This window comes from Geodermatophilus sp. URMC 64, assembly GCF_053502555.1.
In genome coordinates, this window is the sequence record NZ_CP199955.1 from 1,631,797 (window position 1) to 1,746,362 (window position 114,566).

The following is a 114,566-nucleotide window of genomic DNA, read 5'->3' on the forward strand; positions in this document are numbered from 1 at the left end:
GCCGGGCCGGGGCGCTGCCCGAGCCGGTGTCGGGCACGCTGTTCGGCAAGGGCGGCGTGCACCACCTCGACGGGCAGCCGCACCGGATGCGCAAGGCGATGTTCGTCGCGCTGCTCATGGGCGACGGGATCGGCTCCCTGGTCGAGCGGACGACTGCGGCCTGGGACGACGCGGCGAAGGCGTGGGCGCAGCGCCGCTCGATCGTGCTCCACGAGGAGGCCGCCAAGGTGCTCGCCGGCCCGGTCTCCCGCTGGGCCGGGATCCCGGTGGGCGACGACGAGGTGCCCGCCCTGGCCCGCGACCTGCTCGCGATGGTCGACGGCTTCGCCACGGGCGGCCCGCGGCACTGGCGGGCCCGCCGCGCCCGCGGCCGGCGGGAGGCCTGGCTGGCGCAGCTGGTGACCGACGTCCGGGAGGGGCGGACGACGGTGCCGGAGGGCTCCGCGGTGAACGTCGTCGCGCACCACCGGGACGCCGAGGGCGAGCTGCTCGAGCCCCGCGTGGCGGCCGTGGAGCTGATCAACATCATCCGGCCCACCACGGCGATCGCCTGGTTCGTCGTCTTCTCGGGGCACGCGCTGATCCGCTGGCCGCAGCACCGGGAGCGGCTGGCCTCCGGCGACCCTCCGTTCGCCGAGGCGTTCGCGCACGAGGTGCGCCGCTTCTACCCGTTCGCGCCCTTCATCGGCGGCAAGGCGCCGCGCGAGGTCGAGTGGGACGGCCGGCGCATCCCGAAGGGCGCGATGGTGCTGCTCGACCTGTTCGGGCAGAACCACGACCCGGACGTGTGGGAGGACCCGTACGCGTTCCGCCCCGAGCGCTTCCTCGGCCGCGACATCGGTGCCTTCGAGCTCGTCCCGCAGGGCGGCGGCGACCCGCGCAGCGGCCACCGCTGCCCCGGCGAGCAGATCACCGTCGCGCTGCTCTCGGCGCTGGCGGTGCGGCTGGCCCGGCTGGAGTTCGACGTCCCCGAGCAGGACCTCACCATCTCGCTGCGGCGCATCCCGGCGAAGCCGGCCAGCGGCGTCGTCCTCGCCGTCCACCGCTAGAGATCCTTGGCTCAAGCCCCCTGTCCGGCCGGACCCAGGCCGGCGTCGCGGGCCAGCGCGACCGCCTCGGCCCGGCTGGCCGCGTGCAGCTTGGTGAGCACGTCGGACACCCGGTTGCGGACGGTCTTCTCCGAGAGGAACAGCCGCTGCGCGATCGCGCCGTTGGACAGCCCGTGCGCGACCAGGTCGAGCACCTCGCGCTCGCGGTCGGTCAGCTGCGGGAACGGCACCGCGCTGGACCGGGCCCGCGACGAGGCGAAGAACGCCAGCACCCGGTCGGCGATCCGCGGCCCGAACACCGCCTCCGACCGCGCCGCGGCGCGCACCGCCCGCGCGATGTCGGCGCCCTCGGACTCCTTGAGCAGGTAGCCGCGCGCGCCGGCCCTCAGCGCCGCGAACACCGAGTCGTCGTCGTCGCTCATGGTGAGGACGACGACCGAGGTGTCCGGGTGCGTCGCGGAGATCCGCGCGGTCGCGGGCAGCCCGCCGGTGCCGGGCATGCGCAGGTCCATGAGGACGACGTCGGGCCGCTGCTCGTCGACCACGGCGACGGCGGTCTCGCCGTCCGCGGCGCGGCCCACGACCTCGATGTCGGCCTCGTCCTCGAGGGCGTCGGAGACGCCGTCGCGGTAGACGGGGTGGTCGTCGACGACGACCACCCTGATCCGGTGGTCCAGCTCGGTGTTCAGCGTGCCTCCAGGGGGAGCCGGGCCCGGACGGTCGTGCCGGACCCGGGAGCGGTGAGGACCTCGAGCGTCCCGCCGAGCTCGGCGGCACGCTCGCGCATGCTCGTGGTGCCGACGCCGGGCACCGCGTCGTCCGGGACGCCGCGGCCGTCGTCGGTGACCTCGACCAGCAGATCGCCGGCGTCGGCGGCGAGGGTGACCCGGCACGTCGAGGCCTCGGCGTGGCGGACGGCGTTGGTGACCGCCTCGGTGGCGATCCGGTAGGCGGCGACCTCGACCGCGGCGCGCAGCTCCGGCAGCTCGCCGGCCTCGACGGTGACCCGGTCGGCCTCGGTGCTCACGGCGCCGGCCACCACCGGCATCCGGTAGGCCGCGACGTGCTCGCGCAGCGCGCCGACCAGGCCGAGCTCGTCGAGGGCCGGCGGGCGCAGGTCGTCGACGGCGCGGCGGACGGCGGCCACGGTGCGCCGCATCTGGTCGCGCAGCCGCCCGGCCAGGCCGGCCAGCTGCTCGTCGCCGGCGAGCTTGCCGGCCAGCCGCTCCAGCTGCAGCGCCATGCCGGCCAGCTCGGGGCCGACGCCGTCGTGCAGGTCGTGCCGCAGCCGGCGGCGCTCCTCCTCGCGCCCGGCCACGATCCGCTCGCGGCTGGCCTGCAGGTCGGCGACCAGGCCGGCGGCCCACACCAGGGTGGCCGCGCGGCGGGCGACGTCGGCGAACGCGGCCCGCTCCGTGCGCCGCCAGCGCTCGCCCGGGTAGCGGTGGGTGACCCGCAGCTCGCCGACGTCGGTGCCGAGCGAGGTGAGCGGCAGGGCGGTGACGGGGCCGTCGTCCCGCCCGGGGCGGGCGGAGGTGGCGGTGGGCAGCCGTGGGTCGGCCGGCGCGATCTGCACCCGCGGCAGCCGCAGCGCGCGCCCGACCTCGTCGGCCAGCGACTGCAGCGCCTCGGCGGGGCCCCCGGCCAGGTCGAGCGTCGTCCCCAGCCGGTCGGCGACGGCGAGCGGATCACGCCGCTCGCCGTAGAGCAGCCGATCGACGGCGCGCTGCGCCCGCTCCCAGCCCGCGGCGGCGCCGAGCGCGGCCAGCGCGGCGACGGCGACCGCGATCCGCCGCTCGCCGGCCGACAGCTCACCGGCGACCGCGACCAGGACGGCGTAGCCGATCAGCAGCAGCGTGGAGAGCACGGTGAAGACGACGGCGCGGCTGACCACCGGCGCGACGTCGAACAGCCCGTGCCGCAGCACCGCGATGGCCACCGCCACCGGGACGGCGGCGAAGCCGACGGTGAACAGCGCCGTCGACAGCGTGTCGAGGGCGAGCGAGCCCACGGTGAGCACCACCAGCACCGAGGCGCCGAGCACCAGCCACTGCAGCTGGGTGCGCTCGACGCCGCGCGAGCGGCGCATGCGCACGACCAGCGCGGCGACCCCGGTCGGCCCGCCGAGGAAGAAGATCGTGAAGGCGCAGAAGCGCAGCACGTACTCGGGGACGAGCGACGTGGTGAACGACAGCGGGTTGTCCAGGTCCTCGGAGAAGTCCGAGAACTGCCGGAACATCGCGGCCAGCGTGCCGGCGACGACCAGCACGCCCAGCACCCAGGCCACCGGCCGCCAGCGCGGGGAGGGCAGCGCGCCGTTCGGGAAGTACAGCGGCACCAGCGCGATGATCACGTAGTAGACGGCGAAGCCCCACGCGGTGAGCCAGACCGCGAAGCCGCCGAGCGGGCCCTGCGCGCCGTTCACGAGCGCCGACCCGATCGCGTACTGGGCGGAGAGCAGGTACGGGCCGGTGATCGCCGTCGTCATCAGCAGCCAGCCGACCCGGTTGCCCGGCTCGCGGCGCAGCACCAGCGCGGCCACCGGCGGGTACAGCAGGCCGAGGACCGCGTCGCCCGGGTCGACGGCGAGCGCCCCGGGCAGCCAGATCGCCATCCCGATCGCGGCGAGCGTGCAGGCGACCCCGATCAGCGCGAGGGTCCCGGGCACCCAGCGGGGCACCCGGGATCGAGGAGGAGGCAGGGCCGGCACGGCCGACATCCTGCCTGAGCGCCGTGCCGTTTCCGGGCTCTCGGTACCGAGAGCCCCTGGCCGGTCACCCGCCGACGTGGATGCCGGGCCGCTTCGCGGGATCGGGCTCGGCCTCGCGGAGAATCTCGCGGACCACCGGCGGCGTGTCCCCGCGGCCGAGCAGCAGGTACCGGAACAGGTGGCCGAGCGGGTTGCCCTCCGACCACTCGAAGTGCGCGTGCGGCCGCACGCCGGTGGTGTCGCGCAGGGCCAGCAGGATCGCCGCGATCGCGTTCGGCACGGCGGGGCTCTCGGTCCGCAGCACCCGGTGCCCCTCGACCTCGACGCCGCGCACGCGCAGCACGTCGCTGAACGTGGAGGGGTCGACGACGTCGACCTCCAGGAAGAGGACGTCGGTGGCGCCGGGCACCGGGTTCATCCCGCGCTGCTCCTCCTCCTTGGCGTCGTACTCGGCCTTGTCCCCGGCCTGGCGCTTGTTGGCCACGACGTGCAGCCGGCCGTCGCGGCGCAGCGAGTCGGTGAGGAAGCGGCGGGCCGGCTCGTCGAACTCGATCCGGTCGGCGCGCAGTTCGGTGGTCCGGGTGATCCGCGAGACCAGCGAGATCACGATGATGCCGGCGATGAACATCGCCGAGATCGCGAGGCCGTCGGGCTTCTCGACCACGTTCGCGACCAGCGCGTAGAGCAGCACAGCGGTGAGGACGCCGAACCCGGTCGCGGACCGCCGCCTGCGGGCGCGGGCCGCGCTGATCGTGACCGCCAGCGCCCCGGAGACCATCATCGCGAGGATCCCGGTGGCGTAGGCGCCGGCCTGCGCGTTGACGTCGGCGCCGAAGGCCACGGTGATCACGATGCTGATGCCGGTGTAGACGAGCACCACCGGGCGGATCGCGCGGCCCCACTCCGGCGCCATGCCGTACCCGGGCAGGTAGCGCGGCACGATGTTGATGAGGCCGGCCATCGCCGAGGCGCCGGCGAACCACAGGATCAGCACGCTGCTGACGTCGTAGACGGTGCCGAAGACCCCGCCGATGTGCTCGTGGGCGAGGAACGCCAGCGCGCGGCCGTTGGCCGCGCCACCGGCCTGGAACTCCTCCGGCGGGATCAGCACCGTGGTGATCAGGCTGGTCGCGACCAGGTAGACGCTCATGATCAGCGCGGCGGTGGTCAGCAGCTTGCGGGTGTTGCGGATCCGTGCGGTGAGGCGCTGCTCGTCGGTCTCGCCCTCGGCCGCGACCAGCGGCATCATGCTGACCCCGGTCTCGAACCCGGACAGCCCGAGCACCAGCAGCGGGAACGCGGCCAGCGCGGGCAGCAGCACCCCGCCGAACCCGCCGCTGCCCTCGGTCAGCCGGTCCAGCCAGGCGGTAAGCGCGGCGGGCGTCTCGAGGACCTCGATCAGGCCCTCCGCCACGACGACGGCGTTGAGCAGCAGGAAGACGGCGACCAGCGGGATCGCCACCGACACCGCCTCGGTGAACCCGAGCAGGAAGACCCCGCCGAGGATCAGCAGCAGGACGACGGTGACCACGACCGCGTGCCCGTCGAGGAACGACGGGAAGAACGGGTTCTCGATCATGTGCACGCTGGCGTCGGCGGCCGACAGCGTGATCGTGATGATCCAGGACGTCGCCACGAACCCGAGCAGGACGAGCACGAAGATCTTGCCGCGCCAGAACGGCAGCAGGTCCTCCAGCATCGCCACCGAGCCCTGGCCGTAGGGACTCTCCTTCGCCACCCGGCGGTACATCGGCAGCATGCCGAGCAGGGTCAGCCCGACGATCAGCAGCGTGGCCAGCGGGGAGAGCGCGCCGGCGGCCAGCGCGGCGATGGCCGGCAGGTAGGACAGCGTGGAGAAGTAGTCCACGCCGGTGAGGCACATGACCTTCCACCAGGCGTGGCCCGCCGTGTGCTCCTCCGCGCCGGCCGGGCCCTCGGGCAGCACGCGGTGCTCGAGCAGCCACCGGGCCAGCCCGTGCTGCGGCGGCGCGGCGTCGTCCCCCAGTTCGATGCACGCCGGGACGGCGAGCTCCGTGGCGGCCACGCCCTGAGGGTCCTCCTGCGGCGGGGACACCGCCGCCCGGGACGTCGGGACGCCGAGCCCTGGGACCGGGGACGCCGGGCGGGAGAGGTTCCGGGTGCTCCCGACACGACAACCCTGGAAGGACACACACGATGACCGCGTCCACCGAGCCGACCGCCGTCGCGGCCGCGCCGAGCCCCGAGGTCACGCCCGGCAGCCGCTTCCGCCGGATCGGCGGTGGGCTCACGCTGCTCGCCTCCGGCACCCTCGTCTGGGCCAGCCTGGCGATGATCCCGTACGAGAACGACACGACCGCCGAGTACCTGCAGACCGGTGTCGACCACAAGGAGCTGATCCTGTGGGCGGCCGTCGTCCTGCACTACGGCTACCTGCTGCTCCTGCCGGCCGCGCTGACCCTGGTCCACCTGGCGCGGCGCCGGGCGAGGAGGACCGCGATCGCCGCGATGGTGCTCGCCGGCCTCGGCGCGGGCCTGTCCGGCATCGTCGTCGTCGACTTCTACGACGTCGCCCTGGCCAACTCGCTGCCCGCCGACCAGGCGGTGCAGATCTGGGAGACCGCCGCGGGCTACGGGCAGGGCGCGCTGCTGAACCTGCCGGCGATCCTCGGCCTGCTCGTCGGCACCAACCTGGCGGTGTTCGCCGCCTGGCGGGCCAAGGCCATCCCGTTCCCGCCGGTGGTCCTCAGCGTCGTCGGCTGGGTGGTGTTCTTCTTCTTCGCCAACGACGCCTGGCTGCCCACGCTCAGCATGGCGCTGCCCGCGATCGCCCTGGCCTGGTGCGGCGTGATCGTGCTGCGGATGGGCGACAGGGCCTGGGACCGCGCCTGACCGACCCGACCTCGGCCATTGTGGCCACTTCGGCCCCGCCAAGGGGGCCGAAGTGGCCACAATGGCCGTTCAGTCGTGCAGGCGGGAGAGCTCGGGCGGGAGCTCCCCGGGGTGGACGACGGCGAGGGTCCGCGTGGCGCGGGTCAGCGCCACGTACAGGTCGCTCCAGCCCCGCACGCCCTCGGCCACGATCCCGACCGGGTCGACCACCAGCACCGCGTCGAACTCCAGGCCCTTGGCGCCCTCCGGCGGGAGGACGACGGTGCCGGCCGTGAGGTCGGCGAGGGTGTCCGCCGAGGTGCCGGGCACGCGCGCCGCGACCGCCCCGGCCACCTCCGCCAGCCGGCTCGGCGGCACGAGGACGGCCAGCGTGCCCTCGCCCTCGGCCAGCCGGGCCGCGGTCTCGGCGACCCGCTCCGGCAGCTCGGCCTCCTCCACCCGCTCGGCCGTCGGCTGCTCCCCGGTGGAGCGGACCGACCGGGGGGCCGTGAGACCGCTGCCGGTCGCGGCCAGGACGTCGGCGGCGACGGCCATGATCTCGGCCGGCGTCCGGTAGTTGATCGTCAGCTCCTCGAGCCGCCAGCCGTCGCCCAGGTGCGGGCCCAGCGTCTGCGCCCACGACGTGGCCCCGGCCGCGGAGCCGGTCTGCGCCACGTCGCCGACCACGGTCATCGACCGGGTGGGCACGCGCCGCAGCACGGTCCGCCAGGCCATGGCGGAGAGCTCCTGCGCCTCGTCGACGACGACGTGCCCGAAGGTCCAGGTCCGGTCCGCGGCCGCCCGCTGCGCCGCCGTCCGGGTGTCCACCTCCTCCTGCCGCTCGGCGAGCAGCTCGGCGTCGAGCACGTCGGCGGCCGACAGGAACTCGGCCTCCTCACCCTCGTCGACGTCGGTCGACTGCGAGCCGGCGAGGATGTCGAGGGTCTCCTGGGCCTGCCGGACCAGCACCGAGCGCCGGCGGTCGGCCGCGGCGGCCGCGGCCGGGTCGACGCCGAGCAGCTCCTCGGCCTCCTCGAGCAGCGGGACGTCGGCCGGCGTCCACGCGGCGTCCGCGGGGCGGTGCAGCAGCGCCCGGTCGGCGTCGGACCAGCCGCGGGTGGCCGCCCTGATCCGCCGCGGCGAGGCGTAGAGCTCGCGGAGCAGCTGCTCGGCGGTCAGCCGCGGCCACAGCCGGTCGACCAGGTCGCGCACCGACGGCTCGGTCGCGATCTCCTCGCGGATCTCCTCGAGGTCACGCCGGCTGAACAGGTTCCCCCCGCCCAGCGGGTCGGACCCCAGCTGCTCGGCGTAGCGGCGGGCAATCGTGTCCACCACCTCGCGGGCGAACACGCGGCGGCCCTCGTTGTGCAGCCGCCGGCCGGCCCGGCCGCGGGTGCGGGCCTGCTTGGCGTCGGCCGGGCGGAACTCGACCTTGGTCCGGTCGACGACCACGGTCTCGACGCCGTCGGGCAGCGTCTCCCGGTCGCGGACGGCGGCCTTGAGGACGTCGACCATCGCCAGGCGGCCCTTCACCTCCGCGACCTCCGGCGGCTCCGTGCCGGTGGCGGTCAGACCGGGGCGGAGCGACGCGAGGTCGGACAGCAGCACGCCGGTCTCGCCGAGCGAGGGCAGGACGTCGGCGATGTAGCGCAGGAAGGTCGTCGACGGGCCGACGACGAGCAGGCCGCTGCGGGCCAGCCGCTCGCGGTGGGTGTAGAGCAGGTAGGCCGCGCGGTGCAGCGCCACCGCCGTCTTGCCCGTGCCCGGACCGCCCTGGACGACGAGCACGCCCTTGGCGTCGGCGCGGATGATGCGGTCCTGCTCGGCCTGGATGGTCCGCACGATGTCGGTCATCCGCCCGGTGCGGCTGGCGTTCAGGGCCGCCAGCAGCGCCGACTCGCCGGTCAGGCCGGAGGAGGTCGCGGCCGCGGGGTCGTCGGGGTCGAGCACCTCGTCGGACAGCGCCACCACCTCGCGCAGCCGGGTCCGGATGTGCCGGCGCCGGGCGATGCCCAGGTCGTTGAGCGCGGTCGCGGTGTAGAAGGGCTGGGCGGCGGGGGCGCGCCAGTCGACCAGCAGCGGCTCCTCGTCGCCGTCCTCGGCGGACAGGCCGATCCGGCCGACGTAGCGGAGGCCGGCGTCGTCGCGCAGGTCCAGCCGGCCGAAGACCAGCCCGCTCTCGGCGGCGTCCAGGGCGGTCAGCCGGGCGGTCTGGAAATTGGCCGCCGCCTCCCGCTCGCCGACCGACTGCGGCGTCGTCGGCCGGGTCGCCAGCGCCTCCCGCAGCCGGTGCACCGCCCGGGCCCGCACCTGGTCCAGCCGCCGGTAGCGCACGGTCACCGCGGTCTGCTCCGCGGCCAGCTCCGGGTCGGCGACGTCATCCCGTCGAGGACTCGACAATTCCTGCTCTCTCCGTTAAAATCCGTGCAATTCCGCAAATGGCACATTTCCTGCTGTTGCAGCAATTCGCCATTGTGCCCAGATGTTCCCGGCGCTGTCACCCGTTCCGCGCGGCATGTCGCGCTACGGTTCCGCCCATGGGCCCCGGGCTGCTCGTCGCGCTGACCCTGCCGGGTCTGGTGCTGCTGCTCGTCGGCGTGGCGGTGGCCGAGCAGCTCGCCGCCCGGTTCGGCCGCCGCGGGCCGGTGTCCCGCCGCCGGCGGCACGCGCTGTCCGCGGGCGGGCTGGACGTCTTCTCCGCGGCCCTGGCGCCCGGCCGGGCGGTGGACCTCGAGCAGCAGCGCGCCCGCGAGTTGCGGTGCGACGACACCGAGGACGGCGCCCCGCCCCGCAACCGGATCGACCTCGACGGGGGCGTCGCCTACCTGTGAGGAAAACGGCACGGGACCGCACGGAACCGCAACCTCGAGGTCACCGTCGCGTCACACGGCCTTCCTAGCGTGGGTGGCGATCATCACCGAGCAGCGTGGTGGTGAGTCGTCACTTCGAGGGGAACGAGCGCCATGAGCACCACCACGACCGTGCGGCCGGTCACCTGGACCTGCCCGAACTGCCACGAGGAGACGCGCGCGCCGCGCAAGCGCTGCACCGAGTGCGGCACGTCCCGCTTCTGACACGACACGGCCGGCAGCGAGGGGCACTCGCTGCCGGCCGCGTCGGTTCCGCGGGTCAGAGGGCGGGCGGCGCCCCCCGCAGGCGCACCACGGCCGCGCGGTAGCGGCCGGAGCCGACCGCCCGCCACGCCCACCGGCGGAGCGCCGGCAGCCCGGAGAGCAGCCGCGCGCGGTCGCCCGCGCAGGCGTCCTCCAGCGCGAGTCCGAGCACCAGCGTCTGCTCGCGGGGGGAGAGGTCGGAGCGCACCGAGCGGGCGATCGCCGTCCATGTGCAGGTCTCCAGGTGGGCGGCCAGCAGTGGGTGCAGCTGCTCCTCCTCGCGGGCGGTCTGCGCGTCGACGGCGTCGGCGAGGTCGAGGCAGGCCATCGCGAAGCTGTCCCGGGCGGCGCAGGTCTCGGCGACGGCCCACTGCCGGGCGGCGGTGGCGAGGTCGCGCAGCTTGTGGTCGATCCGGGCGCAGCTGGCGGTCCAGTCGGCCAGGCGGGTGGCCAGCTCCTCGTCGCCGGGCAGCGCGCGCTGCAGGGCCGGCCAGAGCAGGTCCCGCTCGACGCGGTGGTGCTGGAGCAGCACGCGCCCGATCAGCTCGGCGTGCCGGGTGAGGGCGGCGGTGCGGGCGGGCTCGGCGGCCGGCGCCCAGGTCGAGAGCTCCGCCAGCAGGCGCAGTTCGCGGCGCACCAGCGTGTGCAGGATGCGCTGGTAGGCCACGGCGCGCGTGGGCGCGGGGCGGACGGCGGCCGCCGGACGGCCGGCGCCGGAGCGGGGGAGGACCGCGGTGGCGGTCATGGGAGCACCTCTGTTCACATCGCGGTTGCTGACGTCTCGTACTCGACGACGCTGGGCACACTAGGGAGCCCGATGTCCCGGATGACAGGGAATTCCGTCCTGATACGTCCCGGGACCGAGAAAATCTCGCCGGACACCCGACTCCCGTGCGGCGCCGGTCCGCCGAGCGGATGACTCCTGGGTCGGTCGGACGCGGAGTGCCGTCGTCCCGGGCTTGTCCGGTGCGCCGTCGCGAACAACGATGAGCCGATGACCGTCGCCACGCGCAACCGCGTTCGCGTGTGCGGTCCTCCGGGTGCGCGGCCGATCGTGTTCGCCCACGGCTTCGGGTGCGACCAGGCCATGTGGCGGTTCATCGCCCCCGACTTCGCGGTCGACCACCGCGTCGTCCTCTTCGACCACGTCGGCGCGGGGAACTCCGACCTGTCGGCCTACGACCCGGACAAGTACGGCTCGCTGCGCGGCTACGCCACCGACGTCGTCGAGATCTGCCGCGAGCTCGAGCTCTCCGACGTCGTGTTCGTCGGGCACTCGGTGAGCGCGATGATCGGCGTCCTGGCGCTGCGGGAGGCGCCCGAGCTGTTCGGCGCGCTGGTGATGGTCGGCCCGAACCCCCGCTACGTGGACGACGACCCCTACGTGGGCGGCTTCAGCCGCGCCGACATCACCGGGCTGCTCGATACCCTGGACAGCAACCACCTCGGCTGGTCCCGGCAGATGGCGCCGGTGATCATGGGCAACCCCGACAAGCCGGAGCTCACCGAGGAGCTGACCAACAGCTTCTGCCGCACCGACCCGGGCATCGCCCGCCAGTTCGCCCGGGTGACCTTCCTGTCCGACAACCGGGCCGACCTGCCCGACGTCTGCGTCCCCACGCTCGTGCTGCAGTGCAGCCAGGACGTCATCGCGCCCGACGTCGTCGGCCGGTACGTGCACGAGCAGATCCCCGGCAGCACGCTGACCCGGCTGGCGGCCACCGGCCACTGCCCCCACCTCTCGGCCCCGGAGGAGACCACGGCGGCGATCCGTGCGTTCCTCGCGACGTGAGCGGGACGGACGCCGACGTGGGCACGCCCGATCCGCGGGGGGACCTGTCCCGGCTGCTGGAGGACGACCCCGCGGACCTGTACGAGAACGCGCCCTGCGGCTACCTGTCCACGCTGCCCGACGGCACGATCGTCAAGGTGAACCGCACCTTCTGCGCGTGGACGGGGCGGCCGGCCGAGGAGGTCCTGGGCACCCGCTTCCAGGACCTGCTCGCCGTCGGCGGCCGGGTGTTCCACGAGACCCACCTGGCCCCGCTGCTGCGCATGCAGGGAGCGGTGCGCGAGATCGCGCTCGACGTCCTGCGGGTGGACGGCACCGTGCTGCCCTGCCTGCTCAACGCGGTCGAGGTCCGCAACGACGCCGGTGCGCCGCTGCTGGTCCGCACCACCCTGTTCGAGGCGACCGCGCGGCGGCGCTACGAGCGTGAGCTGCTGGCCGCCCAGCGCAGCGCGGAGGAGTCCGAGGCCCGGTCGCGGACACTGCGGCAGGTGGTCTGGGACCTGGCCGCGGCCACCACGGTCGCCGACGTGGCCACCGTGATCGTGCAGCACAGCCGGCGGGCGCTGCAGGCGGCGGCTGCTGCGCTGCTGCTCATCGACGCGCCCGACGACCGCCCGGGCGCCGAGGAGCCCGCGCTGCGGCTGATCCTCGCCGAGGGCCTGCCCGAGGAGCTGCTGCACGAGCTGCAGCTCGCCGCCGGCGAGCGCCTCGCCCTCGAGCTCGCGCAGGGCGTGCGGTCCATCCCGCTGGACGACCGGATGCGAGAGGTCCAGCCCGCGGTGGCCGCGGCGCTGGCGGCCGCGCGGCTGACCGAGCTCGTCGTCGTCCCGGTCGCCGCCGACGGCCGGCGCCTCGGGGTGCTGGTCCTCGGCCTCGGCAGCGGCGGGACCGGGCTGATCAGCCTGGAGGAGCCCGTCGCCGGACTGCACCGGCCCCTGCCTCCCGCCGAGGTCGACCTGCTCTGGACGCTCGGCCGCCAGGCCGGGCAGGCGCTCGAGCGGGCGCAGCTGCACGAGGAGACCGCCCGGCAGGCGGAGCGATCGGCCTTCCTGCTCGACGCCGCCCGGCTGATGGCCGGCGCCGCCGACGTCCACGACATGCTGGCCGGGCTCTCGGAGCTCGCGGTCCCCCGGCTGGCCGACGTCGTCTTCATCGACCTGGCCGGCGACCAGGGGCTCTCCCGCGTCGTGGCCCGCCACGGCGATCCCGCGCGCCAGCCCGTGGTCGACCGGCTGCGGCTGCACCACACGGCCCAGCGGACCGGCTCGCCGCCGAGCTCCCGCGCGCACGCGCTGGGCCGCACCCAGTGGCTGGCCGAGTTCGGCGACGACCTGCTGGCGCGGGTCGCCCGCGACGAGGAGGAGCTGCAGGCCGGCCGGGAGCTGGAACTGCGCAGCCTGATCAGCGTGCCGCTCGTCGTGGACGGGCGGTCGCTCGGCGTGATCACCCTGCTCGGCGACCGGTCGCGGCCGCGGTTCACCGCGGCCGACGTCGACGTGGCCGAGCAGCTCGCCCTCCAGGTGGCGCTGGTGGTGGACAAGGCGCAGCGCTACGAGCTCGACGTCCGGACCTCGCACACGCTGCAGGCGAACCTGCTGCCGCCACCCCCGCCGTCGGTCGAGGGGCTGGCGCTGGCCGTGCGGTACCTCCCGGCCACGCGCGGGGTCGACGTGGGCGGGGACTTCTACGACGTGGTGCCCCTGCCGGACGGCGCCGTCGCCCTGGCCGTCGGCGACGTGGTCGGCCACGACATCACCGCGGCGGCCACGATGGGCCAGCTGCACAGCGTGTACCGGGCGCTGCTGGTCGACCAGCCCACGCCCAGCGCGGTGATCGACCGGCTGCAGGCCAGCTGGTCGCTGCTCGGGCTGCAGCGGATGGCCACGGCGCTGTTCGCCACGCTCGAGCCGGCCACGGGGCAGCTGCGGATCGCCTCGGCCGGGCACCTCTCGCCGGTGCTGATCGCCGGCGGAGCCGCGGAGCTGCTGCCGGTCGCGCCCAGCCGGATGCTGGGTGCGCCGCCGGCGCCCGCGCCGGCGGCGGAGTGGGCGGGGGTCCTGCCGCCGGGCGCGACGCTGCTGCTGTTCACCGACGGGCTGGTGGAGAGCCGGTCGGCCGACCTGGACGACGGCCTCGACCGGCTGCTCGCCGCGGCCGCGCGGGCCGGCACCGCCGACCCGGACGAGCTGGTCGACCGGCTCCTGGGCGACCTCACCGGCCTGCACCGCGCCGACGACATCGCCCTGCTCGCGCTGACCCGGCTGGGGTGCGCCGCGGCGGGACCGTGACCGGCGTGCGCGCCGAACGCAGAAGGTAGGTGCGCGAGCGCCGCCGGACGAGGATCGTGGAGCGCAGCACGGCTCCGGGGAGGGCGCCATGGACATCCGTGACGACGCGATAGCTCAGGCCCTCGACGGCGCGACCGGTGACTACGCCGTCTCCGGCGACGCGATGCGCTGGTCACCGGAGCTCGCCGACCAGCCGGCCCGGTCGCCGGGCGGGGCAGGCCTGCCCGGCGTCGACGTGGCGGCCGGGCTGGGCGCGGTGCTCGGCCTCGACGCCGCAGGCGTGCGGCGGCTGGTCTCCGGCGCCCTGTTCTCGCTCACCTCGGCGGCCAGCGACGTCGTGAGCGAGCTGCGCCAGCTCACCCGCGGGTCGGCGGCGGAGGAGGACGAGCCGCAGAGCTGACCTGCCCGGGCCGCCGACGCCCCGCTCTGGCAGGGTGCGGTCATGGGGAGCAACTCGCTGACGCTGGCGCCCGCGCCGCGGTCGGAGGCGGCCGAGCAGGTGCGCGAGGAGGTCCGGGCGTTCCTCGCCGATGAGCTGGCGGCCGGCTCGTTCACCACGCACGTCGACACCTGGCTGTCCGGGGTCGACCCCGCCTTCTCCAGGAAGCTCGGCGACCGCGGCTGGCTGGGCATGACGTGGCCCAAGCGGTACGGCGGCCACGAGCGCTCGGCCATGGAGCGCTACGCGGTCACCGAGGAGCTGCTGGCCGCCGGTGCCCCGGTGGCGGCGCACTGGATCGCCGACCGGCAGTCCGGGCCCAACCTGCTGCGCTACGGCACGGAGGCGCAGAAGGCCGAGATCCTTCCGCGGATCGCGGCGGGGGAGTGCTTCTTCGTGATCGGCATGTCCGAGCCGGACTCCGGCTCCGACCTGGCCTCGATCCGCACCCGCGCGACCCGCAACGCCGACGGCGACTGGGTGGTCAACGGCGCGAAGATCTGGACGTCGAACGCGCACGCCTCGCACTACGCGATCACGCTGGTGCGGACCTCGCCGGCGGACCCGGCCAACCGGCACGCGGGCCTCTCCCAGCTGCTGGTGGACCTGTCGACCCCCGGGATCACGGTGAACCCGATCCGGATCCTCGACGGCGGCCACCACTTCAACGAGGTCGTCTTCGAGGACGCCGTCGTCCCCGCCGACATGCTGCTCGGCGAGGAGGGCAACGGCTGGCACCAGGTGACCGCGGAGCTGGCCTTCGAGCGCAGCGGCCCGGAGCGGTTCCTGTCCACCTATCCGCTGATCGCCGAGTTCGCCCGCCGGGTGGCCGACTCGGGTGATCCGGCCGGGGTGGCGGTCCTCGGCCGGTTGTCGGCGCGGCTGCTGGCCCTGCGGCAGATGTCGCTGCGGATCGCCGCGGCGCTGGACCGCGGCGAGCTGCCCAACATCGCGGCGGCGCTGGTCAAGGACGTCGGGACGACGTTCGAGGCGGACGTGATCGACGAGGTCCGCCGGGTGGTGGACGTGCCGGCGTCCCTGGACTCGCCGGACCCGCTGGCCCGGGCGCTGGCCGAGGCACAGCTGCACGCCCCGGGCTACACGCTGCGGGGCGGGACGAACGAGATCCTCCGGGGGATCGTGGCTCGTGGATTGGGGCTCCGCTGATGGCGTCCGACCAGGACCTCGTGGTCGAGACCGTCCGGGACATCCTCGGCGCGCACGAGCCGTTCGTGCTCACCGCCGAGCGGCCGTGGGACGCCGCTCTGTGGGCCTCGCTCGCGGAGGCCGGGCTGACCGGCGTCGGCATCCCCGAGGAGGCCGGCGGCTCCGGCGGCGAGCTCGCCGACGCGGTGGCCATCGTGGCCACATTGGCCGCCGGCGCCGCCGCCGTCCCCGTGGCCGAGCAGCTGCTGGCCGCCGGACCGGCGCTGGCCGCCGCGGGCGTGGAGCACACCGCCTTCGACCAGCCGCTGACGATCGCCGTCGCCGACGCGGTCACCGTCGAGGCGTCCGACGACGGCGACGGGCCGGGCCGGTTCTTCCTCACCGGGACGGCGACCGACGTCCCGTGGGCCGGCGTGGCGCAGCGGCTCGCCGTCCTGACGCAGCCGCCCGCCGGGCTGGACGGGGCGCTGCTCGCGCTGGTCGACGTCTCCGGCCTCGAGGCGACGGCGGCGGCGAACCTGGCCGGCGAGCCACGGGGCTCGCTGGTGTTCCAGAGCACGCCGGCGACCGGCGCGGTGCTGACCGCGGCGCAGGCCGAGCTGGTGCGCGCCCGGTACGCGCTGGCGCGGGCGGTGCAGCTGTCGGCGGCGCTGCAGCAGGTGCTCGCCTGGACCGTGCAGTACGCCGGCGAGCGGCAGCAGTTCGGCCGGCCGCTGGCGAAGTTCCAGGCGATCCAGATGGAGCTGGCGGAGATGGCCGGCGAGGTCACCGCGGTCGCCGCGCTGACCGACGCCGCCGTCCAGGCGCTCGACCGGGGCGACGGCGCCGTCCTCGCCGCGGCGGCGGCGAAGGTGCGGGCCGGTGCCGCCGTCGAGGTGGTGGCCCGGCTGGCCCACCAGGTGCACGGCGCGATCGGGTTCACCCAGGAGCACAAGCTGCACCACCTCACGCGGCGGCTGTGGTCCTGGCGCGACGAGGCCGGCAGCGAGCTGCACTGGTCGCGCGTGCTCGGCGCGGGCCTGCTCACCGGCGGCGCCGACGAGCTCTGGCCCGCGCTGACCCGCGTCGTCTGACGGCCCCCCTGCAAGGTCCCGCCGCGAGTGGCGGGGGCAGGGGGTCCTTTCTCAGACCATCTCGGGGACCCGCAGGTGGTGCAGGACGAGGTCCATCTCGGCCATGTCGGTGAGCTCCATGCTCACCGCTCGCGCGAACTCCTCCCGCATGGCCTCGGCCATCTCGGTGGCGTGCCGCATCTTCTCCCGGCTGGCGTAGGTGACCGAGGTGACCGTCCGCCCGCTGGCCCGGTTGACCATGAGGCTGACGCTGCAGAAACCGGGCAGCTCCTCCATCCGCGGCAGCATCGACATGCGGAAGTCCTCGAGGTTGCTGTCCATCTGCTCGGGGCTGCGCCGGCCCCAGATCACCCGGGTGCAGGCACCCTCGGGCGCCTCGTGCAGCCGGTGCATGACCGCGATCTCCCATGGTTCTGTCTCGTACTCGCCGTCCATGATCTCGGCGCACCGCCGGCGGTAGTCGACGACGCTCTGCTCGGTGGCGTGCATCGCGGTCTCGTCGGCCCACGCGGAGGTGATGATGCAGCGGCCGGCGTCGCGGTCGCAGAGCATCGACACGCCCACGCAGCCGCTCATGCCTTGCAGGGCCGGCATGACCTCGTCGCGGACGTAGGCGATCTCGTCGTCCATCCGCTGAGGGTTGCCTCGCACGATGGTGGATCGGGCGTACATGCGCACAGCTCCTCTCCCGGACCCGGCGACGCCCCTGCGGCATCGCCGCGGGGCACACGATCCTCGCCGGGGCGGGAGGGTGGCAATGCTCCGTCATACCAGCTCGGGCACCCGCAGGTGGGCGAGCACGATGTCGAACTCGGCGACGTCGGTGATGTCGAAGCCGTGGCTGGCGGCGAACCGGTCGCGCAGGGCCAGGCCCCGCTCGGCCGAGCGGTCCATGGCCGCGCGGCTCTCGTAGCTGACCGCGGCCACCGCGCGGGCGGAGTCGCGGTCGACCAGCACGCTGACCGCGCAGAAGCCGTCCATCTGCTCGAGCTGCGGCGGGATCGTCGTCCGCCAGGCCTCGAGGATCCGGTCCAGCGCCCCGTGCTGGGCCTGGCACCAGATCACGCGGGCGCACGCGCCGTCCCCGGTCTCCCGGACCCGGTGCATCGCGGCGATCTCCCACTGCTCCACCTGGGGCTTCGGGGCGCCGATGATCTCCGCGCCGCGCGTCCGCGTGTCGCGCAGCGCCTCGCCGCTGGCGCGCATGGCTTCCTCCGTCGCCCAGGCCGTGGTGACGATGCAGCGGCCGGCCTCCCGGTCGCACAGCATCGACATCCCGACGAAGCCGTCCGCGGCCTCGGCCCGCGGCATCACCTCGTCGCGCACGTAGGCGATGAGATCGTCGACCGCGCCGGCGTTCCCCTGCAGAGTGGTGGATCGGGCGTACATGCCGCGGCTCCTCCCCGGGATCGGCGACGCCCCTGCGGCACCGCCGCGGAGGTCACTGTCCTCGTCCCGCCCCGCGGCGGGCAACATGCACCGCATGCCCGGAGAGACCCACACCCATCGGCTGGACCTCGTCGACGCGACGGTGCGCGAGTGGGACGCGACGGTGCTCGCGGTCGACCCCGAGCAGGGCATCGTGCTCGACCGGTCGGCCTTCTACCCGGGCGGCGGCGGCCAGCCGCCGGACGAGGGCGTGCTGCTGTGGGGCGGGGTCCGCACGCGGATCGCCGGCACCCGCAAGGGCGACGAGCTCTACCTGATCCCGGTCGAGGGCGATCCGGTGCCGCCGCCCGGCACTCCGGTGCGCGGCGCACTCGACGACGAGCGGCGCACCGCGCTCATGCGCACCCACTCGGGGCTGCACGTGCTCACCGGTGTCGTCTTCCGCGACTTCGGCGCGCTGGTCACCGGCGGCAACATGGAGCCGCTCACCGCCCGGATGGACTTCGACCTCGCCGAGGTGCCGCCGGACTTCAAGGAGCGGGTCGCCGAGGCGGTCAACGCCGAGATCGCCGCCGACCGGCCGATCGAGGTGAAGACCCTGCCGCGCGAGGAGGCGTTCGCGATCCCGGACATCATCCGCACCGCGACCAACCTGCTGCCGCCGGACATCGAGGTGGTCCGCATCGTCGACATCGTCGGCCTGGACACCCAGGCCGACGGCGGCACCCACGTGGCGTCGACGGCGATGGTCGGCCGGGTCGAGGTCACCAAGATGGAGAACAAGGGCCGCGGTTTCCGCCGCCTCCGCATCCGGGTGCTTTAGCCCGATAAAGCACCGGTGCTTTATCGGGCTAAAGCGCGCTGGTCACCGATGGGGGAGGCCGCCGGGGCCGTGGTCGGCGGGCACGGTCTCGTCCTCGGACGGCGGTCCCGGCGGGGTCCCGTCGCCGAACGGGCGGCCGCCGAGCTCCTCCCGCCCGTGCGGAGTCAGCCAGACCGACGTGTCCGGCCCCTTCGGGATGATCTGCGTCGGGTTGATGTCGGCGTGGACGACGTAGTAGTGCTCCTTGATCTGCGGGAAGTCGATCGTGTCGCCGAACCCGGGGGTCTGGAACAGGTCGCGGGCGTAGCCCCACAGCGCGGGGAACTCGCTGAGCTTCTGCCGGTTGCACTTGAAGTGGCCGTGGTAGACGGCGTCGAAGCGGGCCAGCGTGGTGAACAGCCGGACGTCGGCCTCGGTGATCGAGCCGCCCATCAGGTAGCGCTGCCCGGTCAGCCGCTCCTCGAGCCGGTCCAGCGCGGTGAACAGCCGGTCGAACGCCTCGTCGTAGGCCCGCTGGGAGCCGGCGAACCCGCAGCGGTACACCCCGTTGTTGACCTCGGCGTAGATCCGCTGCATCACCTCGTCCATCTCGGCGCGCAGCGGCTCGGGGTAGAGGTCGGGGGCGCCGTCGCGGTGGTAGGCCCGCCACTCCGTCGAGAAGTCCAGCGTGATCTGCGCGAAGTCGTTGGTGACCGCCTGCCCCGTCGGGACGTCGACGATCGTCGGCACGGTGATGCCGCGGTCGTAGCCGGGATCGCGGGCGAGGAAGGCCTCCTCCAGCCGCTCGTAGCCGAGCACCGGGTCGCGGCCGCCGGGGTCGAGGTCGAAGGTCCAGCTGCGCTCGTCGTGCGTCGGCCCGCACATGCCCATCGAGAGCACCTTCTCCAGGCCGAGCAGCCGGCGGACGATCACCGCCCGGTTCGCCCACGGGCAGGCGCGCGCGGCCACCAGCCGGTAGCGCCCGGGTTCGACCGGCCAGCCGCTCGACCCGTCCGCGGTGATGCGGTCGGTGAGGTAGTTCGAGTCGCGCGTGAAGTCCCCGCCGTCGCTGACGTAGCCCGATCCGGTGTCGTCCTCGCTCACGACGGGAGGCGTTCCCGGTACGGGATCGAGCCAACCCCCGGGCTTTCGGTACAGAAAGCCCGGGGATCAGGCCGGGACGTCGCGGCCCCGGAAGCCGGCCAGCGCGACGGCGACCAGCGCGGCGGCCGCCACGAGCAGCCCGGCCAGCGGGACGACGTCGAGCTCCTCGGCCGGCACCCTCGGCACCCAGGCCAGCGGCGAGAGCTTCTGCGCCCAGTCCGGCAGGTCCAGCAGCGGCGCGAACAACCCCACGACCAGCGCCCAGACGACGACCAGCCAGGACAGCGACGCCCACCGCGGCGCGGCGCCGAAGAGCGCGGCGGCCAGCCCGATGATCACCAGCACGGCCGGCAGCTGCACCAGCGCCGCGGTCAGCTGGGCGCCGATCCGCCCGGCGTCGTCCAGTGCCGCCGCGGCGGCGAGCCCGTCGGCCAGGCCGGCGACCACGAGCAGCAGCGCCGCCGCGCCGGACGTGACGGCGAGCCCGGCGCCGAGCAGCCGCCGCCGGTGCACCGCCGTCCCGAGCAGCAGCTCGGCGCGGCCGGCGGACTCCTCACCGCGCAGCCGCAGGACGGAGGCGACGGCGAAGCCGGCCGCGCAGAGCGCGAAGTACGTGCTGGCCGCCGCGGCGAAGCCGTCGGTCAGGTTGGCCGCGTCGGCGCCCACGGCCTCGAGCAGCCGCGGGTTGTCGGCGACCATGCCGACCACCGACTTCGACAGCGAGCCGAAGGTCAGCCCGAGCAGCGCCAGCCCGACCGCCCAGCCGACGACGGTGCCGCGCTGCAGCCGGACCAGCAGCCCGAGCGGGCCCGACAGCGAGGCGGCCGCCGCGGCCGGCCCCCGGCTGGGCGCGATCAGCCCCGCGCCGACGTCCCGCCGGTCGCCGAGGGCGTACGCGGCCGCGCCGAGCGCCGCGATCAGCACCACCGACAGCAGCAGCGGCGCCCACCGCAGGTCCACGAAAGCGCGGGTCTGCTGCGCCCACGCGATGGGCGAGAGCCAGGACAGGGCGCTGCCGTGCTCCTGCACGATGTCCCCCACGCCGCGCACCACCGCGGCCGCCCCGAGGACGGCGAGCGCGGAGCCCGACGCCGCGCGCGCTTGCGTCATCGCCTGTGCGGTCACGCCGGCGACGCAGCCGAACACGATGCCGGTCAGCGCCCAGCCGACCGCCAGGGCGAGGGAGTCGACGACGGCGAGCCCCGAGCCGGCCAGCCCCGCGAACACCACGACGCCCACCGCCAGGTTGGCCAGGGCCATGAGCAGCAGCGCGGCGGTCAGCGGAGCCCGCCGTCCCACCGCACCCGACAGGAGCAGCTCGGCGCTGCCGCCGTCCTCCTCGGCCCGGGTGTGCCGGACGACGAGCAGCAGCGACATCACCGCCATCGCGACCATCACCGACAGGCCGAGCTCGTTGGCGATCATCGCGCCGAGCGTGTAGTTCTCCGTGCCGTAGCCGGGGCCGCCGAGGATGATCCCGGCCGGCGTCTGCATGACCGCGGCCCGGCTCTGCCGGGCGGCCGCGGTGTCGTAGAGCCGGCCGAGGCCGACGACGGCGTAGACGGTCAGCGCGCCCAGCGACAGCACCCAGATCAGCAGCCGGCGCCGGTCGCGGCGCAGGGCCGCGCGCAGCAGCGTGCCGGTGCCCGCGTACGCCACCGACCCGGGGACGGCGGCGACGGTCGCGGCGCTCATTCCGCACCGACCAGGGCGAGCTCGTCGCCGTAGTGCTGCAGGAACAGCTGCTCCAGGGACGGCGGCGCGCAGACCAGGCTCTCCAGGCCCAGCGCGGCCAGCTCGCGGGTGACCGCGTCCAGGTGCTCGTTGTCCACCAGGAACGTGGCCCGGCGGCCGTCGGCGGCGAAGTCGTGGACGCCGGTCAGCCCGGCCAGCGGCGCCGGGTCGCCCCGGGTGACGGCGGTGACCGTGTTGCGGGTCAGGTGCCGCAACTGGGCGAGCGTGCCGCTCTCGACCGTCCGCCCGTTGCGGATGATCGTCACGGTGTCGCACAGCTTCTCGACCTCGGCGAGGATGTGGCTCGACAGCAGCACCGAGCGGCCGGCGTCGCGTGCCTCGGCGATGCACTCGGTGAACACCGCCTCCATCAGCGGGTCGAGCCCGGAGGTCGGCTCGTCGAGCACCAGCAGCTCGACGTCGGCGGCCAGCGCCGCGACCAGCGCGACCTTCTGCCGGTTGCCCTTGGAGTAGGTCCGCGTCTTCTTGGTCGGGTCGAGCTCGAACCGCTCGAGCAACTCGGCCTTGCGCTTGCCGTCGGGGCACCCGCGCAGCCGGATCAGCAGGTCGATCACCTCGCCGCCGGTCAGGTTCGGCCACAGGGTCACCTCGCCGGGCACGTACGCCAGGCGGCGGTGCAGCGCGACGGCGTCGGCCCACGGGTCGCCGCCGAGCAGCCGCGCGCTGCCGCCGTCCGCCCGGAGCAGGCCCAGCAGGATCCGCAGCGTCGTCGACTTCCCGGCCCCGTTGGGCCCCAGGAACCCCGCGACCTGCCCCGGCTCGACCGTGAGGTCGAGCCCGTCGAGCGCGCGGACGTCGCCGAAGCACTTGGTCAGGCCGGTGATCTCGACGGCAGGGTTGTCGACCTCGTTCATCTCTTCTCCCGGTACTGCGCGTAGGCGTCGAGCAGCGAGGAATCGGTGAGCAGGCCCTCGGTGTAGAGCTCGAGGGCGGGCAGCGAGTTGGCCTCGGCGTAGGCGCGCAGGGTGGTGCGGTAGTCGCCGTCCACCGGGGGGTGCCGGCGGACGAAGGACAGGACCGCGCCGATCCCGACGTCGACCAGGAACGACGCCCGGGCCGCCGGATCGCGGCTCGGCTTCATGCGGCCGGCGGCGACGGCGTCGGCCAGGTACTGCTCGGCGTCCTCGGTCATGCGCCGCAGCAGCGTGGCGGCCAGGTCGCCGCCGGAGAGCAGGGTCTGCACGAGGTAGCCGACGAGCGGGGCGAACTCGTCGAGGGCGGCGAGCTGGTGCAGCCAGTCGGCGGGGGCCTGCTGCGTGAAGGCGTCGGTCTCCGCCTCGCGGATCACCCGCAGGACGTGCTCGTCGCAGACCGCGCGCAGGCCGTCCTTGGAGCCGAAGTGGTGGATGACGAGGCCGGGGCTGACGCCGGCGTCGGCGGCGATGGCGCGCACCGAGGCGCCGAAGCCGTCGGCGCCGAACCGGCGGATCGCGGCGTCGCGGATGCGGGCGCGGCCGGTGAGGTCGTCGTCAGCCGGGGCTGAACGCATGTTCAGTAGGCTAGCCACGCGTTCAGCCCCGGGTCAACGGGCTGTGCTTTTTCGGGCTAACGCGCCTGTCGGTACGCCCGCCAGCCGCCGTGGGCGGTGATGTCGGCGGCCGCGTCGACGCCGCCCGGGTCGGTGAGGAAGCCGGGGACGACGCTGCCGTCGTCCAGCTCGACCGGCCCGAGCGCCAATGGCGCGGCGACCGTGGGCAGCAGCTCGCCGAGCCCCGCGGCCGGCAGGTCCCACACCTCGACCTCCAGCCCCTCGGCCGGCCCGCCCGCGTCCCGCACGAGACCGGGGCGGGGGAGCGGGCCGGGCACCCGGTACATCCGGTAGCCGCCGGCGGTGCGGGCGCGGGCGTGCAACCGGCCGCCGAGCGCGACCAGCTGCGGGTTGAGCGGCTCCCCGGTGAGGTGGGCACCGGCGACGGCAACCAGGCTCCTGACCGGCGGTGGCTCGACCGGCTCGCCGCACGACCGCGCGGCCAGGTCCAGCAGCGGCCGGTCGGCGAAGGCCGGGGCCAGCAACTGGACGCCGAACGGCAGCCCGTCGTCCCGCAGCCCGGCCGGCACCGCGACCGCGCAGAGGTCGAGCAGGTTGACCATGTTGGTGTAGGTGCCGAGCCGGGCGTTGACGCCGACCGGATCGGCCGCCACCTCCGCCAGCGTGGGGTGCCCCGGGGTGACCGGCAGCAGCAGCGCGTCGGCGCCGACGAAGGCGCGCAGGGCGACCGCCCGCAGCTCGGCCAGCCGCTGCTCGCCCCGGTAGACGTCGGCCCCGGTGATCGACCGCGCCGCGAGCACGATCGCCCGCACCGTCGGGTCCAGGTGGGGGCCGTCGGGCTCGAGCTCGTCGCCGAACGCGGCCAGCCGCTCGGCGAGGAACGGCCCGCCGTAGAGCAGCCGCGCCGCCTCGAGGAACGCCGACACGTCGACCGGCACCAGCCGGGCCACGGTCGCCGCGTGCGCCAGGGCCGCCTCCCAGGCCGCCGCGTGCGGCGGGTCGAGGTCCAGCGGCCCGTCCGGGACGGCGACCACCCGCATGGTGGCCGCCACGCCGGGGGGCTGCTGCGGCTGCCGCGACCACGGGTCCTCCGGGTCGGGGCCGGCGAGCACCTCGAACGCGGTGCGGGCCAGCGCCACGGTGCGGGTGAAGGTGGTGACGCAGTCCAGCGACGGGGCCGCCGGCAGCACGCCGCGGGTCGGGACGACGCCGCGGGTGGGCTTGAGGCCGACCAGGCCGTTGAACGCCGCAGGCACCCGGCCGCTGCCCGCGGTGTCGGTGCCCAGCGCCAGCGGGACGACGCCGGCCGCCACCGCGACCGCGCTGCCCGAGCTGCTGCCGCCGCTGACGTGCGCGGCGGAGAAGACGCTGGTGCAGGCGCCGTACGGGGAGCGGGTGCCGACCAGGCCGGTGGCGAACTGGTCCATGTTGGTCTTGCCGACCGGCACCGCGCCGGCGTCGAGCAGCCGGCGCACCGCGGTCGCCGACCGGGCCGCCGGGGCGGTGCGGGCCGGGCAGGCGGCGGTGGTCGGGACGCCGGCGACGTCGATGTTGTCCTTGACCGCGAACGGCAGGCCGGCCAGCGGCCCGTCGTCCGCGGGCTCGAGGGCGGTGACCTCGTCGGGGGAGAGGAGCCGGATGAACGCCGGCTGGTCGAGGTCCGGGACTCGCGACTCAGGGTGGGTGGTGGTGGTCGCCGGGGTGGTGGGGTGGGTGGACGTCACTGTCTGCTCCAGCGGGCGCGCTCGGCGTCGAACGCGGCGCGCCGCCGCGCCCGGACGTCGCCGATCTCGGCAGCGGAAGCCTCCTCCAGCGCCCACACCTCGGCCAGGGAGAACGTCGCCGATGGAACTGCTTCTCCGCCGAGCAGGCTGGCCAATTCCGCGGTCTCGTGGCTTCCCGGGCCCGGGAAGGCCACGAGAGCGCGCATCTCGCGTGCGGCGGCGTCAGAGGAGGCGGCCGAGGGTGAGCTCGTCGGGGGTGCCGCCGAAGTACTTGTCGAGCACCTGCGCGAACACCGGGTCGCCGTCGGCGGCGGCGAACAGCGTCATCGACGAGCGCAGCTTCTGCGCGTCCACCGACCCCAGGACGGCGACCGCGTCGGAGCCGGGCAGGTCCAGCAGCGCCCGCGCGCACTCCACCAGCCGTGGGCCCAGCACCGGGTGGGCGAGGTAAGCCCGCGCCTCGTCCAGGCCGGAGATCGCGTAGTACTGCGAAGCCGTGCTCCGGCCCAGCCCGGCGACCTGCGGGAAGACGAACCAGATCCAGTGGCCGTGCTTGCGCCCGGCGCGCAGCTCGGCCAGCGCCTGCTCGTAGGTGCCGCCGCGGTCCTGCGCGTCGAGGAATCTTTCGAGATCTGCGCTCATGTGTCGATCCGGCCGTCGTCCGTTCGTGTAGGAGGTGAGCCGGCAGGCTGCCGGCACCGAGGAGGAGAGCAGAGATGGCCCTGTACGTGATCGGCATGTACCAGCCCGACGGCATCGTGCCCCCGCCCGAGTTCCTCGCACCGATCATGGCCCAGCTCGGTGAGCTGCAGCAGGAGATGCAGACGGCCGGCGCCTGGGTCTTCTCCGGCGGGCTGCACGACGCGAGCACCGCCACCGTCCTGCGGGCGAACGACCGCGGCGACGTCGTCGTCACCGACGGCCCGTACACCGAGGGCAAGGAGCACCTCGGCGGGTTCACCGTCATCGACGTGCCGGACCTCGACGCGGCGCTGCACTGGGGCCGGCGGCAGGCGGAGATCACCGGTCTGCCGATCGAGGTGCGGCCGTTCCGGGAACGCTTCGAGTGACCGACGCCGCCGGCGTCGCGCGGGTCTTCCGCGAGGAGCACGGCCGCGCGGTCGCCGTCCTGACCCGTGTCCTCGGCGACCTCGACCTCGCCGAGGACGCGGTGCAGGACGCCTTCGAGGCGGCGCTGCAGCACTGGCCCGAGCACGGCCTCCCGCCGAGCCCGGCCGGCTGGATCATCACCACCGCCCGCAACCGGGCGATCGACCGCCTCCGCCGCGAGGCCAAGCGGGACGACCGGCACGCCCAGGCGGCGCTGCTGCACGCGCAGGAGGAGCGCGAGGAGGACGCCGTGCCCGACGACCGGCTGCGGCTGATGTTCACCTGCTGCCACCCGGCGCTGGCGCCGGCTGCGCAGGTCGCGCTCACCCTGCGGCTGCTCGGCGGGCTCACCACCGCGGAGATCGCCCGCGCCTTCCTGGTGCCCGAGCCGACGATGGCGCAGCGGCTGGTGCGGGCGAAGGGCAAGATCCGCGACGCGCGCATCCCGTACCGGGTGCCGGACGAGGCGGAGCTGCCCGACCGGCTGCGCGCCGTCCTCGCCGTCGTCTACCTGGTCTTCACCGAGGGGCACTCGGCGACCTCCGGGCCCGGGCTCGTGCGCGAGGACCTGTGCGCCGAGGCGATCCGGCTCGGTCGGCTGCTCGCGCAGCTGATGCCGGACGAGCCCGAGGTCACCGGGCTGCTGGCGCTGATGCTGCTCGTCGAGTCCCGCCGCCCGGCGCGGGTCGGTCCGGACGGCGAGCTGGTGCTGCTGGCCGACCAGGACCGCACCCGGTGGGACGCCGGCCTGATCGCGGAGGGGCAGGCGCTGGTGCGGCGGTGCCTGCGCCGCAACCGCCCCGGGCCGTACCAGGTGCAGGCCGCGATCAACGCCGTCCACAGCGACGCCGCGACCGCCGCCGACACCGACTGGCGGCAGATCGTCGCCCTCTACGACCAGCTGCTGGCGCTGACCCCCACGCCCGTCGTAGCGCTGCACCGGGCGGTCGCGGTGGCCGAGGTGGAGGGTCCGGCCGCCGGGCTCGCCCTCGTCGACGCCCTCGACCTGCCCGGCTACCACCTCGTCCCCGCCGTCCGCGCGGACCTGCTGCGCCGCCTCGGCCGGGACGCCGAGGCTGCGCAGGCCTACGAGACCGCGCTCGAGCAGACCACCAACGAGGCCGAGCGGGCCTTCCTCGCCCGCCGGCTCGCCGCGGTCCGCGGCTGAGTCAGCGCAGCGCGGCCTCCACCTCGCCGGCGACGGCGAGCAGGGCGGGATCGTCGCCGGGCAGCGCCTCCAGCGAGATCCCGATGGGCAGGCCGGCCTCCGTCGTCCCCGCCGGCAGCGAGATCGCCGGCATCCCGGCCGTCGAGCCCGGCCCGGTGTTGCGGATCGTGGTGAGGAAGACCGGAACCTGCCGCCCGTTGAGCTCGGTCGTGTCGTCGTCCCCGAGCGGCGGGGCGGGCAGCGGCACCGTGGGGTAGACCAGCGCGTCGAGCCACTCGGTGTCGATCGGGCGGAGCGCGGCCGAGTAGGCGCTGCGCAGGCGTTCCCGGGTGGCCAGGGCCTGCCGGTAGACCTCGTCGGTGAAGCTGCCGCCGGCGGCCAGCTCCATCGCGCCGCGCACGTCGGGGGAGGCCACCCGGACCAGGACGTCGGCGAAGGTCAGCTCCCGCTCCGGCCCGGGCAGGGTGGCGAGGTAGGCCGGGAGGTCCTCGGCGATCTCGAAGAAGACGATGGGGAACCCGCACTCCGCGTCGAGGTCGTGGGCGCCGGCGACGTCCACCTCGACCAGGTCGATCCCGGCGTCGGCGAGCCGGTCGAGCGACCGTTCGGCGCAGTCGGCGACCTCGGGGTGCAGGTCGTCGAAGTAGCCGCGGCGGGGGACGCCCAGCCTGATCCGGCGGCCAGGCGGCGCGGCGGCCGGGTCGCCGGTCACCAGCTCGTCGACGACGGCGACGTCCGCGACCGTGGTGGCGAAGACGCCGGCGGTGTCGCGGGTGCGGGAGATCGGCACCACGCGGTCATTGCCCCACCGGCCGACCGTCGGCCGCCAGCCGACGACCCCGCAGTGCGCGGCCGGCACCCGCATCGACCCGCCGGTGTCCGTGCCGAGGGCGATGGGGACGACGCCGGTCGCCACCGCCACCGCGGAGCCGCCCGACGAGCCGCCGGGGGAGCGGCTCGGGTCGTGGGGGTTGCGGACCGGGCCGAAGGCGGCGTTGTTGCTGGTGATCCCGAGGGCCAGCTCGTGCAGGTTGGTCTTGCCGACGATCCCGGCGCCGGCGGCGCGCAGCCGCTCGACGGCGCGGTGGTCCCGGCCCGGGCGGGAGTCCGCCAGGGCCGGGGTGCCGCCGGTCGTGGGGAAGTCGCGGGTGTCGAGGTTGTCCTTCACCGCGAGCGGGACGCCGGCGAGCGGGCCCGCGCCGCCGTCCACCCGCTCGGCCAGCGCGAGGAAGGCGCCCAGGTCGGCGATCCCCCGCGCCCGGTCGAGGGCCGCGGCGAGCACCTCCTCCGCGCTCGACGCGGCGATGCGCTCCCGAAACCGGTCGAGACCAGATGAGGGGACGGAGGTCATGCCGTGAGGTGGGTGCGGAACCAGCGCAGCTGCGCGGCGGCGTTCTCCTCGAACGCGGGCGGAACGTAGGCCTCGAAGTGCCCGCCGGGCAGGACGACGAGCTCCTTGGGGTGCCGCGCCCGCTCGAAGTAGTCCAGGGCCAGGTCGGCCACCGTGAGGTGGTCCCGGGCCGCGACCACCATCATCAGCGGCGTCGGGGAGATGTCCTGGATGTAGGCGCCCGGCTCGTACTCGATGAACATCTCCACCGAGCGCAGGGTCACCTCGTTGCGCCAGCTCGGCGCCCGCTCCTGGCTCGTGTCGAGGAAGAAGTCGTGCGAGTCCTCGGTGGGCAGCGCGCAGGCCTCGTCCGGCGCCTTCTCCCAGGCCACCTGGATCATCCCCGGCTCCTTGCCGGCGTAGCGGGCCACGCGGTCGGCGTCGAACATCTCGCGCAGCGCGGCGAAGGTGTCCGACCGGATCAGCCGGCGGGCGTTGGCCAGCCCGCTGACCAGCGGGACCTGGGAGACCACGCAGCGCACCCGGCGGTCCAGGGCGCCGACGACGAGCACGTGCGCGCCGCTGTAGCTCGAGCCCCAGATGCCGATCCGCTGCGGGTCGGTCCACGGCTGGCCGAGGGCCCAGGTGATCGCCGTCCGGTAGTCGCGGATCTGCTGCCATGGGTCGATCTCGCCGCGGGGCTCGCCGTCCGAGGCGCCCAGGTTGCGGTTGTCGTAGACCAGCACGCCCAGCCCGCCGGCGGCGAAGTACTCGGCGAAGGAGTCCAGGTACATCTCCTTGACCGCCGAGTACCCGTGCGCCATCACGATCAGCGGCGCGGGCCCGTCCACGCCCTCGGGGGCGTAGTGCCAGCCGCGCAGGGTGACGCCGTCCTCGGTGGGGAATTCCACGTCCTGGCGCATGTCTCCTCCTGGTGCGCTCGCAGGTGGGTCGCACTCTGCGCCGTCCGAAGGAGGACGGCGGGTGGATTGCCGCCTTCGAGACGCCGCTGCGCGGGTCGTCACCCCGCGTCGTCCCGCCGACGGGATCTGCGCAGGTCGCCCAGCGTGGTCCAGATCACGGTGCGGTCTTGTGGCGTTCCGAAACGCGCGGCTAGCGTCCGGCCGTTCGACCGGGCCGCGAGCCGTCGGTCCCGGGCGCCTTGATGGAGGCTCCTCATGGCAGTGCTGCCGGACGTCCGCACGACCACGAACAATCCGCTCGAGCCGCTCGGTGCCGACGAGATCCGCCGCGTCGCGGACATCGTCCGCGAGGAACGCCGGATCGGACCCAGGGTCCGGTTCGTGACCGTCGCGCTGCACGAGCCGGCCAAGGCCGACGTGCTCGAGCACGACCGCAACGGTGGCCCGATGCCCGACCGGGCCGGGTTCGCCGTCCTCTACGACCGCGAGGCGCAGCAGACGATCGAGGCGATCGTCTCGCTCTCGAGCGGCACGGTCACCTCGTGGCGGGTGCTCGAGGACGTGCAGCCCAGCGTGATGCTGGAGGAGTTCTTCCAGACCGAGGAGATCACCCGCGCCGACCCGCGCTGGCAGGAGGCGATGCGCAAGCGCGGGGTCACCGACTTCTCGCTGGCGATGATCGACCCGTGGGCCGCCGGCTACGACATCGAGGACCCGAAGGGACGCCGGCTGATCCGGCCGCTGACCTTCGTGCGCTCCCGTGAGGACGACAACGGCTACGCCCGCCCGGTCGAGGGGCTGATCGTCCTGGTCGACCTGGACCTCATGGAGGTCATCGACGTCCGCGACCACGGCGTCGTCCCGCTGCCCCCGAAGGCCGGCAACTACATGCCGGAGCTGATGTTCGACGACGACAACCGTCCCGCCCACACCCGCCTGCGCGACGACGTCCGGCCGATCGAGATCACCCAGCCCGAGGGGCCCAGCTTCACCGTCGACGGGCACGCCGTCAGCTGGCAGAAGTGGCGGCTGCGGGTCGGCTACAGCCCGCGCGAGGGTCTGGTGCTGCACCAGATCGGTTACGAGGACCGCGGCCGGCTGCGTCCGGTGATCTACCGGGCCTCGCTGTCGGAGATGTACATCCCCTACGGCGACCCGGCGCCGACGCACCGGATCAAGAACGTCTTCGACGAGGGCGAGTACGGGGTCGGGCTGCTGCTCAACCCGCTGGAGCTCGGCTGCGACTGCCTCGGCGAGATCCACTACTTCGACGCGGTCGCCAACGACCAGGAGGGCCAGCCGGTCACCATCCCCAACGCGATCTGCATGCACGAGGAGGACTACGGGGTCGGCTGGAAGCACACCGACTTCCGCACCGAGAAGATGGAGGTCCGCCGCGCCCGGCGGCTGGTGATCTCCTGCTTCGCCACCGTCGGCAACTACGAGTACGGCTTCTTCTGGTACCTCTACACCGACGGCAGCATCCAGTACGAGGTCAAGCTGACCGGCGTCATCTCGACCGGTGCCGTGGCCGACGGCCAGCAGCCACGGCACGGCGTCGTCGTCGCCCCCGGCCTGTACGGGCCGCACCACCAGCACTTCTTCAACGTCCGGCTGGACATGCAGGTCGACGGGGAACGCAACTCCGTCTACGAGGTGGACGCCGCAGCGCTGCCCCCCGGCCCGGACAACCCGTACGGCAACGCGTGGGAGGCGAAGAAGACCCTGCTCGCCCGGGAGACCGAGGCCCGCCGGCTGATCGACCCGCTGGTCGCCCGGGTCTGGTACATCGTCAACCCGAACGAGACCAACGAGCTCGGCCAGCCCACCGGCTACAAGCTCATGCCCGGCGACAACGTGCTGCCCCTGCAGCAGGAGGGCTCGCAGGCCTTCGCCCGCGCCCAGTTCGCCTACAAGCACCTGTGGGTCACGCAGTTCGACCCGCAGCAGCGGTACGCCGCCGGCGACTACCCGAACCAGCACGGCTCGCCGGGTGGGCTGCTGGAGTACCAGCAGGCGGACCGCCCGCTGGAGAACGAGGACCTCGTCGTCTGGTACTCCTTCGGGGCCCACCACGTGGTCCGGCCGGAGGACTGGCCGGTCATGCCGGTGAGCTACATCGGCTTCATGCTCAAGCCGGTCGGCTTCTTCGACGGCAACCCCGCGCTGGACCTGCCGCGCTCGACCCCGGCCTGCCACACCGGCAACGGCCACGGCGACGGGCACCACGCCGCCGGGGCCACTGGACAGGCCGCCCGGTGAGCGCGGACCAGGCGGCGCCGCACGCCGTCCACTCCGACGCCGGGCTCGCGCACGGCTCCATGAGCCAGATCGACGTGCTGGCGCAGTCGGTGGCCGGCATGGCGCCCAGCGCTGCGATGGCCACCACGCCCGCGCTGATCGCGCTGTACGCCGGGCACGGGGCGTGGCTGTCCTACGTGGCCGCGACCGTGGTCGTCATCCTGGTCGGGCTGGTCGCCACCCAGTTCGGCCGCCGGTTCGCCTCCTCGGGCTCGCTGTACAGCTACGTGGCCCGCGGGCTCGGTCCGGCCGGCGCGTTCGCCGCCGGGTGGGGGCTGGTCATCGGCTACGCGTGCATCGCGATGCTCGGCGTTCTGGGCACCGGCATCTACTTCGGCAGCTTCCTCGGCCAGCTGGGGCTGCCGACGTCCAGCACGCTCGCCGTCTGCATCATCCTGGCGATCGCCGCGATCGGTGCGGCCGCGTTCGCGATCATCGGGATCAAGATCTCCACGCGCGTGGGGCTCGTGCTGGAGATCATCTCGGTGGCCGCGGTGCTCCTCGTGCTGATCGGCGTGCTGGTCGGGGACCCGGCCGGCGGCGCGACCTCGCAGCTGACCCTCGACGGCCTGTCGTTCGACGGCGTGACCTTCGGCATCGTGCTGGGGGTGCTCGGCTTCGTCGGCTTCGAGAGCGCGGCCAGCCTGGGCGCGGAGGCCCGCAACCCGCACCGGGCGATCCCCCGTGCCGTGCTGGGCAGCGCGGTGCTGGTCGGCGTGCTGTACGTCTTCGCCGCCTACACGATGGTGCTCGGCTTCGGCCAGCCGGAGGCGCTCAGCGCGAGCACGGCGCCGATCAGCGACCTGGCCGACCAGTACGGGCTGGGCAGCGTCTCGTGGCTCGTCGACCTGGGCGTCACCGCCTCCTTCTTCGCGGTCACGATCGCCTGCATCAACGCCGCGTCGCGCATCCTCTACACGATGGGCGAGGAGGACGTCCTGCCGCGGGCGCTGGGCCGCGCGCACCCGACGCACAAGACCCCGCACGTGGCCATCGGCGTCATCGCCCCCGTCGTGATCGTGGTGCCGACGGTCTGGGTCGCCACGGGCGTGAGCTCGCTGGAGGTGTTCACCTACATCGGCACCATCGGCACGTTCGGCTACATGCTCGGCTACCTGCTGATGGGCGTCGCGCTGCCGTTCTTCCTGCGCAAGCGCGACGAGTTCAACCCGCTCTCCGCGGTGCTGTCGGTCGTCGTCGTCGCGGCTCTGCTGTACGTGTTCTACAAGAACGTGATCCCGATCCCGCCCTACCCGCTGAACCTGATGCCGTGGATCTTCGTGGGGCTCGTCGTCCTCGGCCTGGCCTGGTTCGCGGTCGAGCGCGCCCGCAAGCCCGAGCTGGTCGAGGAGGTCGGCAGCTTCGAGGAGGAACCGATCGCGCCCGGCACGGTGCACGAGGGCCGTCCGGTCGCGGACGGCGAGCAGGCGTGAGGGCAACCCGCTGACCGTCGGGACGACGTCGCCGCAGGTGCACGCGAACACCCGCGCGTTCCGCGGCGCCTCCTTCCACTACGCCGACCTCTGCGGCGCGACCTTCCGCGACTGCGACATGCGGGAGGTGCGGATCGTCAGCTCGATGGTGGACGGCCTGGTGGTCTCCGGGTTCGACGGGCGGGCCGGCCGCGTCGTCGTGGACGACGTCGACGTCAGCGGCTACGTCGCCGCCGAGCTCGACCGGCGCCACCCGGAGCGCGTGCGCCTGCGCGCGGCCCGGACCGCCGACGACCTGCGCGCCGTCTGGCGGGAGCTCGAGGGCCTGTGGGACGACACGCTCACCCGTGCCGGGCGGCAGCCCGAGGCGGCGCTGCACGAGCGGGTCGGCGGCGAGTGGTCGTTCGTCGAGACGCGGCGCCACCTCGTCTTCGCCGTCGACACGTGGGTGAACGGGTGGCTGCACGGCGAGCCGGCCCCGTTCTCCCCGCTGGGCGTGCCGCCCACCGACCTCGCCCCGGAGGAGTGGCCGTCGATCGGCCTCGACCCCGCGGCCCGCCCCTCGTCCGCCGAGGCGGCGGCGCTCTTCGCCGACCGGCGGGCGCGGGTGCGCCGGGCCCTCGCCGAGGTGACCGACGCGCAGCTCGACGAGCCGCGCACCGCCACGCCCGTGCCGGCCTGGGGCGAGGAGACGCACACGGTCGGGGAGTGCTTCCGCGTGGTGCTCGAGGAGCACTGCGAGCACCGCCGCTTCGCCGAGCGCGACCTCGCCGCACTCACCGCCTCCTGAACCGGCCCCCCGCCCGTGCTCTTGCGGTGTTCCGCACGCTTCGGCGGCGATGCACGACCGCACGAGGATGCGGAAGACCGCAGAACTCGCTCTACGCGCGCCGACGCCGGACGAGGGCGGCGCCGGCCAGCACCAGCTGACTGGCGACGAGCGCGGTGCCGGCCCACATCGGCCCACCGGCGCCGTGGTGCCCCGGGTGCTGCGCCATCAGGGTGGCGTGCAGCAGCAGCATCCCGGCGTCGACCGCGGCGGTCAGCCCCCACACCGCCGCCGTCGGGGCGCGCCACAGGTGCCAGGCGCAGGGCAGGCAGGCCAGCGCCATCACCGCCATGAGCAGCGCACCCAGCGATCCGGCACTCATCTGCAGCAGGTGAACCGCGGCGGAGGCCAGGGCGAGCAGGGCGGCCGCCCGGCCGAGGGGGAGGACCCCCGGCCGGGCGGCCGCGACCGCGCTCGTCATCCCTCGTGCGCGCAGTGGGACGACGTCGACCGCGGCACGCCGAGGGCCGGGTTGCGGTCGAAGAAGCCGACCGGCTTGAGGGTGAACCCGGTGTAGTCGGTCGGCATGACCGGCCAGTCCTCGGGCCGCGGGAAGTGGGTCAGCCCGAAGGTGTGCCACAGGACGACGTCGGCGTCCTCCAGAGAGGCGTCGTCCGACACGAACGACGGCAGGCCGCCGGCGCCGGGGTGCTGGTTGACGAAGTCACCCGCCGGATACCGCTCGGCCGGGTCGTACTCGGTCACCCAGAGGCTCTTGGTCGAGAACGTCGCCCGCTGGTGGATCGAGGACTGCTCGTCGGCCAGCAGCACCGGCGAGTTCTGCGGGTGCAGCGCGTACCCGACGGGCTGGCCGAGCCGGTTGGTCTTCGACGTGTTGAGCACGTGCCAGGTGCGGCCGACCGTCGCGTCGGTGACCCGCTGCGCCTCCGACTCGCGGGTCAGCGGGGTGAGCCGGCGCCGGAAGGCGTTGCCGTACGGGTTGTCGTCGCCCATCGGCATCCGGACGGCGTCCACCTCGTGCACCGTGTTGCGCTGCCCGTCCACCGCCATGTCCAGCCGCGCGGAGAACAGGTGCTGGTGGAACGGCGCACCCAGACCGGGCGCGATCTCCGTGGCGTAGGGGTGCTCGTCGCCGCGGTAGGAGGAGGTGAACACGATCCCGGTGGCCTTGCTCTCCAGCTGGATCGTGCCGTCGGTGTAGAGGTACCAGTAGAAGCCGTAGTCATAGTTGCCGATCGTGGTGAAGAAGCTGATCACCAGCCGGCGGGAGCGGCGCGTCTCGACCATGCCGTTGAACAGGTCGGTGTGCTTCCAGCCGACGCCGTAGTCCTCCTCGTGCAGGCAGATGGCGTTGGTGATGGTGCGCGGGTTGCCCTCCTCGTCGGCGAGCAGCGCGTCGAAGTAGTGGATCTCGCCGAGGCAGTCGCAGCCGAGCTCGAGCGAGTTGGTGTACCGGGCGAAGAGGTACTCGCCGGTGTCGAAGTAGTTCTGCCAGAACCGGACCGGCGAGGGGTCGGCGTAGGGCACGACCATCTCCGCGATGGAGGCGCGGTAGACCACCGAGCGCCCGTCGATGGAGAGCTGGTTGAGGATGAGGCCCTCACGGGGGTCGAAGCCGACCCGGAACTCCCAGCCGGCCCAGCGGACGACGTCGTCCTCCACCGTGAAGCTCGGCCCCTCGGGCTGCGTGATCTCGAGCGGCTTGAGGTCGCGGACCGCGTGGGGATGCGTGGCCTGGTCGAGGTCGCCGCGCTCGGCCGGCACCGGCAGGTCGAAGTGGTCGTGCACCGCCGTCGCGACCCCGCGGGTGATGTCGACGTAGGCGACGACGCCGTCCACCGGGTGCGCCCACGGCAGGTCGGCCTCGTCGGCCTGGTGGAAGCCGAGCACCCGGACGGTGCGGTGGCCGTACTCCTCGGGGAAGTACGACCCGGCCGACAGCGGGACGGCGCGCACCTTGGCGACGTCGAGGCCGCGCTTGGCCATCGCGGCGATCCAGCGCTCGTCCTGGGCGAGGATCGGCTCGATCGCCTCGAACTCGGCGTCGAGGATCGGCACCTGGCCGTCGGCGACGGCGTCGATCTCGATGTTCCGGACGACGGTGCCCTGCGTGACCGAGACCGACAGGTCGCGGCCGCCGCCGGTGGCGCGGTCGAGCAGCAGCACGCGCAGCCGCCGCTCGATCGGGTCGCCGGGGGACCAGTCGAGGACGTCGCGCTTGTGCGGCTCGTCGAGGCCGACGTAGACGAACTTGGTGCTCTCGTTGAGCAACCCGGCGGATTCGACTATCCCGCGCGCGGCGGTGATCTCCTCGGGCGTCATCCGCGACAACGGGTGGGTGGCGGTGGACCGCGGAGCGGTGATGGTCATGGGGTTCTCTCCTCTAGATCTGCGGTGCGTTGTCGACGAGGGACGCCGTGGTGAGGTTGCGGGCGGCGTTCGGACGGGCCTTGGCGAGCGCCCAGCCGGCGGCCAGGGCGACGGCGAGCAGCACGCCGGCGCCGACCCCGAGGGCGGTGTTGCCGCCCATGAGCAGCGGCAGGTTCTTGACCAGCAGCACGAGGATCAGGCCCAGGCCGACCAGGCCGAGGGTGGGCGAGATCAGCGAGTGCCACGGCCGGCGGTCCAGACCGGTGCGCCGGAAGAAGACGAGCACGGCCAGGCAGGCCAGCAGCATCAGGAGGACGATGCCGACGCTGGCGATCCCGGCCAGCCAGGTGAAGATCTCCAGCACCGGGTCCAGACCGGCGATCGCGCAGACCGCCATGAGCAGCGCGCCGACCGCGGTCGTGATCACCGAGGCGACGTGCGGCGAGGCGTGCCGGTCGTGGCTGCGGCCGCAGATCACGGGCAGCACGCCGGTGTTGCCCAGCGAGAAGATGTAGCGGGACAGCACGTTGTGGAACGACAGGATCGCCGCGAACAAGCTGGTGACGAAGAGCACCTGCATGATCTCGGCGGCCGCCGTGCCGACGAACTGCGCGGCCGTGTTCACCACGATGCCGCCCGGGTCGGCCGCGGACTGCCCGACGATCGAGCTGTCGCCCCACGCAGTCACGATGGCCCACGACGAGACGGTGTAGAAGACCCCGATGAGAGCCAGGGCGAGATAGGTGGCGCGCGGGATGGTGCGGTTCGGGTCGCGGGCCTCGTCGCGGAAGATCGCCGTCGCCTCGAAACCGATGAACCCGGCGATGGCGAACATCAGCCCGATGCCCGGCGAGCCGGAGAGGATCTGCGAGGGCTGGAACATCGCCGTCGAGAAGCCCTCGGGACCGCCGCCGTGGCCGATGATCCCGGCGTTCATGACCAGCACGATCGCGATCTCGGCGACCAGCAGGACGCCGAGCACCTTGCTCGACAGCTCGATGTGCCGGTAGCCGAGCAGCCCGGTGATCGCCAGGACGACGAACGTCCAGACCCACCAGGGCAGCGACGGCCCGCCGTACCCGCTGATCAGGTCGCCGAGCAGGAAGCCGATGTACCCGTAGACGGCGCCCTGCACGGTGATGTAGCTGATCAGCGCGACCAGCGCGCTGCCGAGCCCGGCGCCGCGGCCGAGGCCGGTGCCGATGTAGGAGTAGAACGCCCCGGCGTTCGGCACGTGCCGGGTCATCGCGGTGAAGCCGACGGCGAAGAAGAACAGCACGATCGCGGCGACGACGTACATCGCCGGGTAGCCGGCGCCGTTGCCGACCGCGATGCCGATCGGCACCGAGCCGGCGATGACGGTCAGCGGCGCGGCGGCGGCGACCACCATGAACACGATGGCGCCCGGGCCGAGCCGGCCGGTGAGGCGATGGTGCTCGGCCGAGTCGGCGGACGAGGTGGAGAGGGTGGCCATGGGCGACCTCCGGGGCGGCGGCAGCGGAACTGCCGGGCGGACGGCGATGGCACGACAGCCTGGTCCTCCGGAGGGCCGCGTCGGTTACACAACCGTCATAAACCGGAAACATCGGCGTGACATCGAACGGGAGACCGCGGTCACACTTTTCTCATTCGAGACCTCCGCTGGTGACACGCGCGGTGGCTACGCTCGCCCACCACCACCCGAGGGGAGCGGCATGGCGCAGCGCAGCCCGGACGTCCAGCTGCCGGCCCGGTCGCCGGTCGCGGGACTGCGGCGCCGGCGGCTGAGCTTCGCCGAGGTCCTCGCGCAGTCGGTGTCGGCGCTCGCGCCGTCGGCGGCCATGGTCGTCGTCCCCTCGATCGTGCTCGTGGAGTCCGGGGCTGCCACGCTGCCGGCGTTCGTCGCGGCCACCGCGCTGGTGCTGCTGGTCGGCTGGTGCCTGACCCAGTTCGGCCGGCGGATGGCGGCGGTCGGCGGCACCTACAGCTACACCGCCAAGGGGCTGGGCCCGGTCGGGGCCCTCGTCGGCGGGTGGGCGCTGCTCATCGGCTACGCCGCGGTGGCCATGTCGGCGCTGGTGGGGTCGGCGGTGTACCTCGCCGGGCTGCTGGGCCTGGACCCGTCGCCGCCGGTGGTCGCCGGACTGGGCGCGGGGCTCGGCGTGCTCGCCACGCTGTTCCCGGTCCGCGGCATCCAGCTCTCCGCCCGCGTCGCCCTCGTGCTCGAGGTGCTCTCGATCGCGCTGGTGCTGCTCGTGCTCGGGGTGCTGCTGCTGGCCCCGCGGGGCGCCCCGGGCAGCGCGGCGCCGGTGGTCGACGGCGCGGTGCACTGGGGATCGGTCGCGGTCGGCGTTGTCCTCGGCGTGACCGCGTTCATGGGGTTCGAGAGCGCGGCCGTGCTCGGCGTCGAGGCCCGCCGTCCGCTGGTCGCCGTCCCGCGGGCGGTGCTGTGGACCCCGGCCGTGGCGGGCGTGCTGTTCGTCGCCGCGGCGGTCGCCCAGGTGGTGCTGCTGCGCGCGGCGCCGCTGGACGTGCTCACCAGCCCGGTACCGGTGGCCGAGCTGGCCGACCGCGACGGGCTGGGCGTCCTGCGCCGGCTGCTCGACCTCGGCATCGCCGCGTCGTTCTTCGCCTGCATCACCGGCTCGACGAACGCGCTGGGCCGGGTGCTGTTCTCCATGGCCCGCGAGGGCGTGCTCCCGGCGGCGCTGGGCCGCACGCACCCGCGGTTCGAGACGCCGCACCGCGCGCTGGCGCTCGTGCTGCCGGCGGTGGTCGGCGTCCCGGTGGTCGCGCTCGCCGCGGGCGCCAGTCCGCGCGCGGTGCTGACCGGCTCGCTCACCGTCTCCGCCTTCGGCTACGTGCTCGCCTACGTGCTGGCCTGTCTGGCGATGCCGCTGTTCCTGCGCCGGATCGGCGAGCTGACGCCTGTGGCGGCCGTCGCCGGGCTGCTCGCCGGCGGGGCGGGGGTGCTCGGACTCGGGGCGGCGATGGCGGGCGCGTCCCTGTGGGGCGGGCAGGCGATGACCGTCGTCTTCCTGGCCGCGCTGCTGCCGGGGGTGCTCTGGGCGCTGTGGCTGCGGTGGCGGGCGCCGGGCCGGCTGCGGGCGGTCGGCGTCTACGACCAGGCGACGGCGAGCAGCGTGCTCCCCGGCACCGTGCCGGCCGAGCCGGTGCGATGACGCCGGCCGTCGACCGGGGGCTCACCGGCCGCCAGCCGAAGGCGGTGCAGAGCGCGCTGTCCATCCTCGAGACCGTCGCCCGCACCGGCGCCGGCGTCACCGCCAAGGAGGTGGCCGAGGAGCTGGGGCTGCCGCCCGCGACCACCTACCGGCTGCTCAACCTGCTGGTCGGCGAGGAGTACCTGGTGCGGCTGCCCGATCTGCACGGCTTCGCGCTGGGCCGCAAGGTCGCCGGGCTGACCGGCGGCAACGGCCCGGTGCCGCTGTCGACGGCGGCCCGCGACGTCGTCGCCGAGCTGCGCGGCCGGGTGCGCGCGGGGGTCCACCTCGTGCTCTACACGCCGACCGCGCTGCGCTGCGCCGACATCGACCCCGACCACCCGCTGCAGGCACCCGAGCTCGTCGAGCGGTACCTGCACGCCTCGGCGGCCGGCAAGCTGCTGCTGGCCGAGCAGCCGGACTGGCAGGAGGTCCTGCACCCGTCCCGGCTGCACCGGGTGACCGCGCAGACCGTCGTCCGTGCCTCGGACCTCGATGCCGAGCTGCGCGAGATCCACCGGCGGGGCTGCGCGGTGCAGGCCGGCCAGCTGCACGACGACGTGGCATGCGCCGCCGTCCCGGTGCGCTCGCCGGCCGGGGTCCTGGTGGCCGCCGTCCTGATCACCGTGCGCGGCGCGGACCCCGCCGCGCCCGCCGCGTACGTCGAGGTGGTGGGGGAGTTCGCCCGCCGGCTGGGCCCGCTGCTGGGGTGACTACGTGCCGGCCAGCGCCCGGTCGACCGCGGGCGACCGGCGGATCGTCACCGGGCGGCCGGCCCGCTCGGCGGCCTCGAGGTGCTCACGGAGCAGCTCCCGCGCCGGCGGCGACAGCGAGATGACGGAGCCGGCGTCGATGCAGTCGATCCGCGCCGGCTCGCGGCCGTAGCGGCGCACGAAGGCGTCCACGGCCGCGGCGTCGACCACGCCGGCCAGGCACAGCGCCCGACCGCCCGAGGTGTTGAGCAGGCGGACGACGCCCCGGCTGGTGCTCATACCCGGACGGGACGGCGTGCCCATTCCACGGTGTCCTTCCCCAGCGCCACGGCGTGGGTGAGCCGCAGGCCGCCGGACAGCCACAGCAGGATGTCGTGCAGCCGCAGCCGGGTCAGCCAGGTGCCCAGGAGGTCGGCGACGGTCTCCTCGAGCAGGGCGAACGCCCGCGCGCCGGCCCGCAGCTCGCGGTGCACCACCGCCTCGACGCCGCTGTCGCCCTCCTGCACGTGCGGCCACAGCTGCCGCCGGGTGGTCGGGCTCAGGTGCGGCACGAGCGCGGGGGAGCGGTGGTGCAGCGCCGCCGAGACGACGTGCGCCAGCTGGCGGGCGGCGAGCTCGCGCAGCAGCGCCCCGGCCGTGCCGGGCTCCTCGAGCACGTCGAACTCGGCGGGCGGCAGCTCCCAGAACGCCCGCCCGGCGGCGCGCTCGTGCAGCGCGGCGACCAGCGGGCCGACGTCGTCCAGCGCCGTGCGCACCGTCGTCCAGGAGGCCGGGTCCAGCCGGCCGTGCAGCCCCTCGGCCACGAGGACGTCGTCGTCGCCGGGCGGGCCCTCGACCCGGGGACGGCGGTCGAAGCGCTCGTAGCCGAAGGCGAGCACCTGCACCCAGCGGCCCTCGGGGTGCGACGGGGACCGGAACCGCAGCGGCCGCCGTCCGCGGGCGTAGCCGAGGACCGCCGCCAGCGCCGTGTCCAGGGGGATCGGGTCGGGTCCGGCGCTCGGCAGGTCGAGTGCGTCGTCCACTCCCATCACCCCCCGACGCGACCCGTGGGGAAGGCGGGCCGTGACCGGAGGGTAGTCGTGCCCAAGCCGGCCCCGAGCGGCGGACCGCACCCTCCCGCCTGGTGCTCAGCGACGTAGGGCGGCGGCCCCGGCGAGCGCGAGTTGGCCGGACACGAGCGCGAGGCCGGTCCACATGAGGGCGGGCGCGTGCATCGCGGCGGAGTGCGTGCCGGCCGCCAGGGTCTGCGCGTGCAGCAGGAGCATCGCGCCGTCGACCGCGGCGGTCGCGCCCCAGACCGCGGCGGACGGATGCCGCCACAGGTGCCACGCGCAGGGCAGGCAGGCCAGCGCCATGGCGACCATGACGAGGCTGCCGAGGGAGGCGGCGTCGAGCAGGGCGACGTGGACGGCAGCACTGGCGAGGGCAAGACCGGCGGCGAACCTGCCGAGGAGTGCGGCCCGGACCGGCGCGACGAGCCCGGGCAGCGCGTCGGCGTCCCCGGGTGGATCGTCCAGTGCGGTCATGAGGCCCGACCTTCGTGGCGCGGCGTGCCCCCGCGTCTCGGCCGGGGGGACGCCCATGCTGCCGGTCCTCCGGCGGCCGGGCCAGGGCTCGTCGAACCGGCGCGGCGATGAGTTCCGGCGGTTGCGCCGGTCGGAACCGGCATGCAGACGACGACGCTGGACCTCGGCCCGCAGACCGCCGAGGTCGCCCGGATCGTGGCGGGTGTGCGCGACGAGCAGCTGTCCAGGCCGACGCCGAACGAGGGGACCCCGGTCGCCGGGCTGCTCGACCACCTGGTCGGGCTGACGCTGGCCTTCCGGATGGGTGCCGAGAAGAAGCCGCTGTCCGGGGGCCCGCAGGCGTCCGCGGACCACCTGGTGCCCGACTGGCGCACCGTGCTGCCGGCGCAGCTCGAGGCGCTGGCCGCGGCGTGGCGGGATCCCGCGGCGTGGGAGGGCTTCACGGAGGTCGGCGGTGCCCGGATGCCGGCGCAGGCCATGGGCGGCGTGGCGCTCAACGAGGTGCTGGTGCACGGCTGGGACCTCGCCGTCGCGACCGGCCAGGAGTACCGCGTCGACCCGGCGTCCGCCCAGGCGTGCCTGGAGCTGGTCACCGTGTGGAACCAGCCGGGCAACGAGGAGATCCGCAACGGGCAGTTCGGACCCGTGGTGCCGGTCCCCGACGACGCCCCGGTGCTCGACCGCCTGCTCGGCCTCACCGGCCGCGACCCGCACTGGTCCGCGCCCTGAGCCGTGCCCGCCGAGCCACCCTTGCGGTGTTCCTGCCGGTTTCGCGGTGCTGCATCACCGCAGGAGCGGGTGCAACACCGCAAGAACGGCCGCTAGCGGGCCAGGAACCCGGACAACGACACCGACGAGTGTTCAAATAGTCACCGTCAGCGGCTACGGTGCCCGCCGTGCTGAGCCCCCGAGCCGCCGTCGCCGATCCCGCCCGCCTCGCCGCCATCGACAGCTACCGGCTCACCGGCCACGCCGGGGACTCCGATCTCGACGCCGTCGTCTCCTACATGGCCCGCGCCCTCGACGCGCCGATCGCGATCATCAACTTGGTCGGCCCGGACCTGCAGTGCTTCCCCGCCGAGATCGGCGTCGGTGTCGCGTACTCGCACGTTCCCGACGAGCTCTCGTTCTGCGCCTACGTCGTCGCCACGGGGGCGCCGCTGGAGGTGCCCGACGCCCAGGAGCACCCGGTCTTCGCCGAGAACCCGGCGGTGGCGGCCGGTGCGATCCGCGCCTACCTCGGCGTGCCGCTCATCGACGAGGACGGCTTCGTCCTCGGCTCCCTCGGCGTGTTCGACGACGAGCCGCGCAGCTTCTCCGGCGCCGAGCTCGACGTCCTGCAGATCCAGGTCCGCCTGGTGCGGACCGTGCTCTCGCTGCGCCGCCAGGTCGCCGCCCACCAGTGGGACGCCGGCCTCCTCTCCCTGCAGGGCCGCGCGCTGGAGGCGGTGGCCACGGGCAGCCCGCTCGACGACGTCCTCGACCTGCTGGCCGCGGCGGTCCGCGAGCTCTCCCCGGACGCCGACGCGCAGCAGCGGCTCGGCCTGCACGAGACCGTCGAGCGGCTGACCACCGTGGCCACCGAGGCCGACGCCTGGCGCAAGGCCATGACCCGCATCGCCCGCCAGGACCCGCTCACCGGCCTGGCCAACCGCGGCCACCTGCTCGACGCCGGGCGGGAGGCGCTCACCGGCGGCGGCGCCGTCCTCTTCATCGACGTCGACCGGTTCAAGGAGGTCAACGACCGCGCCGGCCACGCCGTCGGCGACGCGCTCCTTGTGCGGCTGGCCGACCGGCTGCGCGAGCACCTCGAGGACGTCCCGGACGCCGTCGTCGGACGGCTCGGCGGCGACGAGTTCGCCGCCGTCCTGCCCGGCCTGGACCGGGCGACGGCGGCGACGGTCGGGCAACGGCTCGTCGCCGCCCTGGTCGACGAGATCGAGGTCGGACGGCGCAGCGTGCACGTCTCGGCCAGCATCGGGCTGGCCATGGCCGAGCCGGGGACGACGTTCGAGCAGGTCCTCCAGGAGGCCGACCTGGCCATGTACGGCGCCAAGGAGCGCGGCCGCGGGGTGCTGCACGCCCCGGCCTGAGCCCCGCCGGGGTGGCGCCGGGCCCCGGCGCAGAATGGCCAGACGTGCACCAGGACACCCCCTTCGACACCAGCGGGACCGAGGTCGGGAGCGACGGGATCCGCCGCTACACCGGACTGCACCGCAACCTCGTCGCGATGCTGCGGGACACCGTGCAGCGCCATCCCGACCGCACCGCCGTCGTCGAGCCGGGCGGCCCGTCGGCGACCTACGCCGAGCTGTGGGACCGCGCGCGCCGGGTGGCCGGCGGCCTGCGGGACCTCGGGGTGGCGCCCGGCGACCGCGTCGCCGTCCGGCTGGGCAACGGCCTCGACTGGGTGCTCGCCTTCTGGGGCACCCACCTGGCCGGCGGCGTCGTCGTCCCGCTGAACACCCGGCTGGCCGAGGCGGAGGCGCGGTTCGTCCTCGACGACTGCGGCGCGGCCGCCGTGATCGCGGGGGAGCTGCCCGACGGCGAACCCCGGGAGCTGCCCGACCCGGCACACGGCGACCTGGCCGCGCTGTTCTACACGAGCGGCACCACCGGGCGGCCCAAGGGCGCCATGACCACCCACGAGAACTTCCTGACGACGGCGGAGAGCGTGATCCGCTGCCGGGAGCTGCCGCGCGAGAGCGAGGAACCGCTCAGCTCGCTGATCAGCGTGCCGCTGTTCCACGTCACCGGCTGCAACTCGCAGATGGTGACCCAGGTCCGCGTCGGCGGGACGTCGGTGATCCTGCCGCGGTTCGAGGCGGGCGCCTTCCTGCGCGCCATCGAGAGGTACCGGATCTCCCTGGTCACGAGCGTGCCGACCATCTACGAGCTGGTCCTGCGGCACCCGGACTTCGCGGCGACCGACGTGTCGAGCATTCGCACGCTCAGCTACGGCGGCGCGCCCATGGCGCCGGAGCTGGTGCACCGGCTGCTCGCCGCGTTCCCGAACGCACGGCTCGGCAACGGCTTCGGGCTGTCGGAGACCTCGGCGCTGGCCACCTTCCTGCCGCACGAGTACGCCGAGACGCACGCCGACGCGGTCGGCTTCCCGACGCCCGTGAACGACGTGCGCCTCGACCGGCCCTCGGCCGAGGGCGTGGGAGAGCTGCTGATCCGCGGGCCGAACGTGGTCGCCGGCTACTGGGGCGACCCGGTGCGGACGGCGGAGACCTTCGTCGACGGCTGGCTGCACACCGGCGACATGGCCACCCTCACCGACGGCATCGTGCGGATCGTCGACCGCGCCAAGGACATGATCAACCGCGGCGGCGAGAACGTGTACAGCGTCGAGGTGGAGAACGTGCTCTGCGCGCACCCCGACGTGGTCGAGGTCGCGGTGGTCGGCGTGCCGGACCCGGTGATGGGGGAGAAGGTGGGCGCCGTCGTCCTGCCCCGGCCGGGGGTGCCGGCCGCCGAGCTGATCCCCTCGCTGGCCGCGTTCGCCCGGGAGCAGCTGGCCGACTTCAAGGTGCCGCAGTTCGTCCGGGTGCTCGAGGGGCCGCTGCCGCGCAACGCCGGCGGCAAGGTGCTCAAGGCGCCGCTGCGGCAGAGCGAGGAGTGGACGCCGGTCCCGCGCTAATCTCCGATGTGACGCCCACGTCAACCAGGAGGACCCGTGCCGCGCTTCGTCGTCCCGATGCACCACCGGCCGGGCCGGGACGGGACGACGTCGGCCTCCCGGCACGTGCCGTTCTACCTGGCCATGGAGACGGCCTCGGACGCCTGGCAGCTGGCCCTGCAGCAGTACTGCGCGCCCGCGATCGCGCCGATGGACCTCGCGATGAGGCACACCGCCTGCGACTTCCGGCGGGAGCTGTTCACCGGCGAGCTCACCGTCGACGTGACCGTCCGGCGCATCGGGACGACGTCGTTCGTCGTCGGCCTGGCGCTCGAGCAGGACGGCGCCGACGCCGGGGACGTCGAGTTCACCTTCGTGCTGGTCGACGGCACGCGGACCGCCGCTGTCCCGATCAGCGGCGAGCAGCGGGCCGTGCTGGAGAAGATGTCGTCGTGACCTCCGACGTGATCGTCCTCGGCCTCGGCGGCATGGGCAGCGCGGCCGCCGCGCACCTGGCTGCCCGCGGACAGCGGGTGCTCGGCCTCGAGCGGTTCCGCCCGGCGCACGCGCTCGGCTCGAGCCACGGCGGGTCGCGGATCATCCGGCAGTCCTACTTCGAGGACCCGGCGTACGTGCCGCTGGTCCTGCGCGCCTACGAGCTGTGGGAGCGGGTGGAGCGGGACTCCGGCGCGGACCTGCTCACGATCACCGGCGGGCTCTACGTCGGCCGCCCGGAGGTGCCCACCGTGGCCGGGGCGCTGGCCTCGGCGCGGGAGCACGGCCTGCCGCACGAGGTGCTCGACGCCGCTGAGATCCGGCGCCGGTTCCCGACGATGACCCCGGCCGACGACGAGGTGGCCCTCTACGAGGACGTCGCCGGGTTCGTCCGGCCCGAGGCGGCCGTGCACGCCCACCTGGAGCTGGCCGCGCGTGCCGGCGCCGAGCTGCGGTTCGAGGAGCCCGCCCTCGGGTGGACCGCGACGCCCGGCGGCGGCGTGCGGGTGACCACGGCCGCCGGGAGCTACGAGGCGGCAAAGCTGGTCGTCTGCCCGGGCGCCTGGGCGCCGCGGCTGCTCGCCGACCTCGGCGTCCCGTTCACCGTCGAGCGGCAGGTCATGTACTGGTTCGAGCCGGACGGCGGCATCGGGCCGTTCGAGCGGCACCCGATCTGGATCCACGGCGCCGCCGACGACCTGCAGCTCTACGGTTTCCCCGCGATCGACGGCCCCGACGGCGGCGTGAAGACGGCGATCTTCCGCCGTGGGACGCCGTGCACACCGGAGAGCATCGACCGCGTCGTCCACCCCGAGGAGGTGGCGTTCATCGCCGGCCGGCTGCGCGCGGTGATCCCAACCCTGCCCGGCCGGTTCCTCACCGGGGTGGCGTGCATGTACACGAACACGCCCGACGAGCACTTCGTCGTCGCCCGCCACCCGGAGCACGAGCAGGTGACGGTGGCCTGCGGGTTCTCCGGCCACGGCTTCAAGTTCGTGCCGGTGGTCGGGGAGGTGCTCGCGGACCTCGTCACCGAGGGGACGACGCGCCATCCGATCGGCCTGTTCGACCCGCGGCGGCCGGCGCTGCGCTGAGCCGCCCACGATCAGGTGACCTGATCCGAGGGGCTCCTCCCTCACGTCCCACCGTGAGCCAGGACGCGCTGCGGTGAGCTCAGCTGATCGGGGCCAGGGGCGCCGTCGCAATCGATTGTGCCCAACCGACCGAGCCTGCCCGGACGCTGCTCTCCGGATCAGGCGAGCGCACTCAGGTCACAGCCGCACACCGGCGCCGCTCAGGTGATTGACCTCACAGGCGATTCCGACCTAGCATCCCGGCAATCGTTTGCAGTGGCGCATCGAGGCAGGAGCGAAAACGCATGGTGCAGACCGCGGCCGGGGACCGGCTCGGCGCCGCCCCCTCCTCCGGCATCCAGGGCGGGGCAGGAGGGCCAGCGCGGACCGTCCCGCAGTCCGGGTCGGACACCGTCATCGTCGCCCGTGACGTGACCGCGGGCTACGAGAACCGCCGCAAGAAGACGCGGCTCATCGCGCTGCGCGACGTCTCCCTCGAGATCCGGCGGGGTGAGTTCCTCGCGATCGTCGGTCCGTCGGGGTGTGGCAAGAGCACGTTCATCAACATGATCGCCGGCTTCCTGAAGCCGCTCGAGGGCACGATCGAGGTCAACGGGCAGCCGGTCCGCGGCACGGGCGCCGACCGCGCGATGGTGTTCCAGGACTACGCCCTGCTGCCGTGGCGCACGGTCGAGCGCAACGTGTACTTCGCGATGGAGAACCGCCGCGACAAGCCGGCGAAGAGCGAGCAGGCGGCGCGGGTCGCCGAGGCGCTGGCGCTGGTCGGGCTCACCGGCTTCGAGAAGTCTTACCCGCACGAGCTCTCCGGTGGCATGCGCCAGCGCGTGGGCATCGCCCGGGCGCTGGTGACCAAGCCGGACATCCTGCTCATGGACGAGCCGTTCGGCGCGGTCGACGCGATGACCCGGGAGGCCATGCAGGCCGAGTTCGAGAAGATCATCGCGCAGACCCGGCAGACGGTCGTCTTCATCACGCACTCGATCGACGAGGCCGTCATGCTCGGCGATCGCGTCGCCGTGATCTCGAACCGGCCCGGCCGGATCAAGGAGATCGTCGACGTCGACCTCCCGCGGCCCCGGCTCACCGGCGACGCGAAGAGCGACCCGCGCTTCGCCGAGCTGCGCGAGCACATCTGGTCCCTGCTGCAGGACGAGGCGCTGGGCGCCAAGGAGGCGAAGTAGTCCCGATGGCCACGACCCACACCGCCGCCACCGCCCCGGCGGCCACCGGCGGGCAGCCCGGCAGCGCGATCGTCGAGGAGCTGAAGGTCTCCCGCTTCGCGCCGTTCCGTACCGCCGCGATCACGGTGCTCAACCTCGGCATCTTCTTCACGCTCTGGGAGATCCTTGCCCGGACCGAGGTGATCAACCCGCTGTTCTTCCCGAAGATCAGCGACACCTTCTCCGCCATGTTCGAGGGCTTCGCCGACGGAACGATCCCCCCGGAGCTGTGGCACAGCATCTCGAACCTGCTGATCGGCCTGGCCATCTCGGCGGCCATCGGCATCCCGGTGGGCCTGTTCATGGGGGCCAGCCGGACGGCGGACCTGATCCTGTCCCCCTACGTCTGGGCGATGACGTCGCTGCCGCGCGTGGCGCTGATCCCGCTGCTGATCCTCATCCTCGGCTTCGGCAACGAGATGCAGCTGACGATCATCGTTCTGTCGGCGGTGTTCCCGATCATGGTCAACTGCATGGCCGGCGTGAAGACCGTCGACCCGTCGCTGGTGCGCGCCGGCCGGGTGTTCGGCACCAGCCGCGCGCAGATGTACTCCAAGATCATCCTGCCGTTCACGCTGCCGTTCGTGGTCTCCGGGATCAACCAGGGCATCGCCCGCGGCCTGGTCGGCATGCTGATCGGTGAGCTGCTCGGCGGCGGCGGCAACGGCCTGGGCTTCCTGCTCGACCGGGCCGGCGACCAGTTCGACGCCCCGATGCTCTACGCCACGCTGATCATCCTCGCGGTGATGTCGGTGTCGCTGGTCCAGCTCATGAACTGGCTGGAGCGGCGCGTCGCGCCCTGGCGGGACCGCTCCGCCTGACCCCCCTCCCACTCTCCCGAAGCCGGTCCGGCAGAGGGAACGTCCGGATCCGGTTCGACACGAGGAAGAGGTACGCAATGCTGCGCAATCGATTGCTGTCGGGCGGGGCCACGCTGGCCCTGCTCGCCACCCTGGTCGCCTGCGGCTCGGACGACGGCGGCTCGGGTGGCGGCGGGAACGCCGCGCCCGCGACGCCGGCCAGCGAGTCGGAGATCAGTGGCGACATCGACACCTCGAAGGTCCAGAAGGACCTCGTCGTCGGCGTCGACAACCCGTACTACCTCTTCCACGAGGACATCCTGGTGGCCGAGGAGCTGGGCTACTTCGACGACGTCGGCATCGACAACGTCGAGATCAAGACCATCGAGGACCCGCTGCCCGCGCTGATCGGCGGCTCGCTGGACCTCGCGCTCTACGACACCGACACCGCGATCGCCGCGGCCGCCAAGGGCGCCGGTGACATCACCTTCCTGTCCACCTACCTCGGCGGCGAGGCGAACATCCTGGGCGTCCGTGAGGGCATCGAGACCGTCGACGACCTCCGCGGCAAGACCATCACCGGCGGTCAGTTCGGCTCGCGGAACGACTTCCTGATCCGCAAGCTGCTGACCGACAACGGCCTCGACCCCGACAAGGACGTCAACCTGGTCAGCACCGGCGGCCAGTCCAACGAGCGGCTGCAGGCTGTCATCTCCGGCACCGTCGACGGCGCCTCGCTGCAGCTGCGCCACCGCAGCCTGCTGGAGGCCGAGGGCGGCAAGTTCCTCTTCGAGGAGGTCGACCAGGTCCCGCAGAACGGCTGGTCGGTCGGCAGCCTGCTGCAGGAGAGCCCGGAGACGGTGGCCGCGTTCCTGACCGCCACGCTCAAGGCCCGGCAGTACATCAACGACTTCGCCAACAAGGACGCCGTCCTGAAGCTGGCCGAGGACCAGGGCTTCGAGCTGCCGCAGGAGTACAAGGACGCCTACGAGCACGAGAACGCGGCCGACTACCACACCGGTGACGGCGGCTTCGAGGTCGCGGACATGGACGACTTCATCCAGACCCAGACCGAGCTCGAGGTCATCCCGCCGAACACCGACTGGCGCGAGTACACCAACCTGGTGCCGCTGTGGCGGGCCCAGAAGGCCCTCGGTCTGCCGCTGCGTCCGGCGCTCGCGGACGTGCAGTGACCGTAGGCACTGCCTCCGCCGACGGGCTGCGGCTGCTGTCGCAGCACGACCTCGGCGGCCGCGGGGACGGGATGCAGGTGCTCCGCGAGGGCGACGTCCTCTACGTCGCCCACAACGGCACCACGGGGGCGGGCACGTCGATCCTCGACGTGTCCGACCCCGCCCGTCCCCGCCTGGTCCGCCAATGGGATGCGCCGGCGAACACGCACAGCCACAAGGTGCAGATCGCCGACGGCCTGCTCCTCGTCAACAACGAGGGGTTCCCGCTGCGGCCACCGGGTCCCCGCGGCCCGTCGTCGGCGGGGCTGGCGGTCTACTCCCTCGAGGACCCGTTCGACCCGGAGCAGATCGGGTTCTGGGAGTGCGGCGGCCGCGGCGTGCACCGGATCGTCTGGGAGGGCGGCCGGTACGCGCACATGTCGGCCACCCCGCCCGGGTTCAACGACCGGATCTGGGTGGTCGTCGACATGGCCGACCCGACCAACCCGACGCCGGTGGCGGAGTGGTGGTGGCCGGGGCAGTGGGTCGAGGGCGGCGAGCAGCCCACCTGGCCCGAGGGCAAGCGGTACGCCGCGCACCACGCCCTCGTCGCCGGTGACCGCGCCTACCTGGGCTACGACGACGCCAACCTCGTCGTCCTCGACGTCTCGGACATGACCAACCCCAAGCAGGTCGACTCCCTGACCTGGGGCGGGGACGCCACGCACACCTGCCTGCCCCTGCCGGGGCGCGGCCTGGTGGTGGCGACGGACGAGCAGCAGAAGGACGGGCCGGGTGCCCGGGAGCTGTTCATCCACATGCTCGACGTCTCGGGTGACCAGGCGCGGTACGTGTCCCGCTTCCCGGCGCCGCGGGAGGCCGACTACGGCGCGCAGCGGCTGCGGTTCGGTCCGCACAACCTGCACGAGAACCGGGCCGGCTCCTACCGCAGCGAGCGGCTGCTGTTCGCCACGTACTTCAACGCCGGCCTGCGGGTGTACGACACCGCGGACCCCGAGCACGTCGTCGAGGCCGGCCACTGGGTGTCGACGCCGCCCGAGGGGCAGGCGGCGCCGCAGGCGAACGACCTGTTCGTCGACGGCGACCGGCTGGTATGGGTGACCGACCGGGTCTCCGGGGGTGTGGCGTGCCTGGCGCCCGACGAGCGCCTCGAGGCGCTGATGGCCGAGGCGGCGCTGTGAGCGGCACCGGGGACGGTCTCGTCCCCGGTGCCCGCGCGCGCGGGTTTGAGCTGGTCAGCTACACCGACGTCGCCGGCAGCCCGGTGTTCAAGCTGGCGCTGCAGGTGGTGGGCGACCGGTGGTACCTCTACGCGACCCACTTCTGGGAGCCGCGGATCTCGGTCCTCGACGTGACCGACCCGGCCCGGCCGACCCTGGCGGCCGCCATCGAGGGACCGGAGCACACCGCCACCTGGCAGGTGCAGGTCGCCGACGGCCTGCTGGTGCAGGGGATCGAGCACATCCCGGTGCCCTGGGGCGGGGATCCGTCGCGGCCCGGCGACGAGGGCGTGCGCATCTTCGACGTCCGCAACCCGTGCCAGCCGGTGCTGCTGAGCCACTGGCGCACCGGCGACAACGGCGTCCACCGCAACCACTGGACCGGTGGCCGGTACGTGCACTGCGCCGCCCACCAGCCGGGGTTCGACGGCAACATCTACGTGATCCTCGACATCGCCGACCCGCGCGAGCCGAAGGTCGCCGGGCGGTGGTTCGTGCCGGAGCAGTTCACCTCCGGCGGCGCGGCTCCGGCGCAGCGGATCTCGCTGCACGGCCCGGCGTACGTCGAGGGCGACCGCGCCTACCTGCCGTACGGGGCGGCGGGCCTGGTCATCCTGGACATCTCCGACGTCACCCGGCCGCGGCAGGTGTCGCGGCTGGAGATCGGGTCGGCGTTCAGCAGCATGATCGCGATGCACACGGCGGTCCCGCGCCCGGAGCGCGGCCTGCTGCTGGTCAACACCGAGGCGATCGCCGAGCGCAGCCAGGAGCCGTACAACTTCGCCGGCATCGTGGACATCAACGACGAGACGAAGCCGCGGCTGGTGTCGCTGCTCCCGATCCCGGTGCCGGACGACGACGCCGGCTATCCGAACTTCTCGCTGCGCGGGGGCCGGTTCGGGCCGCACAACCAGCACCACCCGCAGAACGGCGACCCGAACCTGTTCGACTCCGACGAGCTGATGTTCCTGACCTGGTTCAACGCGGGCCTGCGGGTCTACGACATCTCCGACGAGTACCTGCCGCGCGAGATCGCCTCCTACCTGCCCGACGACCCCGTGGAGCGGCGCGGGCTGCTGCCGAAGGACCTGGTCACGCAGTCGGAGGACGTGCTCGTCGACGCCCGCGGCTACGTCTACGTCTCTGACAAGAACCACGGCCTGCACGTCCTGACGATGCCGGGCCTGGTGCGCTGACCGGTCCTCAGCGACTGCCGAAGACGCGGGCGGTGACCAGCGCCGTGGCGCACAGCCGCTCGTCGCCGTCCGCGACGGCGAAGACGTCGACGGCGGACACGGTGAGCGCGCCCGCGCGGAGGACGTGGGCGCGCGCCGTCAGCGACTCGCCTCGCGCCTCGGCGAGGAACTTGGCGGTGTAGTCGGCGGTCGCCGCCGGGGTGCCGGGCGGGAAGAGGGTCAGCCCCGCGCTCACGCCGGTGAAGTCGGCGAGGGCGGCGATCGGGTTGGCCTGGAAGGCGCCGGGGGCGTGGGAGAGCTCGGGTCGCCACGCCAGCCGGCTGACCGCCCGGCCCTTCTCGAGCTCCTCGAAGGTCAGCCCGAGCGCCGCCGCGACCGGCAGGCCGAGGACGAAGTCGGCGACGTCCTGCCGGAGTGCCGTCACGGTCCCTCCCGGGTGGTCAGCGCGCGCCAGGCGCCCTCCGCCAATTCCGCCGCCGCCTCGGTGGGTCGCTGGCGGGAGCGGCCGCGCAGCCAGTGCCGCGCGAACTCCGTCGCGGGGCCCAGCCACAGCGCGTGCCGGACGCCGAAAGACCCCGCGATCAGCGTCCCGGCCGCGCTCTGCCGCTCCAGCCAGTCGCCGACGGCCACGGCGTAGCGGCGGGCGTCCGCGCTGAGGTCGGGCTCGGCGGCGAGCAGCACCTCGTCCGGGAGGTCGCTGAAGATCCACCGGGCCACGTCGGGGTTCTCCTCGACCCAGCGCAGCTGCTCGGTGACGACGGAGCGGACGACGTCCTCCGCGGCGCGGTCCCCGGAGACCACGTCGAGGACCGCCTGCTGGCAGCGCCGCATGCCGTCGTTCAGCAGGCGGGCGGCCAGGTCGGCCCGGCGCGGGAAGTGGTGGTACAGGCTGCCGTTGGACACCCCGGCGTCCCGGCGCACCTGCTCCAGCGAGGCGCCGGCGTACCCGTGGGCGACGAACAGGGGCAGCGCGGCGGCGAGCAACCGGTCCGCCGTCCCCTGCATGGAGAGTCACTCTAGAGAACTACTCCACCGGGCGGAAGGGAGAGGACCGCGCCCCGCCGGAGGCGGGGGTCTCCGTCGGGGCGCGGCCCTCTCACCCCTGTCATCGCCGCGGACGGCGACAGGGGTGCGCGGTCTCGTGGATTTCTTGCGGCGGCGTGCAGTTGATCTCGCGCATCGGCCGTCAGAGTTCTCGGTGCGGGGGCGATGAGCCCCCCTGGGGGAAGCCAGCGGGCCCCGCTCGTCCTGCACGGGGGAAGACGAGCGGGGCCCGAGGCTTGTCCCCTGCGTGGGGGAAAGGACCGCCCGGACGGGGTAATCGAAGACGCCGTCGTCACGGAATGTCACTCCGGCCGGTCAGGCTGGCCGCGTGGGCAGCATCGTCAGGAGAGCCGCCGCGACCCTGCTGACGGTCGCGGCCGCCGCCGCGCTGTCCGCCTCTGCGACCGCGGGCGGCTCCCGATGAGCGCCTGCCCCGCGCGGGTCGTCGTCTCGCCGGGCCGCGAGGTGCACTGCACCCACCCCGCCGGTCACAGCCCGGCCGAGGACATCCACCAGGGGCTGCTGCGGGTCACCCTGCCCGACGGACGCGAGGTGGCCGCCTCGCTGGTGTGGAGCACGTCGCCGACGGAGTGGGACGAGCGCAACCTCGAGCGCTCGACCTGACGCCGCCGCCGGCTAGCGCGTGACCTCTTCCAGGGCCGGCGGCAGGGGCAGGCCGAGCAGCTGGATCAGGCGGGCGACGGTGTCCTCGACGAAGTCGTCGTCCGGAGCCGTGGTGCCGTCCTCGGCGACCAGCTCACGGACGTCGTCCGGCCGCGGCGCGTGGCCGAGGGCCTGCTCGGCCCAGCCGACGAACCCGTCGACCTCGGCCGGGACGTCGAGCGGGCGGCTCGCGTCCGGGTCCTCGAAGTAGTCGCGCGGCTGGACGCCGAGGTAGAAGCGGCCGCGGCCCGGGGGAGCGGGGCGGTAGTCCACGGTCGCGATGTCGCTGTCGTGGATGTCGACGACCAGTTCGGTCGTGCCGCCGCCGTGGTCCTGCCACTCGCCGTCGCGGTAGATGAACGTCCCGAAGTAACCCACGCGGAAATGGTGCGGGAAGAACCTGTGGAGGCACAGGGACCGGGGACCGCGTGTCGGCTATGCCCGGGCGCCGACGTCGGCCATCAGCTCGGTGATCACCTCGGCGGCCGGGCGGATGCCGGTGACCGCGCCCACGCCGGTCCCGGCGTAGAGGGCCATCGCCTCCACCCGCCCGTGGACGGCGTCGGACGGCGGCACGCCGGCACCGCGGGGGAGCGGGATGGGGCCGCGGCCGCTGTCCAGAGTGCCGACGGGGTCGTCCGCGGAGCCCACCGCCTCGACGGCGCTGTTCAGCACCCGGGCCCGCGGACTCGTCGCGCACAGCGGGCAGAGGTTGAACGCGGCGGTGATCTGCGTGGCGTCGTCCTGGGTGTCGACGAGCGCCTGCTTGTACGCGGGGTGCGCGCCGGACTCGGTGGTCGCGATGAACCGCGTGCCGATGCGCGCCCCGGCCGCGCCGGCCGCGAGCACCGCGGCGAGCGAGGCGAAGTCGGCGATGCCGCCGGCCGCCAGGACCGGCACGTCGACGGCGTCGAGCACCTCGCGGAGCAGCTGCAGCAACGGCTGGCGGCCGCGGACGTGCCCGCCGGCCTCCGTTCCCTGCACCGTGAGCAGGTCGCAGCCGGCGTCCACCGCGTCGCACGCCTCGTGCAGCGACCCGACCTGCCAGCTCGCCAGCGCGCCCGCCTGGTGCACGAGCTCGACCAGCTGCGGCCTCGGGTCCAGCCAGAAGAAGTCGACCAGGCGCACCCGCTCGGCGGCGGCCGCCACCGCGCGTTCGTCGACGTCCTCGGTGAGGAAGTTGGCGGCGAGGACGCCGTCGGTGCGGGCTCTGAGCGCGTCGAGGCGCCGGGCCACGGCCTCGGGCGACATACCCATCATCGTCATGCTGCCGACGGCGCCGGCGTCGGCAACCGCCACGACGAGATCCGGTGACGACACCGGCCCCATGGGCGCTTGCTGGATCGGGACCGAGCAGCCGACGAGCTGCGTGAACGGGGTCTGCATGGCTGGCCTCCCCTTCCGGACGGAACGGTCCCGCCAGGAGCGGCGGCGGTCAACCGGACTGTGCGCGTCACATGCGCCGCCGTCCCTTTCGCCGTCCCGACTGCCGATGAGGGGGGCAGGTGGCGGTGCTCTCGATCGCGTCGCCTGGGGAGGGTGCTTCGCAGATGGCGCGTCGACGTGGGCGGATCGGTAGGGGGATCGGCGACGGTCTGGCGGTGCTCGCGGGTGCCCGTCAGGACATCCTCGAGGTGGCGCCCGGCGCCCGCGCGCGGTTCGTCGCGCTGGGCGGGGTGCTGCTGAGCACGGGCGGCCTCGCCGTGCTGTCCGCGGCGTTCGCGGTGCACATGGCGCTCGGCGCATGGTGGCCGGTCGCGTTCCTGGTCGGCATCGGCTGGGGCACGGTGATCGTCAACCTCGACCGGATGCTGCTGGTCGGGATGGGGCACGACACGTCGCTCAAGCGCAACCTCGCCCTCGCCGTCCCCCGGGTCGGGCTGGCACTGGTGCTCGGTGTGGTCATCTCGACGCCGCTGACGCTGCAGATCTTCCACAAGGAGATCGACACGCAGGTCGTGGCGCTGCAGGCCGAGGCGTCGGACGCCTACAACGAGAGCCTCGACTCCGACGCGCGGTTCGCCGGGCTGCCGGCGCTGCGCGAGCGCGTCGCGGCCGAGCAGGCGATCGTCGCCAGCGGCGGGCAGTCGGGCCCGGACGTCGCCCCGGTGCAGGCGGCGGCCGCGGCAGCGCAGGCGGCGTACGACGAGGCGCTCGCCAGGCAGCAGCAGCTGTCGGCCAAGGCGCAGTGCGAGCTCGACGGCACCTGCGGCACCGGGGACGCCGGCACCGGTGAGGCCTACGTGCAGGCACGCGCCGCGGCCGACGCGCAGAACGGTGTCGTTGCGAGCGCCAAGGCCGACCTGGACGCCGCGCTCGCCGCCGTCTCGGCCGCGCAGGCGACCAGCGCACAGCAGGCCGCCGCGAACCTGGCCACCGACCAGGCCGAGCTGGCGCGCCTGACCGACGACCAGACCCGCCTGCAGGAGGCGTTCGACGCGACCAACGCCGACAACGGCGGCATCCTCATCCGGCTGCAGGCGCTCTCCCGGCTCAGCGACACCAACGCGACGCTCGGCGCCGCGCACTGGATGCTCTCGCTGCTGTTCATCTGCATCGAGCTGCTGCCGGTGCTCATGAAGATGCTGCTGAACTTCGCCCCGAAGAGCACCTACGACAAGCTGGCCGAGCTGCGCGACGACGGCGACCTCGAGGTCGAGACCCTGCAGCAGGCGTCGCGCCGCGAGGTCGAGCAGGCGCAGCAGGAGTTGCTCGTCATGGCCGAGAAGGAGCGGGTCGACCGGCAGAAGGAGGCGGTGCTGGCCCGCCGCCGGGCACGGCTGGAGGCCGCGCGGCAGGAGGCCGTCGCCGTCCCGCCGTCCCCGGAGGTCCGGCAGGCGGCCGGCGACCCGACGGACGACGAGGCGGGACGCCGGCCCTGGGACACCGGACCGATCCTCGAGCTGGCCCGCAACGCCGCCGTGCGGACCGTGCGGTCGGTGCGCCGCCGGCCGGAGCGGGTGCCCGAGACGGTCTGACGGCTACCCCTGATTCTTGGCGCCGACCTCCTGCTGGTAGCGCTCGGTCATCGTGGCGACGGCCTGCATCTGCTGGGCGGCGTAGTCCTCGCGCTTGCCGCCGGCGTACTCCTTGGCGTTCAGGGTCTGCTGCGCGTGGCTGACCTGCCCGCCCTGGAAGTGCGGCATCACGTGCTGGGCGACCAGCTCCCAGGAGCGCCGGGTGGCCTCCGGGTTGGCCCACTCGTGGCCGAGCAGCAGCATGCAGCCGAAGCCGCCGGACTGGTCCCAGAGCCGCTGCACCTGCGCGCGGGCGTCCTCGACGGTGCCGATCGCCCCGATGCCGGCCTCGTTGATGAAGTCGATCATCTCCTTGAGATCGCCGCCCTCGACCGCCATCTGCGGGAACGCGGCCGTCTTCTGGAAGTACCGGAACCAGGTCTCGATGCCGTACTCGACGTCCCGGTAGGCCTGCTCGCGGGTCTCGGCGACGTGCATGACGCCGACCAGCCGCCAGTCCCGGCGGTTGGCGGTCTGCCCGTAGTGCGCGGCACGCTCCTCGATCACGTTCCAGTGGTGGGCGAGCGCGTCGAAGCCCTCCTTGGTGAGGGTGGCGCCGATCGACAGCAGGCCCAGGCCGTAGCGGCCGGCCAGGCGGGGGCCGGTGGGGGAGGCGACGGCGGCGACGGCCACCTCGAAGCACGGCTCGGTGTAGGGCCGCAGGTGCAGCCGGGCGTTGACCAGGTTGTGCGTGCGGGTCTGCTCGGTGACGGTCTCGCCGCGCAGCAGCCGCATGATGATGTCGAGGTCGACCTCCATCAGCTCGCGGGTGTCGGTCGGGTTGAGGCCCAGCATCATCGAGTCGGTGGGCAGCGAGCCGGGGCCGCAGCCGAGCATGGCGCGCCCGCGGGTCAGGTGGTCGAGCAGCACCATGCGCTCGGCCACCCAGAGCGGGTTGTGGTAGGCGATCGAGGTGACGCCGGTGCCGAGCTTGATCCGCTTCGTGCGCTCGGCCGCGGCCGCGATGAAGATCTCCGGCGACGCGATCAGCTCGGTGCCGGCCGAGTGGTGCTCACCGATCCACGCCTCGTCGTAGCCGAGCCGGTCGAGGTGCTCGACCAGCTCGAGGTCGCGCTGGAGTGCCAGCGTCGGGTTCTCCCCAGCGGGGTGGAACGGTGCCAGGAAGGTCCCGAAGCGCAGCCGGTCCATGACGTCCTCCTCGTCTCGGTGGTCGTCCGAACGTAATGGGCGTCACATTCCTGCCGGTAGTCCTCAGGGCGTCTCGGGGGTGCGGAGGTGGGCCAGCGCCAGGTCCATCTCGGCGACGTCGACGATGCGGGCGCCCATGGCCTGGGCGAACTGCTCGCGCAGGTGCCGGGCCTGCTTGCGGGCCAGGCTCGCCGCGTCCCGGTCCTCGAAGGCCGTGACGCTGACCGTGCGCCCGTTGCGCCGGTCGACGAGCAGGCTGACGCTGCAGAACCCGGGCAGCTCCTGCAGCCGGGGCATCAGGTTGGCGCGGTAGGCCTCGAGCAGGTCGTCCACGTGGTTGGGCTGCACGCGGGCCCAGGCGACCTGGGCGCCGGCGCCGTCCCCGGCCGGGCGGTCCCGGTGGACGACGCCGACCTCCCACTCCCGGACGTCGGCGTCCGAGCCGCCGAGGGCGAGCGCGAACCGGTTGCGGACCGGGCGGAGGCGCTCCGCGGTGGCGCGCATCGCCTCCTCGGTCTCCCAGGCGGTGGCGGCGATGCAGCGGCCGCTCTCGCGGTCGGCCAGCATGGACAGGCCGACGCAGCCCGGGGTCTTCTCCAGCGTCGGCATCACGTTCTGGCGGAGGAACGCGACGCCGGCGTCGATGGCCCGCGGGTCGGCCAGGACGGTGGTGGACCGGACGTGCACGCGGTCACGGTCCCGCCCCGCCGGGCCGGTGTCCAGTGGGTGAGAGGGGCTCACCCGCGGTAGCGCACCTCGAAGGTCAGGCAGCCGTCCTCGCTGCGCCACGGGCCGTGCACCATGCCCGGCGGACGGCAGGCGTACATGCCGGCGGTGAACGTCTCGTTCAGCCGCAGGTCGGTGAGGGAGCCCTCGAGGACGTAGACCTCCTCCCAGAAGTCGTGCACCTGCTCCCCGTTGGGAGAGGTGTCCGTCCCCGGCTCGAACCGCAGCATGCGCGTGGCCACCCCGGTGGCCGGATCCGCGGCGAGGACCCGCTCGGTCAGCTCGGGGACCACGCCCGCGCACGGCGTGAACGGGACGTCGGCGGTCGGGAAGAACTCGTGCTCGGCTTTCGACACGACAGCAGCTCCAGGGTCTTGTGCCATATGTGCACGGCATGTATACATCATGTTCATGTCTGGTGCATCACAGTCTGCGGGGCCTCGGGAGAGCGCCCAGAACGTGGCCTACCGCTGGCTGAAACAGCAGGTCGCGACCATGCCGAGGCACGAGGGCGTCTTCCTCACCGAGGGCGCCGCGGCCGAGGCGACCGGCATCTCCCGCACCCCGGTCCGCGAGGCCCTCCTGCGCCTGCAGGCCGAGGGCTTCCTGCAGATCGTCCCCAAGAAGGGCGCCTACGTGCCGCCCATCTCCGACGCCGAGGTCGAGGCCGTCATGCAGGCGCGCGCCCTCGTCGAGGACTGGTGCATCCGCCGGATCGCCCCGATCGCCGAGATCGTCACCGAGGAGCTGCGCCGGCTCATCGAGCAGCAGGAGCAGCTCCTGGGCGACCCGATCGGCTTCATCGAGTGCGACCGCGCCTTCCACCGGGTGATCGTGGGCTCCGCGGGCAACCCGGTGCTGGCCGATTTCTACGAGACCCTGCGCGACCGCCAGGTCCGGATGGGCTTGCAGGCCGTCACCTCCTCCCCGGACCGCGCCCGGGGCGTCCTGACCGAGCACGGCGCCATCGTCGACGCTCTGCTCACCGGTGAGCCGGAGGCCGCCGGGCAGGCGCTGGCCGCGCACCTGGTCAGCACCGCGTCGGCGCTGCGGCTGCCGAGTCCGCTGCCCTGGGGCGAGGGGCGGTCGGCCCGATGAGGATCGCGCTCGTCCAGGTGGCGAGCCCGCCGACCGAGACGGTGGCCGCCCGGCGAGACCGGGTCGGCGGCATGGTCGCCGATGCCGCCGGCGCCGACCTGGTCGTGCTGCCCGAGCTGTGGGCGCCCGGCTACTTCGCCTTCGGGGAGTACCCGGCGCGGGCCGAGACCCTGACCGGGGACACGGTCGCCGCCGGCGCCGAGTGGGCCCGCCGGCTCGGCTGCTACCTGCACCTGGGCAGCGTCCTCGAGCGGTCGGCCGACGGCGCCCTGCACAACACCGCCGTGCTGCTCGACCCCGCCGGCGAGGTGGTGCACACCTACCGCAAGATCCACGTCTTCGGGTACCGCTCCCGCGAGGCCGAGCTGCTCACCCCCGGCCGGGACGTCAGCGTGGCGACGACGAAGTTCGGCGCCACGTCCGCCACCACCTGCTACGACCTGCGCTTCCCCGAGCTGTGGCGGGAGCTGGTCGACCGCGGCGCCGAGACCGTCGTCGTCCCGGCCGCCTGGCCCGCCGCCCGGCGCGCGCACTGGCAGCTGTTCACCTCCTGCCGGGCCGTCGAGGAGCAGGTGCTCCTGATCGCCTGCAACGCGGTCGGGGAGCAGGACGGCGGCGTCGTCCTCGGCGGGCACAGCCGGGTCGTCGACCCCTGGGGCGAGGTCCTCGCCGAGGCGGGGGACGACGAGGGTCTCACGGTCGTCGACGTCGATCCGGACGTCGTCTCGCGGGTCCGCGCCGAGTTCCCGGTGCTCGCCGACCGTCGCCTGGGAGGTGCTCGTGTCTGACGCGCTCGCCACCGCCCTGCGGCTGACCGTCGCCGGCTCGGACGCGACGTTCGAGCTGTGCCCCGCCCGGCTCGTCGTCGCCGGCTACACCGGCCGCGACGAGGCGGCCGTCCGGCACCACATCGACGAGCTGGCCGCGATCGGCATCGCGCCGCCGCCGGCCGTGCCGATGCTCTACGACCTCGACCCGGCGCTGCTCACCGCCGAGGCCACCGCGCCCGCGGCCGAGACCAGCTCCGGAGAGGTCGAGCCGGTCTTCGTCCGGCACGACGGCCACTGGTACCTCGGCGTCGGCTCCGACCACACCGACCGCGAGCTGGAGCGGGCCGACATCAAGGCCTCCAAGGCCGCGTGCCCGAAGCCGCTCGGTCCGCAGGTCCTCGCGCTCCCGGACGGCGTGGCCGACGGCGACTGCGACGACGCCTGGGACGCCGGCGCGCTGGCCTCCTTCGTCGACGGAGAGCGCTACCAGGCGGGGCCCCTGGCCGCGCTGCGGACTCCCGGTGACCTGCTGCCGCGGGTCCTCCGGGCCTTCGAGGACGACGACCCCGCCGGGGACCTCGTCGTCTTCGCCGGAACCGTGCCGTTGCTCGACGGCGCCTTCCGCTTCGGCCGCGACTGGCACCTCGAGCTGACGCTCGCCGGCCGGACCCTCAGCCACACCTACCGGGCCCGCTGACCGCGCCCGGTTCGCACTTCCCCGTACTGCCCCACCCACCTCACAGAAGGCATGACGATGGACACTGCCGTCCTTCCCGGGAACACCACCTACACGACCAAGGAACGGCGCTCCGTTCTCGCGTCGGTGCTCGGTGGCTACTGGCTCGACTTCTACAACCTGCTGATCATCTCCTTCACGATGCCGGCGCTGATCGCCACGTTCGACATCTCGCTGGGCCAGGCCGGGCTGCTCACCTCGGTCATGCTCGTGACCTCGCTGATCGGCGGCGTCTCCTTCGGCTGGCTGGCCGACCGGTACGGCCGCAAGCGGGCGCTGCTGTGGGCCCTGGCGCTGTTCTCGGTCGGCGCCGTCGTCTCGGCCTTCTCCTGGGACTACTCGTCCCTGGTGGTCACCCGGGCGATCGCCGGCATCGGCATCGGCGGTGAGTGGGGGATCGGCATGGTCCTCTTCAGCGAGGTGTTCTCCTCCAAGCGCCGCGGCCTGGGCGTCGCGGCGATCCAGGGGATGTCGTCGGCCGGCCTGGCGCTCGCCGTCTTCGTGTCGACCTACTTCACGTCCACGCTGAGCACCGACTGGAGCTGGCGGGCCTCGTTCATCGTCGGCGCCGCGCCGATCCTGCTGATGCTCTACGTCCGCATCACCATGCCGGAGTCCAAGCTCTGGGAGCAGTACGACGAGATGCGCCGCGCCGGCACCCTGCCGGAGACCAAGAAGCGGCAGCGCTCCTCGATCCTGGAGATCTTCAAGGGCACCTCGCTGCGCTACACGCTGCTCGGCACCCTGATGGTCGGCGGCTACATGTTCGGCTACTGGACCGTCGCACAGTTCATGCCCACCTACATGCGCGAGGGCCTGGGCGCCTCGCCGGAGGCCGTCCGCAACGCCACGCTGATCATCGCCGCCGTCCAGTTCCTGATGTTCCCGCTGGTCGGCTGGGCCAGCGACCTGTTCGGCCGCCGCAAGGTCGTCGTCGCCGCCGGGCTCGTCTCGGTGATCGCCGTGGCCGGCATCTACTTCGGCGCGGGCTCGGCGCAGTACGCCGGCAACATCTTCACCTGGAACGTCTTCTGGTGGTACCTGCTCTGGACGGCCATCGGGGCCGCCGCGATCGCGATCTTCGGCTCCTGGCTGTCCGAGCTCTACCCGGTGGAGCTGCGCTCGACCGCGGCCTCGACCGTCTACGTCGTCGGTCGCATGGCGTCGGCCGCCGCCATCCCGATCGCCGCGGGCGTCATCGCGTCCACGTCGAACACGCCGCTGGGCATGTCGGTCGGCGTCATCGGCACCCTGCTGATGATCGTCTTCGCCGTCCTGCTGCCCGAGACCGTGGGCCGCGAGTTCAAGGTCCTCGAGACCAAGGACATCGCGCTGGAGCCCGAGGCCGACGGGCCCCGTCCGGCGACCGCCCCCGCTGACCTGCAGCGGGCGACCGCGAACGACTGACGCGACCGGTCCAGGAGGTCATCCGCATGCCACTCATCCGCATCAACCACGCCGAGCCCCTCGACCCGCCGGTGGTCGAGAACCTGCTCCGGTCGGTCACCGACGCCTACGTGGACGCCACCGGGGCCGACCCGGCCAAGGTGCACGTCCTCGTCGAGCAGGTGCCCACGAGCCACTGGGGCGTCGGCGGCACGAGCCTCGCCGCGCGCCGCGCCGGGCAGGCCCAGGAAGGAAAGTCCGCATGAGCACCCTCAAGACCGTCGTCGCCGGAGGCTTCCGGACGGCGTACCTCGAGGCCGGCGACCCGGCCGGGGAGACCGTCGTCCTGCTCCACGACGGCGCGTTCGGCACGACGGCCGAGCTGTGCTGGGGCCCGGTCGCCGAGTCGCTGGCGGCCGACGGCTTCCACGTAGTCGTCCCCGAGCTGCTCGGCTGGGGCGGCACGGACAAGGTCGTGTTCTTCGACCGGTCGCCGTACCCCCCGCGGGTCGCGCACGTCGCCGCGTTCGTCCGCGAGCTCGGCATCGAGCGGGCGCACTTCGCCGGCGTCTCGTTCGGCGGCTCCCTGCTGTTGCGCGCCCTCGTCGACCCGGCCCGCCCCTGGCCGGTCGAGCGGGCCGTGACCTTCTCCGGCACGGGCGGCCCGTTCCGCCTGCCGGAGGGGACGGCGGCGCTGGCCGACTACGAGCCGAGCCTCGAGGCGGCCGAGCGGCTGACCGGGCTGCTGGTCCGGAGCACCGACGGGCTGGCCGACCACATCCGGCAGCGCTACGAGAACAGCCTCGTCCCCGGCCACTGGGAGGCGATGACCGCGCCGCGGCTGAGCAACCCGGCCACGACGCGGCAGCTGCCGCCGGACACCTTCCTCGACGACCTGCAGGGGGTGCGGACGCCGCTGCTGCTGGTCGAGGGCCGGCACGACACCCTGCTGGAGACCGGGTGGTCGAAGAAGCTCGCCGACCTGGCGCCGGGTGGCACCGCGGTCGAGACCGACTTCGGCCACGAGCCCAACATCGAGGCGCCGGAGGAGACGGCCGCGCTGCTCGCCGGCTTCTTCCGCACCGGGGAGGTCTGAGCCGGTGACCATCACCGAGGAGATCCGCGAGGCCGTGCTCGCGGCCGGCGCGGTCGACTACGACCGGGTGGAGCCGATCACCGAGGACGACGCGTTCCTGGCCGAGGCTGTCCAGGAGGCCGACCTGCCCTCCCTGCTCGCCGCCCTGGCCCTGGCGACCGGTGACGAGAGCCTGCTGGCCGACGAGCTCAAGCCGCCGCTGCCGCCGATGGCCGCGGTGATCCAGCCGCAGGGCGGGATGAGCGCGGAGGCCCAGGCGAAGGCGCGGGCGGTCGCGCTGGAGGCGCTCAAGCGGTTCCGGGACAACGGCTCGGTGATCGCGCGGCAGCCGACCGCCGAGGACCTCGAGCGGATCATGTTCTTCCTGACCAAGGACGCCGGTCCCGAGTACGTGCCGCTGCTGCAGCACGAGCTGGGACTGCCCCGGGACTACGGGGCGCCGACGTGGACCAAGGACGAGGTGGCGCCGGACACCGACTTCACCGTGGCGGTGATCGGGGCCGGCTTCTCCGGGCTGGCCGCGGCTCACCGGCTCAAGCAGGCCGGGGTGCCGTTCGTGGTCTTCGAGAAGAACACCGAGGTCGGCGGGACGTGGTGGGAGAACTCCTACCCGGGCTGCCGGCTGGACACCCCGAACTTCGCCTACAGCCTCTCCTTCGCGCAGAAGGGGGACTGGCCGCAGCAGTTCTCGGGGCAGCCGGAGATCCACAAGTACCTCAGCGGGGTGGCCACCGGGTTCGGGCTGCGCGAGCACATCCGGCTCGGCACCGAGGTCCTCGAGGCGACGTTCGACGAGGACGCCGTCCGGTGGACCCTCGTCACCCGCGACGCCGACGGCACGGAGGAGACGCACACCTTCTCCGCCGTCATGACCGCGATGGGGCAGCTGAACCGGCCGAACTACCCGGACATCCCAGGCCGGGACTCGTTCGCGGGCCCGGCGTTCCACTCGGCGCGCTGGGACCACTCGGTCGACCTGACCGGCCGGCGGGTGGCGGTGATCGGCACCGGGGCGAGCGCGTACCAGATCGTGCCGACGATCGTGGACTCCGTGGGCGAGCTGACGGTGTTCCAGCGCAACGCGCCGTGGATGCTGCCGACGCCGAACTACCACCACGACATCAAGCCCGGGATGCTCTGGCTGCTGGGGCACGTGCCCTACTACGGGCGGTGGGAGCGGTTCTGGCAGTTCTGGATCGCCGCCGAGGGCCGGCTGCCGTACGTGCAGGTCGACCCGGAGTGGACCGAGCCCGGCTCGCTGTCGGCCATGAACGCCGAGCTGCGCCGGCAGCTGCTGGAGCGGCTCGACGAGCAGTTCGCCGACCGGCCGGACCTGCGGGCCAAGGTCGAGCCGACCTACCCGCCGGGCGCGAAGCGGATGACCCGCGACAACGGGGTGTGGGCTGACGCGCTCAAGCGGTCCCACGTCTCGCTGGTGACCGAGGGGATCACCGAGATCACCGAGAAGGGCGTGCGCACCGCGGACGGCGTCCTGCACGAGGTCGACGTCATCGTCTACGCCACCGGCTTCCAGGCCTCGGACTACCTGGTGCCGATGAAGGTGACCGGCCGCGGCGGTGCGGACCTGCACGAGACATGGGGCGGGGACGCGCGGGCCCACCTCGGGGTGAGCGTGCCCGGGTTCCCGAACCTGTTCATCGTGTTCGGGCCGAACAGCGGGGTCGTTGTCAACGGCAGCTCGGTGTTCATGGGCGAGTGCGCGGTGGAGTACTCGGTGGCGGCGATCGGTGCGCTGCTGCGCAGCGGACACCGGGCGCTCGACGTCCGCCCCTCGGTGGTCGAGTCGTTCTGCGAGCGGGTCGACGCGGCCAACCGGCTGCGGGCCTGGGGCGCCTCGCAGGTGAGCAGCTGGTACAAGAACGCGTTCGGGCGGGCCTCGCAGGTCTGGCCGTTCTCGCTGCTCGAGTACTTCACGCTCACCCGGGAGTGCGAGCTGGCGGACTTCGAGCTGCTCTGATCCCCTTCCAGCCCCCCTCGACCCCGCGCCGGCTCGACGGAGAGCCGGCACGGGGCCGAGGGGTTTCTCAGCTGGTGCTGACCAGGCGGGCGAAGACGATGACGTTGTCGGCGTAGTCGCCGGTGCGGGAGTTGAACCGGCCGCCGCAGGTGATCAGCCGCAGGGCCGACCAGCCGACGTCCCCGTAGACCTCACCGGTGGGGAAGCTGTTCTTGGCGTGCCGCTCGACCCGGCCGACGCGGAAGGTAGCTGTGCTGCCGTCGGCGCGGTCCACCACGATCCGGTCGCCCGGGCGCATGGCGCGCAGGTCGTGGAAGGCCCCCTTCCGGTCGTTCCAGTCGACGTGCCCGACGATGACGGAGGGGCCCAGCTCGCCCGGCGTCGGGCTGCCGTCGTACCAGCCGACCGGGTAGGCGCCCGGCGGCAGCTCCATGGTGCCGTCGGCCTCCAGACCCAGCTCCATGACCGAGGACGTCATGCCGAGGACCGGGATCCTGATCTTCACCGGCTTGCTGGCCGACATCGGCGGGACGTCGCCGAACGTGACGGGAGCGGCCTCCGCACTGGACGAGCTCGTTGTCGAGGGCGGTGGGGGCGGTGCGATCTCCGACATCGTCGGGGGCAGCTCGGGCTCTGCCACGGCGGCGTCGGGGACGGCGCGCCTCACCGGCTCGTTGCTCTGCCCGGGAGCCACCAGCGCGAGGACGAGGACCGCCACTCCGGCGAGTGCCAGCAGCACGGACGCCGCCGCCCACCCGCGCGCCGTGCGGCGCCGGGCCGGACGAGGCCCGGAGTACCGGCGGACTTCGAAGGGACCGATCCTCATGGGCCGCCGTCAGTGGGTCGCGCGGGCGCTGCGCCGGGCGGCCCAGGCGGCGCCACCGGAGCCGGCGAGGAGGGCCACGCCACCGGCGAGGTAGAGGAACACGGGGCTGCCGCTGCCGGCCGTGCTGCCGTCACCGGTACCGACGGCGCCCGAGGGGCGGGTCGCCACCTGGCTGGCCTGCGTGGTGCTGGTCGCCGCGATCACGGCGGTCGTGGGCGTGCGCACCGTCGTGGTCGTGGTTGCAGCTGCCCCGCCGCTCGTGGTGCATGTGGTGGTCGTCGGCGTCGTGGTGGTGGTGCTCGGGCTCGTCGTCGGCGTCGTGGTCGCGGTGGTGGTCGTCGTGGTCGTGGTCGTCGTCGGCGCCGTGGTCGTGGCGCATGTGGTCGTCGGCGTCGTGGTCGTCCTCGACGTCGTCGCGGCCGCGGCGTTGTTCGCGGACGACGAGCTGGACGACGACGGGTTTCTCGAGGACGACGAGATGGAGGACGACGAGCTGCTCGACGATGAGCTGGACGACGATGAGCTGCTCGAGGAGGAGCTGCTCGAGGAGGAGCTGCTCGAGGAGGAGCTGGACGAGGAGGAGCTGCTCGAGGAGGAGCTGCTCGAGGAGGAGCTGCCCGAAGAGGAGCTGCCCGACGAGGAGTTACTCGTAGAGATCACCCGGGCCGCGAGAACGGTGCCGTCCTCGGTCGTCGTCCGGCCGTCGCCGGCGGGCTCACACGCGATGCCGTTGCCGTTGCCCTGCCGGTCGTTGTTGTTGCCGTTGCGGTCGAGGTCGTCGGGGTCCCGCGGGTCCTCCGTCAGGAATGTCTGGGCCGCCGCCTGCGTCGCGAAGTCCTCGCAGTCCTTGTCCCCATAGGCGTTGGCCGTGCCCGCGAGGCCGAAGCACAGGATGGCCCCGGAGAGGAGCCCAGCTGCTGCGTACCTGCGACGACGCATGTCGATCCCCTCGGGCGCGTTGGTTCGGCCGTGCCCCCAGAGGTACTCAACTGATCGACCTGCGGCAATAGGCATCCCTTCCGAGACCCATGAATTCTTTCGGATCGTCAGAATGACTGCGTGCGGAAAGGGATGGAGCCGCCACCCTCGGTGGACGGCGCGCATAGCATTCGACCAATTGGGGCTTGCGCAATTCTCGATCGATACTCCTTCAAACGGCCGTCTCGGCCTGTGTCCGGCGGACGTTGCGGTTCCGGCACGTCTGCTACCTGGACGGACGCTGTGAGGCGCCGCTAGCGTCGGCGGCCCTGCCGGGCAGAAAGCCGCATCTGGGACGGTGCGGCGCCACCCGGCAGTGGGAGGAGGAAACGTGCGCAGAACCGTCCTCGTTGCCACCGTTTCGGTGCTGTCATTCGGGCTTGCTGGAGTCGTCGCGGCCTCGGCCATCGCCGACGATCACGGCGGCCGGGACGGAGCGAAGACGCTCGTTTTCGACGTCCGGTTCAGCCCCCAGACGATCGTTGCCACGAACAACGAGCGGGACCCGAACAGCCCGTTCTCGGTCGGCGACGAGATCCTCTTCCGCGACCAGCTCTTCCAGAACGGCGCGCGGGTCGGCGAGGAGGTCGGCTCCTGCGTCCTCGTGACCGTCACTCCCGACGTCGTGGCCGACTGCAGCGCCGTGATCCGGCTGCCCGACGGAGACATCACCGCCCAGTTCGCCAACAGCCCCGGTCCCGACCCGAAGCCCCTGGCGCTGACCGGCGGCACGGGCGCCTACCGCAACGTCGGCGGCGAGGGAACCCTGGTCGAGTTCGGGGACGAGACCGGCACGCTGACTCTGCGGGTGCTCGGATTCGACAGCCGGCGCGGGAACGGCTGACCTCACGCCCGGTCGGCGGTCGATCAATACAACTTGTATTGATCGAGGGGTAGGCTGCCGGCGTGGGTTCTCTGCTGCAGATCCGCGACGTCCCTGACGAGGTGCGACGAGCGCTCAAAGCGCGTGCGGCGGCGCAGGGCGAGTCGCTGAACAGCTATCTCCTGCGGCTGCTGGCTCGGGATGCCGCCCGGCCGACGGCCCGCGAGGTCTTCGAGCGTGCGGCTCAGCGGGGTGAGCGCGTCGAGGTCTCGGCGGTGGAGGCGCTGGACGCCGCCCGACGGGAGCGGGAAGCCGAGCTGGCCGGTCCGCCGGCGTGATCGTCGTCGACTGCTCGGCCGTCGTGGACGCGCTGACGGGGGCGCCGGGGGTCGACCTCTTGGTCGAGCGGCTGGCCGCCGAGGACCTCCACGCACCTGAGTTGCTCAGCTACGAAATGGTGGCCGCGGTCCGCAGCCTCGTGCTGGGCCACCGTTTGTCCCTGGGCCGCGCCGACGACGTCCTCACCGATTTCGCCGACCTGCCGATCGAGCGGTGGCCGGCCGATGCCGCCTTACGGCGCCGGGCGTTCCAGCTGCGCGACAACCTGTCCGCGTACGACGCGGCCTATGTGGCGCTGGCCGAGGCCCTGGAGTGCCCGTTGGTCACGCGCGACCGCCGACTGGCACGGTCCGTGGGCCACGGGGCCCGGGTCGTCGTGGCGTGATGGCCGCCCGCCGCTCGGCCTATCGGGAGGTGGCGGGTCGGTTGGTCGGGGCGAGGTCCTCGAGGGTGCGGGCCAGCGCCTCGGACAGGGGCCACTGCCGTCCCTCGGTGCTGGCCGCTTCGTACGCCTCGTCGCCGAGCTGCTCGCGGGCGCGGGCGGTCAGGTCGTCCAGGAGCAGGGGGAGGGCTGCGGACAGCGGCGTCCCCACGTATGCCCGGACCGCACCCGAGGCACCCAGTGCCCGGGCCGCGACCTCCGGGCGGCCGTCGGCCAGGGCCAGTGCGGCCAGGCCCTCGAGCGCGTGCGCCGTGCTCGCGATCTGACCGGCGCGCCGGCAGGCCGCCACCCCGTCGAGGATGGAGCCGCGCGCGGCCTCGATGTCCCCGTGGGCGGCGAGGGCGAGACCGCGGAGGCTGCGGGCCTGGCCGACCATGGCGTCGTCCCCGATCCCGGCCGCCAGGTCGGCCGCCGCGGCGTAGTGCCGCTGCGCCCCCTCGAGGTCGTGGTGCAGCAGCGCCACGTCGCCGCTGGCGATCTGCATGTGCGCCTGCCCGACCTCGTGGTGCAGCGTGGTGAAGCGGGCCAGCGCGTCCTCGATCGAGCGTTCGGCGTCGTCGAGCTTGTTCTCGGCGATCGCGTAGTAGATGCCAGCGACGGCGGCGAGCGCGAGGTCGTTGGCGTGCGCGGCGTCGTCCGGGAGCAGCGCCCGCCCCTCCGGGAGCATCGAGCGGACGGCGTCGACGTCGCCGAAGATGCCGCCGATGAGGGCGCGGAGCACGAGCAGCCTGCCGCGAACCTCCGGGGCGGCGCCGTCGGCGCGGCGGAGCGCCCGGTCCAGCCAGTCCCTCAGCTCCAGCTCGTCGTCGCGGCGGGTGCGGTAGGCCACGGTGTCCCGCAGGATCAGCGCCGCGGTGGCGAGGTCGCCGGTCTCGATCGCCCGCTGCAGCGCGGCCCGGAGGTTGGGCAGCTCGGCGTCGAGGCGGTCGGCCCAGGCCCGGTGCTCATGCCCGGTCGCCGCGAGCAGGCCCTCGACCATGTCGACCATCCACCGGGTGTGGCGGCGCTCGGTCTCTTCCCGGTCGGGGGAGTCGGCGAGCTTCTCGACCGCGTAGGCCCGCACCGTCTCGAGCATGTCCAGCCGTGTGTCGCCGGAGCGGGTCAGCAGGCTGGCGTCGAGGAGCGCGGAGAGGCAGTCGAGGACGTCGGGCTCGCCGGGCCGGCCGCAGACGGCCTCCGCGACGTCGAGCGTCCACCCGCCGGAGAAGACCGCGAGCCGGGCGAAGACCCCCTGCTCCGGCGGGCCGAGCAGGCCGTAGCTCCAGTCCATGGTGGCGCGCAGCGTGCGCTGCCGGTCGGGGGCGTCCACCGGCCCACCCGCGAGGACGTCGAGCCGCTCGGTGAGCCGGGTGAGCAGCGCGGTCGGCGGCATCAGGCGCACCCGGGCCGCGGCCAGCTCGATGGCCAGCGGCAGGCCGTCGAGGCGGTGGCAGATCTCGGTCACCGCGGCCGCGCTCGCGGCGTCCAGGGTGAAGCCGGGGCGGACGGCCCCGGCGCGCTCGGCGAAGAGCCTGATCGCCGACGCCTGTTCGAGCGTCGCCAGCGGGTACTGCTGCTCGGCGCGCAGCCGGAGGACCTGCCGGCTGGTCACCAGGGCGACGACGGCGGGGACCGCGTCGAGGAGCGCCGCCAGGTCCGTCGCGGCGGCGGCGACCTGCTCGAAGTTGTCGAGGACCAGCAGCGTGCGGTCGTCGCCGAGCGCGGCCCTGATGGCGTCTGCCGACTGCATGCCCCGCTCGCGCCGGGCGCCGACCGCGTCGACGACCGTCGGGAGCACGAGGGCGGGATCTCTGATGGCGGAGAGCGGCACGAAGACGACGCCGCCGGGGAAGTCAGCGGCGACTGTGCGAGATGCCTCGAGGGCGAGGCGGGTCTTGCCGACGCCGCCGGCTCCGGTGACGGTGACCAGCCGCGTCCGCGGGTCGCGGAGCAGAGCGGTGAGGGCGGCGAGGTCGTCGTCCCTCCCCAGCAGTTGTCCGGGCGGGGCGGGGAGGCGGTGCTCGGGGGCGAGGGTCTTCGGCGGCGGGAAGTCGGTGGGCAGGCCGTCGACGTCCAGCTGGTAGAGGGCGGCCGGCTGCGGGAAGTCCTTCAGCCGGTGTTCGCCGAGGGAGCGCAGGCCGGTGCCGGCCGGCATTTGCTCGGCGGCCAGCGCCGCGGTGGTGCCGGAGAGGAGGATCTGCCCGCCGGAGGCGGCCGCCGCGATGCGGGCCGCCCGGTGCACGTCCAGGCCGACGTAGCCGCCGCCGGAGACGGTGGCCTCACCGGTGTGCAGGCCCATCCGCACGGAGATCGGCCCGGTCAGGGATCGCTGTGCGTCGGCCGCGGCGGCCACCGCCTGGGCTGCGGTCGGGAAGGCCACGAAGAACGCGTCGCCCTGGGTGTCGACCTCCCGCCCGCCGTGCGTGGCGAAGGCGGCGCGGAGCAGGCGCCGGTGATCCTCGAGCGCTGCCGCGTACGCCTCCCGGTCCTCCCGCACCAGCCGAGTCGAGCCGGCGATGTCGGTGAACAGGAAGGTCACCGTGCCGGTGGGGAGGCCGCCGTCCTGCCGCCGGTCAGGTTGTAGCGCGATGAGCTCCTCGGCCACGGCTGCCCCCAGGAGGTCCTGGCCTCTTGCCGGCCAACGAGGAGGGTAGGGACCTGGTCGGCCGTCTGCCAGAGGCCGGCGGCCGTCCTCGACAGCCGGTGTCATCGGCGAAGTGAGGATTCCCGGCGGACAGTCAGCCATCGCCGTCCGTGCTCGCGGTAGGAAGCCGCCATGGCTCAGGCCGTCGTCGGAGGGATGCCCAGGCAGGCACTGGCTGCCGGAGAGCGGCGTTCGGACTGGTGAGCGTCGTCGCGTCATATGCGGTCGTCGCCGCCCATGGCGTCCCGGATTCCGCAGCGAACCTCCGGCTGCAGCGGCTCTTGCCCTCGGGGCAGCCGTCCTGGCGGTTCATTGCCGTGGCGATCCACGGCTCCCTGTCCGCAAGCTCCCCTTAGCGGACGTGTGCGCCTGAACCGTAGGCGGCAGGGCCAGTTGTGGCCTCTGGGGCTCCGGTTCTGGACACGCACCGACGGACGGGCCCGGTTCACCGGTGGCTGCCGTGCTGTCCCGCAACCTCATCCCTGCCGTCGGCCACGGAGGCCGGGGGCAGCCGGGTGGAAATGCACGAGCGCCACGCGGCGAGGGAGTCGGTCACCGCGGCCGCCTCCGGAAGGGCTTGAACTCCATGCGTCGCACGTTCGCCGTGGCAGCAGCCGCCGTTGCTTCCCTGCTCGCTCTCGCCGGTACCGCGCAGGCCGCCGAGACCTACGTGTCGTCCGATGCCCTGGGCACCGTGAAGACCGGTACGGACACGAAGGTCTGCAGCACGACCGTGTCCGGCTGGTGCACGTTCACCCGTGCGTCCGGGACGGTGCGCGTGGTCGATGGGGCCGCCGACACGCCGGCCGGCCAGCACCTGGAGCTCTCCACGCCGACCGCCGGTACGTCCGATGACAAGGCCTTCGCCTTCGAGTACGACAACCGCGGGGCAGACCTGGACGGCATCACGACGCTGTCCTACTCGTACCTCGTGACACAGTTGACCGCGGACCTCACGGCCACACCGGCAGCAGTGGACTGGGCGCCCGCCATGAACGTGGAGATCGACCCGAACGGTCCGGGCGTCGACGGCGGCTATGCGGTCCTCGTGTTCGAGCCTGTCTACGTGGACCTCTACAAGACGCCGACGACGCGGACGTGGACCACGCAGACGCCGACCGCTTCGGCCGGCGGCTGGTGGGTCTCGGGCGGCGGCTTCCAGGACGCGCTGCAGCAGAAGCAGGCCCGGGCGGGCTATGGCCACGCGACCTGGGCCGAGGTCCGGGCGTTCTTCCCCGATGCCACGGTGCTCGGCATCGGTGTCAACCAGGGCGGCGGCAACGGCGGGCTGACGTCGCAGGTCGACCTGCTGACGGTCAACGACACCACCTACGACTTCGGTACGGCTCCGGTGGTGTCCGAGCCGGAGCCAGAGCCCGAGCCGGCGAAGCCGCTCACGGCCGACGACTGCAAGAACGGTGGCTGGAAGACCTACACGGATCCGGACTTCCCCAACCAGGGGCAGTGCATCCAGTTCGTGAACACTGGCAAGACCGGACAGGGCAGCGTCAGCGTGACGCCGAAGCCCAGCGTCGCCACGGTCGGCAAGATCCGCGCCGCCTAGCGATTCACATCCGGCACAGGGGGTCCCGACACCGGCGTCGGGGCCCCCTGTCGTCGTCCTCACAGGACGGCGCGGTCCCGGCCCTCCCAGTAGGGCTTGCGCAGCTCCCGCTTGAGCACCTTGCCGGCAGGCGACAGCGGTAGCGCGTCGACGAGCTCCATCGACCGCGGTGTCTTGTAGCCCGCGATCCGCTCGGCGCAGAACTCGCGCAGCTCCTCGAGCGTGACCGTGGCACCCGCGGCCGGGACCACGACGGCGTGCACCCGCTCGCCCCAGGTGTCGTCGGGGACGCCGATGACCGCGCAGGTGGCGACGGCGGGGTGCATCCCGAGGACGTTCTCGACCTCGACGGAGTACACGTTCTCCCCGCCGGTGATGATCATGTCCTTGAGCCGGTCGGTGAGGTACACGTAGCCCTCGTCGTCCATGTAGCCGCCGTCGCCGGTGTGCATCCACGCGCCGCGCAGGGCCTGTTCGGTCTCGGCGGGCCGGTTCCAGTAGCCGAGCATCACGTTGCCGCCGCGGACGACGATCTCGCCCGCCTCGCCGCGGGGGAGCTCGACGTCGTCCGGACCGACGATGCGCACCTCGGTGTGCGGTGCGGCCCGGCCGACCGACCGCCGATGACGGGGGTCCTCGTGGTCCTCGGCGGTGAGCACGGTGGCGGCGGGGGCGAGCTCGGTCATCCCGTAGGCCTGGAAGAAGCGCGCGTTGGGCCAGACCTTCATGGCGCGGCCGAGCAGGGCGTCGGACATGGGGGAGGCGCCGTAGAGGATCCGCCGGACGCTGGTGAGGTCGAAGTCGTCGATCCGCGGGTGGTCGACGACCATCTGCATCATCGTGGGCACCAGCAGCATGTCGGTGACCTGGTGCTCCTGGACGGCGGTCATGACGGCGACCGGCTCGAAGAAGGGGATCATGACGTGCGTGCCGCCCATGATCACCCCGCCCACCCCCATGCTGAAGGCGGCGATGTGGAACATCGGCGCGGCGTGCAGGCCGATGCCGTCCCGGTCGAAGTGCTCGCTGGCCAGCCCGCCGAAGTTGGACGTGAGCAGGTTGGCGTGGCTGAGCATGACGCCCTTGGACCGGCCGGTGGTGCCGCCGGTGTAGAAGACGCCGGCGAGGTCGGACCCGCCGCGGCGGACGTCCTCCATAGGCTCGTTCTCGGCGATGAGAGCCTCGAAGGACAGCGCGCCGTCCGGCGTCGGTGCGTCGCCGGCGTGGACGACGGTCTCGAGCCGGGGATGCAGCTCTCTGATGCCATCGACGTAGCCCGCGAAGACGTCGTCGACCACGAGCACGCGGGCGTCGACCTCGACGAGCGACTCCGCGATCTCGGGCACGGCCCAGCGGATGTTGACCGGGACGACGACGCCGCCCGCCCACAGCGTGGCGCCGAGGAACTCGTGGAAGCGGTCGGAGTTCAGCGACAAGATGGCCGCGCGGTCGCCGCTCTGGATGCCGAGCCCGCGCAGGCCGGCCGCCAGCCGGGCGATCCGGTCGACCGACTCGGCGTGCGTCCGGGTGCGACCGGCGCAGAGGGTGGCGATCTCGTGCGGACGCTGCTGCACCGCGCGGTGCAGGCCCTGGGTGACGTACATGGCCGCGACCTCCCGGTTCGGTGGTCGGCCCAGCGTCCTGCCCGACGATGTACCGGAACAGGGGCCTCCGGCCCGTCGGCGCGGGGCCTGCGCCGCGTCAACCGAGGTGCCGGCTGAGTTCCTCGATGGGCTCGGACCAGGCGTCCGGCGTTGTCCACACGAAGCTGTGCGCGCCGGGCACAGCGCGGAACCGGCCGTCGGGCGCCAGCTCGCTGAGCTCCCGGGCCCACGCCTCGGTGCAGATCAGGTCCTGCTCGCCGTGGAGCACGAGCACGGGGACGGCGATCCGCGGGACGACGTCCTCGAGCCGGTCGGCCAGGTGCGCCCTCAGCGCGTGCCGCACCCGGCGCAGCCCGGCCCGCTGCCGCTCGGGCGTGTGCTCGACGTCGAGGGTGGGCGGTTCGAGTGCATGGTTGCGCCGCCAGGCGAGCAGGATCCGCCGCGTGCTGCGGAACTGCGGGTCCATCGTGGGGCTGGCGAGGACGACGGCCCGTACGGACGGCGCCCCGCCGGCGGCGACCTGCGCCACCACCTGGGTGCCGGACGAGTGTCCGACCAGCACGACCCGGTCGAGCCCGCTGCCGGTCAGCCACTGGTCGAGGGCATCGGCGAACTGGGGGACGTCCATCGGGTGCGGCGGCTCGCCGCTGCCGGAGAAGCCGGGCAGCTCCACCAGGTGCGCCCGGGTCCATCCGGCGAGTGCGGTGACGGCCGGCATCAGGTAGTTGGCCACGGCCAGTCCGGGGACGGCGACCACCTCGGGGACACCGGCCCGCGGCTCGCCCACCGTCCGGCTGCGCATGACACCCCACCTGGTGGGGCGGTGCGCGACCTCCGCGTCGGGTGGCACGGTCGGCCTACCAGGCGGTGGTGGGCTGCAGCACCGCCTCGGTCAGTGCCTGGGTGCGCAGGTGAGTGACCTGCTGGTATTCGGGGTCTGCGACCATGCGGCTGAACGCTTCCCGGGAGGGGTAGCGGACGAGCAGGACGGCGTCCCAGTCCTGGCCCTGCTCGGCGACGAGCGGGGTGCCGCCATCCCCGGCGTAGAGGACCTCCCCGCCGTACCGCGGGAGGAATGTCTCGGAGAGAGCGGCCGCGTACCGGTCGTAGGACTCGCGGCCGCCGTCGGCGAAGCGCAGCAGGTTGAGCATGACGACGGGACCGCCGGGGTCCTCCTGGAGGAAGCGTTTGAGGTCTGCACCGCGGGGGTCGATCGCCATGGCGGGGACGCTATGCCCGCGCTCGCTTCGTCGGGATGCGGGGTGGTTGACTCGCGCGCGACGGTCAGGCCCGCTGTCCGCCGCCGGTACCCGGGAGTTGTCATGGCCAATGCCGCCGCAGGGATGTCGAAGCAGTCGATGGCGAGGGCACTCGGCGCCGCAGGCGCGGCGTTCGGGTTGCTGAGCGTGGTGGCGCCGAAGGCGGTGGCCGGTGCGTACGGAGTGCCGGTCACGCCGGCCGGGCTGCAGCTGCAGCGGCTCTTCGGCAGCCGGGCGCTGGTCATCTCCGCCCTGACGCTGACCGCGAAGACCGACGAGGAGGCCGACCGCGGCCTAGCCGCGGTGGCCGCGATGAACCTGGTGGACTCGGTGACCGCGCTCGCGACGGCCCGCAGCGCGGGCGGCAGGACCACGATGCGGGCGGTCTTGAGCTCGCTGGCCTACGGGGCGGCCGCGCTGGCGGTCCGGGCGAAGAAGGCCTGAAGCGCGCAGATCCGCGTCACGGGAGGTCCGTCCTCCCCTGCGGACATTCGGCCGAGGTCGTCGTCCTCCGACTACCAGCGGCCCCAGTGGACGACGTCGTCGAACGGACGGCGGTCGGGCATCTGCACCGGGCGAAGTGGCCGGTCCGCCGGGTAGCCGAAGCCGATGAGGTAGGCGCAGAAGTAGCCGTCGGGGAAACCGAGCACCCGCCGCGCCTGCTCCTGGTCGGCGACCGCCGAGTGGCCGGAGCCGATGCCGAGGTCGGTCGCGGTGATCATCATGAAGGCGGTCGCCTGGCCGAAGTCGTAGGCGATCCGCTGGCGGGTCCGGTCGTCCTCCGGCTGCTGCGCGACGAGCGCGACCGTCGCGGCCGAGCCGGGGATGTGCCCGGCGCCCTGCCACACCTTGGCCAGGTCGGCGAGCTGGTCCCGGTCGGTGACGACGACGAAGTGCCACGGCTGCCAGTTCGACGACGACGGTGACCGCCGGCCGGCCTCGAGGATGCGCTCGAGGTCGTCGCCGGGGATCGGCTGGTCGGTGTACTGGCGCACGTTGCGGCGTGCCCGGACGGCGTCCCACGTCTCCATGCCGCCGTCCTACTCCGATGGCGGACGCCGCGCTGCCCGTCCGCGCCGGAGCTCCCGCGTCAAGTTCGTGTGTTGACCACCTGCAGCCCCTCGGTCCGCCAGGCGGCGAGCAGCTGCTGATCGCCGGCCAGCGCCACGGTGGTCGGATCGGCGAGTCGCAGAGCCGCTGCACAGTGCACCGCGTCGTAACCCCGGAAGGAGTGCGTCCGCGCGAGCGAACCGGCGGTGCGGACGAGGGAGTCGTCGATCTCGACGATGTCCAGCTGGGACCAGACGGAATCGAGTCCGGCGAGGGCGAGGTCGAGCGCCTCCGGTTCCAGGCGTCCCAGTCGCGCCGCCCGCGCGAGGGCGGCGGCCGCCTCGGCGAACAGGATCCGGGCAGAGACGACGGACTCCGCGCTCAGCCAGACGGCGAGGACCGCCTCGGCCCCCGGCTCGTCGTCGACGAGCAGCGGGATGATCGCGGACGTGTCGAAGTAGGCGATCACCTGCGCTGATCGTCGACCAGCTCCGTCACGGGGCCGGAGGCCTTGACGGGCGTCGGTGCGGAGCCGGTCCGTTCCCGCGCCGGCTGCACGAGTCCCTCGGCGATGAGCCGCTCCAACGCGGTCGGCCCCTCCGCGGGGACGATCCGCGCCACAGGGCGGCCGTGATCGGTGACCGTGATGGTGTGCCCCGCGCGGACCTGGGCGAGGTACCGGCTGAGGCCGTCGCGCAGCTCCTTGATGCCGACCCAGTTCATCTCAGCCTCCGGTAGCCACATTCTCGGCGTCCATGGTAGCCACCTCGATGCCCGTCGAGCCGCTGGTCACCGGCGCGAACGAACCGGCGCTCCTCAAACAGAGACTGACCTCAGTGTCGAAGGTGGCGACCCTTGCAGATATCGGGAGCTGGCGCTGCAAATTGCCGACTCCGGCTGGCCAACCGACCTCGACGATCTCCATGGGCTGCGGCGTCTTGGAGCCGGCGATCCCGCCAGCTGGTGCGTGCTGACCCCTCCGTGGCGGGAGCGGTGCAGGCATCGAGTTGAGATAAGGGGAGAGTCCTGATGCCGGAGCGGAGCCGTGTCGGCAGTGAGGCGCAAGCAGCGCGACGCGCGGCGCTCTCACAGCAAGCTCCAAGCAACCTCGTATTGGCGTGCTTACCGTCCGTGCAGACGGAAGTTCCAAGACACAGGGGGATCCCACAATGACTACGACGCAGCAGCCGCCCGTCGTGCCCGAGGGCTACGAGCTCAAGAAGAAGAAGTCGATTTTCGCGCGGTGGTGGTTCTGGCTCGCCGTCATCGTCGTCGTGGCGATCATCGCCACGACCGCCGGTGGGGGCGGTGGCAGCAGCTCCTCGGGCAGTAGCTCCTCGAGCAACGGTGCTGCGGCCGGCAAGGTGAAGGTCGTCTACACGCTGGAGTCCGACGCTCCGTCCGTGTCGGCCACCTACGCGACGCTGACGAACGGCAACATCGGCCAGTCCCAGGCCAACAGCGTGACGGCGCCGTGGAGCCAGGAGCTGGAGGTCGAGGACACTTGGGTGAAGTCGTTCACGCTGACCGGCCAGATGAACCCGGTGCTCGACGGCAGCGCCGCCGACGGCACGACGATCACCTGCCGCATCACCGTTGACGGTGAGGTCGTCGCCGAGCAGACGTCGACCGGTCAGTACGCGGTCGTCAGCTGCAACGCCAGCTGAGCTCGCGAACTGGTAGCGGCCCGTCCTCCTTCCGGGGAGGACGGGCCGTTGCTGCTTCTAGTGGACAGCACGCTCCTGTCCCTCCCAGTACGGCTTGCGCAGCTCGCGCTTGAGCACCTTCCCGGCGGCCGACAGCGGTAGGCCGTCGACGATCTCCAAGGACCGCGGGGTCTTGTAGCCGGCGATGCGCTCGGCGCAGAACGCGCGCAGGTCCTCGAGGGTGACGGTGGCACCGGTGGCTGGGACGACGACGGCGTGCACCCGCTCGCCCCAGGTCTCGTCGGGCACGCCGATGACCGCGCAGGTGGCAACGGCCGGATGCTGGGCGAGCACGTTCTCCACCTCGACGGAGTACACGTTCTCCCCGCCGGTGATGATCATGTCCTTGATGCGGTCGGAGATGTAGACGTAGCCGTCGTCGTCCATGTAGCCACCGTCGCCGGTGTGCATCCAGCCGCCGCGCAGCGCCTCCGCGGTCTCCGCAGGCCGGTTCCAGTAGCCGAGCATCACGTTCCCGCCGCGGACGACGATCTCGCCGACCTGGCCGCGGGGGAGCTCGACGTCGTCCGGACCGACGATGCGCACCTCGTTGTGCGGCAGGGCGCGGCCGGCGGCGCGGCGGCGCCGGGGGTCCTCGTGGTCGGCGGGGAAGTTGCCGGTGGCGGCGGGGGAGAGCTCGGTCATGCCGTAGAGCTGGGTGAACTGCGCGTTGGGCAGCGCCTTGAGCGCGCGGCCGAGCACGCCCTCGGACATGGGCGAGGCACCGTAGCTGATCCGCCGGATGCTGGTCAGGTCGAACTCGTCGATCCGCGGGTGGTCGACCAGTAGCTGGATCATCGTCGGCACCAGCAGGGCGTCGGTGACCTGGTGCTCGCTGACCGCGGTCATGACGGCGACCGGCTCGAACATCGGGATCATGACGTGTGTGCCGCCGCGGAGCACCTGTGCCGTCCAGGCCGCGAGGTCGGCGAGGTGGAACATCGGGGCGGCGTGCAGGTAGACGCCGTCCGGGCTGAGGAAGTGCTCGGTGGCCAGCGTGCCGATGCTCGACGTCAGCAGGTTGGCGTGGCTGAGCATGACGCCCTTGGACCGGCCGGTGGTGCCGCCGGTGTAGAAGACGGCGGCCAGGTCGTCGCCTCCGCGGCGCTCGTCCTCGATGGGCTCGCTGGTCGCGATGAGCTCCTCGAAGGACTCCATGCCGTCGGGGGTGGGGCCGTCGCCGGCATGGACGACGTGCTCGATCCTGGCGTCGGCCGCCCGGATGCCGTCGACGTGACCGGCAAAGGCGTCGTCGACGACGAGGACGGGGGCGTCGACCTCGGCGAGGGACTCGGCGATCTCCGGGACGCTCCAGCGCAGATTGACCGGGACGACGACGCCGCCGGCCCACAGGGTGGCGCCGAGGAACTCGTGGTAACGGTCGGAGTTGAGGGACAGGATCGCGGCGCGCTCGCCGTCCTCGATGCCGAGGTCCTGCAGGGCGCCGGCCAGCCGGGCGATGCGGCCGACGGATTCCCTGTTCGTCCTGGTGCGGCCGCCGCAGATGGTGGCGATCCCGTTCGGCTTCTGCTGGACGGCGCGGTGGAGTCCCTGGGTGAGGTTCACTGCGGTCCCTCTGCTGGCTGGTGTGACGACGGCCACTCGATCAGGTGGACGGGAGGCGGCGCAAGGGTGTCCGGTGCGGGCTGTGTGCCCCGTGCGGAGGGCTCGGTGGGAGCGTGGTCTGATGCCGGGAGAGGCGTGGGCCGACAGGGGAGTCGGCCGCCTGGTCGAAGGGGTGACTCGTGGCTGCTGGCTCCGGTGAGGTGCTGCTTGACTACGACGGCGCGGTGGCCGTCGTGACGCTGAACGCGCCGGACCGGCGCAACGCGCTGACGCCGGCGATGGCGCGCGAGCTGATGGCGGCCTTCGACGAGGTCGACGGGCGGGAGGACGTCGGAGCGCTGGTCGTGCGCGCTGTCGGGAGGTCGTTCTGTGCCGGCGGGGACATCAAGACGCTGACCGACGCCGGCCGCGACCCGGCCGAGGCCTCGAACTACGAGGGCATGTCGGCGATCTACGACTCCTTCTACCGGCTGGGCCAGGTGAAGGTGCCGACGATCGCGGCGGTGCGGGGATCAGCAGTAGGCGCCGGGATGAACATGCTGCTGGCCACCGACCTGCGGATCATCGCGCGCGACGCCCGGCTGATCTGCGGCTTCCTCAAGCGAGGGCTGCATCCGGGCGGCGGGCACTTCCTGATCCTCTCGCGGTTGATCGGCCGCGAAGCGGCCGCGGCGATGGCCCTGTTCGGCGAGGAAATCAATGGCGACAAGGCCGTCGAGCTGGGGCTGGCGTGGGAGTCGGTGGACGACGCCGCGGTGGAGGATCGGGCGCTGGAGCTGGCTACTCGCGTGGCGGCCGACCCGGAGCTGGCGCGAGTAGCCGTCGGCAACTTCCGCAAGGAGACGGCGACGCCGGTCAGTTGGGAGATCGCCACCCAGTTCGAGCGCCCGGCGCAGATGTGGTCGATGCGCCGCCCCTCCAGCTGAGACCGGCCCGGAGGCCCCGCCTGGCGCCGCGGCCGTGCTCGCGATCCTGGGTCACAAGCCATAGCCTGCCGTTCACTGCTTCGTTGAAACGGGGGAACGGTGGCCTTCCAGACGCCAGTGACCGTGCAGGACATCCTTGCTGGGATTCACGAAAAGCGATACTTGCTCCCGGCGATCCAGCGAGAGTTCGTTTGGGATCAGGATCAGATCAGGCGTCTTGTCGACAGCCTCATGCGTGGCTATCCGATCGGTTCATTCCTGCTCTGGGACGTGCATGCAGACACCGCTAGTCAATACGTCTTCTACGACTTCCTGACTGACTACCACGAGCGCGATCATCCGTACGCAACCAAGGCGACGGTGCCGAGCGGATCTCCGACCACGGCGATCCTCGATGGGCAGCAGCGTCTGACGTCGCTGAATATCGCTATCTATGGGAGTCATGCGGAGAAGAAGAAGTACGCCTGGTGGAACAGCCCCGATGCGTTCCCCAAGAAGCGGCTGTACCTCAACCTCTTGGAGGATCCGAACCACGAAGAGCTGTCACTTCGCTTCGACTTGAGATTCTTGACCGAGGCGGATGCGCAGCCCCAGGCGGAACAGCCTGCCAAGTGGTTTCGTGTCGGCGATATCCTACACCTCAAGGACTCAGGGCCCGCGCTGGTCCAGGCCCTGGCTGACAGAGGTGTCGATCTCAACCAGACAGGCGCCTACCAGCGCTTGTACGCCCTGTATGAGGCCATTCGCGTGATGAAGCCGATCAACTACTACCTGGAGGGATCGCAGGACGCGGACAAGGTCCTGGACATCTTCGTCCGGGTCAACAGCGGTGGCACGGTCCTCTCTTACTCCGATCTGCTGTTGTCGATGGCCACGAACCAATGGCAGAACCTTGATGCGCGTGAAGAGGTGCGTGCTCTTGTCCAGGAACTCAACAGTGGCGGCTCTCGAGAGTTTGCCTTCTCGAAGGATGTCGTGCTGAAAACCGCGCTCATGGTAGCTGGCGTCAATCTGCAATTCCGAGTGACCAACTTTACCAGTGACAACATGAAGAAGGTGGAGTCTGCCTGGGAGACGACACGGAAGGCCCTGATCCGGGCGGCGACGTTGCTTAGCCGGTTCGGGCTCTCCACCCGGAGCTTGACCGCTCACAGTGTCGTCATCCCGATCGCGTACTTCCTGGCCTCCAAGGGGCTCGACGACTCGTACCTCGATTCGACCGCGAGTGCTGCGGACCGTATGCGGCTGCAGAAGTGGGTCAACCGGTCGCTCATGAAGCGAGGGATCTGGGGATCCGGGCTAGACACGACCTTGACGCGCATCCGTCAGGCCATCGATTCCCACGACGGCGCTGAATTCCCCGTCGAGCTCGTCCAATCCGAGATGGCAGCGATCGGGAAGTCGCTCGAGTTCGAAGCGACCGAGATCGATGAGCTCCTGGAGCTGAAGTATGGGGGTCAGCGCACATTCCCAGTCCTTGCGATACTGTATCCCGGCCTCGACCTGAGCAAGGTGTTCCACGAGGACCATGTCTTCCCGCGGTCTCTATTCACTCAAAAGAGGCTGTTGGCCGCTGGTGTCCCGGCTCAGGACCTCGACGGCTTCATCAACGCGGTGGATCGGCTCCCGAATCTGCAGCTCCTGCAAGGGCAGGCTAACGTTGAGAAGCAGGCCGTCTTGCCGACCGAGTGGCTGACCAAAGCCTTCGTGTCAGACGAGCAGCGAGCGGCATATATCGAGCAAAACGATCTCCAGGTGCTCCCAGATACGATTCCGGATTTCATGTCGTTCTACGAAGCTAGGAAGGCCCGTCTCCGGGAGCGGCTGCAGCAGCGTCTGGGCGTCAACGCTACGAGCGCGGAGGCGCAGGTCTGACGTCGCGAGAGCCCACAGGCCAAGCGGGGCACAGCGGCCCGCCTGGCCGCACCTGCTGGGCCCTGTCTCACGCAGCACGGAAGAGCTGGTACCGCTCCATGAGTCGATCGGTGTCGGGCCGATCCCTTCTTGCTGAGGGCAACTTCATCAATGGGTGGCCGTGGTGCCCCTGCAGGCCATGCTGCAACATCGGGCCATCGATCTCGTTCAAGAGGCGCTGGTGGATCTCGACCGTATAGTCGGGCCGGATCCCGAGAATGTTGCGGTCGTAAGCGGCATGGTGGAGCTTGCAGAGCGCGAGCCCGTTGGTGATGACAGAGTCACCGTTCGGCTGTGAATCCGGGATGATGTGCGCGGCGTCGAGTAGCTCGCGGTGGTTGAGCGAACAGACGGCGCAGCGCGTCTCGTAGGCGACCATGACCTGACTGGCGAACAGTGGCTGGTGGAGGCGACGTCGTGTCATGGTCATCAGGTACTGGCGCAGCGCTTCCTCGACCCGGCTGCCCGGCTTCACCTGTCGTTGTTCCTCAGTAAGGGCCATCACGAACTGCGACTGTTCCGGCTCCTCGCCGATAAGGTAGACGGGGAAGATGGCCTGGAAGATTCCCTGTCGGACGCCGTAGAACCACATCAACGGTGCTTGTCGAGCCATAGCTGCGCGAAGGCCTTCGTTCTCCGCCGCGCCGCGCTCGTCGCGTCTCAGCTTGTAGCGATGTAAACCGTCAGGCCCCTCGGAGTCGTCGTACGGACGCCAGGCGGCGCCCTCCGGCGCTGCGGTCAGGATGCTCAACGCGGCCGACCACCCCCGCGGTTTTCGGATCCCCCGACCGGCGTCCACCAAGGGAAAGCGGGTTCCGCCGACATGGAAGTCATCCCGCAGCTGGGCGCGGGTCACGGGCACGGTCCCGTCCAGAGTCACCTGACTCAGCCAGGCGAGTGCGGCCGCCCTCACGTGCTCCTCGGGGAGCGCATTGCTCACGCACTGAGCGTGCATCTGCGCGGGGCCGGCGGCAATCACGTCGCTCTTGTGGCGTGTCGACGCAGCGGGCGCAGGCGGCTCCTCGGGCGCACCTGCCCCGCCGCCGCACTCTCGACGTCTGCCATGCTCGGGCTCGTGCACGAGGGACCGATCCTGGGACTGTTCGCAGGGATCGGAGGTTTCGAGCTGGGTCTTCGCGAGGGTGGGCTCCTGGGTCCGGTCGAGTTGTACGAGCGTTGGGAGCCAGCACGGTCGGTGCTCGCGCATCAGCTGTCCGAGGCAAAGCTCCACGGGGATGTCATGGAGCTGCGCAATCTAGATGGCGCCGCGATCGTCACGGCAGGGTTCCCATGCACCGACCTCTCGCAAGCGGGACGGACGTCCGGGCTCGATGGCAGTGCATCCGGGCTGATCCGTCGCATCCTCTACCTGCTGGAGCGATCAAACCCGGACTGGGTGCTGATCGAGAACGTCCCAAACATGCTTCGGCTCGGTCGTGGCAGTGCGATCCAGGAGATCACCTGCAAACTTGACGCCGCGGGCTACAACTGGGCGTACCGCACCATCGACTCGCGAGCCTTCGGGCTGCCACAGCGACGCAAGCGTGTGTACCTGTTGGCCTCGGCCGTGCACGACCCTGCTGCTGTGCTCTTCCGGGAGGATGACCCCTCGGAGGAGGCGGATGGAGCGGCACGCGGCGCGTGGCGTGGCAGCGCCTACGGCTTCTATTCGACCGAGGGAAATCGCGGTGTGGGATGGGCCATCGACGCTCTGCCGACACTGAAGGGCTCGACCACTGTCAGCATTCCGAGCCCGCCGGCGGCTTGGGTGCCAGGACACGTGCCGGGACGGCGCATCGTCCGTCCTTCAATCGAGGCGGCCGAGGTGCTGCAGGGATTCCCAGCCGGCTGGACGTCCGCTGCGCCTGCGCGTGATCGTTGGAAGCTGGTCGGCAATGCAGTCAGCGTGCCCGTTGCTACCTGGATAGGCGAGGGACTACGGACGCTCGGCGGTACCGACAGTGTGGACGGCTGCGACAAGTCTCCACGCGCTCCGGGCGATTCATGGCCACGGGCCGCCTGTGGTGCCGGAGGGAAGGCGTGGAACGTCGATGCCTCCGAATGGCCCCGCCGGCCCAGTGGCGAGAACGCTCACCTGGTGACCGTTCTGGACCGATACGGGAGCGAGCCCCTCTCGCACAGGGCGACGAAGGGCTTTCGTGACCGGCTCCGGCGCAGCAGCCTGCGCTACTCGGCCGACTTCATGGCCGCCCTGGACGAGCACGTGGAGCTCACTGCGCCCTGAGCGGCTGTGCGGCCCCAAGGACAGCGACGATCCGCGTGACGACGTCGCTGGGGAGCTCGTGCTCCCAGAACCGCATCACGGTCCAGCCCATGGCGTCCAGCTGGGCCGTCACGTCGGCATCCCGTGCCTGGTTCGTGGCGATCTTGTCGACCCACCACGCCGCGTTCGCTGTGGGCGACGTCCCATGAACCGGACACCCGTGCCAGAAGCAACCGTCGATGAAGACGGCCACACGCGCACGCGTGAAGGCGATGTCGATCGTGCGGCGTCGCTGACCTGGGACCGGCCAAGCAACGCGGTAGCGAAGCCCTGCCGCATGCAGCAGACGGCGCACTGCCATCTCAGGCCCGTTGTCGCGCTTCCTCACGCTCCCCATGCGGCGGGACATCTCGGCACTGGATGACCCTGGGTGCGGACCGGGCTGGGGCGTCCTCGCCATCACGCTCCGAGCGTCGCACGAGCCGTGCTGCCCGACGCGTCGTCCACACGCTCGGTCAGCTGGCGTAGTCCACCAGGTACTCCGCCTCGCGGAGCCGATCGAGGTGCGACTTGATGGAGCCGGCGATCAGCGCATCCCGGAGGAGAACCCCGCACTCGAGATTGCTCTCGGCGGCTGCCGTCGAGAAGTTGGCGCTGGTCACCAAAGCAGCTAGGCCGTCGATCATGACGAGTTTGGCGTGCTGCACCGCCCACTCACCGTCCACGGGCTCGCGTAACGTCCAGATCCGGGCGCCGTCCAACTTCGCAGCGAGCGTTGCGGCGATCTGTCCTTGCTTCGTCCGGTCGACGACCAGGGTCACCTTCACGCCGCGTTCGAGCGCCGCCCGTAGTGCTGTCACATAGGCAGAGCCAAGCCCCGCGGAGTAGGTGGCGGCGTAGACGTACGTCTGCGCCTGGTTGATGAGGGCCGAGACGGCGAGTGTCGTGTGGCCCTCGCTGTTGGGCAGGCTCGGCGAGGTCCAGACCAATTGAGGCCGTGCCTCCTGGACGACTCCGCTGAGTGCATCCAGCACGACCGACAGAGCGTCGACGTTCCCGCCGAGCTCGGCGAGGACTGCTTCCAGACGCCCCTGGATCGACGGCCGCCGGGACGGGTGAATGCCGCCCATCGCCTGGTGCAGCATGCCGTGACCGAGTGCGAGGTTCGCCTTGAGTCGTCGAGCTTCGTCCTTGGTGACGAGAGCGCCGAGTTCCGCAGCAGCCGTCACCAGCTGCCTTCCGGGATCAGGCTGGACAAGAGTCCCGGCGTGGCAACACTGTCGTCGACCGTGAGATCGAGGACCATGCGCCGGTCCAGGAAGCGGTTGGTCCGCTCGCAGCTCGTCTCGCTCACGAAGAGGCAGAAGTGGCACGCCGCTCCGTGGAGGAAGTCCTCCTTTCCCCGCGGCGCCCGGTGCGAGCAGATCGGATCCGAAGAGCACCGCGTACCTCGGCGGAGCGCGTCCAGGACCACCTTCTCAAGTTTGTCCGGCTTGGCCAGCTCTACCAGTCCACCCAGCGTTCCTTCGCTGTCGGAGGACGTCGTGCTGATGAGTAGTCCAGCTGCCGGAGGGACGTCGCCGTTCCCCGGCCAGGCGAAGATGCGCTCGGTCAGGCTGGCCGAGCCGTAGCCGCTCGACATGGCCATCTCTCGGATCAGCAGGTGCGACAGCGTGTGGAGTGCCCAGTAACGAGGGCCCGGGAATCGCTCGTCCGGCTCGATCTCCGCCGCTGTCTTGCTTGTCCGGCGCAGGAAGTTCAGCCGGTGCGCGTCGCGGTAACGCTGCCAGACCGGCCGCGTCAGCACCTCGGCCTCCCACTGACCCACGCGGTCCTCGTCGAACTGGATGAAGACGCCTTCACCGCGGTCTTCCGTCGCGGGCACCCAGCTGGGCGAACCGTTGCGGGTCAGCGGCGCAACGCGATCCGACGCGTCGTCGATCCGGTCGAAGGCGTCGATGCGGGTGAACCCGATGAAGGCGTTGACCTTCTTGAGGCGCTCGACGGCGACGACGCCGGTCACCAAAGGCACCAGCGCCTCGGGCACCGGACGAGATTCCGCCTTGAAGTCCGGGCCACCGCTGTACTTGGTGAACTTCGCGCGGTTGCTCAGAACCGTCCACTCGGGTGCCAGCAGGGTTCTAGGGTCGCGACGAGTGGCCGCACGGTCCGCATCCTCGGCCTCGGCTGTCTGGCCCGTCGCGATCTGGAAGGCGTCCCAGAGGACGGCGTCGTCGACGTCGTCCAGCCCCGGCAGGCCGTTCAGCGCGGCCAACTGCTTGAACAGCCCCATGCTCTCGGGGCCCGGAACCGCAGCCAGGACTGGCTTCGGTAGTGACGCGATCGCCGGAGCGAGCTCGGACGCCGAGGTCTGGTCCTCCCGCGGCAGGGACAGTGCGCCCACCGTGTTGGAGAACCACTGGTTTGCAGCGCCGAGGAGCATGAGCCGCCCTTGCTCCTGGCACTTGAAGAACGCATCGAGGTGCGGGTGCCGCCCGCGACAGCGGGGGAGCTTCGTGTCGGCCCCGCGGGCGGTGGCCTCAAGCATGCCGCGCTTCTGCTTGCAGGCCTGGCAGATGATCTGGACGTCGGGACCGATGTTGCTCTTCCACTCCCGCATGCGGAGCTTCGGGCGTGGCTTCCCGGAGGGGCACTTCTCGCCGCGGTGCACCCAGGCGACGTAGGGGAACTCGTCGAGGTGCCCCTTCTGGCAGGCGATGAGGTAGCGAGCGGGGACCGCGGTACGGTTTGTGGGCTTCCGCTTCACGGCGCCGCTTTCGGACCATCCAGTGCACCCGGGGTGGAAGAACTCTGCTTGATCGGGTCGGTAAGGGTTGGTGTTCCGGTACTCGAAGCTGACGCCGTCCGATACCTGAGCGAGCAGCCCGCAGCCGGTGCACCGCAGCCATTGCGGGAAGATCCGCCCTGGGATGCCGAGGTCCGTCGCCGAGTCCTTCTGCCCGATCTCGGCGGATGCCCACGGCGGCTTGCGAAGCTCTTGCACCGTCTTGCCAAGGTGTGCCTGGACAACTTGCAGGAGACGCGGCTCGACGATCGTCTCGGGAGGCGTCGGTCGCCGACGGTAGATGCGTTCCCAGTCGTCTAGCCCGTGCGGCATCACGGACAGGTGCGGCAGATCGACCGTCGAGCCGATGCCTTGCGTGTAGAGCAACGCAGACGGACGGACGGCGCCGACCTTGGCCCGGTTCTTCGGCTTGTTGGTCTCGACGTCGGCGATCGGGTCGAGCTCCTGCTGGACGCTCGCCAGCATCGGCTCCGGGGAGCCCGGGGAGAGGTGGGGAATCTCCGTCGCGCCGTCCGACACGGCTGTCATGCGTCCTCCTCGGCGGGGGGTGTGAAGTCCCAGGACGGCGCGTCGACGGGCTCCTTCGCGGCCAGCCGGTCCGCGCTCGGGCTGACGAGCAGATTGATCTCCGGCTGCACTTCGCGCATCGAGTTGGCGACGACGAAGACCTTCTCGGCAGGGGTGGTGGTCCGTACTTCCGGACTGATCAAGAGGGGGCGAGTCACCTGCGTCTTGTCGGTGGAGCGCTCGTACACCAGCCCGCCGGACTCTTCCTTGGCTCGGCCGAACCAACGGTCCCTGCGCTGGATGAGCTTTGCCCGGACCCGCTCGTCGAAGTCGGGCTCCAGATAGGCGCGTGACGCGCGTTCGGTCAGACGATCAATGACCTCGTCGACGCGCTGCGCCTCGTCGAGGATCCGGCCGGCTCCGAGTTCCGGGGAGAGGGAGTTGGTCCGACCGACGTCCATCACCCGAGCTGCGCTGACCAGCACGCCCATCAGCCCACGCTCGAGCGCGGCCTCTGAGAACGGGGTGACGCTGAGTGCCTCTACCTGGGCGTAGAAGGTCTCGTGGTAGTGCCGGAACTGCTCGAAATGAGCCATGTCGCGCGGTCGCGCCCAATTGGCTAGCGATACCACCAGGCCAGGCTTGTCCTTGTCGCGTCCGACGCGGGAGGACGCCTGGATGTACTCCGCGGTGTTCTTCGGCTGACCTACAACCAACATCAGGCCGAGGCGCGGGACGTCGACACCGACCTGCAGCATTGAGGTGGCGAGCACGAAGTCGTATGGCCGCTGGTCGAAGGCGCCCTTCACCTTTCCGTCCTGCATCGCCTTCGTGAACGTCGCCTTACCCGTGGTGCTCCATCGGTCCGGGTCGAATTCAAGGGCGAGCTTGTCCAGCGTCGCGCCGATCTCGGATGACGAGATCCGGGAGGTCAGCTCGCCGATGGCAAGACGCGAGAAGTCCGTCGTCCGACGGGGGAACGGCTCCGTCTTCGCCGACACACGTGTGGTGACGTCGTCGTCGAGGTACCGGCGCATTCCGGCCAGCTCGCGCGTCGCGCTGAAGTAGGCGACCGAGGTCATGTACGGGTCGGCTGCCTTGCCATGCTCGTCGAGCAGCTTCTGCCCGGCAAGCAGAAGGACCTCGGCGATGCGGATCTCGGCCAGGGTGAGGCGGATGCCGTGTGCGCAGACCCCGAGGTACTTCCGCCCGGGCTGGCCCGGGGTCACCTTCAGCTCCTGCGAGAAGTAGGTGTGCCGGACATCGAGTACTTGGGGTGGGAAGACGTCGACGCCGCGTCCGTACAGGTTGCGGACTTGCTCCTCGGCCTTCCGGACCGTCGCCGTCGACGCGACGATCAGCGGGAGGACCGCCCCCCCGTCGCGGGACCAGGAGCAGAGGACGTCGATGACGTTCTCGAAGACGCCGACCGCCGTGCCGAGCGCTCCGGTGATCAGGTGCAGCTCGTCTTGGATGATCAGGTCCGGCGGCCGTAGACGCGACACCGGCCTGACGACCACGGCAGGGTAGGCGACGCCGCCCTTGGTGATGGCGTTGTGCTTCTGCCCCTTGCAGAAGTCGCCGCGGGCATCTGGGTGGCGGTAGCCGTGGCGCTCGCACCGTTCGTCGACGTAGCCGAAGAGGCTCGCCGCCTCGCCCTCGCGCGCCAGCCTTGCGAACTTGTCGACCGTAGCGAGGAGGAACGTCGGCGGGTGCCGGTAGATCTCCTCGTCGACGGTGAGAATGGGCAGCCCTTCGTCGCCCGGTCCTCGCTCCGAGAAGGGGCATCCTTCGTCCTCGCGGTCACCGCAGTAGACGTGGATGCGCTGAGTTGTGACCACCGCCTCGACGTCGAGCTTCGGGTCGATCAAGGTGCCGCACCACGGGCAGCGTTTGATCTGCAGAACCGTCAGGCCGTACGCGCGACCAGAGTCATCGTTCTTGACTGACTTGATTTGCTCCTGTGCCTCGGTGAAGCGTTTGGGACTGACGCTGCTACCGACCCAGAGGCCGATGCGGAAAGGCTCCGAGCCCCAGGTCGTCTCGTCCTCCTGGCGGATCAGCTCGGCGGCGCAGACGAGTGCTGCGGCGCGCTGGAACTGCTGAGACGTCAGCAGGCGAAGGGTGTAGCGCATGAGGACGGCGACGCCGTCACCGCTGTCGAGCTCTCCGTCACTGCCTTGGACGGTTCCCTGGAGCCGCCGGATCGCGAACGTGAAGGCCGCCAGACCGAGATAGGCCTCCGTCTTACCGCCACCGGTGGGGAAGAAGAGGAGTTCGACGCGGGCGTCGTCGCCGCTGCGGTAGGGATCGGTCGGGTCCACGAGCGCCGGCAGCTGCATCAAGATGAAGGCCAGCTGGAACGGTCGCCACGAGGCGGCCCTGTCGCCGTCTTCCTCCACCTCGGTGATCGCCTGCTCGACGGTGACACCAGCTTTGGCGGCTCTCTTGGCGGCGACCTGAGAGCGGACGCGCTGATCGCGCATGGCTCGGTTCATGAACCGAAATGCCGTCAGCGTGTTCGGGTCGCTCTCGAGGAGCGCGAGGCCGGCTCCCAGCCTGGATGCCGCGATGCGTGCGTCACCGATCGCCTCGGACGCCGTCTTCTTCAGGTGGTCGGGAAGACCAGCGGCCAAGCTCTGCTGATCATTGTCGAGCCACGCCTTGTAGCCCGCGACCATGGGCTGCAAAGCGTCACGGACGCCGCTGGCCTCGATCTCGGCTAGCAGGCGCATTGAAGTCACCGTCTCGCCGGCCTCGCCCGCGACCGTCTGCGGGACGTCGCCCGTCGGCAACCATGTCGTGCAGACCTTGGTCGACCGTCGCTGGGCGGCTTCGTCCCAGGTGACGGAGCAGGTTCGGCCGACCGCGTACTCCAGCTTGTGCTTGTACTGCAGATCGAGGCGGCGCCGTTCTGGATTGTCCTCCCGGTACCCCGGCTCGCAGACATCGCGACTCGGCAGGAAGCAGGCGGAACCATCCGTCGCCTCGACGCTGAGCTCCGTCTGGAACAGCCAGTCGCCGGGCGGTGCGTCGACTCCCGTCACCCGGTCATTACTCAAAGCCAGCTCGACAATGAGGCGGTCGCCCACCGGGAAGATCTCGACCCGGAGGCTGACGTCCTGATCGAGCTCGTAGACCTCGTTCCGCCGGGCGGTTGTGCCGGCGATGTGTAGCTCCTGCACGACCTCGACGGGCGTCCGCCGAAACCAGGTCCGCTTGCGTCCCGTTTCCTCATTCAGACGCTGGAAGCTCTCGTACCGGCCCCAGGACGCCGTCACGACGAGCGTGCCGAGATCGGACGGCACCTGCAACCGCAGCCCCATCGAGGACGGATGCGTCAGGGAACCCTTGGGACCGGTGTCCTCCTCATCATCCGACTCTGCGGTCGCGACGTCCTCGTCGGTCGGTACGGGGACACCTTGCTGACCTAGATGGTCGGGGTCGACTTCGCTGATCGCCTGAAATGGCGCCCCATCGGCTCCTTGAGCCTCGGCCTCATCGGCATTGAAATGAAGGCGGGCTAGCGCGGGATCGATGGTGACGGGTGCGAGTCCCCCGACGGCGTACATGGCCCGGGGGCTCGTCGGAATCTCCTCGTCAGGCTCACCCCTTGGCCCTAGGAGCTCATTCTCTATGATTTCGACTAACTCCGCACGAACGATTGTCGAAGACGAGTCGGACATCAGAAGAGCCCCCCCTGATTGTGGGCCGATTGGCCCTCAATTGCGGCACGCTTGTGATTTTCCTCAAGCAGCCGATCGAGAATTTCTACTCGAATCGCCGGACTGACGGTGAACCTTTCCATTTTCCGGTAGGTTTGAAAGTCATGAATGAGGTCGAGGTCATTCCAGCCGTAGGCCTCTATTGTCGCTTTATCCACTTCCACGTGCAGCTCGCGCAAAAGACTGATGTCCGCATCATTTGTCACCGCCGGCGAGTTTACTTTCGTATACGTAGCTGTGAGCCCCATGCCTCGCCGAAGCATAATCTCGCGCCGTACCTCGTCCAGACGCTGGCCCACCTCCTCGAGATGGTCGGTGTTGTGGGGGCGGGGGAACGTTTCGAAGACGTCCGAGGGGGTGTATCGAGGGTCATTTTTCATGCCTGAGCCGTACTTGATGACCCACGTCTGGTGCATGGCCGAGGAGAGGACGGCGAGATCTGCGAAGGACTCCGACGCAAAGACGACGACCATCATGCTGATCACGCCGTGGTTCCTGATCCGCACCGGCATCACCGTTCTGCTTACCTGGGCGATACCAAGGACGTATTGCTTGCCCTCAATTGCTCGGTAGAGGCCGGGCACGGTCTCGGCGAAAGTCCACCATCTATCACGGTAGATTTGTCGATTGCTCTTCTGTCGCTCGGGTAGAACGAGCTCCTTGACTCGCTGCATAGGTGCCCGGTAGGCCTCAGCCTGGTCCAGCGTGAGTCCGGAGAAGTCGATGACCCATCGGCTCCCGTCTGTCGTTGGTCGAGAGTTGAGATCCTCGCCGCTTAGGTATGGCTTGATGACTTCGGAATTCCTGAGGTCGGCAGTCAGCAGCTCTTGGCGAGCGGCGGTATCCAGCACGAAACCGGTGCCCAGCAAGACAGAACCGATGAACGCGAAGGATTGATTTTCCCGTAGTCGAACTGGGTCGCCGGCGACCCGCCCCTGCGGCTCGAGGTGAGTGGTTATGGTCGTAGCCATCTCGTCGTCCGCGCTGAGTAGCACGTCCTGCTCTACTCCTGCCCGCGTGAGCCAGACGGCTGCGAACTCAAGAGCGGCGGAGCGTGCCGGCCACGGGCGACTCCGAATCGATCGACGTATCGTCCATCCACCATTCGCCAGCTCTCTCAGGCCGACTCGACGGGTGTCTCCCTGCGCCACCGTGTTCGTTGCAATAATGCCCAACTGGCCGGAGTTCGGTCGGGCTAGTGAGGCGGCTCGTCGAAGGAAATATGCGACGAGATCCGCGTTTCCTCTGGCGCCATTGGACACTTGATTGACCATCAGGTCCCGGATGTTGTGACCGTACGCACCGGTGATTTTCTTGCCGCCGAGGAAAGGTGGGTTGCCGATGATTGCGTCGAAACCGCCGTGCTCCAGGAGGACGTCGGGGGCCTCGATAACCCAGTGGAGCGGCCGCCAACGCGTGTAGTCAGTGGCAACTGCGGGCGTAAGCCCTTGCTCGATGATGCGGTGGAGGGCGGTGGTGTCGCCGGCGGACCTATCGGCGGGGAAGGCCCTTATGAGGGCCCCTTCGAGGGCGGTGTAGGCGTCGTCCAGGGCAGCGCCTGGTTTGCCACCGACGCGCAACGCGGTGGCGACGATGCCGTCGGCGATTAGGTGAAGCTTTTCGGTCACGTGCTCCGACTGGTCGAGCAGGCGCCGCTTGCCGTTGCGCGTGCGCTGGGGGTCGTCTTCGTCGACGGTCGTAGCCAGTTGGTGACGGATGCGGATCACCTCGTCGAGCACGGCCTCCGCATCGACGAAGGCGTTGAGCTGCCTGGACGTCTTTGTCTCGGGTGCGATGTGCAGGTAGCGGAGCTGCTTCAGCGCGGTGACGCCGAGCAGTGAGTTGCCGTGAAAAATCTTGTCGTCGACGAATGAGAACGGCTTGCTCGGGTCGAGGGAGACCAGCCAGAGGGAGAGCTTGCACATCTCGACGGCCATGCCGTTGATGTCGGCGCCGTAGAGGCAATGCGCGATGACCTCTCGGATGGCTCGCGTGCGGAGGCTGCCGTCGACGTGGTCTCCGTCGACGATGCTTTCGGCGGTCCAGGCCTCGACGAGTCGGTCAGCGAGGTAGCGGGCGGCGGCGACGAGGAAGGCGCCGGAGCCGGCGGCGATGTCGGCGACCTTGAGGTCGAGGATGGCCGAGCTGGAATTCAGGCGCCAGGCGTCTTCGTCGTTGGTCTTCAGCGGGCCGGGTTCGTAGACCAACGGCTGCAGGGCGTGGAGCACGACCTCCTCGGCCAGGGACCGAGGGGTGTAGTGGGCGCCTGCGTTCTTGCGCGAATGGGTCTCGGAGACCACCAGGCCACCCCGGGGGATGACGTAGGGCAGGTTGCGTAGATCGCGGCGGATGTAGTTTGACCAGTCGACCAGCGCGGCCAGCAGGTCGGGATCGTCACCGGCGACCGGCTTGAGCAGCCGGTTCATCTCCGCCTCGTCGACCTCGGCGTCGTAGAGCTTGGCGAGCTTGGCTGCGGAGACCAGCTTCGCCGCGGGCTGGGTCTCCTTGACCCAGTCGGTCAGTCCGGCTGCGAAGTCCTTCGCATCGGTGGAGTCGTCGTAGATGTCGGCGAGGGTGTCAAGGTCGATCTCGGGCTCTTCGCCGTCCTTGCCGACCAGCCCCAGGAGGACGGCGGCATCAACTTCACGGCAGGTGTAGCCGAGCAGGCCTTCGTAGATGTAGCCGATCTGCTCGACGTCGACGTCCCGGAACGAGATCCGGCGTGCTTGGCCGCCGACCTTGGCCACCTGCACCGACTCGAGCACGTGCAGCATGACGCGGTCCGACACGCGGAGGTGGAGGCCGCCGTCGGGGCGCTCGGCCGCCAACCACGAGAACCGCTGGGGGTCGAACAGCGATCCGCCGTAGGCCGGCATCCGGACCTCGTCGAAATTGGCACCGCCGTAGAGGGCGGTGCTGACTGCGAGCAGCCGGTGCCAGACGTCGGAGGAGTGGTCGAGGTTCTCCTCACCCTCCCGCCTCGCACGAGCCTGCAGGTCGTCGAGCAGGTCGCTGATCCCGTAGGCGGCCTGGTACAGCTCCGGGGTCGGAAGCATCCCGCGCTCTTCGGCGAAGAGCAGGAAGACCACCCGCATCATCACCGTGACCGCGGCCTGGTAGATCTCGTCCGGGTCCTCGCACAGCGGGTCGACCGACCCCTTGGCTCGCGCGGCGAGCCTGGCCTCGGAGAAGGACTGGACGAGCAGCTCGACCGATTTGCGGACCTGGACGCCGAGCGCCTCGGTGATCTCCTCCGCCTCGAGCACGCTCCGCTCGAACAGGCGCGGCAGCCGGCGCTCGGGGTTCTTGTGGCGCAGCGTCGAGGCGTGGACCAGCGTCAGGAACGCATCGCGCAGCTGCGGCTCCTCGCGCCAGGTGAGCGCGTCTACCACGCCCGAGCCGGTGGTGGTGCCCTCACCGGTCCACACGAGCGCCCACCATCGGCCGTCGGTCACCACCCCGATGGCGACGTCGGCCTTGCGCAGCAGCGCGGCCATGCGGTCGACCTCGCTCGCCGACCAGCCGTCCAGACCCGCCGCGTGCAGGCTCTCGGTCGGCGGCACGACACGAAGCAGGCACACCAACTCGCCGTTCCGGCCACCGAGCCCACCGCCGGGACGCACCGCGATCATCTCACCGGGGGAGCGGACGACCAGATCACCCGGGAGGTCCGCGGTGGCAACCCGATGAGGGCCCCACAGGGCGAGCTCGTCGAGGACCACGTCGATCCAGGCAGCGACGGTGCGGCCGTACTCCTCCGTCGATCCGGACCGGGAACGGTCGAACCCCGCCTCCCAGGCGGCGTGGTTCTCCTTGAACGCGACCAGACGGTCATCGACGTCGCTCAGCCGGTCCATCCCATCGGGCCAGATGTCCTTGAGCACGGGGAGGGACAGGAACGGCCCGTCCGTCTCGACCTGGGCCAGCCAGTCCTGGTGCAGCTGCGACACTCTCGGCGGTCGACGTCTCATCGGACCGACACCCCCCGCTCTGCGTCAGCAGGGCTGATGGCGAAGAGAATCGCGGCGGGGAAGGGCCACGGCTTGACGTTCTCGTACCGGGTCTCGACCGCCTCCCGCTCGCGGCGGCGCTCGTCGTCGAGCTCGTCGAGCCGTGCCCGCATCTGCCTCAGGTCCCTCTCCGACTGGTGCTGCTCCACGTCGAACAACATCGCTTCTGCGTCCTCCTGCAGCTTCTCCGCTTCGGCGATGGATTCGCGCAACGTCTGGCCGAAGCGAGCGAAGATGGCGTCGACGCGGGCGAGGTCTTCCTCGCGCCGCTTCGTCAGGCGGCCCTCGACCTCCTGCGTCCGCTTCTCGACCCGCGTACGGATGGCCTCCTCCACGCGGGCTCGCAGACCCGCGGCGTCGTCGTCCCAAGCCGTGGCGAGTCCCTTCCGCACGTCCTCCGGCGCCTCGGTCAGCTCGTCGCCGTCCAGAGCTCGGGCCAGCAGGTCCTCAGCCCTCTCAACACCGACCTGCTGCCGTCGGGCCAGGCGTGTACCGGCCAGGAAGACCTCCTCGTGCAGACGGGTGCCACCACGTCCGACGAGGACCAGTCGGACCACTGCGGCGGCGAACGACTCGTCGAGCCCTGGCACCACGACGGCGCTGACCCTGCTCAGGTCGGACTCGCCGCCCCAAAGGGCCGACCGGAGCAACCGCGTTGACCGCTGGAGCAGCGGGTGACCGAGGTGCGCGTGGACGACGTCGTTGGTGCCCCGGGCGAGGTCCTGGTCGAACGTGATGGGCCGCAACCGGTCCGGCTCGAGTCGGCTGCCGAGGCCCCGCGTCACAGGCTCCCAGGAACGCGCGAGGTCGGGGAGCCCGAAGACGCCGTCGTCGTCCGCTTCGACCTGCGTGGGGATCAACGGGGGCTGCATGTCGAGCTCGAGCGCGGTCTCGACCACGCGACGGAGGTTCATCGGCCGCAGGTGCAGGCTCTCGCGGTCCTCTCGGAGCTGCGTCTCGAGGGCGGTCAGCTCTGCATTCACCTGTCGCTGCCCGAGGAGCATTTCGTTGATCGCGCGGTCGCCCTTAGGACCGTCCTTCTCCGAGCGAATGGCCATGACGGAGCCGGCGAGCCTGCGCTGGATGTCCGGGGCGATGATCTCGTTCGCCGAACCCAGGTCGAGCTCCACCCGGGCGATTTTCGTCGCCACGAGAGCCAGAAAGTGCACGTCGGATGCCAGCCCGGAGTGGCCGTCGACAGGCTGGAAGTGCCGGATTTCGGGCTGGTGATCCTGGCCGTAGCGGTCGACCCGGCCGATGCGCTGCTCCAGCCGGTTGGGGTTGAACGGGATGTCGTAGTTGAACAGCCGGTGGCAGTGCGCCTGCAGGTCGATGCCTTCTCCGGCGGCGTCGGTGGCGAGCAGGATGCGGACCCTCGTCTTGCTCGGTGGCTCGTTGAACTCGGCGCGGGTGATCTCGCGCTGTTCCGGGTCAGTGGATCCGTCGATGATCGCGATCCGCTCGGCGTCGTAGCCGTGCTGGAGGAGGTTGTCCCGAATCCAGGTCAGCGTGTCGACGTACTCAGTGAAGACGACGATTCGCTCGTCCAACCAGTGCTCGCCCGCGAGCAGGACGCCGTCGAGGTGCCGGACGAGCGCCGCGAGCCGGGAGTCGACGGTGCCGTCGAAGTCGTGCCCCCAGCTGCTCAGCCAGCGAAGGTCGTCGACGTCGTCGTCCGTGAGGGGCGGGAGCTTCCTCCGGGTGCCTGCGAGGGTGAGCAGCTCCGTCTGGTCGGACCTGCCTTCCTCGAGGTCGTCGGCGTCGACGCCCAGGACGTCGTCGTAGTCACCGGTCAGGTCGGTGTCGACTCCCCGCAGGCGTGTCTGGAGGTAGACGTCGACCGTCTTGGCGAAGGCGACGGGGGAGGAGAAGAAGCGCTTCTTCAGCAGCAGCGTCGCCATGTCCCGTGCCTGCTTGGCAGCGCCGTCGCCTTTCGCCAGGGCCTTGTCGCGCCGGTTCGTGAAGGCGAGGAGCCGCTCGTAGGCCTCTCCCTCGGAGGCGGTCGGCTCGAACGGCAGCGCGGTGACCTGCCGCTCCTGGAAGCCCTTTGCCTCCTTTAGGTCGCGCTTGAGGCGTCGAACCGCCACCTCGCGGAGCGCCGAGCGGTCGATGTGGGAACCGCGGACGAAGCGCTGCGGGTCGATCATCTCCAGCAGGGCCGTGAACGACTCGACGTAGCCGTTGTGCGGGGTGGCGCTGAGGAAGAGTCGGTGCTCGCACTTCTCGGCGAGTTCGCGGACGGCGTGGGTCCGCTGTGAGTCGACGGCGTAGCCGCGGCGGGTGATGTTGAGCTTGTCGACGCGCTGCGGGCTCGACGGGGCGACGTGGTGCGCCTCGTCGACGATGAGGATGTCGTAGGCGAAGCGGCGGGCTCCTTCGCGCCTCGCGGTCTGGGCGTAGACGGCGCGCAGGAGGCGCTGGGCGCGCTGGCCGGGGAGCCATGACATCGAGACGATGACCCGCGGGAAGAGCGTGAACGGGTTGGCGTGCAGCCCGTGGCTGCGCCGCACCTCGCGCATCGTCTCGGAGTTGATGACCGTGAAGTCGAGGCCGAACTTCTGGATCATCTCGTCCTGCCACTTCAGGGCTAGCCCGGCCGGGCAGACGATGATCGCCGTACGTGCCCGATGGCGAAGGAAGAGCTCCTGAGCGACGAGTCCGGCCTCGATCGTCTTGCCCAGGCCGACGTCGTCAGCGAGGAGCAGATTTGCGCGCGTCTCGCGAAGCGCGCGGCGCAGGGGCTCGAGCTGGTAGGCCTCGATGTTGGCGCCACTGCGGAACGGTGCCTGGACGACCTGCGAGTCGGCCGATGTGATCGCACCCCAGCGCAGGGCATCGATGAAGGCTGCCAGGCGCGTGGGTGCGTCGAAGAGGGTCGGGTCGATCGTGCCGGGCAGGCCGGTCTCGGCGCGGAGGGAGCGGCCCGGCTCCAACTCCCAGACGACGGTGAGCTCCTCGCCGAGTCGGTCCTCCTCCAATGACTGGAGGCTGACGGCGTGTTGAAGACCAGTCGCGGCGTCGTCCGCACCGCTGCGCGGCAGGCCCTGTACGCGGACGTCCGTCACCGCCCATGTGGAGCCGCGCACGACAGCGATCTGGCCAGTGTCGGGCAGAGACGTGCGCTCTGCTGGCGTGTATTCGCTTGCTGGCCGGCTCACAGCCAGAAGAGTAGATACGCGACATCCCTAGGACGTGGACCGTGGGCCGTCAGCCAGTCGCGCTCGCTGTTGACGGAGCCCGCCGTGGACAGGTGGGACCCAGGCACCGGCCCGAGTCATGGTGGCACCGCTTCAGCCGAGCTAGGTTTCATCACGTGACCGGCCCACGGCAGCCTCCGCGGCAAGGTCGCTTGACATTCCCGGGCTTCTTGGCTCGCTCTTATGTTGTTGGCGGGGCGCTTCTCGTCTTAGCGGCAATCCTTTTTGTGATCGGAGCGCACCAAAGCTACGTCCCCTATCAAACACTCTGGACAGGCGTGGCTTCGATGCTGGGCTCGGTGGGGCTGTTGAGCGTTATATACGAGGCCTTTGTCAAGCGGTCTTTTGTGCAGGACATCTTGCGCCATTTCGGTGTCGCTGACCGGGTTCAGGCGAGTGGACTGGTCGACGTCACGCACGATCGCCTCTCATTCCCATGGGCCGAATACCTGGCCGAGGCAAAGTGGGTAGACGTAGTGCCGATTTGGCTTCCGGAGTGGCTGAACTCGCCAGAATGGTCGTTCTTGCAGTCTGCTGCATGTCGTCGTTCGCTGGAGATTAGGCTCTATTCCGCAGACAGCGAGCTCGTCCACGGTCAGCTTTGCGATAGCGCGGAAGTGATCAAAGCTGCCACTTCAGCTGGAACATCTTGGAGATCCTGGGGGGCCCAGTTAAACGGGGAGTCTAGTCTACGAGTGTCGACGTATCGAGGCTTTCGTGCGTCCATGGGAATCATCCGCACGGATAGGCATGTCATTCTGCAAGTGGGATCGATGCTGAGAACCCTACCTGACGCGAGCACGGCCGTTTTCTGTTTCGCAAACGATCCACGCGGCGAATTTGCGAAGTGGGTAGCTTGGACTGTAGACAATCTTCCAGATGTGCACCTCGTCGAGTTGTGCGAACCAAAGAGTGCACGGGCTGCCACGCACAGCAGCTTGAGTGGGAACGAAGGCCGCAAGGCGGAAGCGTCTAGCGCAAATGCCGATGGTGCTGCGCCTGGGAGCCTCGGAGGCGCCAGCAATGGCTGACCTAGAAATCACTTCGTTCGATGTTGGTCGCCTCATGGATTATGTGCGAGATGGAATCCTTGTTCTGCCCGAGTTTCAGCGAGACTTCGTCTGGTCAGACGACAGAATCTCCAATCTCCTGGTTAGCGTGCTGAAAGGCTGGCCCGCGGGAACCCTCCTCCTGTCTGAGATGGGCGCCCAGAGCACCTATGCGCTGCGGTCGTTCGAAGGTGGGCCCCCTGTGGATCCGCTTATTGCGCGCTATCTTGTTCTGGACGGGCAGCAGCGACTAACGGCTTTGTATGAGGCGCTCAATCCGTTCGCTGAACGCGTTTGGGCGTTGAATCTGACAAACTTTGGGCCGGAGCTTGGGCCGGATGAACTGCAGGACAATATTAGGGTCTTTACGCCACGGCAGTGGACCCAGCGACTGTATGAAGCTCACCGGGGCGCATCAGCTTTGTGGATCCCGTTTCATGCTCTCGCGTCGGAATCGGCCTTCTTCAAGTGGCGTCAAGATGTGGCGACTCAAGCGGCGCTATACGGAGAAGTTGACTCAGACACGGCGCTTCGCACAACCCTTGCGCGTCACTACAAGAACGGGCTCGACCGACTGCATCGCTTTCTGTTCCCGGTCGTGTTGATCGACAAGTCGCTGGACTCAGAATCGGTGGCACGAATCTTCGAACGAATGAATACTTCAGGCCTGGCCTTGAGCACGTTCGATTTGGTTGTTGCGCACAGCTACGATGAAAAATGGAACTTGCGCGCAGAGTGGGATGAGGCTCTCGACTCCAATCCTATCCTTCGGGACTTCCTTGATGGAGACGGGCTAGCCCCGATTGAGATTATCTCCCTTGTGGGTACCCACTCCGTTCGCCGGGCCGACGTGCTGCGGTTGCCGCCGGAGGAAATTCGAGCGAACTTTTCGCATGCCGTGAAGGCCTTGCTTGGAGCTATCGACTTGTGCAACAAATGGGGGGTCGTTAGGCCTGCGTTCTTGCCGCATCGAGCCTTCCTCATTGTCATGGGTGCGGTGCTCTTTCGGGGGCGGATTCCAGATAGGCACATCTCGCTGTTGCGGTCGTGGTTCTACTCGCGCGCGTTTGTTCAACGCTTCAATGTAGCGGTCAACACAACAATCGCGTCCGAATATATGGACTTAGTAGAATGTCTAGACAAGAGTGCGTCCTTGCGGCGTCTAACTACAACATCTGCGCAGGTGCTCACCGGTAATGCCCGCACGTCCTCGGCTCTCCACAGATCATTCTTGGCGCTGATTGCGGCGGGAGGTGTTGTGGAGATCTCCTCCGCACTATTCGAGCTCCCCCTAGAGGCCTACTCTCTAAGGGCTGTGCCGCTATTGCGTCCGCCACTTAACAGGAGAGTCCTCGGGTTCGTCCTGCTTCCAGCGGGGAGGGTTAAGGAGCTGGAGGGGCGTGGCGCTGGTCAATTGTTGCGTTTGCTTGAGGGGCAGGATGAGGCGAGTGCTAAGTTCCTGTCGGGACAACTCCTGCCTCGTCGGGAGGGTGCCTACAGTGACGATGAATCGTTCCTTCGTGCTCGCCTTGACCTTCTACGAAGTCGCATGCAAGAGATCGTTGGATACGACGTGATCGAGGACACTTAAGGAGGCGCGACCTCTTAGGTGCCTACCTAACGCAGCTTGTGGTTGGACGGTCGCAGCTATGAAGGGATGCCATGGGTTCACCATCGTCTCGACACGTGGTCGGGTGATGCCCAGTCGAGGACCACGGACAGACGGGCTATGCCACCCTGCGCCTGGATGAGATTGTCGTGTCCTGACCGGCAGCCCGCCCCAAGCGTTGTCCAGGGCAGGCATCGAGCGTGGCCCCCTCGCTGATTGCGGCTCCCCTCTTCTCCGAGCTGCACGACAAGCGCTCGTCGTCTTCACATGGCAAGGAGAGACCGTGGCTTCGATTCCTCTGACCTGGAACCCTGAGAGCTGGGGCGCCGACGAGTACGACGACTGGGTGACCAGCACGCAGGCTGGCGAGCGTGTGGGCGAGCGATGGAGCGTCGCGCACAGGCGACACGGCATCGGCTACGAGGACCGCGGGTTCCTCTTTCGTCAAGGCTCCGCGGGTCGCGGGTTGGACGGCGTCGGGGCGATTCAGACACCGCCATACGAGGACGAGCACTGGGACGACCCGAACAGGGTCGCTTCGTACGTGAAGCCTGCTGTGGTCCGAGTTTCTCCCACTCGACCAGATGGTCACGGTGGACGAGCTGGAGGCTGCCGCTCCTGACTTTGGTTGGCGGACCGTTTATTGGTCTGGCAGAACGATTCCTGAGCCGACAGCAACGCAGCTAGAGTCGCTCTGGCAGGTGCGTACTCAGTTGGAGCACGTGCCTACACCGCAGGAGGTGTTGCAAGATGTCGTGCTGCTCGAGGGGTCGCGGTACTGGGCTTGGGGGTCGCGATATGAACGCAACCCCGTGGCCCGACGGCGTTGCCTCGACTACTGCGGCTACACCTGCACAGTCTGTGGCTTCGACTTTGAGCAGTTCTATGGCGAACTCGGCGTCGAGTACGCGCAGGCTCACCACGTCACACCCCTGCATGTGATCGGGGGCGAGTACGAGGTCGACCCGGTCGAGGATCTGCGCCCTTTTTGCGCGAATTGCCATTTCATGCTGCAAAGCGGCGACCCGATCATGACGCCCGAAGAGCTTCGCGGGTATCTGACCAGAGTGTGAGCAGACGAAGTCGGGGCTGCGCAACTCTGGGCATTCGGCTTGGGACTGCCAAGACTTCAGTAAGCTCTGGTCGGTGGGGCGGTCAGGCCGCGTGAGCGGCCTGGGTCAGTGTCTCGAACTCGACGGGAGTCATGCCGCCGAGGGCGTCTTGGCGCCGGCGGCGGTGGTAGGTCTTCTCGATGCAGACGACGATCGCCAGCCGTAGCTGCTCGCGGCTGGTCCAGCGCTGGCGGTCCAGGACGTTCTTCTGCAGCAGGCTGAAGAAGGACTCCATGGCGGCGTTGTCCGCGCAGGGGCCGATCCGGCCCATTGAGCCGCGCAGTTGCGCGTCTCGCAGGGCTCCGGACGTAGGCGTGGGAGCGGAACTGCTAGGACTCAACCGGTCGTCGCAACGCCAGCCTGTGCTGCCGAGAGTAGGTGTTCATCAAGCGTCTCGGCCCGGGCCAGCGCGGTGATGTGACCAACGCGATCAATCCGCCGATCAGGCGTGTCAGACCTCGGTCAACCGCCGTGCCTGCTCGACGGCTGCCCGGCGCCACAGATCTTCGACCCGGGCAACCGCAAGGGTGTTTGACGACATCCGCGGAGTCCCCTGGACGAGCGTCTCTACGACGTCCAGCAACTCCTTCCTCTGGGTGCACTTGAGGAGCTCACCAATCACCGCCTCGCTGCATGTCCGCAGCCAGCGGCTCGCGGGATCCCTGGCGAGGATGTGCGTGGCTCGCGCACGGCGGCAGTGGAGGTTCGCTGCCAGAACGACACGCGCCTCGCGGTCAGGGTGCTTGTTGCTCAGCTGTTGCCACCCGGCGTCCCACGCCATGTCGTCATCGAACGCCCGCAGGGGAAACGCGACCCCGGGCAGTGCTCTCACGTCTACCCGGAGCAGCGTCTCGGCGAGGTCCACCCATTGCTCCGTGTCCGGTCCCCAAAGGTCAACGTCACGTGGCAGCTTCTCGAGGTGGCCGCTTGTCGTCAGCAGCAGTTCGCGGGGGTTCGCGCTGGCGCCACCGTGTCGCAGAGCGTCAACTCTCAGCGCGCCCGAAGGGACGGGGAGGCCGCCCAGCCCACGAGTCGTCTCCGGGGTCAAAGTCGAATCCGGCAATTCACGACTCCTGTCCAGCGCCGAGTGCACGACATCCATGATGGGGTCCCGCACCGGCGTGGCCGTCACCGGCTCCTTGCTCGCGCGTAGGTGGGGGGTCAAGGGTGTGATCCGCGGTACTGGCACCAGCGGCTTTCCCGCGGCGACGCCGGCCTCAGACTTCAGATGCCGGTGCTGGGACTTCGCCGCGGTGACGGGCTTCGTCGCGTCCAGGGGCGGTGGGTACGACGCAGGCCGAGCGACCACACGCCGGACGTGGTAGGGCCGCAGTTTCTGTTCCGTCATCGGGCCGAAGGCGAGCGTCGCCGGGTAGTGCTCTCTGACGATCTCCTCCGCGGCCTCTTTGAGATTCTCGAGGGAAAGCTCCTTCTCCAGCAGGAGCACGGCCGCACCCAGCGCCCAGAGCGGTTGCTCAAGCGGGTGCTCATCGCACTGGGTGGACAGGTCCTCGATTTGCTCGGCCATCGAGTCGAAATCGGGGGACGAGATGACCTTCTCGGCGAGCTTTGCCCAGGGGCCGGCCTCCAGCTCGGTGCCGTCCTGCAGCCTCCAGCGACCGGTCGCCGTCTGGATGGGGCCCGTGTCATCGTCGAGCACCGCGAACGACTGGCCGTCGAGCCGGCGGGCAATGGCCGCGTCGGCCGCGGGAACCCCCACGACGGCGAAGGGCCAGCTGTGTGGAGTCGTTGTGTCCCGGAGTCGTTCGTAGGTGCTGAAGGGCAGCGCCCACGCGTCCGAAGGAAAGAGCAGTTGCTCGAGCAACCACACCCAGGACGCCGCCGCGTCGACAGCGTCGCTGACGACCACGAGAGCGCCCTTCCCCGTGGTCAGGTACCGCTCGAACGCGGCGAACACGAACGCCGCGTGCTCGGGCCGTTCCTCGAGAAAGGCGGCCACGGCGTCACCGTCAAGCGACCCCCAGGGGAGCCGATCAAGACCCTCGTCCAGCGAGGCCGCATCTACCGCAGGGGCCCCTAATGGTCGCAGCCATTGTTCGGCGCCCCAGAGGTCCGCCGGGCGGAGGATGCCGTGCTCGTCTGCCTGGTAGTTCGACCGCTCGACGACGAGCCCATGGGCGTAGAAGTTGGGGCGCCCTGAGTAGTCCGGTCCCGCAGCCACGACGTGGCTGACGCAGACCAGCGGGTCATCCAGCTTGTCCAGCCGTAGGCAACGGGGCAGCGCGTCGGCGTCGGCCTGCGAGGGCAGCTCCGGGAGCGGCGGCGGGACGAACCCGCCAACATTGCTCACTGCCTGGCGCAATTGGTCGTCCGGAACTTCGTCCTTGGGAGTGGCGTACGCGAGCGACTGGATCTTCCACCCGGCTCCTGCTTCCCAGCGGCTGGGCTTCGAGGTCGCCGTGTAGGTGAACTGCGCCCGCAGCATCAGCGCCCCGTCGGCCAGCGGCGGGCGACCAGCCAGCGCAGCGGGTCAGCCACCCGGAACGAGGACAAGCCCGCCTCCGAGAGGGTGGTCCCGCCTGCCGGGGCGTGCCCGAGGGCGGACAGACCGAAGTACTCCACCCGGCTGAAGGCGCTCTCCACCTGGTGCACGAACTGCGTCGCGTTGAGGCTGAGCAGCAGGCTCCGCGTCTCCTCGTGCGTCTGGCGCTGGTCCTCGGGGAACAGCTCGAGGGCGTGGGCCGGAGTCCGGTCGTACCGCAGGGCAGAGCCGCCGTTGAGCCGCCCGGACAGCTCCGTCCCCGGCGTCGCGACGGCGCGGTGCATGCCGTCTAGCTTGCTCACGGCCACCATGACCGGGATGTCGATCCGTGCGGTGCTGCCCCGCCGGCGGCGGATCTCGTTGATGACGTTCTCCATCACCAGCAGCGGGTCGCCGGCCACCGGCGGCAGCGGGATCTGGCCGTCGAGCCACGTGCGGACGCCGCGGATCTGCAGCGGGTCCAGCAGGAAGAGCAGCGCGTCCGCCCGGGCCATCGTGGGGCCGTACGGCCGCACGGCCGCCGGGTTCTCGACGTCCTCACCGGCGACGTCGTAGAAGGCGAGGGTGCGCAGCCGCCCGTTGCGCTGGTCGAGCCGGAGCACCAGGGGCGAGAGGACGTCGGCGTTCTGCTCGGCCCGCACAGTCGAGCCGACCGTGCGGCCCTGGTCGAACGATTCGCGCATCTGGCGGATCCGGCCGTCGGTGTGCGCATCCAGCGGCGCGGCCGCCGCACCCGTAGCCGGCCCCCACACGTGCTGCAGCCAGTCGAACAGCCGCACCAGGTATGTGGTCTTCCCGGTACCGCGGGCACCGATGACGCTCACGGTCACGGGGTCGGTAGCCACGCCGGCGGCGGGTAGCCCCGCGTGGCACTCCTTGCACACCAGCTCGGAGGTGGGGGTGTTGCAGTGGGGACAGGCGACCGTGTCGAAGGGCACGTTGCCGCTGACGAACAACGGACGGGCCTGCACGGCCTCGCCCAGGAAGGCCGACAGCCGTTCGTCGAACTGCGGGGAACACCGCCCCACGCACCGGAAGACTTGAGGCGCCTCGGGCTGGACGGTCATGCACCGCAGGCAGCGGACCTGCCCCTGCCCCAGAGGCGGCGGAGGCGGATCCATGCGGCGCGGTGCTATCGGCGGGTCGATGACGATCGGCGACGCCTCCGGCCGGCTGAACGGGAAGGAAGGGTGCGCGGCGAACAGGCGGGCGAACTCGCCCGGCTCACCCGGGAGCTCGTCCACGGTGAACCACTCGTTGGGGACGACGGCGGCGCCCTGGACAGCGAAGCTCTGCGGCGCCTGCGGGCCGTCGTACGGCGTCAGCGGGATCCGCTCGGGGTTCGTGACCAGCCCGACGTGGAAATCGGGCCAGCGCCGGTCGACCATGACCTGCAGGTTTCGGCGTCGACCCATGAACCCGGTCTTCTCGAGCCGGTAACGGAGCACCCAGCGGCCGGGGTAGGTCGTCGTGGTGACCGGCCCGTGTGTGAAGGTGCCGGCGTAGAACACGGCACCGCGGATGTGGAGGTCGCACCCGCCCATGTGCAGGTTCAACCGCATCCCGCCCTGTCGTTCGTATTCCTCCTGCGTGATGCTGATCGGCTGTGCCCCGTCGGGGGCGCCACCGATCGCGCCCCGCGCCACCTGGACGGTGGAGGCCCCGACGGGCCAGGCGAAGCGCAGCAGCTGCCAGTCGACGCGCTCGGTGATCTCGACATCGGTCACGGCGCCGAGCAAGTTCACCACCGCGACCTCACCGACCGCCGCCTGGTCGCCGATGATCGTCACCGGCGTGAAGGCCCGACGGGGTCCGCTCGTGTGGCTGAACGGGATGTTCGGGACCACCGACGTGCTGCCGTCCGAGATCACCGGCTCGCCGAGCTGCTCGCCGAGCGACAGCGCGGCCAGCTGTGCGGTGCTGATCACGCGGCCGGCGGCGGCGTGCTCAGGGACGGCGTCCGCCTGGTAGACGACGACAGTGCCGAGCGCGGGCGTGGGCCAGCGGAGCTCGACCCGCGCCATCGTGGCGTCCCCCGTCACTTGCGCGGTCAGCTCGGTCACCGGCTCCGGAGTTGCCGGGATGAAGGCAGAGGCCTCGACGCCCGTGGAAAGGGTCGTCCGGCCATTCGTGCTGTCGACGAACTGCGTGACGACCCGGTACGCGTACTGGTGGCCCGGCAGCACCCCGGTGTCACGGGCGAACCGGGGCTCGGCGTCGATCTCAAGGTCGGCGTGGAACCCGGGCAGCAGCGACTGGTCGGGCCTGCTGCGGACCACGCGGACCCTGTCGACGCCCTCAGGGGCAGTCCAGCTGAGCATCACGGCGTCCGGGTGCGCGTTGACACGCAGGTTGGTGACCTCGGGGACCATCCGTCCGGCCGCGTGGTGCTCGGGGCAGGCCGAGAGGAGCGATGCCCGGTCGTCGGCCGCGTAGCTGAACACCGAGAAGTACGGCCCGGTGCCGCCGAGGACCAGCGCCCGGGGCTCCTCGGTCACCAGGATCCGGGTGCCCGCGCTGGGCCGCACGGGGATCGAGGTCGGGGACGACACCACCAGGAACGCCAGCTGCTGCGAGCCGCGGTCGAGAGCCGGCCACCGCAGCTCGACCTGGTCACCGGGCAGCGGCGTGAAGCCGATCTGGTTCTCGCGGCCGGCGAAGACATCCAGATCGTCGGACCAGTCCGACAGCGAAGCCTCGGTCGCCCCCGACTGCGTGGGCTGCGCCTCGAGGCCCTCCGGGGCCTCCGCACCCGGTGGTACCGGCTGCTCGGTCGGCGGCGCGATCGGGTCCTGCTCGGCCGCGTTCGTCCCCGGCCCGGGCTCGTAGCCGGCCGTCTCGCCGTCCTTGGGGACGGTGATCCGCTCCTCTCGGGTGGCCGACAGGCCCCGCCGGTTCTTGCGACGGGACTTCAGGTGTGGCCCGGCAGAGGCGGCGGTGGCGGCCGACCCGTTGCCCACGACGTAGGACTGCGGCGGTGGCGGTACAGGGCGGTGCTGCTGCTCCTGCCCCCCGCGGTCCGCATCCTGTGGGAACAGCTGCGCGTCCCCGTCCGGGCGGGGCCCGGGCACCTCGGGCGCCGCGGGGCCGGTGCCGGCCCTGCTGCTGCGCACCACCGCGGCGAGCGCCCCGACGGTCGCGGGGGCCAGCTTGATGCCCTTGTTGCGAAGGAGGCGGGACAGCTCCTCGGGGTCGCCGGTGCGGGCCCGGGCGATCATCAGCAGCACGCCGTCGGTGGCGTCGAGTGCGACGCCGTGCTCGTCACGGGCGACGCGGAGGTCGTTGTAGAGCGACGACGAGGTCACGAAGAACTCCTAGGTCAGCGAGAGTGGGTCAGCGAAAACTCGACGACGGCGATCGGTGGGCGGGCACGAGCCCGAGCTCGACCCCGGAGGGTCGCCGCTCTGCCACACTGCGTCAGCGTCCGGCCCCTCGGCCGGAGAACCGCGTAACCGGAGGGGAAAGTTACCGGATGTCTGTTCTGATGACGGTGAACGACGAGCACGGGCTCGCCGGGAACCAATGCCGTGTCGAATGGCAGGGCGTGAGCGCGGGCGACGCCGTGATCGGGCGCCTGGTCACGGGTGACGGGACGACGCTCGACTTCCCGGCGCAGCCGGTGCAGGGACTGCGGCCCCAGCCGTACGCGGACAACGCGTGGCTGCTCGACCTGGCGCAGCTGCCCGCGGGCTGGCGGCAGCTGGACCTGGTGGTCAAGGCACCGACGTCCCACCAGGTATCGCTGGCCCTGGAGGTTCGACGGCCGGAGGGGGGTGTGGAGGTCCTCCACCACGCCGGGTTCGCCACCGTGCCGGGCGCCGCCATGGTCGCTCTGCGGATGACCCCCGCGGCCGACGGGTGGAGCGTCACCCCCTACGACTCCCGCTTCGCCGACGAGGACAGCGGCCCTCCGCCTCCGTCGAGCGTCCCGGAGGCGCTCAGGGAGCCGGCGGTCCTGGCCCTGCGCGAGCACGTCGTCCGGCCCGGTGACCCGGTGACTGCGGTGGTCGACCTGTCGGCCTCCATGCGCCCGCACCTGACGGCGGGGACCGTCGCCCGCGTGCTCTCCGGCGTCCAGGCCCTCGCCGGCGCGGCGGGTCAGCAGGGGGTGTCCGTCGTCGGGGTCAGCGACACGGTCCACGGTCCGCGGACCCTCGACCTGACGGCCGATCCCGAGGAGTTCCTCCGTCGCTGGACCCACGAGATCGGCTTCCGCACCGGGCACCGGAACGCCGGCGACGAGTGGATCGCGCGGACGGTTACCGCGGGAGTGGTCGTCTCCGTCACGGACCAGGAGACGGCCGCCGTGCCGCGGAGCGCGGCGCGCAGCTACCGGGTCGTGCTGCGGACGCCCACGCAGGACCGGCCCGCTCCGGAGCGGGCCGGCACCGTCGTTATCGTCGAGCGGCGGCCCGACGTGAGCACGGTGGTGGAGGCTCTGGCGCACGCCTCACCAGCCGCCTGAGAACGGGTCGCCGGTCCGCAGGGGGAGGGTGCCCGCGTTGGCGGGTACTCCTCCCCGGCCGGAGCCGCAGTTCTCCGAGACCGGGCCCACCGGGGTGTGCATCGCGCGGGGGGCGATCCAGGGCACTGCCGCGTACACGTCGCCCGTCGTCGCCGGGCTGTGCTCGACCAGGAGGAGCCCCGACGCGCTCCAAGCCAGCAGCACGCCGGCGAGCGCGAGCAGCATCGTCCAGGACGCGCCCACATGCACCACCGCGGACACCGCGGCGGCCAGACCGGCTGAGTCGACCAGGACGCGGAGCGTGTCGCCCACCATCAGCGCCCCCGCGGCCCAGACGAACCACCAGGCCCCGCACCAGGCGACCAGCACGGCTGGCCAGCGGCGCGGCCGTTGCCAGCTCCCGGCGGCCGCGACCACGAGCGCCACGACGGTCGCGATGGTGACAGTCGTGAGACCGACGTCGCGTGCGGACAACCACAGGTGGTTGCTCGCGGGGCCGACGTCCACCCCGAACTCCGTGTCCCGCAGCCCGGTCGCGACGGCCGTCGCGATCGCCGCCGCCGAGGCGACGGCCACGAAGACCGCGCGGCTCCATGACCGCCCCCACGCCGTCGGGAGGCGCCGGGCGCCCAGCGGCCCGCTGTCCCCCGTCCGGGCGCGCCGCACGCCCTTCAGGCCCAGCAGGGCCACTGCCCCGAGCACGGGCAGGGCGGCGCCCAGCAGGGCTCCCTGCCAGCCCGGTCGGCCGAGCCAGGACGCCAGCGCGGCTGTCGCCGCGGCCCAGAAGAGGGCCGCGGCGAGCCACAGGAGTACCCCCAGCTCACCGCTCAGCTGGACGAGATCCCAGAACACCGCGCTAGGCCTCGACCGTGATGCCGCGCTGCGGACGCGGGCTCGGCACCACGACTGGCTCGTCGGGAGTGAAGTGGGAGACGTGGTCCAGGGTCAGCTGTCGGGTGGTGTCCAGGCGGGCGACGAATCGGTCCATGCTCTGCTGCCCGTCGCGCGGGAGGACGGCTGTTCGCACGGCTGAGCCGGGCGGGACGGGCACCCCCAGGGCGGCGAGGTCCGTCCTGTCCACCTGGTTGGACAGCTGTGCCGACCCGATGGCGCTGAAACCGTGGGGGTCGAGCTGCTCCACGTGGTCGAGGACGGGGGAGAGGAAGGACTGTCCACTGATCGTCCCGATCGAGGCGCCGGCGCTGACCGTCACCTCCGGGTGGACGGCCGCCAGGGACCAGTCCAGACCGCGGACGTCGCCGAGCTCGGTGAGCCACCGGACGAGGCCCGCGTCGGCCCCCGCGGCCGCTCGGCGACGTTCCTCGACGGTCCCCAGCGTCGCGACGAGCTCCCGTAGGGGTCCCTGCGAGGAGTAGCCGCTGTCGCGCCAGACGGCCTGGTGCTCCTGCCGCCCGTACCGCTGCGAGCGTGCCGCGAGAGCTGCCTCGATGCGGGAGCCGAGCTGGGCGTTCAGCCAGCCGATGCCCAACCGGGCCCGCCGGGCCTCGTGGACGAGGTCGCTTTGCCCCTCCGGCGTGAAGCCGGCCGCACCGACCGCGGTCGAGAGTGGCAGCGACCCGCTCAGACCCGCCGGGTACGCCGACACCTCGTCCGAGGACCCGGCGACGCCGAACGGATCGTGCACCACCGCGCTCAGCACGCGGGTCCACAGCCGGCTCTGCCGGTAGAGCACTCCGAGCCGCTGCACCTCGCCCGCCACGTGCACGGCGGTGGACCGTGCCCATTCGCGGTGCCGGTGGTTCTCGTCGCGGACGTGCAGCCAGGCGAACAGCGCCTTCTGGTGACGGAGAAAGACCAGCGTCGAGCTCACCAGCCACACGACCGCCACGCCGAGGGCGACACAGGAGCCGACCAGCAGGCTCAGGACGTCGCCGACGACCAGCCCGACGACGACCGCGATCGCGAGGACGGCCACCGCGAGCGCGCCGAGGACGAACCCGCGGGACCGGCGCTGCGCGTCGAGGACGTCGCGCGGCGGCGTGCTTGCCGCCGCGGTCGCCTCGGCCCGGACAGCATCGGCCAGCACCCGCCGGGCCTTGTCGAGCTCCTGGGCGATCGTGATCCCGACTGTCCAGGTGAAGCTGCGCTGCTGTCCCGCCCAGCTCTGCAGGCCGTTGCGCGCGGTGTCGAGCACCTGGGACCGCGAGACGTCCTCCGGTCCCACCCCCACCCGCTGCCGCTCCTCCTGGAGCAGCCGGTCCGCCTGCAGCGCCAGGTACGGGTCGTCGAAATCCACCCGGAGGCCACCGATCTCCGGGAGGACTCCCACGGGGAGCCCGTGCGACTCGGCGTTCGACGGCGGGACGATGCTCTCCGGGCGGTCGACGATCTGCCGGGTGTCGCCGAGCATCGGCATGCGCACCTGCGCCGGGACGTCCGAACCGTCCGCCAGGCTGCTCGCCACGGTCGCGACGTCGGTCCAGAAGGCGTTGGTGTCGGTGGTGGTGAACTCGGTGCCCGGGGACACCTCGCGGGCCAGCCGGTGAGCCGAGTCGATCAGCGCCGAGACGTCGTCCTCCTCGTCGTCGCCGGCCGTGCTCGACGGGCGCACGCCGAGCACGACCACCTCGTACGAAGCGTTGCGGCCGAAAAGGGCGGACGTCGTGGTTGTCGACAGGACCCGGGCCGTGCGGCGCACCACCCCGTCCACCCACGCGCGAGGGGCGTTACGTACGGCGGCCCCGAAGAAGGACAGGAACATCCGGATGGCCGTGAGGAGACCCACCGCGGTGGGACGGCGCGGGACGTACGGAGGCGGTGCCTGGAAATGCGTGAGTTTGTCGTGGACCGCGAGGAGGCTCTGCGCAGCGGTCTCCGCCGTGGGCAGTGTCTGTCCGTCCGGCACGTCGGTGAGCCGGTCCCCGCGCTGGGTCCGCGGCCGGGGCAGTGTGCCCTCGGCCCGGTACACCTGCTCGGAGAGCCCGCTCAGCACCTGCCGCGAGTCCAGGGTCCGGGCGTAGGCGCGGGCGACGACCACCTGGGTCCCGGGCCAGGCCGGGTTCTCGTCGAAGGGAGCCTCGGCCATGGGTGCCCAGAGCCCCGCGACGACCGCCAGCCCGGCGGCGGCGTGCTCGGCGAGCTCGTCCGGCCGCACCGGCCGGCTCAGCGCGCCGGGGCTCTGCCCGTCCCGCGCCTGGAGCAGCACGTTCGGGCGTGACTCCACGGCGGCCGTCGACGGGATCCGGGTCGTCGCGCTCGCCGGCACGAGGAGATTGACGAGCGGTCGGCCGCCGAGACCGATCTCTTCGAGCAGCGCCCGCGCCCGGTCGGCCACGGGCATCGGGCTGTGAGCCGCGCCGTCGGGGAAGACCTGCAGGAGGACGACCCGCGTGCGCACGATCCCGGACATCGCGAGCCACTCCTCGGCGGGATGCCGCTGTGTCCCTTCGCGGTCGACCACCTGGAGCACGGTCTCGCCCCCGGACTGGTCGACGTCGAGCCAGACCGACCGGTCGAGGAGGTCGGTCGCCGTCCAGTCGCGGACGACCTCGAGGACGTCCGCGACCGGCTGGTCCGCCAGGTTGCCCACCACGATCGTGGTGATCGGCTGCTGCGTGGTCATGCCAGCACCGCGATCCCGACCGACACCGGCGGCGGGGTTGTG

The 114,566-nt window shown here is 71.7% G+C and carries 100 protein-coding genes and 1 pseudogene (2 of these 101 only partly in view); 48 read left to right on the forward strand and 53 right to left on the reverse strand.

Annotated features, from left to right (window positions below; all coding sequences use genetic code 11):
- A protein-coding gene (locus ACWIYF_RS08105; RefSeq protein ID WP_448627607.1) for a cytochrome P450 crosses the window boundary here: on the forward strand, positions 1-1,049 show its 3' portion. 445 nt of this gene lie to the left of the window's left edge; the window shows 1,049 of its 1,494 coding nt (coding positions 446-1,494); its start codon lies off the left edge, out of view; its stop codon occupies positions 1,047-1,049.
- 11 nt (positions 1,050-1,060) lie between these two features.
- Here the strand turns inward: ACWIYF_RS08105 and ACWIYF_RS08110 are convergent, their stop codons facing one another.
- The 3 genes from ACWIYF_RS08110 to ACWIYF_RS08120 all read right to left on the reverse strand — a co-directional run bounded on the left by ACWIYF_RS08110 (position 1,061) and on the right by ACWIYF_RS08120 (position 5,803).
- Complete coding sequence (locus ACWIYF_RS08110) at positions 1,061-1,708, reverse strand: response regulator (protein ID WP_448627608.1); 648 nt, start codon at positions 1,706-1,708, stop codon at positions 1,061-1,063.
- Between the two features lie 26 nt (positions 1,709-1,734).
- The gene (locus ACWIYF_RS08115) at positions 1,735-3,717 is read right to left on the reverse strand and encodes a sensor histidine kinase (protein ID WP_448627609.1); all 1,983 of its coding nucleotides are present in this window, start codon (positions 3,715-3,717) and stop codon (positions 1,735-1,737) included.
- A 106-nt stretch (positions 3,718-3,823) separates the two neighbouring features.
- Positions 3,824-5,803: a hypothetical protein gene (locus tag ACWIYF_RS08120; protein WP_448627610.1), complete on the reverse strand. Its 1,980-nt coding sequence runs from the start codon at positions 5,801-5,803 to the stop codon at positions 3,824-3,826.
- Between the two features lie 131 nt (positions 5,804-5,934).
- On the opposite strand from ACWIYF_RS08120, the gene ACWIYF_RS08125 reads away from it, so the two are divergent.
- Positions 5,935-6,630: a hypothetical protein gene (locus ACWIYF_RS08125; protein ID WP_448627611.1), complete on the forward strand. Its 696-nt coding sequence runs from the start codon at positions 5,935-5,937 to the stop codon at positions 6,628-6,630.
- 69 nt (positions 6,631-6,699) lie between these two features.
- Here the strand turns inward: ACWIYF_RS08125 and ACWIYF_RS08130 are convergent, their stop codons facing one another.
- The gene (locus ACWIYF_RS08130; protein WP_448627612.1) at positions 6,700-9,009 is read right to left on the reverse strand and encodes a HelD family protein; all 2,310 of its coding nucleotides are present in this window, start codon (positions 9,007-9,009) and stop codon (positions 6,700-6,702) included.
- A gap of 137 nt (positions 9,010-9,146) precedes the next feature.
- Between ACWIYF_RS08130 and ACWIYF_RS08135 the strand changes: the two genes are divergently transcribed.
- Positions 9,147-9,440, forward strand: a complete 294-nt coding sequence (locus ACWIYF_RS08135; protein ID WP_448627613.1) for a DUF6191 domain-containing protein — start codon at positions 9,147-9,149, stop codon at positions 9,438-9,440.
- Positions 9,441-9,738: 298 nt separating this feature from the next.
- Here ACWIYF_RS08135 and ACWIYF_RS08140 read toward each other — a convergent pair whose 3' ends face one another.
- Positions 9,739-10,467 carry a hemerythrin domain-containing protein gene (locus ACWIYF_RS08140; RefSeq protein WP_448627614.1) on the reverse strand — a complete coding sequence of 243 codons (729 nt, stop codon included), beginning with the start codon at positions 10,465-10,467 and terminating at the stop codon, positions 9,739-9,741.
- Positions 10,468-10,716: 249 nt separating this feature from the next.
- Between ACWIYF_RS08140 and ACWIYF_RS08145 the strand changes: the two genes are divergently transcribed.
- The 5 genes from ACWIYF_RS08145 to ACWIYF_RS08165 all read left to right on the forward strand — a co-directional run bounded on the left by ACWIYF_RS08145 (position 10,717) and on the right by ACWIYF_RS08165 (position 16,481).
- Positions 10,717-11,514, forward strand: coding sequence for an alpha/beta fold hydrolase (locus ACWIYF_RS08145; protein WP_448627615.1), 798 nt, complete (start codon positions 10,717-10,719; stop codon positions 11,512-11,514).
- Positions 11,511-13,802, forward strand: a complete 2,292-nt coding sequence (locus tag ACWIYF_RS08150) for a SpoIIE family protein phosphatase (protein ID WP_448627616.1) — start codon at positions 11,511-11,513, stop codon at positions 13,800-13,802. The genes ACWIYF_RS08145 and ACWIYF_RS08150 overlap by 4 nt, the downstream gene beginning before the upstream one ends.
- 88 nt (positions 13,803-13,890) lie before the next feature.
- Positions 13,891-14,202 (forward strand): hypothetical protein, encoded by a 312-nt coding sequence (locus ACWIYF_RS08155; RefSeq protein WP_448627617.1) that lies wholly within the window; start codon positions 13,891-13,893, stop codon positions 14,200-14,202.
- 42 nt (positions 14,203-14,244) lie between these two features.
- On the forward strand, positions 14,245-15,408 hold the full coding sequence (locus ACWIYF_RS08160) for an acyl-CoA dehydrogenase family protein (protein ID WP_448627618.1): 1,164 nt from the start codon (positions 14,245-14,247) through the stop codon (positions 15,406-15,408).
- Positions 15,408-16,481 carry an acyl-CoA dehydrogenase family protein gene (locus ACWIYF_RS08165; protein WP_448627619.1) on the forward strand — a complete coding sequence of 358 codons (1,074 nt, stop codon included), beginning with the start codon at positions 15,408-15,410 and terminating at the stop codon, positions 16,479-16,481. The genes ACWIYF_RS08160 and ACWIYF_RS08165 overlap by 1 nt, the downstream gene beginning before the upstream one ends.
- A 51-nt stretch (positions 16,482-16,532) precedes the next feature.
- On the opposite strand, the gene ACWIYF_RS08170 is transcribed toward ACWIYF_RS08165, so the two are convergent.
- Both ACWIYF_RS08170 and ACWIYF_RS08175 read right to left on the reverse strand, forming a co-directional pair.
- A complete protein-coding gene (locus ACWIYF_RS08170; RefSeq protein WP_448627620.1) occupies positions 16,533-17,111 on the reverse strand; it encodes a hypothetical protein in 579 nt (192 codons plus the stop codon).
- A 135-nt stretch (positions 17,112-17,246) separates the two neighbouring features.
- Positions 17,247-17,870 carry an antibiotic biosynthesis monooxygenase family protein gene (locus ACWIYF_RS08175; protein WP_448627621.1) on the reverse strand — a complete coding sequence of 208 codons (624 nt, stop codon included), beginning with the start codon at positions 17,868-17,870 and terminating at the stop codon, positions 17,247-17,249.
- Between the two features lie 94 nt (positions 17,871-17,964).
- On the opposite strand from ACWIYF_RS08175, the gene ACWIYF_RS08180 reads away from it, so the two are divergent.
- Positions 17,965-18,693: an alanyl-tRNA editing protein gene (locus ACWIYF_RS08180; protein WP_448627622.1), complete on the forward strand. Its 729-nt coding sequence runs from the start codon at positions 17,965-17,967 to the stop codon at positions 18,691-18,693.
- Positions 18,694-18,735: 42 nt separating this feature from the next.
- On the opposite strand, the gene ACWIYF_RS08185 is transcribed toward ACWIYF_RS08180, so the two are convergent.
- From ACWIYF_RS08185 to ACWIYF_RS08215, 7 genes are all read right to left on the reverse strand, one after another.
- A complete protein-coding gene (locus ACWIYF_RS08185; RefSeq protein WP_448627623.1) occupies positions 18,736-19,776 on the reverse strand; it encodes a glutathione S-transferase family protein in 1,041 nt (346 codons plus the stop codon).
- A 66-nt stretch (positions 19,777-19,842) separates the two neighbouring features.
- A complete protein-coding gene (locus ACWIYF_RS08190; protein ID WP_448627624.1) occupies positions 19,843-21,471 on the reverse strand; it encodes an ABC transporter permease in 1,629 nt (542 codons plus the stop codon).
- Positions 21,468-22,385, reverse strand: a complete 918-nt coding sequence (locus ACWIYF_RS08195) for an ATP-binding cassette domain-containing protein (RefSeq protein ID WP_448627625.1) — start codon at positions 22,383-22,385, stop codon at positions 21,468-21,470. The genes ACWIYF_RS08190 and ACWIYF_RS08195 overlap by 4 nt, the downstream gene beginning before the upstream one ends.
- The gene (locus tag ACWIYF_RS08200) at positions 22,382-23,020 is read right to left on the reverse strand and encodes a TetR family transcriptional regulator (protein ID WP_448627626.1); all 639 of its coding nucleotides are present in this window, start codon (positions 23,018-23,020) and stop codon (positions 22,382-22,384) included. Before ACWIYF_RS08200 ends, ACWIYF_RS08195 begins: the two co-directional genes overlap by 4 nt.
- 56 nt (positions 23,021-23,076) lie before the next feature.
- Entirely contained in the window at positions 23,077-24,744 is a 1,668-nt protein-coding gene (gene atzF / locus ACWIYF_RS08205) for an allophanate hydrolase (protein WP_448627627.1), read from the reverse strand.
- Positions 24,741-24,950, reverse strand: a complete 210-nt coding sequence (locus ACWIYF_RS08210; protein ID WP_448627628.1) for a hypothetical protein — start codon at positions 24,948-24,950, stop codon at positions 24,741-24,743. The genes atzF and ACWIYF_RS08210 overlap by 4 nt, the downstream gene beginning before the upstream one ends.
- A 16-nt stretch (positions 24,951-24,966) precedes the next feature.
- Positions 24,967-25,386 carry a DUF1810 domain-containing protein gene (locus tag ACWIYF_RS08215; protein WP_448627629.1) on the reverse strand — a complete coding sequence of 140 codons (420 nt, stop codon included), beginning with the start codon at positions 25,384-25,386 and terminating at the stop codon, positions 24,967-24,969.
- A gap of 74 nt (positions 25,387-25,460) precedes the next feature.
- Here ACWIYF_RS08215 and ACWIYF_RS08220 point away from each other — a divergent pair, with 74 nt between their 5' ends.
- Both ACWIYF_RS08220 and ACWIYF_RS08225 read left to right on the forward strand, forming a co-directional pair.
- A complete protein-coding gene (locus ACWIYF_RS08220) occupies positions 25,461-25,814 on the forward strand; it encodes a YciI family protein (RefSeq protein ID WP_448627630.1) in 354 nt (117 codons plus the stop codon).
- Positions 25,811-27,022, forward strand: a complete 1,212-nt coding sequence (locus ACWIYF_RS08225) for an RNA polymerase sigma factor (RefSeq protein WP_448627631.1) — start codon at positions 25,811-25,813, stop codon at positions 27,020-27,022. Before ACWIYF_RS08220 ends, ACWIYF_RS08225 begins: the two co-directional genes overlap by 4 nt.
- A 1-nt stretch (position 27,023) precedes the next feature.
- Here the strand turns inward: ACWIYF_RS08225 and ACWIYF_RS08230 are convergent, their stop codons facing one another.
- The gene (locus ACWIYF_RS08230; RefSeq protein ID WP_448627632.1) at positions 27,024-28,373 is read right to left on the reverse strand and encodes an amidase family protein; all 1,350 of its coding nucleotides are present in this window, start codon (positions 28,371-28,373) and stop codon (positions 27,024-27,026) included.
- Positions 28,370-29,275, reverse strand: coding sequence for an alpha/beta hydrolase (locus ACWIYF_RS08235; RefSeq protein ID WP_448627633.1), 906 nt, complete (start codon positions 29,273-29,275; stop codon positions 28,370-28,372). The genes ACWIYF_RS08230 and ACWIYF_RS08235 overlap by 4 nt, the downstream gene beginning before the upstream one ends.
- Before the next feature lie 255 nt (positions 29,276-29,530).
- Between ACWIYF_RS08235 and ACWIYF_RS08240 the strand changes: the two genes are divergently transcribed.
- Genes ACWIYF_RS08240 through ACWIYF_RS08250 form a run of 3 tightly spaced genes read left to right on the forward strand, consistent with a single transcriptional unit; the run spans position 29,531 to position 33,799 of the window.
- The gene (locus ACWIYF_RS08240; RefSeq protein WP_448627634.1) at positions 29,531-31,537 is read left to right on the forward strand and encodes a primary-amine oxidase; all 2,007 of its coding nucleotides are present in this window, start codon (positions 29,531-29,533) and stop codon (positions 31,535-31,537) included.
- Complete coding sequence (locus ACWIYF_RS08245; protein WP_448627635.1) at positions 31,534-33,009, forward strand: APC family permease; 1,476 nt, start codon at positions 31,534-31,536, stop codon at positions 33,007-33,009. The genes ACWIYF_RS08240 and ACWIYF_RS08245 overlap by 4 nt, the downstream gene beginning before the upstream one ends.
- 37 nt (positions 33,010-33,046) lie before the next feature.
- Positions 33,047-33,799 carry a DinB family protein gene (locus tag ACWIYF_RS08250; RefSeq protein ID WP_448627636.1) on the forward strand — a complete coding sequence of 251 codons (753 nt, stop codon included), beginning with the start codon at positions 33,047-33,049 and terminating at the stop codon, positions 33,797-33,799.
- 91 nt (positions 33,800-33,890) lie between these two features.
- Here ACWIYF_RS08250 and ACWIYF_RS08255 read toward each other — a convergent pair whose 3' ends face one another.
- From ACWIYF_RS08255 to ACWIYF_RS08265, 3 genes are read right to left on the reverse strand one after another with little or no spacing between them, the layout of a single operon-like run.
- On the reverse strand, positions 33,891-34,259 hold the full coding sequence (locus ACWIYF_RS08255; protein WP_448627637.1) for a hypothetical protein: 369 nt from the start codon (positions 34,257-34,259) through the stop codon (positions 33,891-33,893).
- Positions 34,256-36,169: a primary-amine oxidase gene (locus ACWIYF_RS08260; RefSeq protein WP_448627638.1), complete on the reverse strand. Its 1,914-nt coding sequence runs from the start codon at positions 36,167-36,169 to the stop codon at positions 34,256-34,258. Before ACWIYF_RS08260 ends, ACWIYF_RS08255 begins: the two co-directional genes overlap by 4 nt.
- A 13-nt stretch (positions 36,170-36,182) precedes the next feature.
- The gene (locus ACWIYF_RS08265; RefSeq protein ID WP_448627639.1) at positions 36,183-37,643 is read right to left on the reverse strand and encodes an APC family permease; all 1,461 of its coding nucleotides are present in this window, start codon (positions 37,641-37,643) and stop codon (positions 36,183-36,185) included.
- Between the two features lie 220 nt (positions 37,644-37,863).
- Here ACWIYF_RS08265 and ACWIYF_RS08270 point away from each other — a divergent pair, with 220 nt between their 5' ends.
- Together ACWIYF_RS08270 and ACWIYF_RS08275 are read left to right on the forward strand one after the other, a co-directional pair.
- A complete protein-coding gene (locus ACWIYF_RS08270; RefSeq protein WP_448627640.1) occupies positions 37,864-39,330 on the forward strand; it encodes an APC family permease in 1,467 nt (488 codons plus the stop codon).
- Positions 39,327-40,082, forward strand: coding sequence for an IclR family transcriptional regulator (locus ACWIYF_RS08275; protein ID WP_448627641.1), 756 nt, complete (start codon positions 39,327-39,329; stop codon positions 40,080-40,082). Before ACWIYF_RS08270 ends, ACWIYF_RS08275 begins: the two co-directional genes overlap by 4 nt.
- On the opposite strand, the gene ACWIYF_RS08280 is transcribed toward ACWIYF_RS08275, so the two are convergent.
- From ACWIYF_RS08280 to ACWIYF_RS08290, 3 genes are all read right to left on the reverse strand, one after another.
- On the reverse strand, positions 40,083-40,361 hold the full coding sequence (locus ACWIYF_RS08280; protein WP_448627642.1) for a hypothetical protein: 279 nt from the start codon (positions 40,359-40,361) through the stop codon (positions 40,083-40,085).
- The gene (locus ACWIYF_RS08285; protein ID WP_448627643.1) at positions 40,358-41,110 is read right to left on the reverse strand and encodes a hypothetical protein; all 753 of its coding nucleotides are present in this window, start codon (positions 41,108-41,110) and stop codon (positions 40,358-40,360) included. The genes ACWIYF_RS08280 and ACWIYF_RS08285 overlap by 4 nt, the downstream gene beginning before the upstream one ends.
- Before the next feature lie 99 nt (positions 41,111-41,209).
- On the reverse strand, positions 41,210-41,608 hold the full coding sequence (locus ACWIYF_RS08290) for a hypothetical protein (RefSeq protein ID WP_448627644.1): 399 nt from the start codon (positions 41,606-41,608) through the stop codon (positions 41,210-41,212).
- 141 nt (positions 41,609-41,749) lie between these two features.
- On the opposite strand from ACWIYF_RS08290, the gene ACWIYF_RS08295 reads away from it, so the two are divergent.
- From ACWIYF_RS08295 to ACWIYF_RS08340, 10 genes are all read left to right on the forward strand, one after another.
- A complete protein-coding gene (locus tag ACWIYF_RS08295; RefSeq protein WP_448627645.1) occupies positions 41,750-42,337 on the forward strand; it encodes a TIGR03086 family metal-binding protein in 588 nt (195 codons plus the stop codon).
- A 167-nt stretch (positions 42,338-42,504) separates the two neighbouring features.
- On the forward strand, positions 42,505-43,701 hold the full coding sequence (locus ACWIYF_RS08300; protein WP_448627646.1) for a diguanylate cyclase domain-containing protein: 1,197 nt from the start codon (positions 42,505-42,507) through the stop codon (positions 43,699-43,701).
- Between the two features lie 44 nt (positions 43,702-43,745).
- Complete coding sequence (locus ACWIYF_RS08305) at positions 43,746-45,254, forward strand: class I adenylate-forming enzyme family protein (protein ID WP_448627647.1); 1,509 nt, start codon at positions 43,746-43,748, stop codon at positions 45,252-45,254.
- Between the two features lie 36 nt (positions 45,255-45,290).
- The gene (locus tag ACWIYF_RS08310; protein ID WP_448627648.1) at positions 45,291-45,689 is read left to right on the forward strand and encodes an acyl-CoA thioesterase; all 399 of its coding nucleotides are present in this window, start codon (positions 45,291-45,293) and stop codon (positions 45,687-45,689) included.
- Positions 45,686-46,822: an N-methyl-L-tryptophan oxidase gene (gene solA / locus ACWIYF_RS08315; protein WP_448627649.1), complete on the forward strand. Its 1,137-nt coding sequence runs from the start codon at positions 45,686-45,688 to the stop codon at positions 46,820-46,822. The genes ACWIYF_RS08310 and solA overlap by 4 nt, the downstream gene beginning before the upstream one ends.
- Before the next feature lie 284 nt (positions 46,823-47,106).
- Positions 47,107-48,003, forward strand: coding sequence for an ABC transporter ATP-binding protein (locus tag ACWIYF_RS08320; protein WP_448627650.1), 897 nt, complete (start codon positions 47,107-47,109; stop codon positions 48,001-48,003).
- 5 nt (positions 48,004-48,008) lie between these two features.
- On the forward strand, positions 48,009-48,863 hold the full coding sequence (locus tag ACWIYF_RS08325; RefSeq protein ID WP_448627651.1) for an ABC transporter permease: 855 nt from the start codon (positions 48,009-48,011) through the stop codon (positions 48,861-48,863).
- Between the two features lie 77 nt (positions 48,864-48,940).
- Positions 48,941-50,035 carry an ABC transporter substrate-binding protein gene (locus ACWIYF_RS08330; RefSeq protein WP_448627652.1) on the forward strand — a complete coding sequence of 365 codons (1,095 nt, stop codon included), beginning with the start codon at positions 48,941-48,943 and terminating at the stop codon, positions 50,033-50,035.
- Entirely contained in the window at positions 50,032-51,216 is a 1,185-nt protein-coding gene (locus ACWIYF_RS08335; protein WP_448627653.1) for an LVIVD repeat-containing protein, read from the forward strand. The genes ACWIYF_RS08330 and ACWIYF_RS08335 overlap by 4 nt, the downstream gene beginning before the upstream one ends.
- Positions 51,213-52,451, forward strand: a complete 1,239-nt coding sequence (locus tag ACWIYF_RS08340; RefSeq protein ID WP_448627654.1) for an LVIVD repeat-containing protein — start codon at positions 51,213-51,215, stop codon at positions 52,449-52,451. The genes ACWIYF_RS08335 and ACWIYF_RS08340 overlap by 4 nt, the downstream gene beginning before the upstream one ends.
- A 7-nt stretch (positions 52,452-52,458) precedes the next feature.
- Here the strand turns inward: ACWIYF_RS08340 and ACWIYF_RS08345 are convergent, their stop codons facing one another.
- The gene (locus ACWIYF_RS08345) at positions 52,459-52,875 is read right to left on the reverse strand and encodes a PaaI family thioesterase (RefSeq protein WP_448627655.1); all 417 of its coding nucleotides are present in this window, start codon (positions 52,873-52,875) and stop codon (positions 52,459-52,461) included.
- Complete coding sequence (locus ACWIYF_RS08350) at positions 52,872-53,456, reverse strand: TetR/AcrR family transcriptional regulator (RefSeq protein ID WP_448627656.1); 585 nt, start codon at positions 53,454-53,456, stop codon at positions 52,872-52,874. Before ACWIYF_RS08350 ends, ACWIYF_RS08345 begins: the two co-directional genes overlap by 4 nt.
- Before the next feature lie 459 nt (positions 53,457-53,915).
- Between ACWIYF_RS08350 and ACWIYF_RS08355 the strand changes: the two genes are divergently transcribed.
- Positions 53,916-54,119: a hypothetical protein gene (locus tag ACWIYF_RS08355; RefSeq protein WP_448627657.1), complete on the forward strand. Its 204-nt coding sequence runs from the start codon at positions 53,916-53,918 to the stop codon at positions 54,117-54,119.
- Positions 54,120-54,131: 12 nt separating this feature from the next.
- Here ACWIYF_RS08355 and ACWIYF_RS08360 read toward each other — a convergent pair whose 3' ends face one another.
- Both ACWIYF_RS08360 and ACWIYF_RS08365 read right to left on the reverse strand, forming a co-directional pair.
- The gene (locus tag ACWIYF_RS08360) at positions 54,132-54,536 is read right to left on the reverse strand and encodes a hypothetical protein (protein WP_448627658.1); all 405 of its coding nucleotides are present in this window, start codon (positions 54,534-54,536) and stop codon (positions 54,132-54,134) included.
- 57 nt (positions 54,537-54,593) lie between these two features.
- Positions 54,594-55,544, reverse strand: a complete 951-nt coding sequence (locus ACWIYF_RS08365; RefSeq protein ID WP_448627659.1) for an NAD(P)H-dependent flavin oxidoreductase — start codon at positions 55,542-55,544, stop codon at positions 54,594-54,596.
- Positions 55,545-55,708: 164 nt separating this feature from the next.
- Here ACWIYF_RS08365 and ACWIYF_RS08370 point away from each other — a divergent pair, with 164 nt between their 5' ends.
- Positions 55,709-57,136, forward strand: a complete 1,428-nt coding sequence (locus ACWIYF_RS08370) for a DUF4407 domain-containing protein (protein ID WP_448627660.1) — start codon at positions 55,709-55,711, stop codon at positions 57,134-57,136.
- A 3-nt stretch (positions 57,137-57,139) separates the two neighbouring features.
- Here ACWIYF_RS08370 and ACWIYF_RS08375 read toward each other — a convergent pair whose 3' ends face one another.
- The 3 genes from ACWIYF_RS08375 to ACWIYF_RS08385 form a co-directional block, all read right to left on the reverse strand.
- Entirely contained in the window at positions 57,140-58,324 is a 1,185-nt protein-coding gene (locus ACWIYF_RS08375) for an LLM class flavin-dependent oxidoreductase (RefSeq protein WP_448627661.1), read from the reverse strand.
- Between the two features lie 63 nt (positions 58,325-58,387).
- The gene (locus ACWIYF_RS08380) at positions 58,388-59,011 is read right to left on the reverse strand and encodes an antibiotic biosynthesis monooxygenase (RefSeq protein ID WP_448627662.1); all 624 of its coding nucleotides are present in this window, start codon (positions 59,009-59,011) and stop codon (positions 58,388-58,390) included.
- A 50-nt stretch (positions 59,012-59,061) separates the two neighbouring features.
- Positions 59,062-59,406: a cupin domain-containing protein gene (locus ACWIYF_RS08385; protein WP_448627663.1), complete on the reverse strand. Its 345-nt coding sequence runs from the start codon at positions 59,404-59,406 to the stop codon at positions 59,062-59,064.
- A 55-nt stretch (positions 59,407-59,461) separates the two neighbouring features.
- Between ACWIYF_RS08385 and ACWIYF_RS08390 the strand changes: the two genes are divergently transcribed.
- From ACWIYF_RS08390 to ACWIYF_RS08420, 7 genes are read left to right on the forward strand one after another with little or no spacing between them, the layout of a single operon-like run.
- Positions 59,462-60,148, forward strand: a complete 687-nt coding sequence (locus ACWIYF_RS08390; protein WP_448627664.1) for a GntR family transcriptional regulator — start codon at positions 59,462-59,464, stop codon at positions 60,146-60,148.
- Positions 60,145-60,936, forward strand: a complete 792-nt coding sequence (locus ACWIYF_RS08395) for a nitrilase-related carbon-nitrogen hydrolase (protein WP_448627665.1) — start codon at positions 60,145-60,147, stop codon at positions 60,934-60,936. Before ACWIYF_RS08390 ends, ACWIYF_RS08395 begins: the two co-directional genes overlap by 4 nt.
- Positions 60,929-61,615: a DUF2848 family protein gene (locus tag ACWIYF_RS08400; protein WP_448627666.1), complete on the forward strand. Its 687-nt coding sequence runs from the start codon at positions 60,929-60,931 to the stop codon at positions 61,613-61,615. Before ACWIYF_RS08395 ends, ACWIYF_RS08400 begins: the two co-directional genes overlap by 8 nt.
- Positions 61,616-61,666: 51 nt before the next feature.
- Positions 61,667-63,061, forward strand: coding sequence for an MFS transporter (locus ACWIYF_RS08405; RefSeq protein ID WP_448627667.1), 1,395 nt, complete (start codon positions 61,667-61,669; stop codon positions 63,059-63,061).
- A 26-nt stretch (positions 63,062-63,087) separates the two neighbouring features.
- Positions 63,088-63,306: a tautomerase family protein gene (locus ACWIYF_RS08410; RefSeq protein WP_448627668.1), complete on the forward strand. Its 219-nt coding sequence runs from the start codon at positions 63,088-63,090 to the stop codon at positions 63,304-63,306.
- Positions 63,303-64,136 (forward strand): alpha/beta fold hydrolase, encoded by an 834-nt coding sequence (locus ACWIYF_RS08415; protein WP_448627669.1) that lies wholly within the window; start codon positions 63,303-63,305, stop codon positions 64,134-64,136. The genes ACWIYF_RS08410 and ACWIYF_RS08415 overlap by 4 nt, the downstream gene beginning before the upstream one ends.
- 4 nt (positions 64,137-64,140) lie before the next feature.
- Positions 64,141-66,114, forward strand: a complete 1,974-nt coding sequence (locus tag ACWIYF_RS08420) for a flavin-containing monooxygenase (protein ID WP_448627670.1) — start codon at positions 64,141-64,143, stop codon at positions 66,112-66,114.
- 67 nt (positions 66,115-66,181) lie between these two features.
- Here the strand turns inward: ACWIYF_RS08420 and ACWIYF_RS08425 are convergent, their stop codons facing one another.
- The gene (locus ACWIYF_RS08425) at positions 66,182-66,853 is read right to left on the reverse strand and encodes a class F sortase (RefSeq protein ID WP_448627671.1); all 672 of its coding nucleotides are present in this window, start codon (positions 66,851-66,853) and stop codon (positions 66,182-66,184) included.
- 96 nt (positions 66,854-66,949) lie between these two features.
- Complete coding sequence (locus ACWIYF_RS08430; RefSeq protein WP_448627672.1) at positions 66,950-67,165, reverse strand: hypothetical protein; 216 nt, start codon at positions 67,163-67,165, stop codon at positions 66,950-66,952.
- 10 nt (positions 67,166-67,175) lie between these two features.
- On the opposite strand from ACWIYF_RS08430, the gene ACWIYF_RS08435 reads away from it, so the two are divergent.
- From ACWIYF_RS08435 to ACWIYF_RS08450, 4 genes are all read left to right on the forward strand, one after another.
- On the forward strand, positions 67,176-67,799 hold the full coding sequence (locus ACWIYF_RS08435; RefSeq protein ID WP_448627673.1) for a hypothetical protein: 624 nt from the start codon (positions 67,176-67,178) through the stop codon (positions 67,797-67,799).
- A gap of 450 nt (positions 67,800-68,249) precedes the next feature.
- Entirely contained in the window at positions 68,250-68,762 is a 513-nt protein-coding gene (locus ACWIYF_RS08440) for an allene oxide cyclase barrel-like domain-containing protein (RefSeq protein WP_448627674.1), read from the forward strand.
- Between the two features lie 62 nt (positions 68,763-68,824).
- The gene (locus ACWIYF_RS08445; RefSeq protein ID WP_448627675.1) at positions 68,825-69,079 is read left to right on the forward strand and encodes a FitA-like ribbon-helix-helix domain-containing protein; all 255 of its coding nucleotides are present in this window, start codon (positions 68,825-68,827) and stop codon (positions 69,077-69,079) included.
- A complete protein-coding gene (locus tag ACWIYF_RS08450; RefSeq protein ID WP_448627676.1) occupies positions 69,076-69,465 on the forward strand; it encodes a type II toxin-antitoxin system VapC family toxin in 390 nt (129 codons plus the stop codon). Before ACWIYF_RS08445 ends, ACWIYF_RS08450 begins: the two co-directional genes overlap by 4 nt.
- Before the next feature lie 19 nt (positions 69,466-69,484).
- Here the strand turns inward: ACWIYF_RS08450 and ACWIYF_RS08455 are convergent, their stop codons facing one another.
- On the reverse strand, positions 69,485-72,106 hold the full coding sequence (locus ACWIYF_RS08455) for an ATP-binding protein (protein WP_448627677.1): 2,622 nt from the start codon (positions 72,104-72,106) through the stop codon (positions 69,485-69,487).
- A 625-nt stretch (positions 72,107-72,731) separates the two neighbouring features.
- Here ACWIYF_RS08455 and ACWIYF_RS08460 point away from each other — a divergent pair.
- Positions 72,732-73,709 (forward strand): hypothetical protein, encoded by a 978-nt coding sequence (locus ACWIYF_RS08460; protein ID WP_448627678.1) that lies wholly within the window; start codon positions 72,732-72,734, stop codon positions 73,707-73,709.
- Positions 73,710-73,768: 59 nt separating this feature from the next.
- Here ACWIYF_RS08460 and ACWIYF_RS08465 read toward each other — a convergent pair whose 3' ends face one another.
- The 3 genes from ACWIYF_RS08465 to ACWIYF_RS08475 form a co-directional block, all read right to left on the reverse strand.
- A complete protein-coding gene (locus tag ACWIYF_RS08465) occupies positions 73,769-75,313 on the reverse strand; it encodes an acyl-CoA synthetase (RefSeq protein ID WP_448627679.1) in 1,545 nt (514 codons plus the stop codon).
- A gap of 97 nt (positions 75,314-75,410) precedes the next feature.
- Positions 75,411-76,115 (reverse strand): alpha/beta fold hydrolase, encoded by a 705-nt coding sequence (locus ACWIYF_RS08470; protein WP_448627680.1) that lies wholly within the window; start codon positions 76,113-76,115, stop codon positions 75,411-75,413.
- Between the two features lie 55 nt (positions 76,116-76,170).
- Positions 76,171-76,533, reverse strand: a complete 363-nt coding sequence (locus tag ACWIYF_RS08475; protein ID WP_448627681.1) for a DUF1330 domain-containing protein — start codon at positions 76,531-76,533, stop codon at positions 76,171-76,173.
- Positions 76,534-76,635: 102 nt separating this feature from the next.
- On the opposite strand from ACWIYF_RS08475, the gene ACWIYF_RS08480 reads away from it, so the two are divergent.
- Positions 76,636-77,016, forward strand: coding sequence for a hypothetical protein (locus ACWIYF_RS08480; protein ID WP_448627682.1), 381 nt, complete (start codon positions 76,636-76,638; stop codon positions 77,014-77,016).
- Between the two features lie 71 nt (positions 77,017-77,087).
- On the opposite strand, the gene ACWIYF_RS08485 is transcribed toward ACWIYF_RS08480, so the two are convergent.
- From ACWIYF_RS08485 to ACWIYF_RS08500, 4 genes are read right to left on the reverse strand one after another with little or no spacing between them, the layout of a single operon-like run.
- Entirely contained in the window at positions 77,088-77,603 is a 516-nt protein-coding gene (locus ACWIYF_RS08485; protein ID WP_448627683.1) for a nitroreductase family protein, read from the reverse strand.
- A 59-nt stretch (positions 77,604-77,662) separates the two neighbouring features.
- Positions 77,663-78,091, reverse strand: a complete 429-nt coding sequence (locus ACWIYF_RS08490; RefSeq protein WP_448627684.1) for a type II toxin-antitoxin system VapC family toxin — start codon at positions 78,089-78,091, stop codon at positions 77,663-77,665.
- Positions 78,088-78,345, reverse strand: a complete 258-nt coding sequence (locus tag ACWIYF_RS08495) for a type II toxin-antitoxin system Phd/YefM family antitoxin (RefSeq protein ID WP_448627685.1) — start codon at positions 78,343-78,345, stop codon at positions 78,088-78,090. Before ACWIYF_RS08495 ends, ACWIYF_RS08490 begins: the two co-directional genes overlap by 4 nt.
- Before the next feature lies 1 nt (position 78,346).
- Positions 78,347-78,547 carry a hypothetical protein gene (locus ACWIYF_RS08500; protein WP_448627686.1) on the reverse strand — a complete coding sequence of 67 codons (201 nt, stop codon included), beginning with the start codon at positions 78,545-78,547 and terminating at the stop codon, positions 78,347-78,349.
- A 244-nt stretch (positions 78,548-78,791) separates the two neighbouring features.
- Here ACWIYF_RS08500 and ACWIYF_RS08505 point away from each other — a divergent pair, with 244 nt between their 5' ends.
- Positions 78,792-79,289, forward strand: a complete 498-nt coding sequence (locus tag ACWIYF_RS08505; RefSeq protein WP_448627687.1) for an MmpS family transport accessory protein — start codon at positions 78,792-78,794, stop codon at positions 79,287-79,289.
- Positions 79,290-79,346: 57 nt separating this feature from the next.
- Here the strand turns inward: ACWIYF_RS08505 and ACWIYF_RS08510 are convergent, their stop codons facing one another.
- Positions 79,347-80,894: a long-chain-fatty-acid--CoA ligase gene (locus ACWIYF_RS08510; RefSeq protein WP_448627688.1), complete on the reverse strand. Its 1,548-nt coding sequence runs from the start codon at positions 80,892-80,894 to the stop codon at positions 79,347-79,349.
- A 179-nt stretch (positions 80,895-81,073) separates the two neighbouring features.
- On the opposite strand from ACWIYF_RS08510, the gene ACWIYF_RS08515 reads away from it, so the two are divergent.
- Positions 81,074-81,820, forward strand: a complete 747-nt coding sequence (locus ACWIYF_RS08515; RefSeq protein ID WP_448627689.1) for an enoyl-CoA hydratase-related protein — start codon at positions 81,074-81,076, stop codon at positions 81,818-81,820.
- A 99-nt stretch (positions 81,821-81,919) separates the two neighbouring features.
- Positions 81,920-83,695 carry a DUF262 domain-containing protein gene (locus ACWIYF_RS08520; protein ID WP_448627690.1) on the forward strand — a complete coding sequence of 592 codons (1,776 nt, stop codon included), beginning with the start codon at positions 81,920-81,922 and terminating at the stop codon, positions 83,693-83,695.
- Positions 83,696-83,762: 67 nt separating this feature from the next.
- Here ACWIYF_RS08520 and ACWIYF_RS08525 read toward each other — a convergent pair whose 3' ends face one another.
- Positions 83,763-84,674, reverse strand: a complete 912-nt coding sequence (locus ACWIYF_RS08525) for an HNH endonuclease (RefSeq protein WP_448627691.1) — start codon at positions 84,672-84,674, stop codon at positions 83,763-83,765.
- A 135-nt stretch (positions 84,675-84,809) separates the two neighbouring features.
- Here ACWIYF_RS08525 and ACWIYF_RS08530 point away from each other — a divergent pair, with 135 nt between their 5' ends.
- Positions 84,810-85,979 carry a DNA cytosine methyltransferase gene (locus tag ACWIYF_RS08530; protein WP_448627692.1) on the forward strand — a complete coding sequence of 390 codons (1,170 nt, stop codon included), beginning with the start codon at positions 84,810-84,812 and terminating at the stop codon, positions 85,977-85,979.
- On the opposite strand, the gene ACWIYF_RS08535 is transcribed toward ACWIYF_RS08530, so the two are convergent.
- From ACWIYF_RS08535 to drmD, 6 genes are read right to left on the reverse strand one after another with little or no spacing between them, the layout of a single operon-like run.
- Positions 85,966-86,418, reverse strand: a complete 453-nt coding sequence (locus tag ACWIYF_RS08535; protein WP_448627693.1) for a very short patch repair endonuclease — start codon at positions 86,416-86,418, stop codon at positions 85,966-85,968. The two genes, ACWIYF_RS08530 and ACWIYF_RS08535, sit on opposite strands and share 14 nt — an antisense overlap.
- Positions 86,419-86,473: 55 nt before the next feature.
- Entirely contained in the window at positions 86,474-87,187 is a 714-nt protein-coding gene (gene drmC / locus ACWIYF_RS08540) for a DISARM system phospholipase D-like protein DrmC (protein WP_448627694.1), read from the reverse strand.
- Positions 87,184-89,292: a DrmB family protein gene (gene drmB, locus ACWIYF_RS08545; protein WP_448627695.1), complete on the reverse strand. Its 2,109-nt coding sequence runs from the start codon at positions 89,290-89,292 to the stop codon at positions 87,184-87,186. The genes drmC and drmB overlap by 4 nt, the downstream gene beginning before the upstream one ends.
- A complete protein-coding gene (drmA, locus tag ACWIYF_RS08550; protein WP_448627696.1) occupies positions 89,289-92,957 on the reverse strand; it encodes a DISARM system helicase DrmA in 3,669 nt (1,222 codons plus the stop codon). The genes drmB and drmA overlap by 4 nt, the downstream gene beginning before the upstream one ends.
- Positions 92,957-96,946: an Eco57I restriction-modification methylase domain-containing protein gene (locus ACWIYF_RS08555; RefSeq protein WP_448627697.1), complete on the reverse strand. Its 3,990-nt coding sequence runs from the start codon at positions 96,944-96,946 to the stop codon at positions 92,957-92,959. Before ACWIYF_RS08555 ends, drmA begins: the two co-directional genes overlap by 1 nt.
- A 17-nt stretch (positions 96,947-96,963) precedes the next feature.
- Entirely contained in the window at positions 96,964-100,164 is a 3,201-nt protein-coding gene (gene drmD, locus ACWIYF_RS08560; protein ID WP_448627698.1) for a DISARM system SNF2-like helicase DrmD, read from the reverse strand.
- Positions 100,165-101,184: 1,020 nt separating this feature from the next.
- Here drmD and ACWIYF_RS08565 point away from each other — a divergent pair.
- On the forward strand, positions 101,185-102,843 hold the full coding sequence (locus ACWIYF_RS08565; protein ID WP_448627699.1) for a DUF262 domain-containing protein: 1,659 nt from the start codon (positions 101,185-101,187) through the stop codon (positions 102,841-102,843).
- Positions 102,844-103,454: 611 nt separating this feature from the next.
- Positions 103,455-103,934, forward strand: coding sequence for an HNH endonuclease (locus tag ACWIYF_RS08570; protein WP_448627700.1), 480 nt, complete (start codon positions 103,455-103,457; stop codon positions 103,932-103,934).
- A gap of 82 nt (positions 103,935-104,016) precedes the next feature.
- Here ACWIYF_RS08570 and ACWIYF_RS08575 read toward each other — a convergent pair.
- The 3 genes and pseudogenes from ACWIYF_RS08575 to ACWIYF_RS08585 all read right to left on the reverse strand — a co-directional run.
- Positions 104,017-104,302 (reverse strand): annotated as a pseudogene (locus ACWIYF_RS08575) (IS3 family transposase); the annotation flags it as partial.
- Between the two features lie 122 nt (positions 104,303-104,424).
- The gene (locus ACWIYF_RS08580) at positions 104,425-106,419 is read right to left on the reverse strand and encodes a GAP1-N2 domain-containing protein (RefSeq protein ID WP_448627701.1); all 1,995 of its coding nucleotides are present in this window, start codon (positions 106,417-106,419) and stop codon (positions 104,425-104,427) included.
- On the reverse strand, positions 106,419-109,781 hold the full coding sequence (locus ACWIYF_RS08585) for a TRAFAC clade GTPase domain-containing protein (RefSeq protein ID WP_448627702.1): 3,363 nt from the start codon (positions 109,779-109,781) through the stop codon (positions 106,419-106,421). The genes ACWIYF_RS08580 and ACWIYF_RS08585 overlap by 1 nt, the downstream gene beginning before the upstream one ends.
- A 239-nt stretch (positions 109,782-110,020) precedes the next feature.
- On the opposite strand from ACWIYF_RS08585, the gene ACWIYF_RS08590 reads away from it, so the two are divergent.
- Positions 110,021-110,941 carry a hypothetical protein gene (locus tag ACWIYF_RS08590; RefSeq protein WP_448627703.1) on the forward strand — a complete coding sequence of 307 codons (921 nt, stop codon included), beginning with the start codon at positions 110,021-110,023 and terminating at the stop codon, positions 110,939-110,941.
- On the opposite strand, the gene ACWIYF_RS08595 is transcribed toward ACWIYF_RS08590, so the two are convergent.
- The 3 genes in view from ACWIYF_RS08595 to ACWIYF_RS08605 are tightly spaced (at most 4 nt apart) and all read right to left on the reverse strand, a layout consistent with a single transcriptional unit that may run on beyond the window.
- The gene (locus ACWIYF_RS08595) at positions 110,927-111,793 is read right to left on the reverse strand and encodes a hypothetical protein (protein WP_448627704.1); all 867 of its coding nucleotides are present in this window, start codon (positions 111,791-111,793) and stop codon (positions 110,927-110,929) included. The genes ACWIYF_RS08590 and ACWIYF_RS08595 overlap by 15 nt on opposite strands.
- A gap of 4 nt (positions 111,794-111,797) precedes the next feature.
- Positions 111,798-114,524, reverse strand: coding sequence for a hypothetical protein (locus tag ACWIYF_RS08600; RefSeq protein ID WP_448627705.1), 2,727 nt, complete (start codon positions 114,522-114,524; stop codon positions 111,798-111,800).
- Positions 114,521-114,566, reverse strand: partial view of a tubulin-like doman-containing protein gene (locus ACWIYF_RS08605; protein WP_448627706.1) — the final stretch only. The gene runs 3,533 nt beyond the window's last position; the window shows 46 of its 3,579 coding nt (coding positions 3,534-3,579); the start codon falls outside the window, past its right edge — the gene reads right to left on this strand; its stop codon occupies positions 114,521-114,523. Before ACWIYF_RS08605 ends, ACWIYF_RS08600 begins: the two co-directional genes overlap by 4 nt.

Coding starts and splice junctions, on each gene's coding strand:
- ACWIYF_RS08125 (WP_448627611.1), top strand. CDS start 5,935: ATGACCGCGTCCACCGAGCCGACCGCCGTCGCGGCCGCGCCGAGCCCC.
- ACWIYF_RS08135 (WP_448627613.1), top strand. CDS start 9,147: ATGGGCCCCGGGCTGCTCGTCGCGCTGACCCTGCCGGGTCTGGTGCTG.
- ACWIYF_RS08140 (WP_448627614.1), bottom strand. CDS start 10,467: ATGACCGCCACCGCGGTCCTCCCCCGCTCCGGCGCCGGCCGTCCGGCG.
- ACWIYF_RS08145 (WP_448627615.1), top strand. CDS start 10,717: ATGACCGTCGCCACGCGCAACCGCGTTCGCGTGTGCGGTCCTCCGGGT.
- ACWIYF_RS08155 (WP_448627617.1), top strand. CDS start 13,891: ATGGACATCCGTGACGACGCGATAGCTCAGGCCCTCGACGGCGCGACC.
- ACWIYF_RS08160 (WP_448627618.1), top strand. CDS start 14,245: ATGGGGAGCAACTCGCTGACGCTGGCGCCCGCGCCGCGGTCGGAGGCG.
- ACWIYF_RS08165 (WP_448627619.1), top strand. CDS start 15,408: ATGGCGTCCGACCAGGACCTCGTGGTCGAGACCGTCCGGGACATCCTC.
- ACWIYF_RS08170 (WP_448627620.1), bottom strand. CDS start 17,111: ATGGACGACGAGATCGCCTACGTCCGCGACGAGGTCATGCCGGCCCTG.
- ACWIYF_RS08175 (WP_448627621.1), bottom strand. CDS start 17,870: ATGTACGCCCGATCCACCACTCTGCAGGGGAACGCCGGCGCGGTCGAC.
- ACWIYF_RS08180 (WP_448627622.1), top strand. CDS start 17,965: ATGCCCGGAGAGACCCACACCCATCGGCTGGACCTCGTCGACGCGACG.
- ACWIYF_RS08190 (WP_448627624.1), bottom strand. CDS start 21,471: ATGAGCGCCGCGACCGTCGCCGCCGTCCCCGGGTCGGTGGCGTACGCG.
- ACWIYF_RS08195 (WP_448627625.1), bottom strand. CDS start 22,385: ATGAACGAGGTCGACAACCCTGCCGTCGAGATCACCGGCCTGACCAAG.
- ACWIYF_RS08200 (WP_448627626.1), bottom strand. CDS start 23,020: ATGCGTTCAGCCCCGGCTGACGACGACCTCACCGGCCGCGCCCGCATC.
- ACWIYF_RS08210 (WP_448627628.1), bottom strand. CDS start 24,950: ATGCGCGCTCTCGTGGCCTTCCCGGGCCCGGGAAGCCACGAGACCGCG.
- ACWIYF_RS08215 (WP_448627629.1), bottom strand. CDS start 25,386: ATGAGCGCAGATCTCGAAAGATTCCTCGACGCGCAGGACCGCGGCGGC.
- ACWIYF_RS08220 (WP_448627630.1), top strand. CDS start 25,461: ATGGCCCTGTACGTGATCGGCATGTACCAGCCCGACGGCATCGTGCCC.
- ACWIYF_RS08230 (WP_448627632.1), bottom strand. CDS start 28,373: ATGACCTCCGTCCCCTCATCTGGTCTCGACCGGTTTCGGGAGCGCATC.
- ACWIYF_RS08235 (WP_448627633.1), bottom strand. CDS start 29,275: ATGCGCCAGGACGTGGAATTCCCCACCGAGGACGGCGTCACCCTGCGC.
- ACWIYF_RS08240 (WP_448627634.1), top strand. CDS start 29,531: ATGGCAGTGCTGCCGGACGTCCGCACGACCACGAACAATCCGCTCGAG.
- ACWIYF_RS08255 (WP_448627637.1), bottom strand. CDS start 34,259: ATGACGAGCGCGGTCGCGGCCGCCCGGCCGGGGGTCCTCCCCCTCGGC.
- ACWIYF_RS08260 (WP_448627638.1), bottom strand. CDS start 36,169: ATGACCATCACCGCTCCGCGGTCCACCGCCACCCACCCGTTGTCGCGG.
- ACWIYF_RS08265 (WP_448627639.1), bottom strand. CDS start 37,643: ATGGCCACCCTCTCCACCTCGTCCGCCGACTCGGCCGAGCACCATCGC.
- ACWIYF_RS08270 (WP_448627640.1), top strand. CDS start 37,864: ATGGCGCAGCGCAGCCCGGACGTCCAGCTGCCGGCCCGGTCGCCGGTC.
- ACWIYF_RS08275 (WP_448627641.1), top strand. CDS start 39,327: ATGACGCCGGCCGTCGACCGGGGGCTCACCGGCCGCCAGCCGAAGGCG.
- ACWIYF_RS08280 (WP_448627642.1), bottom strand. CDS start 40,361: ATGAGCACCAGCCGGGGCGTCGTCCGCCTGCTCAACACCTCGGGCGGT.
- ACWIYF_RS08285 (WP_448627643.1), bottom strand. CDS start 41,110: ATGGGAGTGGACGACGCACTCGACCTGCCGAGCGCCGGACCCGACCCG.
- ACWIYF_RS08290 (WP_448627644.1), bottom strand. CDS start 41,608: ATGACCGCACTGGACGATCCACCCGGGGACGCCGACGCGCTGCCCGGG.
- ACWIYF_RS08295 (WP_448627645.1), top strand. CDS start 41,750: ATGCAGACGACGACGCTGGACCTCGGCCCGCAGACCGCCGAGGTCGCC.
- ACWIYF_RS08320 (WP_448627650.1), top strand. CDS start 47,107: ATGGTGCAGACCGCGGCCGGGGACCGGCTCGGCGCCGCCCCCTCCTCC.
- ACWIYF_RS08325 (WP_448627651.1), top strand. CDS start 48,009: ATGGCCACGACCCACACCGCCGCCACCGCCCCGGCGGCCACCGGCGGG.
- ACWIYF_RS08330 (WP_448627652.1), top strand. CDS start 48,941: ATGCTGCGCAATCGATTGCTGTCGGGCGGGGCCACGCTGGCCCTGCTC.
- ACWIYF_RS08350 (WP_448627656.1), bottom strand. CDS start 53,456: ATGCAGGGGACGGCGGACCGGTTGCTCGCCGCCGCGCTGCCCCTGTTC.
- ACWIYF_RS08355 (WP_448627657.1), top strand. CDS start 53,916: ATGAGCGCCTGCCCCGCGCGGGTCGTCGTCTCGCCGGGCCGCGAGGTG.
- ACWIYF_RS08365 (WP_448627659.1), bottom strand. CDS start 55,544: ATGCAGACCCCGTTCACGCAGCTCGTCGGCTGCTCGGTCCCGATCCAG.
- ACWIYF_RS08370 (WP_448627660.1), top strand. CDS start 55,709: ATGGCGCGTCGACGTGGGCGGATCGGTAGGGGGATCGGCGACGGTCTG.
- ACWIYF_RS08375 (WP_448627661.1), bottom strand. CDS start 58,324: ATGGACCGGCTGCGCTTCGGGACCTTCCTGGCACCGTTCCACCCCGCT.
- ACWIYF_RS08390 (WP_448627664.1), top strand. CDS start 59,462: ATGTCTGGTGCATCACAGTCTGCGGGGCCTCGGGAGAGCGCCCAGAAC.
- ACWIYF_RS08395 (WP_448627665.1), top strand. CDS start 60,145: ATGAGGATCGCGCTCGTCCAGGTGGCGAGCCCGCCGACCGAGACGGTG.
- ACWIYF_RS08405 (WP_448627667.1), top strand. CDS start 61,667: ATGACGATGGACACTGCCGTCCTTCCCGGGAACACCACCTACACGACC.
- ACWIYF_RS08410 (WP_448627668.1), top strand. CDS start 63,088: ATGCCACTCATCCGCATCAACCACGCCGAGCCCCTCGACCCGCCGGTG.
- ACWIYF_RS08415 (WP_448627669.1), top strand. CDS start 63,303: ATGAGCACCCTCAAGACCGTCGTCGCCGGAGGCTTCCGGACGGCGTAC.
- ACWIYF_RS08460 (WP_448627678.1), top strand. CDS start 72,732: ATGCGTCGCACGTTCGCCGTGGCAGCAGCCGCCGTTGCTTCCCTGCTC.
- ACWIYF_RS08465 (WP_448627679.1), bottom strand. CDS start 75,313: ATGTACGTCACCCAGGGCCTGCACCGCGCGGTGCAGCAGCGTCCGCAC.
- ACWIYF_RS08470 (WP_448627680.1), bottom strand. CDS start 76,115: ATGCGCAGCCGGACGGTGGGCGAGCCGCGGGCCGGTGTCCCCGAGGTG.
- ACWIYF_RS08475 (WP_448627681.1), bottom strand. CDS start 76,533: ATGGCGATCGACCCCCGCGGTGCAGACCTCAAACGCTTCCTCCAGGAG.
- ACWIYF_RS08480 (WP_448627682.1), top strand. CDS start 76,636: ATGGCCAATGCCGCCGCAGGGATGTCGAAGCAGTCGATGGCGAGGGCA.
- ACWIYF_RS08485 (WP_448627683.1), bottom strand. CDS start 77,603: ATGGAGACGTGGGACGCCGTCCGGGCACGCCGCAACGTGCGCCAGTAC.
- ACWIYF_RS08495 (WP_448627685.1), bottom strand. CDS start 78,345: ATGAACTGGGTCGGCATCAAGGAGCTGCGCGACGGCCTCAGCCGGTAC.
- ACWIYF_RS08500 (WP_448627686.1), bottom strand. CDS start 78,547: ATGGAGATCGTCGAGGTCGGTTGGCCAGCCGGAGTCGGCAATTTGCAG.
- ACWIYF_RS08505 (WP_448627687.1), top strand. CDS start 78,792: ATGACTACGACGCAGCAGCCGCCCGTCGTGCCCGAGGGCTACGAGCTC.
- ACWIYF_RS08535 (WP_448627693.1), bottom strand. CDS start 86,418: ATGGCGAGGACGCCCCAGCCCGGTCCGCACCCAGGGTCATCCAGTGCC.
- drmB (WP_448627695.1), bottom strand. CDS start 89,292: ATGACAGCCGTGTCGGACGGCGCGACGGAGATTCCCCACCTCTCCCCG.
- drmA (WP_448627696.1), bottom strand. CDS start 92,957: ATGTCCGACTCGTCTTCGACAATCGTTCGTGCGGAGTTAGTCGAAATC.
- ACWIYF_RS08565 (WP_448627699.1), top strand. CDS start 101,185: ATGCCGATGGTGCTGCGCCTGGGAGCCTCGGAGGCGCCAGCAATGGCT.
- ACWIYF_RS08580 (WP_448627701.1), bottom strand. CDS start 106,419: ATGCTGCGGGCGCAGTTCACCTACACGGCGACCTCGAAGCCCAGCCGC.
- ACWIYF_RS08600 (WP_448627705.1), bottom strand. CDS start 114,524: ATGACCACGCAGCAGCCGATCACCACGATCGTGGTGGGCAACCTGGCG.